Annotated in this window: 101 protein-coding genes, 3 tRNA genes and 4 pseudogenes (3 of these 108 only partly in view); 53 read left to right on the forward strand and 55 right to left on the reverse strand. The window is 70.0% G+C overall.

Features of this window, described 5'->3' with window-relative positions:
* Positions 1 to 103, forward strand: partial view of an acyl-CoA synthetase gene (locus tag ACFY16_RS00260; RefSeq protein WP_390644829.1) — the 3' end only. 1,340 nt of this gene lie to the left of the window's left edge; the window shows 103 of its 1,443 coding nt (coding positions 1,341-1,443); its start codon lies off the left edge, out of view; its stop codon occupies positions 101 to 103.
* A 106-nt stretch (positions 104 to 209) separates the two neighbouring features.
* Here the strand turns inward: ACFY16_RS00260 and ACFY16_RS00265 are convergent, their stop codons facing one another.
* Positions 210 to 3,836, reverse strand: coding sequence for a S8 family serine peptidase (locus tag ACFY16_RS00265; protein WP_390644830.1), 3,627 nt, complete (start codon positions 3,834 to 3,836; stop codon positions 210 to 212).
* 321 nt (positions 3,837 to 4,157) lie between these two features.
* Between ACFY16_RS00265 and ACFY16_RS00270 the strand changes: the two genes are divergently transcribed.
* Together ACFY16_RS00270 and ACFY16_RS00275 are read left to right on the forward strand one after the other, a co-directional pair.
* Positions 4,158 to 5,195, forward strand: a complete 1,038-nt coding sequence (locus ACFY16_RS00270) for a rod shape-determining protein (protein ID WP_390644831.1) — start codon at positions 4,158 to 4,160, stop codon at positions 5,193 to 5,195.
* A gap of 20 nt (positions 5,196 to 5,215) precedes the next feature.
* Positions 5,216 to 6,649: a GAF domain-containing protein gene (locus tag ACFY16_RS00275; RefSeq protein ID WP_390644832.1), complete on the forward strand. Its 1,434-nt coding sequence runs from the start codon at positions 5,216 to 5,218 to the stop codon at positions 6,647 to 6,649.
* 137 nt (positions 6,650 to 6,786) lie between these two features.
* Here ACFY16_RS00275 and ACFY16_RS00280 read toward each other — a convergent pair whose 3' ends face one another.
* Together ACFY16_RS00280 and ACFY16_RS00285 are read right to left on the reverse strand one after the other, a co-directional pair.
* The gene (locus tag ACFY16_RS00280) at positions 6,787 to 7,755 is read right to left on the reverse strand and encodes an anti-sigma factor RsbA family regulatory protein (RefSeq protein WP_390644833.1); all 969 of its coding nucleotides are present in this window, start codon (positions 7,753 to 7,755) and stop codon (positions 6,787 to 6,789) included.
* Positions 7,752 to 8,087: an STAS domain-containing protein gene (locus ACFY16_RS00285; protein ID WP_390644834.1), complete on the reverse strand. Its 336-nt coding sequence runs from the start codon at positions 8,085 to 8,087 to the stop codon at positions 7,752 to 7,754. Before ACFY16_RS00285 ends, ACFY16_RS00280 begins: the two co-directional genes overlap by 4 nt.
* A gap of 854 nt (positions 8,088 to 8,941) precedes the next feature.
* Between ACFY16_RS00285 and ACFY16_RS00290 the strand changes: the two genes are divergently transcribed.
* Both ACFY16_RS00290 and ACFY16_RS00295 read left to right on the forward strand, forming a co-directional pair.
* Entirely contained in the window at positions 8,942 to 11,413 is a 2,472-nt protein-coding gene (locus tag ACFY16_RS00290; protein ID WP_390644835.1) for a lamin tail domain-containing protein, read from the forward strand.
* Positions 11,414 to 11,685: 272 nt separating this feature from the next.
* Positions 11,686 to 16,923, forward strand: coding sequence for a family 43 glycosylhydrolase (locus ACFY16_RS00295; RefSeq protein WP_390644836.1), 5,238 nt, complete (start codon positions 11,686 to 11,688; stop codon positions 16,921 to 16,923).
* Between the two features lie 133 nt (positions 16,924 to 17,056).
* On the opposite strand, the gene ACFY16_RS00300 is transcribed toward ACFY16_RS00295, so the two are convergent.
* Complete coding sequence (locus tag ACFY16_RS00300) at positions 17,057 to 18,661, reverse strand: serine/threonine-protein kinase (protein ID WP_390644837.1); 1,605 nt, start codon at positions 18,659 to 18,661, stop codon at positions 17,057 to 17,059.
* Between the two features lie 235 nt (positions 18,662 to 18,896).
* Positions 18,897 to 19,667 (reverse strand): serine/threonine protein kinase, encoded by a 771-nt coding sequence (locus tag ACFY16_RS00305; RefSeq protein WP_390644838.1) that lies wholly within the window; start codon positions 19,665 to 19,667, stop codon positions 18,897 to 18,899.
* Positions 19,668 to 20,190: 523 nt separating this feature from the next.
* Between ACFY16_RS00305 and ACFY16_RS00310 the strand changes: the two genes are divergently transcribed.
* The 6 genes from ACFY16_RS00310 to ACFY16_RS00335 all read left to right on the forward strand — a co-directional run bounded on the left by ACFY16_RS00310 (position 20,191) and on the right by ACFY16_RS00335 (position 26,741).
* Positions 20,191 to 20,826, forward strand: a complete 636-nt coding sequence (locus ACFY16_RS00310; RefSeq protein WP_390644839.1) for a sensor domain-containing protein — start codon at positions 20,191 to 20,193, stop codon at positions 20,824 to 20,826.
* Positions 20,827 to 20,891: 65 nt separating this feature from the next.
* Positions 20,892 to 22,532: a DNA/RNA non-specific endonuclease gene (locus tag ACFY16_RS00315; protein WP_390644840.1), complete on the forward strand. Its 1,641-nt coding sequence runs from the start codon at positions 20,892 to 20,894 to the stop codon at positions 22,530 to 22,532.
* The gene (locus ACFY16_RS00320) at positions 22,532 to 23,065 is read left to right on the forward strand and encodes a hypothetical protein (protein WP_390644841.1); all 534 of its coding nucleotides are present in this window, start codon (positions 22,532 to 22,534) and stop codon (positions 23,063 to 23,065) included. The genes ACFY16_RS00315 and ACFY16_RS00320 overlap by 1 nt, the downstream gene beginning before the upstream one ends.
* A 78-nt stretch (positions 23,066 to 23,143) precedes the next feature.
* On the forward strand, positions 23,144 to 23,821 hold the full coding sequence (locus ACFY16_RS00325; RefSeq protein WP_390644842.1) for a hypothetical protein: 678 nt from the start codon (positions 23,144 to 23,146) through the stop codon (positions 23,819 to 23,821).
* Positions 23,822 to 23,829: 8 nt separating this feature from the next.
* Complete coding sequence (locus tag ACFY16_RS00330) at positions 23,830 to 24,783, forward strand: protein phosphatase 2C domain-containing protein (protein ID WP_390646054.1); 954 nt, start codon at positions 23,830 to 23,832, stop codon at positions 24,781 to 24,783.
* Complete coding sequence (locus ACFY16_RS00335) at positions 24,780 to 26,741, forward strand: hypothetical protein (RefSeq protein WP_390644843.1); 1,962 nt, start codon at positions 24,780 to 24,782, stop codon at positions 26,739 to 26,741. The genes ACFY16_RS00330 and ACFY16_RS00335 overlap by 4 nt, the downstream gene beginning before the upstream one ends.
* A gap of 254 nt (positions 26,742 to 26,995) precedes the next feature.
* Here the strand turns inward: ACFY16_RS00335 and ACFY16_RS00340 are convergent.
* From ACFY16_RS00340 to ACFY16_RS00350, 3 genes are all read right to left on the reverse strand, one after another.
* Positions 26,996 to 27,072: transfer RNA gene (locus ACFY16_RS00340), tRNA-Ile, on the reverse strand.
* Between the two features lie 167 nt (positions 27,073 to 27,239).
* Positions 27,240 to 27,312, reverse strand: a tRNA-Asn gene (locus tag ACFY16_RS00345).
* Positions 27,313 to 27,317: 5 nt separating this feature from the next.
* Positions 27,318 to 27,390, reverse strand: a tRNA-Asn gene (locus ACFY16_RS00350).
* Between the two features lie 158 nt (positions 27,391 to 27,548).
* Between ACFY16_RS00350 and ACFY16_RS00355 the strand changes: the two genes are divergently transcribed.
* From ACFY16_RS00355 to ACFY16_RS00370, 4 genes are all read left to right on the forward strand, one after another.
* Complete coding sequence (locus ACFY16_RS00355; RefSeq protein WP_390644844.1) at positions 27,549 to 27,854, forward strand: YtxH domain-containing protein; 306 nt, start codon at positions 27,549 to 27,551, stop codon at positions 27,852 to 27,854.
* A 100-nt stretch (positions 27,855 to 27,954) separates the two neighbouring features.
* The gene (locus ACFY16_RS00360; protein WP_390644845.1) at positions 27,955 to 29,409 is read left to right on the forward strand and encodes an FGGY family carbohydrate kinase; all 1,455 of its coding nucleotides are present in this window, start codon (positions 27,955 to 27,957) and stop codon (positions 29,407 to 29,409) included.
* A 103-nt stretch (positions 29,410 to 29,512) separates the two neighbouring features.
* On the forward strand, positions 29,513 to 31,246 hold the full coding sequence (locus ACFY16_RS00365) for an ABC transporter ATP-binding protein (RefSeq protein ID WP_390644846.1): 1,734 nt from the start codon (positions 29,513 to 29,515) through the stop codon (positions 31,244 to 31,246).
* The gene (locus tag ACFY16_RS00370; RefSeq protein WP_390644847.1) at positions 31,246 to 33,174 is read left to right on the forward strand and encodes an ABC transporter ATP-binding protein; all 1,929 of its coding nucleotides are present in this window, start codon (positions 31,246 to 31,248) and stop codon (positions 33,172 to 33,174) included. Before ACFY16_RS00365 ends, ACFY16_RS00370 begins: the two co-directional genes overlap by 1 nt.
* A 48-nt stretch (positions 33,175 to 33,222) precedes the next feature.
* Here ACFY16_RS00370 and ACFY16_RS00375 read toward each other — a convergent pair whose 3' ends face one another.
* The 5 genes from ACFY16_RS00375 to ACFY16_RS00395 all read right to left on the reverse strand — a co-directional run bounded on the left by ACFY16_RS00375 (position 33,223) and on the right by ACFY16_RS00395 (position 40,227).
* Entirely contained in the window at positions 33,223 to 34,572 is a 1,350-nt protein-coding gene (locus tag ACFY16_RS00375) for an RNA polymerase sigma factor (RefSeq protein ID WP_390644848.1), read from the reverse strand.
* Positions 34,573 to 34,667: 95 nt separating this feature from the next.
* Positions 34,668 to 36,572, reverse strand: coding sequence for a DNA primase (dnaG, locus tag ACFY16_RS00380; protein ID WP_390644849.1), 1,905 nt, complete (start codon positions 36,570 to 36,572; stop codon positions 34,668 to 34,670).
* Between the two features lie 47 nt (positions 36,573 to 36,619).
* Positions 36,620 to 37,885 carry an NAD(P)/FAD-dependent oxidoreductase gene (locus tag ACFY16_RS00385; protein WP_390644850.1) on the reverse strand — a complete coding sequence of 422 codons (1,266 nt, stop codon included), beginning with the start codon at positions 37,883 to 37,885 and terminating at the stop codon, positions 36,620 to 36,622.
* Between the two features lie 166 nt (positions 37,886 to 38,051).
* Positions 38,052 to 39,359, reverse strand: a complete 1,308-nt coding sequence (locus ACFY16_RS00390) for a deoxyguanosinetriphosphate triphosphohydrolase (RefSeq protein WP_390644851.1) — start codon at positions 39,357 to 39,359, stop codon at positions 38,052 to 38,054.
* A gap of 49 nt (positions 39,360 to 39,408) precedes the next feature.
* A complete protein-coding gene (locus ACFY16_RS00395) occupies positions 39,409 to 40,227 on the reverse strand; it encodes a sirohydrochlorin chelatase (RefSeq protein WP_390646055.1) in 819 nt (272 codons plus the stop codon).
* Positions 40,228 to 40,557: 330 nt separating this feature from the next.
* On the opposite strand from ACFY16_RS00395, the gene ACFY16_RS00400 reads away from it, so the two are divergent.
* Positions 40,558 to 41,259, forward strand: a complete 702-nt coding sequence (locus ACFY16_RS00400; RefSeq protein ID WP_390644852.1) for a vancomycin high temperature exclusion protein — start codon at positions 40,558 to 40,560, stop codon at positions 41,257 to 41,259.
* 130 nt (positions 41,260 to 41,389) lie between these two features.
* Complete coding sequence (locus ACFY16_RS00405) at positions 41,390 to 43,585, forward strand: molybdopterin oxidoreductase family protein (RefSeq protein ID WP_390644853.1); 2,196 nt, start codon at positions 41,390 to 41,392, stop codon at positions 43,583 to 43,585.
* Positions 43,586 to 43,678: 93 nt separating this feature from the next.
* Here ACFY16_RS00405 and ACFY16_RS00410 read toward each other — a convergent pair whose 3' ends face one another.
* Positions 43,679 to 44,143 carry a gamma-glutamylcyclotransferase family protein gene (locus ACFY16_RS00410; RefSeq protein ID WP_390646056.1) on the reverse strand — a complete coding sequence of 155 codons (465 nt, stop codon included), beginning with the start codon at positions 44,141 to 44,143 and terminating at the stop codon, positions 43,679 to 43,681.
* A 182-nt stretch (positions 44,144 to 44,325) separates the two neighbouring features.
* Here ACFY16_RS00410 and ACFY16_RS00415 point away from each other — a divergent pair, with 182 nt between their 5' ends.
* Positions 44,326 to 45,984 (forward strand): M4 family metallopeptidase, encoded by a 1,659-nt coding sequence (locus tag ACFY16_RS00415; protein WP_390644854.1) that lies wholly within the window; start codon positions 44,326 to 44,328, stop codon positions 45,982 to 45,984.
* Positions 45,985 to 46,068: 84 nt separating this feature from the next.
* On the opposite strand, the gene ACFY16_RS00420 is transcribed toward ACFY16_RS00415, so the two are convergent.
* Both ACFY16_RS00420 and ACFY16_RS00425 read right to left on the reverse strand, forming a co-directional pair.
* Positions 46,069 to 46,311 (reverse strand): hypothetical protein, encoded by a 243-nt coding sequence (locus ACFY16_RS00420; RefSeq protein ID WP_390644855.1) that lies wholly within the window; start codon positions 46,309 to 46,311, stop codon positions 46,069 to 46,071.
* On the reverse strand, positions 46,308 to 46,556 hold the full coding sequence (locus tag ACFY16_RS00425; RefSeq protein ID WP_390646057.1) for a hypothetical protein: 249 nt from the start codon (positions 46,554 to 46,556) through the stop codon (positions 46,308 to 46,310). Before ACFY16_RS00425 ends, ACFY16_RS00420 begins: the two co-directional genes overlap by 4 nt.
* Positions 46,557 to 46,698: 142 nt before the next feature.
* On the opposite strand from ACFY16_RS00425, the gene ACFY16_RS00430 reads away from it, so the two are divergent.
* The 4 genes and pseudogenes from ACFY16_RS00430 to ACFY16_RS00445 all read left to right on the forward strand — a co-directional run bounded on the left by ACFY16_RS00430 (position 46,699) and on the right by ACFY16_RS00445 (position 48,432).
* On the forward strand, positions 46,699 to 47,232 hold the full coding sequence (locus tag ACFY16_RS00430; protein ID WP_390644856.1) for a DUF5753 domain-containing protein: 534 nt from the start codon (positions 46,699 to 46,701) through the stop codon (positions 47,230 to 47,232).
* A gap of 3 nt (positions 47,233 to 47,235) precedes the next feature.
* Complete coding sequence (locus ACFY16_RS00435; protein WP_390644857.1) at positions 47,236 to 47,421, forward strand: DUF397 domain-containing protein; 186 nt, start codon at positions 47,236 to 47,238, stop codon at positions 47,419 to 47,421.
* Positions 47,379 to 47,810, forward strand: a pseudogene (locus tag ACFY16_RS00440) (hypothetical protein); the annotation flags it as partial. The gene ACFY16_RS00435 and the pseudogene ACFY16_RS00440, both read left to right, overlap by 43 nt.
* 163 nt (positions 47,811 to 47,973) lie before the next feature.
* Positions 47,974 to 48,432: a tyrosine-type recombinase/integrase gene (locus tag ACFY16_RS00445; RefSeq protein ID WP_390644858.1), complete on the forward strand. Its 459-nt coding sequence runs from the start codon at positions 47,974 to 47,976 to the stop codon at positions 48,430 to 48,432.
* A gap of 167 nt (positions 48,433 to 48,599) precedes the next feature.
* Here ACFY16_RS00445 and ACFY16_RS00450 read toward each other — a convergent pair whose 3' ends face one another.
* The 4 genes from ACFY16_RS00450 to ACFY16_RS00465 all read right to left on the reverse strand — a co-directional run bounded on the left by ACFY16_RS00450 (position 48,600) and on the right by ACFY16_RS00465 (position 50,365).
* Positions 48,600 to 48,902, reverse strand: a complete 303-nt coding sequence (locus ACFY16_RS00450) for a barstar family protein (RefSeq protein WP_390644859.1) — start codon at positions 48,900 to 48,902, stop codon at positions 48,600 to 48,602.
* Between the two features lie 454 nt (positions 48,903 to 49,356).
* Entirely contained in the window at positions 49,357 to 49,632 is a 276-nt protein-coding gene (locus ACFY16_RS00455) for a helix-turn-helix domain-containing protein (protein WP_390644860.1), read from the reverse strand.
* Between the two features lie 14 nt (positions 49,633 to 49,646).
* A complete protein-coding gene (locus tag ACFY16_RS00460) occupies positions 49,647 to 49,985 on the reverse strand; it encodes a helix-turn-helix domain-containing protein (protein ID WP_390644861.1) in 339 nt (112 codons plus the stop codon).
* Entirely contained in the window at positions 49,982 to 50,365 is a 384-nt protein-coding gene (locus ACFY16_RS00465; protein WP_390644862.1) for a type II toxin-antitoxin system RelE/ParE family toxin, read from the reverse strand. The genes ACFY16_RS00460 and ACFY16_RS00465 overlap by 4 nt, the downstream gene beginning before the upstream one ends.
* A gap of 457 nt (positions 50,366 to 50,822) precedes the next feature.
* Here ACFY16_RS00465 and ACFY16_RS00470 point away from each other — a divergent pair.
* Positions 50,823 to 52,105: pseudogene (locus tag ACFY16_RS00470) on the forward strand (tyrosine-type recombinase/integrase).
* A gap of 1,112 nt (positions 52,106 to 53,217) precedes the next feature.
* On the opposite strand, the gene ACFY16_RS00475 reads toward ACFY16_RS00470, so the two are convergent.
* Both ACFY16_RS00475 and ACFY16_RS00480 read right to left on the reverse strand, forming a co-directional pair.
* Positions 53,218 to 53,781, reverse strand: coding sequence for a Uma2 family endonuclease (locus ACFY16_RS00475; RefSeq protein ID WP_390644863.1), 564 nt, complete (start codon positions 53,779 to 53,781; stop codon positions 53,218 to 53,220).
* A gap of 467 nt (positions 53,782 to 54,248) precedes the next feature.
* Positions 54,249 to 55,115, reverse strand: a complete 867-nt coding sequence (locus ACFY16_RS00480; protein WP_390644864.1) for a GntR family transcriptional regulator — start codon at positions 55,113 to 55,115, stop codon at positions 54,249 to 54,251.
* A 216-nt stretch (positions 55,116 to 55,331) separates the two neighbouring features.
* On the opposite strand from ACFY16_RS00480, the gene ACFY16_RS00485 reads away from it, so the two are divergent.
* From ACFY16_RS00485 to ACFY16_RS00505, 5 genes are all read left to right on the forward strand, one after another.
* The gene (locus ACFY16_RS00485) at positions 55,332 to 55,664 is read left to right on the forward strand and encodes a hypothetical protein (RefSeq protein WP_390644865.1); all 333 of its coding nucleotides are present in this window, start codon (positions 55,332 to 55,334) and stop codon (positions 55,662 to 55,664) included.
* On the forward strand, positions 55,661 to 57,019 hold the full coding sequence (locus tag ACFY16_RS00490; protein ID WP_390644866.1) for an FtsK/SpoIIIE domain-containing protein: 1,359 nt from the start codon (positions 55,661 to 55,663) through the stop codon (positions 57,017 to 57,019). The genes ACFY16_RS00485 and ACFY16_RS00490 overlap by 4 nt, the downstream gene beginning before the upstream one ends.
* Before the next feature lie 184 nt (positions 57,020 to 57,203).
* Positions 57,204 to 58,586 (forward strand): replication initiator, encoded by a 1,383-nt coding sequence (locus ACFY16_RS00495; protein WP_390644867.1) that lies wholly within the window; start codon positions 57,204 to 57,206, stop codon positions 58,584 to 58,586.
* Positions 58,579 to 58,764: a helix-turn-helix domain-containing protein gene (locus ACFY16_RS00500; protein WP_390644868.1), complete on the forward strand. Its 186-nt coding sequence runs from the start codon at positions 58,579 to 58,581 to the stop codon at positions 58,762 to 58,764. Before ACFY16_RS00495 ends, ACFY16_RS00500 begins: the two co-directional genes overlap by 8 nt.
* Positions 58,764 to 60,020: a tyrosine-type recombinase/integrase gene (locus ACFY16_RS00505; protein ID WP_390644869.1), complete on the forward strand. Its 1,257-nt coding sequence runs from the start codon at positions 58,764 to 58,766 to the stop codon at positions 60,018 to 60,020. The genes ACFY16_RS00500 and ACFY16_RS00505 overlap by 1 nt, the downstream gene beginning before the upstream one ends.
* An 88-nt stretch (positions 60,021 to 60,108) precedes the next feature.
* Here the strand turns inward: ACFY16_RS00505 and ACFY16_RS00510 are convergent, their stop codons facing one another.
* The 3 genes and pseudogenes from ACFY16_RS00510 to ACFY16_RS00520 form a co-directional block, all read right to left on the reverse strand.
* Positions 60,109 to 60,735: a DUF6928 family protein gene (locus ACFY16_RS00510; protein ID WP_390644870.1), complete on the reverse strand. Its 627-nt coding sequence runs from the start codon at positions 60,733 to 60,735 to the stop codon at positions 60,109 to 60,111.
* A gap of 18 nt (positions 60,736 to 60,753) precedes the next feature.
* Positions 60,754 to 61,203 (reverse strand): annotated as a pseudogene (locus tag ACFY16_RS00515) (NERD domain-containing protein); the annotation flags it as partial.
* Positions 61,204 to 61,295: 92 nt separating this feature from the next.
* Positions 61,296 to 61,961: a DNA-binding response regulator gene (locus ACFY16_RS00520; protein ID WP_390644871.1), complete on the reverse strand. Its 666-nt coding sequence runs from the start codon at positions 61,959 to 61,961 to the stop codon at positions 61,296 to 61,298.
* A 72-nt stretch (positions 61,962 to 62,033) separates the two neighbouring features.
* On the opposite strand from ACFY16_RS00520, the gene ACFY16_RS00525 reads away from it, so the two are divergent.
* Positions 62,034 to 62,882 (forward strand): aldo/keto reductase, encoded by an 849-nt coding sequence (locus ACFY16_RS00525; RefSeq protein ID WP_390644872.1) that lies wholly within the window; start codon positions 62,034 to 62,036, stop codon positions 62,880 to 62,882.
* A 35-nt stretch (positions 62,883 to 62,917) separates the two neighbouring features.
* Here the strand turns inward: ACFY16_RS00525 and ACFY16_RS00530 are convergent, their stop codons facing one another.
* Entirely contained in the window at positions 62,918 to 63,955 is a 1,038-nt protein-coding gene (locus ACFY16_RS00530; RefSeq protein WP_390644873.1) for a hypothetical protein, read from the reverse strand.
* 421 nt (positions 63,956 to 64,376) lie between these two features.
* Between ACFY16_RS00530 and ACFY16_RS00535 the strand changes: the two genes are divergently transcribed.
* Positions 64,377 to 64,898 carry a hypothetical protein gene (locus ACFY16_RS00535; protein ID WP_390644874.1) on the forward strand — a complete coding sequence of 174 codons (522 nt, stop codon included), beginning with the start codon at positions 64,377 to 64,379 and terminating at the stop codon, positions 64,896 to 64,898.
* A 132-nt stretch (positions 64,899 to 65,030) separates the two neighbouring features.
* Positions 65,031 to 65,648: a class F sortase gene (locus ACFY16_RS00540; protein ID WP_390644875.1), complete on the forward strand. Its 618-nt coding sequence runs from the start codon at positions 65,031 to 65,033 to the stop codon at positions 65,646 to 65,648.
* A 6-nt stretch (positions 65,649 to 65,654) separates the two neighbouring features.
* Here the strand turns inward: ACFY16_RS00540 and cpt are convergent, their stop codons facing one another.
* Both cpt and ACFY16_RS00550 read right to left on the reverse strand, forming a co-directional pair.
* Positions 65,655 to 66,218: a chloramphenicol phosphotransferase CPT gene (gene cpt, locus ACFY16_RS00545; RefSeq protein WP_390644876.1), complete on the reverse strand. Its 564-nt coding sequence runs from the start codon at positions 66,216 to 66,218 to the stop codon at positions 65,655 to 65,657.
* Between the two features lie 74 nt (positions 66,219 to 66,292).
* On the reverse strand, positions 66,293 to 67,075 hold the full coding sequence (locus ACFY16_RS00550; protein WP_390644877.1) for a sulfite exporter TauE/SafE family protein: 783 nt from the start codon (positions 67,073 to 67,075) through the stop codon (positions 66,293 to 66,295).
* Positions 67,076 to 67,402: 327 nt separating this feature from the next.
* On the opposite strand from ACFY16_RS00550, the gene ACFY16_RS00555 reads away from it, so the two are divergent.
* From ACFY16_RS00555 to nirD, 3 genes are read left to right on the forward strand one after another with little or no spacing between them, the layout of a single operon-like run.
* A complete protein-coding gene (locus ACFY16_RS00555) occupies positions 67,403 to 68,620 on the forward strand; it encodes an NAD(P)/FAD-dependent oxidoreductase (protein ID WP_390644878.1) in 1,218 nt (405 codons plus the stop codon).
* The gene (gene nirB, locus ACFY16_RS00560) at positions 68,620 to 71,229 is read left to right on the forward strand and encodes a nitrite reductase large subunit NirB (RefSeq protein WP_390644879.1); all 2,610 of its coding nucleotides are present in this window, start codon (positions 68,620 to 68,622) and stop codon (positions 71,227 to 71,229) included. Before ACFY16_RS00555 ends, nirB begins: the two co-directional genes overlap by 1 nt.
* Positions 71,226 to 71,576, forward strand: coding sequence for a nitrite reductase small subunit NirD (gene nirD, locus ACFY16_RS00565; protein WP_351140479.1), 351 nt, complete (start codon positions 71,226 to 71,228; stop codon positions 71,574 to 71,576). The genes nirB and nirD overlap by 4 nt, the downstream gene beginning before the upstream one ends.
* A gap of 46 nt (positions 71,577 to 71,622) precedes the next feature.
* Here nirD and ACFY16_RS00570 read toward each other — a convergent pair whose 3' ends face one another.
* A complete protein-coding gene (locus ACFY16_RS00570) occupies positions 71,623 to 72,549 on the reverse strand; it encodes an oxidoreductase (protein WP_390644880.1) in 927 nt (308 codons plus the stop codon).
* A 140-nt stretch (positions 72,550 to 72,689) separates the two neighbouring features.
* Here ACFY16_RS00570 and ACFY16_RS00575 point away from each other — a divergent pair, with 140 nt between their 5' ends.
* Positions 72,690 to 74,009, forward strand: coding sequence for a glycosyltransferase (locus tag ACFY16_RS00575; protein ID WP_390644881.1), 1,320 nt, complete (start codon positions 72,690 to 72,692; stop codon positions 74,007 to 74,009).
* A 219-nt stretch (positions 74,010 to 74,228) separates the two neighbouring features.
* Complete coding sequence (locus ACFY16_RS00580) at positions 74,229 to 75,557, forward strand: condensation domain-containing protein (protein WP_390644882.1); 1,329 nt, start codon at positions 74,229 to 74,231, stop codon at positions 75,555 to 75,557.
* Positions 75,558 to 75,693: 136 nt separating this feature from the next.
* On the opposite strand, the gene ACFY16_RS00585 is transcribed toward ACFY16_RS00580, so the two are convergent.
* The gene (locus tag ACFY16_RS00585; protein WP_390644883.1) at positions 75,694 to 76,596 is read right to left on the reverse strand and encodes a serine hydrolase; all 903 of its coding nucleotides are present in this window, start codon (positions 76,594 to 76,596) and stop codon (positions 75,694 to 75,696) included.
* Between the two features lie 272 nt (positions 76,597 to 76,868).
* On the opposite strand from ACFY16_RS00585, the gene ACFY16_RS00590 reads away from it, so the two are divergent.
* Positions 76,869 to 77,300 (forward strand): excalibur calcium-binding domain-containing protein, encoded by a 432-nt coding sequence (locus ACFY16_RS00590; protein ID WP_390644884.1) that lies wholly within the window; start codon positions 76,869 to 76,871, stop codon positions 77,298 to 77,300.
* Positions 77,301 to 77,394: 94 nt separating this feature from the next.
* Positions 77,395 to 77,811, forward strand: a complete 417-nt coding sequence (locus ACFY16_RS00595; RefSeq protein ID WP_390644885.1) for a TIGR03668 family PPOX class F420-dependent oxidoreductase — start codon at positions 77,395 to 77,397, stop codon at positions 77,809 to 77,811.
* A gap of 114 nt (positions 77,812 to 77,925) precedes the next feature.
* Here the strand turns inward: ACFY16_RS00595 and ACFY16_RS00600 are convergent, their stop codons facing one another.
* Positions 77,926 to 78,669, reverse strand: a complete 744-nt coding sequence (locus ACFY16_RS00600) for a tyrosine-type recombinase/integrase (RefSeq protein ID WP_390644886.1) — start codon at positions 78,667 to 78,669, stop codon at positions 77,926 to 77,928.
* 279 nt (positions 78,670 to 78,948) lie between these two features.
* Between ACFY16_RS00600 and ACFY16_RS00605 the strand changes: the two genes are divergently transcribed.
* Positions 78,949 to 79,131: a hypothetical protein gene (locus tag ACFY16_RS00605; RefSeq protein WP_390644887.1), complete on the forward strand. Its 183-nt coding sequence runs from the start codon at positions 78,949 to 78,951 to the stop codon at positions 79,129 to 79,131.
* 12 nt (positions 79,132 to 79,143) lie between these two features.
* On the opposite strand, the gene ACFY16_RS00610 is transcribed toward ACFY16_RS00605, so the two are convergent.
* The 15 genes from ACFY16_RS00610 to ACFY16_RS00680 form a co-directional block, all read right to left on the reverse strand.
* Complete coding sequence (locus tag ACFY16_RS00610) at positions 79,144 to 79,512, reverse strand: DUF6251 family protein (RefSeq protein WP_390644888.1); 369 nt, start codon at positions 79,510 to 79,512, stop codon at positions 79,144 to 79,146.
* Positions 79,482 to 79,853 carry an RRQRL motif-containing zinc-binding protein gene (locus tag ACFY16_RS00615; RefSeq protein ID WP_390646058.1) on the reverse strand — a complete coding sequence of 124 codons (372 nt, stop codon included), beginning with the start codon at positions 79,851 to 79,853 and terminating at the stop codon, positions 79,482 to 79,484. Before ACFY16_RS00615 ends, ACFY16_RS00610 begins: the two co-directional genes overlap by 31 nt.
* Positions 79,853 to 80,713 carry a protein spdB gene (locus ACFY16_RS00620; protein WP_390644889.1) on the reverse strand — a complete coding sequence of 287 codons (861 nt, stop codon included), beginning with the start codon at positions 80,711 to 80,713 and terminating at the stop codon, positions 79,853 to 79,855. Before ACFY16_RS00620 ends, ACFY16_RS00615 begins: the two co-directional genes overlap by 1 nt.
* On the reverse strand, positions 80,710 to 80,988 hold the full coding sequence (locus ACFY16_RS00625; RefSeq protein WP_390644890.1) for a DUF6303 family protein: 279 nt from the start codon (positions 80,986 to 80,988) through the stop codon (positions 80,710 to 80,712). Before ACFY16_RS00625 ends, ACFY16_RS00620 begins: the two co-directional genes overlap by 4 nt.
* On the reverse strand, positions 80,985 to 81,251 hold the full coding sequence (locus ACFY16_RS00630; RefSeq protein ID WP_390644891.1) for a DUF6284 family protein: 267 nt from the start codon (positions 81,249 to 81,251) through the stop codon (positions 80,985 to 80,987). Before ACFY16_RS00630 ends, ACFY16_RS00625 begins: the two co-directional genes overlap by 4 nt.
* Positions 81,252 to 81,342: 91 nt before the next feature.
* Complete coding sequence (locus ACFY16_RS00635) at positions 81,343 to 81,504, reverse strand: hypothetical protein (RefSeq protein WP_390644892.1); 162 nt, start codon at positions 81,502 to 81,504, stop codon at positions 81,343 to 81,345.
* Between the two features lie 312 nt (positions 81,505 to 81,816).
* Positions 81,817 to 82,344, reverse strand: a complete 528-nt coding sequence (locus tag ACFY16_RS00640; protein WP_390646059.1) for a transposase — start codon at positions 82,342 to 82,344, stop codon at positions 81,817 to 81,819.
* Positions 82,341 to 82,559 (reverse strand): winged helix-turn-helix domain-containing protein, encoded by a 219-nt coding sequence (locus ACFY16_RS00645; RefSeq protein WP_390646060.1) that lies wholly within the window; start codon positions 82,557 to 82,559, stop codon positions 82,341 to 82,343. The genes ACFY16_RS00640 and ACFY16_RS00645 overlap by 4 nt, the downstream gene beginning before the upstream one ends.
* Before the next feature lie 142 nt (positions 82,560 to 82,701).
* Positions 82,702 to 82,872, reverse strand: a complete 171-nt coding sequence (locus tag ACFY16_RS00650; protein WP_390644893.1) for a helix-turn-helix domain-containing protein — start codon at positions 82,870 to 82,872, stop codon at positions 82,702 to 82,704.
* Between the two features lie 9 nt (positions 82,873 to 82,881).
* On the reverse strand, positions 82,882 to 83,820 hold the full coding sequence (locus tag ACFY16_RS00655) for an SDR family NAD(P)-dependent oxidoreductase (RefSeq protein WP_390644894.1): 939 nt from the start codon (positions 83,818 to 83,820) through the stop codon (positions 82,882 to 82,884).
* Between the two features lie 29 nt (positions 83,821 to 83,849).
* Positions 83,850 to 84,458, reverse strand: coding sequence for a TetR/AcrR family transcriptional regulator (locus tag ACFY16_RS00660; protein WP_390644895.1), 609 nt, complete (start codon positions 84,456 to 84,458; stop codon positions 83,850 to 83,852).
* 9 nt (positions 84,459 to 84,467) lie between these two features.
* On the reverse strand, positions 84,468 to 84,800 hold the full coding sequence (locus ACFY16_RS00665) for a helix-turn-helix domain-containing protein (protein WP_390644896.1): 333 nt from the start codon (positions 84,798 to 84,800) through the stop codon (positions 84,468 to 84,470).
* Between the two features lie 231 nt (positions 84,801 to 85,031).
* Positions 85,032 to 85,640, reverse strand: coding sequence for a hypothetical protein (locus tag ACFY16_RS00670; protein WP_390644897.1), 609 nt, complete (start codon positions 85,638 to 85,640; stop codon positions 85,032 to 85,034).
* A gap of 468 nt (positions 85,641 to 86,108) precedes the next feature.
* Positions 86,109 to 88,856, reverse strand: a complete 2,748-nt coding sequence (ppdK, locus tag ACFY16_RS00675; RefSeq protein WP_390644898.1) for a pyruvate, phosphate dikinase — start codon at positions 88,854 to 88,856, stop codon at positions 86,109 to 86,111.
* Positions 88,857 to 89,290: 434 nt separating this feature from the next.
* Entirely contained in the window at positions 89,291 to 90,520 is a 1,230-nt protein-coding gene (locus tag ACFY16_RS00680) for an ROK family protein (protein WP_390644899.1), read from the reverse strand.
* 119 nt (positions 90,521 to 90,639) lie between these two features.
* On the opposite strand from ACFY16_RS00680, the gene ACFY16_RS00685 reads away from it, so the two are divergent.
* From ACFY16_RS00685 to ACFY16_RS00695, 3 genes are all read left to right on the forward strand, one after another.
* Positions 90,640 to 92,070 carry a trehalase family glycosidase gene (locus tag ACFY16_RS00685; RefSeq protein ID WP_390644900.1) on the forward strand — a complete coding sequence of 477 codons (1,431 nt, stop codon included), beginning with the start codon at positions 90,640 to 90,642 and terminating at the stop codon, positions 92,068 to 92,070.
* A complete protein-coding gene (locus ACFY16_RS00690) occupies positions 92,067 to 94,001 on the forward strand; it encodes a glycogen debranching N-terminal domain-containing protein (RefSeq protein WP_390644901.1) in 1,935 nt (644 codons plus the stop codon). The genes ACFY16_RS00685 and ACFY16_RS00690 overlap by 4 nt, the downstream gene beginning before the upstream one ends.
* Positions 94,002 to 94,174: 173 nt before the next feature.
* Positions 94,175 to 96,172, forward strand: coding sequence for a CDP-alcohol phosphatidyltransferase (locus ACFY16_RS00695; protein ID WP_390644902.1), 1,998 nt, complete (start codon positions 94,175 to 94,177; stop codon positions 96,170 to 96,172).
* A gap of 20 nt (positions 96,173 to 96,192) precedes the next feature.
* On the opposite strand, the gene dusB is transcribed toward ACFY16_RS00695, so the two are convergent.
* Entirely contained in the window at positions 96,193 to 97,380 is a 1,188-nt protein-coding gene (dusB, locus tag ACFY16_RS00700; RefSeq protein WP_390644903.1) for a tRNA dihydrouridine synthase DusB, read from the reverse strand.
* A gap of 118 nt (positions 97,381 to 97,498) precedes the next feature.
* Here dusB and ACFY16_RS00705 point away from each other — a divergent pair, with 118 nt between their 5' ends.
* Positions 97,499 to 98,950 carry an MFS transporter gene (locus ACFY16_RS00705; RefSeq protein WP_390644904.1) on the forward strand — a complete coding sequence of 484 codons (1,452 nt, stop codon included), beginning with the start codon at positions 97,499 to 97,501 and terminating at the stop codon, positions 98,948 to 98,950.
* 159 nt (positions 98,951 to 99,109) lie between these two features.
* On the opposite strand, the gene ACFY16_RS00710 is transcribed toward ACFY16_RS00705, so the two are convergent.
* Complete coding sequence (locus tag ACFY16_RS00710; protein ID WP_390644905.1) at positions 99,110 to 99,994, reverse strand: helix-turn-helix transcriptional regulator; 885 nt, start codon at positions 99,992 to 99,994, stop codon at positions 99,110 to 99,112.
* 101 nt (positions 99,995 to 100,095) lie between these two features.
* On the opposite strand from ACFY16_RS00710, the gene ACFY16_RS00715 reads away from it, so the two are divergent.
* Positions 100,096 to 101,523: an MFS transporter gene (locus tag ACFY16_RS00715; protein WP_390644906.1), complete on the forward strand. Its 1,428-nt coding sequence runs from the start codon at positions 100,096 to 100,098 to the stop codon at positions 101,521 to 101,523.
* Between the two features lie 137 nt (positions 101,524 to 101,660).
* Positions 101,661 to 101,876 carry a hypothetical protein gene (locus tag ACFY16_RS00720; protein WP_390644907.1) on the forward strand — a complete coding sequence of 72 codons (216 nt, stop codon included), beginning with the start codon at positions 101,661 to 101,663 and terminating at the stop codon, positions 101,874 to 101,876.
* Positions 101,877 to 102,001: 125 nt separating this feature from the next.
* On the opposite strand, the gene ACFY16_RS00725 is transcribed toward ACFY16_RS00720, so the two are convergent.
* Positions 102,002 to 102,250 carry a hypothetical protein gene (locus ACFY16_RS00725; protein WP_390646115.1) on the reverse strand — a complete coding sequence of 83 codons (249 nt, stop codon included), beginning with the start codon at positions 102,248 to 102,250 and terminating at the stop codon, positions 102,002 to 102,004.
* Between the two features lie 338 nt (positions 102,251 to 102,588).
* Positions 102,589 to 103,239: an FMN-dependent NADH-azoreductase gene (locus ACFY16_RS00730; RefSeq protein WP_390644908.1), complete on the reverse strand. Its 651-nt coding sequence runs from the start codon at positions 103,237 to 103,239 to the stop codon at positions 102,589 to 102,591.
* Between the two features lie 157 nt (positions 103,240 to 103,396).
* On the opposite strand from ACFY16_RS00730, the gene ACFY16_RS00735 reads away from it, so the two are divergent.
* Positions 103,397 to 104,065, forward strand: coding sequence for a nitroreductase (locus ACFY16_RS00735; protein ID WP_390644909.1), 669 nt, complete (start codon positions 103,397 to 103,399; stop codon positions 104,063 to 104,065).
* 41 nt (positions 104,066 to 104,106) lie between these two features.
* Here ACFY16_RS00735 and ACFY16_RS00740 read toward each other — a convergent pair whose 3' ends face one another.
* Positions 104,107 to 104,583 (reverse strand): RrF2 family transcriptional regulator, encoded by a 477-nt coding sequence (locus ACFY16_RS00740; protein ID WP_390646061.1) that lies wholly within the window; start codon positions 104,581 to 104,583, stop codon positions 104,107 to 104,109.
* A 154-nt stretch (positions 104,584 to 104,737) separates the two neighbouring features.
* Between ACFY16_RS00740 and ACFY16_RS00745 the strand changes: the two genes are divergently transcribed.
* Positions 104,738 to 105,466 (forward strand): SDR family oxidoreductase, encoded by a 729-nt coding sequence (locus ACFY16_RS00745; RefSeq protein ID WP_390644910.1) that lies wholly within the window; start codon positions 104,738 to 104,740, stop codon positions 105,464 to 105,466.
* Positions 105,467 to 105,775: 309 nt separating this feature from the next.
* Positions 105,776 to 106,036: a hypothetical protein gene (locus ACFY16_RS00750; RefSeq protein ID WP_390644911.1), complete on the forward strand. Its 261-nt coding sequence runs from the start codon at positions 105,776 to 105,778 to the stop codon at positions 106,034 to 106,036.
* 59 nt (positions 106,037 to 106,095) lie between these two features.
* Here ACFY16_RS00750 and ACFY16_RS00755 read toward each other — a convergent pair whose 3' ends face one another.
* Positions 106,096 to 107,478, reverse strand: coding sequence for a glycine--tRNA ligase (locus tag ACFY16_RS00755; RefSeq protein WP_390644912.1), 1,383 nt, complete (start codon positions 107,476 to 107,478; stop codon positions 106,096 to 106,098).
* Positions 107,479 to 107,661: 183 nt separating this feature from the next.
* Here ACFY16_RS00755 and ACFY16_RS00760 point away from each other — a divergent pair, with 183 nt between their 5' ends.
* From ACFY16_RS00760 to ACFY16_RS00775, 4 genes are read left to right on the forward strand one after another with little or no spacing between them, the layout of a single operon-like run.
* On the forward strand, positions 107,662 to 108,621 hold the full coding sequence (locus tag ACFY16_RS00760) for a metal ABC transporter substrate-binding protein (protein ID WP_390644913.1): 960 nt from the start codon (positions 107,662 to 107,664) through the stop codon (positions 108,619 to 108,621).
* 20 nt (positions 108,622 to 108,641) lie between these two features.
* Positions 108,642 to 109,409: a metal ABC transporter ATP-binding protein gene (locus ACFY16_RS00765; protein ID WP_390644914.1), complete on the forward strand. Its 768-nt coding sequence runs from the start codon at positions 108,642 to 108,644 to the stop codon at positions 109,407 to 109,409.
* On the forward strand, positions 109,409 to 110,311 hold the full coding sequence (locus ACFY16_RS00770) for a metal ABC transporter permease (protein ID WP_390644915.1): 903 nt from the start codon (positions 109,409 to 109,411) through the stop codon (positions 110,309 to 110,311). The genes ACFY16_RS00765 and ACFY16_RS00770 overlap by 1 nt, the downstream gene beginning before the upstream one ends.
* A 59-nt stretch (positions 110,312 to 110,370) precedes the next feature.
* On the forward strand, positions 110,371 to 110,787 hold the full coding sequence (locus ACFY16_RS00775) for a Fur family transcriptional regulator (protein ID WP_390644916.1): 417 nt from the start codon (positions 110,371 to 110,373) through the stop codon (positions 110,785 to 110,787).
* 131 nt (positions 110,788 to 110,918) lie between these two features.
* Here ACFY16_RS00775 and ACFY16_RS00780 read toward each other — a convergent pair whose 3' ends face one another.
* The 3 genes in view from ACFY16_RS00780 to ACFY16_RS00790 are tightly spaced (at most 31 nt apart) and all read right to left on the reverse strand, a layout consistent with a single transcriptional unit that may run on beyond the window.
* Entirely contained in the window at positions 110,919 to 111,758 is an 840-nt protein-coding gene (locus ACFY16_RS00780) for an isoprenyl transferase (RefSeq protein ID WP_390644917.1), read from the reverse strand.
* Between the two features lie 31 nt (positions 111,759 to 111,789).
* Positions 111,790 to 112,536, reverse strand: coding sequence for a DNA repair protein RecO (recO, locus tag ACFY16_RS00785; protein ID WP_351140425.1), 747 nt, complete (start codon positions 112,534 to 112,536; stop codon positions 111,790 to 111,792).
* A protein-coding gene (locus ACFY16_RS00790) for a DUF1266 domain-containing protein (protein WP_390646062.1) crosses the window boundary here: on the reverse strand, positions 112,484 to 112,964 show its 3' portion. Its footprint extends 20 nt past the window's final position; only the last 481 of its 501 coding nucleotides appear in the window; its start codon lies beyond the right edge, outside the window; the stop codon is at positions 112,484 to 112,486. The genes recO and ACFY16_RS00790 overlap by 53 nt, the downstream gene beginning before the upstream one ends.
* Positions 112,910 to 112,964, forward strand: a pseudogene (locus ACFY16_RS00795) (DUF5753 domain-containing protein) (its annotated part continues 652 nt past the right edge of the window); the annotation flags it as partial. The gene ACFY16_RS00790 and the pseudogene ACFY16_RS00795 overlap by 75 nt on opposite strands.

Here is a 112,964-nt window from a genome sequence, read left to right on the forward strand (position 1 = left end):
GGCCCGCCTCGCCCCGCACAAGCGACCGCGTGTGGTCCGCTACCTCGACGTCCTGCCCCGCAACGACATGGGGAAGATCATGAAGCGGGCGCTGCCGTCGTGACCGACCCGGTCAAGGGCCTCACGGTCCGCGAGTAGACGGTCCGGCGCACACGGCGGCGCCGCCTCCCCCTGTCCGGGAGGCGGCGCCGCCTGCTGTGACGCGGGGGCTACTTCACCCCCAGCGCCCGGGTGATCTCCTGCCGCACGGAGCCACCCTGGTCGTCGGTCACGGACGCCCGCAGGGAGACGTGGGCGGCGTCGCGCGGCACCGTCAGCGTCCCCTGCCAGGCGGCGTGGCCGGCGCTGGTGAGCTTCACCGGCTGCCAGGTCGTCCCGTCGTCGTAGGAGGCTTCGAGCGTCCCGCCGCCGAGGGTCCCGGTGTCCGGTGCACCCACCACGTACTCGGCCCCGATCCCGATCGGCACCCGCGTGCCGCCCCTGATGTCGCCCGCGAGGTCGGTGTCGACGTCGAAGGAGAGGTTGATCAGGGGCAGGAAGGTGAACCGGTCCTCGGGAGTGGCCGCCGAACGGAAGGTCCACTCGGCGTGGCCCTTCGTGGCGAGCTTCCAGCGGTCGGCGTCGAGCGTGGTGTCGGTGACGACCTTGTAGGTGTGCTCGTCGGCGGGCGCGTCCCACACATAGGCGCCGGAGCTCTTGCGCCGGTCGACGCGCTCCCCGTCGAGGTAGACCTCGGTGTACTGGCTCATCCCGGTGTCGCTGCTCCACACGTCGCCGAAGCCGGTGTGGTCGGGCCCGGAGTCGCCCCAGCCGGGCGTGTTGAACTGCATCTGGTTCCCGGCGCGCTGCTGGCCCCAGCCGAGACCGGTACCCAGCCACGGGTGCCAGACCGGCTTGAACCAGTCGAGGTCCCGGTGGGAGCCGCCCTTGTAGGTGACGAGCCCGCCGCGTTCCTCCAGCGCGCCGTCGGCGGTCTGCACGGACTCGTGCCACTGCTGGCCGGGACCGGTGGAGACGTAGTCCGTGCGCTCGGCCGGGTAGTCGATCCGCTGCAGGAAACCGATACCGATGGGGAAGGTGTCGGTGATGGAGTAGCGGAACTCCCCGCCACTGACCGGCTGTGTGGCGTGGAACTTCGCGTCCACGGTGGCGAGTTCACCGTCGCTCGGCCGGTAGGTCAGGTCCGCGTTCGGGATCGCGCCCCGGTGACCGTCCGAAAGGTCGTACACGTAGGGCGTGTTGCGGGTGCCGGTCATGTCGACCTTGCCCGCGGCACGCAGTCGGGCCGCGTCGGCGGCGTTGACGGTGGCGATCTGGATCGTCCGGTCGCTGCCGTCGTCCGCTCCCCACCAGGCGTTCAGCCGCCCGGCCACGTCGTCTGTGACGAACAGCGCCTTGGCGCCGGCGTCCTGGGCGGCCTGGGCGAGTGCGACCGGATCGGCGTCGGCGGCGAGCCTGGCGAGAACCGCCTTGCCCTGGACGCCGGTGAAGGGTCCGTCCCCGACGTCGACCAGGGGGAGCTTGGTGCGGCCCTCGATGAGGGTGGCGCCCGGCTGGAAGACCGCCTCGTCGACGCCCCTGACGTCCAGCGTCGGCTTGCCGAGCCGCCACACGGTGCGGTACTCGAAGTCGCCCTGCGTGACCTTGTCGGTGGGCGTGGCGAAGACGCTGTCGTACTTCACGGGCACCTGGGCCGCGCCGAACAGGTCGGAGCCGTTCCCGCTGCGGTCGTACTCCATGAGCAGGTGCCGGGTCTCGGTCCGCCGGCCGACGTCGGCCTTGATCTCCCGCAACTTCCGGCCGTCGAGGGTTACTTCGCGGTCCTGGTCGAGGATGATCTCGGGTGCCGCGAGGAAGCCGAGGCCGAGGGAGTCGGTGCCGTGGCTGCCGCGCACGTCGAGGAAGGAGTTCAGGCTGTACGTGCCCGGCGTCAGGCGCAGCTTCAGGGTGCCGGAGTCGCCGACGTGGACCGAGGTCGCGTCGACGCCCGCGGCGAGCTGCTGGACGGTGAGGTAGGCGGCGGTGGCGGCCCCGTCACGGTCCTTGACGTGGACGGTGAGTGTGTACCGCTCCTCCTCCTTGACCAGCCCGAACGCGGTGTGCGCGACGGGCGTGCCGTCGGCGTCGGAGGCCACGATCTGCCCGCTGGTGTTGCCCACCGCCGCCTTGGCGCCGTCGCCGGTCACGGTGGTGGACGCGGTGCCGTGCGCGGGCACGGTGAGCGTGGTGTCGGCGAGGGTGGCGACACCGTCGGGGGCGCCCTGCACCGACAGGCTCAACTGCGCGTCGGTGGCGGAGGAGTTGGCGTAGGTGACGGTCCTCGTCACCGGTTTGTCGGCCTCGTACGGCCAGCTGTAGAAGCCGAGGTCGGCGCTGCCGGTGGCGGTGACGTCGGCGGTGATGGCGTCGGGCACGCTCACCCGGCCCGTGCCCAGCTGGTAGGCGGAGGCGTCGAGCCGCTTCGACGTGGACATCAGCGCGTCCTTGAGCTGGGCGCCGGTCCAGTCGGGGTGCTCCTGGGCGAGCAGGGCGGCCACTCCGGCGACGTGGGGCGTCGCCATGGACGTACCGCTCATGGAGGTGTAGTAGCCGCTGCCGCCGACGAGTTGGGAGCGGGCGGCGAGGATGTTGACGCCGGGCGCCGAGATGTCCGGCTTGAGGGCGTTGTCGCCGTAGCGGGGGCCGGCGCTGGTGAAGTAGGCGGCCTCGTCGGCGGAGTCGACCGCGCCGACGGTCAGGGCCGCGTCCGCGGCGCCGGGCGAGCCGATGGAGGAGGGGGTGCCGGTGTTGCCGGCGGCGACGACGAAGAGGGCGCCGGTCTCCTGGGAGAGGGTGTCGACGGCCTGCGCCATCGGATCGGTGCCGTCACTCGGCTCGTCGGAACCGAGGCTCATCGAGACGACCTTGGCGTGCTCGTCCCGCGCGGCCCACTCCATGCCGGCGATGATCTGCGACTCGCTGCCCGTGCCCGAGTCGCTGAGCACCTTGCCGACGACGAGGGTCGCGTCCGGGGCGACGCCCTTCTCCTTGCCGTCGGAGGCGGTCCCGCTGCCGCCGACGGTCGAGGTGACGTGGGTGCCGTGACCGTGGCGGTCGGCGACCTCCTGCCCCTCGATGAAGCTCTTGGTGGCGGTGACCCGGTCCGTGAGATCGGGATGGCCCAGGTCGACACCGGTGTCCAGGACTGCGACGGTGACGCCCTTGCCGGTGAGCCCGGCCGCCCAGGCCTCCTGCGTGCCGATCTGCGCGTTGCTCGCGGCCATGTCGGCGGTGACACGCCCGTCGAGCCAGAGGCCCTTCACGCCGTCCTGCGCGGTGAACGCCTGCCAGAAGCTCCGGCCCTTGTCCGCCTCGACGGCCGCCCCGCGCACGCTGGGCAGCGCCCGCGTCCGCTCGGCGCCCCGCGGGGTCACGGTTCGCGCGCCCTTGTCGTACGTCACGATCAGCGGCAGCTCGTCGGTCTTGTTGTCGGCGAGCCCCTGCTCCATCAGCTCGCTGACGTCGAACAGCCGCTCGTCGAGGGTGCCCGCCCGCAGATAGGGCAACGCCTCGTCCGGTATGACGCTGATCTTTCCGTTGTCCGTCTGGGTCCGGACGGTTCCGGTCGCCCCCTGGGGCCGCTCGACCGTGACCGTCTTCTTTCCGTCGCCCAGGTCGGTCACGGTCACCTTGTCGCCGGTGACGAGGGTGACGGTCCGGGTGGTGGTCGCGGTGCTCGCCGTACTCGCGGTGGCCGGGGCGGTGCTTGTCGCCCCCGCGTCCACCGTGGGAAGCAGAGCGATCACGAGCCCGGCCGACAGGAGGGTCGCCCCACGTCTGACTGGTCCTCTGGTCATCCACGCCTCTCTTCGTCGTGTACTGCGAAGAGTCTCAGGGGGCTTGTGTTGCAGTGGAGTTGACTGGAGCGGGCGGAAACGCGCCCTGGCATGTTCCCGCCAGAAGGATGGGGTCGGCGCGGTGCGGCCCGCTCTCGCTGATGACGTGTCCGGGAGAGTCACCCCTCGGCGCGGCCCGCTCCCGCCGCCCCCGAACCCCCCGTTCGGCGGCGCCCCGCCCGGCCCCCTCCGGAAGGCGCCCGCCGCCCCACCCCCGCACGATGCGAAGGAGGCCCGCCATCCGGCGGCCCCCACGGTCCTGCGCTCTCGGGAGGTCCTGCCATGACCGCCAGTCTGGAGCAGCTGCGCCGCTGCCACTTCGCCGTCGACCTGGGCGCGGCGAGGACGCGGGTGTACGTGAAGGGGGCGGGGCTCGTCGTCGACCAGCCGTCCGTCGCCGCCATGAACACCCGTACGGGCGCGCTGATCGCGGTCGGCGAGTTCGCCGAGAAGATGACCGGCCGCACCCCGCACTACATCCGCGTCGTGCGCCCGGTCTCCGGCGGGACGGTCGTCGACATCGAGATGGCGCAGCGCATGCTGCGGCACCTGCTCGGCGACAAGATCCGCCGCGCTCTGCGCCGCAAACCCCGGCTGCGCGCCGCCGCCTGCACCCCGCACGACGCAGGCCCGCTGGCCCAGCGCGCGACGATCGAGACGCTCGTCGGCCTCGGCGCGCGCCGCGTGGAGCTCGTCGACACGCTCATCGCCGCCGCCGTCGGCTGCGGACTGCCCGTCGCCCGGCCGGAAGCCACCATGATCATGGTGTGCGGCGCGGCCGCCACCCAGGTCGCCGTCCTCTCCCTCGGCTCGATCGTCACCGCCGAGCGGATCCCCGTCGGCGGCGAGGCCGTCGACCACGCGATCGTCCAGCACCTGCGCCACGAGCACGAGCTGATGCTGCCCAGCCAGTCCGTACGGCCCCTCCAGCTCGCCCTGTCCGGCAACGGCCTCACCGCGCACGGACCGGCGTCCACGGAGATCCACGGCCGGGACGTGGCCACGGGACTCGCCCGTTCCGTGCGGGTCGACACCGCTGCCGTCCGCGGCGCGATCCAGACCCCGCTGACCTCCGTACTCGACGGCATCGGCAGGGTGTTGCGGGACTGCCCGCCCGACCTGGTGGCCGACCTCGTCGACCGCGGGATCATGATGGTCGGCGGCTCCGCCCTGCTCCCCGGGCTCGACCAGATGCTGCGGCACGCCACGGGCATGCCGGTGAACATCGCCGAGCGGCCCGACGTGTGCGCCGTGCAGGGCCTGGGCGAGATGCTGGAGGGCAGGATCGAGCCGCTGACTCTGGACCCGCTGGCCGCCTGACCGAGGGTGCGGCAGCCGGCATGACCGACGCCCGGGTACCGGGACTCCCGCCCCTCCTGGACGCCGTCCTCAGCGTCGGCACCGACCTCGAACTGCCCACCACCCTCCAGCACATCGTGGACGCCGCCGCCGAGCTGACCGGCGCCCGCTACGCGGCCGTCAGTACGACCGACCCGGGTCTGGACGGGATCGCGGAGATCCGTACCGCGGCTCCGCCAGGGCAGCCGGGCACGACCGGCACCCTCGAGGTGCCCATCCAGGTCGGCGACGAGGTGTTCGGACGGCTGTACCTCGCCGAGAAGCGCGGCGGCGGCCCGTTCACCGCCGAGGACGAGCAGCTGCTGCACGCCCTCGCCGCCCAGGCCGGCATCGCGATCGGCAACGCCCGCCTGTACGAGACGGCCCGCCTGCGCGAGCGCTGGATCGAGGGCGCGGCGGCGGTGACGACCGCCCTGCTCACCGGCGGGACGGCCGCCGACGCGCTGATGACGGTCGCCGACCGGGCCCGCGTCGTCGCCGACGCCGCCGCCGGCGTCATCCTCCAGCCCACCGCGGAGGGCGGAATGGAGATCGTGACCGCCTCGACGCTCGACGACCCGGGCGGCATCGTCGGTGCCACCATCGAGGCGGGCAGCCCCGTCCTCGTACAACTCCTCGGTGGGGAGCCGGTGTTCATCGACGACTCGGCGACCGATCCGCGGATGACGACCCATGTCCGGCACCGCTTCGGCCCCAGCATGATGCTGCCGCTCCAGTCCGGCGGGCGGCTCATCGGCACCCTCGCCCTCCCCCGCCGGCGCGGCGACCGCCCGTACACCCCCGAGGAACGGCTCCTGGCCATCCAGTTCGCCTCCCAGGCCGCCCTCGCTCTGGTGCTCGCCGACGCCCGGCAGGGCCGGGAGCGCCTCGCGGTCTACGAAGACCGCGACCGAATCGCCCGCGACCTGCACGACCTCGTCGTCCAACGGCTGTTCGCCACCGGCATGATGCTGCAGGCCGCCCGGCGCCGGAGCGAGGTCACGTACGTCGACGAGACCCTGGGCCGGGCCGTGGACGAACTCGAATCGACGATCCAGGAGGTCCGTACGGCGATCTTCGCCCTGCAACAGCCGCCTGCCGACGCCCCGACCACGTTCCGCGGCAGGGTGCTGCGCGAAACGGCGGGCGTGGCCGCCGCGCTCGGCTTCCGGCCGTCCGCCCGCTTCACGGGCGCCGTCGAAAGCCGCATCCCGGACCAGGTCGCCGGTCATCTGCTGACCGCCCTGCGCCGCGCCCTGGCCGCCGCCGCCCGACGGCCGGCCGTCTCCCGCATCGAGGTCGCCGTCGACGCCACGGCGACCCTCCCCGACGGCCGCGACGGCGTACGCCTGACGGTCCACGACGACGGCACGACAGGGGACGACGGCGGTGACGGCGACGGCGGTACGACGGTGACGTGGCAGTCTCCGCTTTGAACGCCGTTCGCTGCCGCCCCCCTGTTCGCCCCCGTTCGCCGCAGTTCACCCCCCGTCCGTCACCGTCCGCCGCCGTCCGCCGCCATCCGCCACCTTCACCGCCTTTGGCAGCGTGCTCTGGCGTTCGCCGACGTCTGTCAGCGCGCGAGGTAGCTGCGGATCGTGGTGCCGTCCTCGTCCGCGTGCACCCGGACCAGGTCGGAGACCAGGTTGACCATCAGCAGTCCGCGGCCGCCTCGCTGGTCGCGAGAGGCGGTGCGGCGCCCGGCGAGCGGGTCCGCCAGCCGGCCCTTGTCGCGGACCTCGCACACCACGTACCCGTCCTCGGCCCACACGCGCACGGCACCCGAACCACCGCCGTGCACCACGCTGTTGGTGGTCAGCTCGGCCGTGACGAGCGCCAGGTCGCCCAACTTGGTGCCGGTGAGCCCGAACCGCGCGCCCTCGGCGGTGACGAGGTGCCGGACCTCGGAGAGCGACCCGGCGTCGAAGGCGACGGGCGGCACCTCCGGTACGGAGCCGAGCGGCTCGTTGTAGCGGGCGACGATGTCCGCCGGGGCGTACGCGTCACTGTCCCGCTTCCCGCCCGCGCCGGAGGGGATGACGACGGGGTGGGTGGCGTGGGCGTCGGCAAGGACCTGGTCGTCGAGGCGGTCGGCGTCGTAGGGACACAGGATCGTCACCTCACGGCCCTGGAAGGCCGCGTTGATGAGCGCCTCGTGCTGGACGCACGCGGGGTACTCCGTCGGGGTGCGGCCGGCCCAGATCGGCTCGCCGATGATCCGCACGCGCCGGCCGGGCGGCTGGGCGTCGGCGAAGGCGCGCAGAACGCCGGGGATGATCCGGCCGGGATTGCGCCCGGCCTCGCGCATGTCCAGGAGGCGCACGGTGTCGGCGTCGGCGCCCAGTTCGGCGCGGATCAGCCGGAGGTTCTCGGCGGGCACCGCCACCGCCACGGGCTCCCCGGCGGCCAGTCCCTCCCGCACGAAGGGGACCGTGCCGGCGAGGTACTCCTGCCGGCCGCGGTAGAAGAGGGCGGGATGGACGAAGGGGTCGACGGGATCGACGGGGGCGACCGAGTCGAAGGGGACGTCGGCTGCACTCATCGCGTCGCCACCTCGATCGCCGGCAGGTCGGGCCAGAACATCTCCAGTACCCGGCTCAGGGCGGGCGGCGGGCGGTGCAGCACGATCCGCCGGCCGTCGGGCAGCCGCTGAGCGGCGGCGGCGAGCGCGCCGACGCCCGCGACGTCGACGAACGTCACGGCGGACAACTCCAGGTAGAACACGTCCTCGCCCTCGCGCACCGCCTGTTCCAGCGCGCGCTCCCAGACCTCACGCGTGGTCAGTCCGACCTCTCCCGCGGCCCGCACGCCCCACCGCCCGGACAGCGGGGACAGCCTCAGCCCGTCGGGCGTCGGCCGGTGCTGAGTACTCACATCCGTCTCCCGGCGCTTCCTCGACACCCCGACCCTACCCGCGCAACCGCGCCTCCGCCGCTGAGTGCCGCCCGCCGGTCGGGGGCAGGCGCATCCACGGCACCAGGTACGCAGGAAGCCGCGACGCCCAGAACGAAGACTGGCGCGACGGAGCAGGACCCGTCGCTCGCGGCGGCCGTGCGGCCGATCGGGGACAAGGTCATGCGGGACAGGGCGACCCTGCCGGGGGTCGTGCGACGGCTCGGCGTTCCGGTCCACGGCCACGAGGTCCAAGGCACGACGAACTCCTCGACCGAGCGAGCCGACGTCAGACGCCGGAGAAACCGCGGCTGCGACAGGCGCGTCCGCTTTCGGGAGCCCGGCCGCCGCGCACCGGTGATCAGTACGGCAGGAGCCGCCCCGAGGGCGTCCTGCGGTCGATCTGTTCGTCGCGTGGGGCGGCAGGCCGGCGGTTGACACGGACACGAACCCGGGCCTGACGATTCATGACGCCTCCTCGTGTTGCGCATCCGGTACGGAACCCTTGCCCCGCACCCGGTTCCTCCACCCTCGTCGCCGCGACGATCAACCACATCGTGCCCACGGAGTCCCCTCCCATGCGCCCGGAGCAGGAATCCACAAGACCAGACCGTGGGTGTGGACGAACGACTGCGGACGGGCCGTACCGGTCGCCGACGATCCAACGGCGCCACGGCGCAAGACGGAACGTCAGCAACTGGACCCACAAATTTAACGACGTGCCCCTTGTTGCGCCCATTTCTACGCGCGTAACCTCAGCCGATCGCATGGACCCAGCCAGTTCATCCCGCACCTCATGCGCCGTTCGTCCGGCGGACGTTGAAGGAGTCACCCTCGTGCCGATTCACAGACCCAGCGCAACGCGCGTAGCCGGCGCCGCGTTCGTAGCCGCGACCGCCACGGCGGCCGTCATCGTGGCGCCGCTGCCCGCCGCCTTCGCCACGCCGTCGACGACTGTCGTGATATCGGAGGCGTACGGCGGCGGCGGCAACTCCGGGGCCACGCTCACGAACGACTTCGTGGAGCTGGCCAACCGCTCGACGGCCGCGTACCCGCTCGACGGGTACAGCATCCAGTACCTTCCCGCCTCCGCCTCCGCCGGTTCGCTGTGGCAGGTCACCGCCCTCACCGGCTCGCTCGCCCCCGGCGGCAGCTATCTGGTCTCCGAGGGCGCGGGCGCCGGCGGCACCACCGCGCTGCCGACCGCCGACGCGACCGGCGGCATCGCCATGGCCGCCGCCAGCGGCACCGTTGCCCTGGTCAAGGGCACCACGGCCCTGACCTGCAAGACGGTCGCCGACTGCACCGGCGACGCCAATGTCGTCGACCTCCTCGGCTACGGCACCGCCGTCGTCCGCGAGGGCACCGCCGCACCGACGGCGAGCAACACCACCTCCGTGTCCAGGGCCGCCTCGCTCGCCGACACCGACGACAACTCGGCCGACTTCACCGCCGGTACGCCCACCGCCACCAACAGCGCGGGCGAGACCGCGAGCGGCGGCAGCGGCAGTGGCGGTTCCGGTGGTCCCACCTCGCCCGGCGCGTTCCGGATCCACGACATCCAGGGCACCACCCGTGTCTCGCCCCTCAAGGGCCAGAGCGTCGTGGGCGTCCCCGGCATCGTCACCGCCGTCCGTACCACCGGCAGCAAGGGCTACTGGATCCAGGACCCGGCCCCGGACGCCGACGCCGCCACCAGCGAGGGCCTGTTCGTCTACACCGGCTCCGCCGCCCCCACCGTCTCCGTCGGCGACTCGGTCCTGGTCAGCGGCAAGATCTCGGAGTACTACCCGTCCTCCACCACCCAGTCGGTGACCGAACTCGGCAGCCCGGTCTCCACCACCCTCTCCACCGGCAACGCCCTCCCGGACGCGGTCACCCTCGACGACTCCACCGTCCCGGACGCGTACACGCCCACCAACGGCGGCGGCAGCATCGACGCCCTGCCCCTCGAACCGGCCGTCTACTCCCAGGACTTCTACGAGTCCATCGAGGGCATGCGCGCATCGGTCACCGACGCCCGCGTGGTCGGCGCGACCAACACCTACGGCGAGATGTTCGTCACCGCCAAGCCCGAGGAGAACCCCACCAAGCGCGGCGGCACCGTCTACGGCGCCTACGACCAGCAGAACACCGGCCGCATCGAGATCGTCGCGGCCGACGGCTCCACCCCGACCCTCAACGTCGGCGACGAGCTCGCCGGCACCACCACCGGCCCGGTCGACTACGCCTCCTACGGCGGCTACCTGCTCGCCCCCACCGCGGCCACCACCGGCACGGCCGTCGACAACGGTCTCGAGCAGGAGGTGACGCGCAAGCAGAAGGGCAACGAGCTCGCGCTCGCCACCTACAACGTCGAGAACCTCGACCCGACCGACAGCGACGACAAGTTCGCGCGCCTCGCCAAGGGCATCGTCACCAACCTCTCCTCGCCCGACATCGTCACCCTGGAGGAGATCCAGGACGACAACGGCGCCACCGACGACGGCACCGTCACGTCCGAGGCGACCCTGACCGAGTTCACCGACGCCATCGTCGCCGCCGGCGGCCCCCGGTACTCCTGGCGCTACATCGCCCCGGTCAACGACAAGGACGGTGGCGAGCCCGGCGGCAACATCCGTCAGGCCTTCCTCTTCAACGCCGAGCGGGTCTCCTTCGTCGACCGCGCCGGCGACGGCGACGCGTCCACCACCGCCGTCTCCGTCGTCAAGGACAAGAAGGGCCAGGCCCACCTCTCCGCCTCCCCCGGCCGCATCGACCCCACCAGCACCGCCTGGGACAACAGCCGCAAGCCCCTCGCCGGCGAGTTCAGGTTCCAGGGCAGGACCGTCTTCGTCATCGCCAACCACTTCAACTCCAAGGGTGGCGACGAGCCGATGCACGGCCGCTACCAGGAGCCCACCCGCTCCTCGGAGACGCAGCGGGGGCTCCAGGCCGAGGAGGAGAACGCCTTCGTCGACACCCTCCTCGCCGCCGACCCCACGGCGCAGATCGTGGCCCTCGGTGACCTCAACGACTACGAGTTCTCCGACGCGGTGAAGACCCTCACCGACGACGGCGACGTCCTCACCGATCTCATCAACACCCTGCCCGTGGACGAGCGTTACAGCTACGTATACGACGGCAACAGCCAGACCCTCGACCACATCCTGACCAGCCCCTCCATCACCCACTACGACTACGACGTCGTCCACATCAACTCCGAGTTCGCCGACCAGGCGAGCGACCACGACCCCCAGGTCGTGCGGATCGACGTGCACGACTGCGGCAAGAAGGCCTACCAGCCCAAGCCGAGCACCGAGAAGTAGCCGGAGCTGTCCGCCACCCAGGCCCTCCACCTGCGCCCTTCCGCCAGGTGGAGGGCCTTCCGCATGCCCCTCGCCCGCGCGCGACCTGAAGGAGCCTGCTCCCGCGGCAACCAACAGCGGCGACGAGCCTGTTCGGCCTGTCGGACATTGTTCGAAAACTCTTGACGCCCCGCTGTACGCCGATTGACACTCTCGCAACACGACGTCACCTCCGCGTAACGCATTCAGCCTTCCTTTCGTCATCAGCCATGTGTCAGCAGGGAATTCTCGACATGACGCACATCGCACGACTTCGCGACCGGGCGATACGTCGGGCGGGCCGGCTCGCCGGACTGACCACCGCCTCGATGCTCCTGGCCATCGCCGGACCCGCCCTTCCCGCACAGGCTGAGGAGGCGGCGCAGGCGGCGCAGACGACCGAAGCCGCGGAGATCACCGACGGCCTGGCCCTGCGGTACAAGCTCGACGCCGACTCCGGCAGCACCGTGACCGACAGCTCCGGAAACGGCCGGAACGGCACGGTCAACGGCACCGCCGACTGGTCGACATCCGGTCAGGGACTCGCCTTCAACGGCTCCGACACCTACATCAAGGTGCCGGACGACGTCATGAAGGGGATGGACTCGATCACCGTCTCCATGGACGTACTGATCGACTCGGCGCAGACCACGCCGTACTTCCTCTACGGCTTCGGCAACTCCAGCGGAAGCAGCGGGAACGGCTATCTGTTCACCACCGGCAACTCCTTCCGCACGTCCGTCGCGACCGGCAACTGGGCGACCGAGCAGACGACGAAGCCGTCCGACTCCCACAACCTGACGCGTGCGGTGTGGAAGCACATCGCCTACACCCAGACCGGCAGCACGGGCCTGCTCTACGAGGACGGCGTCGAGGTGGGCCGCAACACGTCGGTCACCATCACCCCCGGCACGATCGGCTCCGGCAGCACCACGGCCAACTACATCGGCAAGTCCGTCTACTCCGGCGACAAGCTCTTCAAAGGCCGGATCCGCGACTTCCGCGTCTACGACCGGGCGTTGGCCGGCTCGGAGGTCCAGCAACTGGCCCTGCCCGTCGGCACACAGGGCGTCGCCGACGACAAGGCGGCGCTGAGCCTCGGTGACACCGGAGCCGTCACCGCCGACCTGGACCTGCCGAAGACCGGCACGGCGGGCGGCTCCGCGATCAGCTGGGCCAGCGACGACACCTCCGTCGTCTCGGACGCCGGCAAGGTGACCCGCCCGGCCGCCGGTTCACCGGACGGCCACGCCACGCTCACGGCGACCCTGACGAAGGGCACCGTGACCGACACCAGGACTTTTGACGTCACGGTCCTCGCCGCGTTCGACGACACCACCGCCACCCGGCAGGCCGCCGACGCCCTGACCGTCCACAACCTCGACGACGTACGCGGAAACCTCACCCTCCCCACCGACGGCGCCTACGGCACCACCGTCACCTGGTCCTCCGCCGCCCCGGACGTCGTCGCCGCCGACGGCCTGGTGCACCGCCCCGCGCACGGCGACGGCGCCGCCACCGTCGACCTGACCGCCACCGTCACCAAGGGCGAGGCCCACGCGACCCGCGTCCTGACGGCCAAGGTGCCCGAACTTCCCGCCCAGGGAGCCCTCAAGGGCTACATGTTCAGCTACTTCACCGGCGAGGGCACCGCCGACGGCGAGCAGCTCCACTCCGCCCTCAGCAAGGGGAACGACCCGCTGAACTGGCGGGAGTTGAACGACGGCAAGCCGGTCCTCACCTCCACGCTCGGCGAGAAGGGCCTGCGCGACCCGTTCATCATCCGCTCGCCGGAGGGCGACAAGTTCTACCAGATCGCCACCGACCTCAGGATCTACGGCAACGGCGACTGGGACGCCGCCCAGCGCACCGGCAGCAAGTCCATCATGATCTGGGAGTCCACCGACCTGGTCCACTGGACGAACCAGCGACTCGTGAAGATCTCTCCGGACAGCGCGGGCAACACCTGGGCGCCGGAGGCGTTCTACGACGCGAAGCTCGGCGAGTACGTGGTCTTCTGGGCGTCGAAGCTGTACGACAACGAGGCGCACTCCGGCGACACGTACAACCGCATGATGTACGCGACCACCCGGGACTTCTACACCTTCAGCGAGCCCAAGGTGTGGATCGACCGCGGCTACTCGGTCATCGACTCCACGATGATCCAGAACGACGGGACGTACTACCGCCTGTCCAAGGACGAGCGGAACAACACCTCCTCCACCCCCAACAGCAAGTTCATCTTCGAGGAGAAGAGCGACTCGATCCTCGACCCCTCCTGGGACGCGGTCGCCGAGGGCATCGGCAAGGGCGCGATGAGCGCGGCCGAGGGCCCGCTGGTGTTCAAGTCCAACACCGAGGAGAAGTGGTACGCGTTCCTCGACGAGTTCGGGGGCCGGGGCTACCTCCCCTTCGAGACGACGGACCTCGACTCCGGCAACTGGACCCCGGTCACCGACTACGACCTGCCGTCGAAGCCGCGCCACGGCACGGTCCTGCCGGTCACGCGGGCCGAGTACGACCGACTCCTGCGCGCCTACCAGCCCGACCAGCTGGTGGAGAGCGTCGAGAGCGTGAAGGTGAAGACCAGGACCGGTCAGGCGCCGGTCCTGCCGGCCACCGTGATCGCGAAGTACGCCGACGGGGTCGACCGGCCCGTCGCCGTCACCTGGGACGACGTCCCGGCGTCGGCGTACGCCCAGGCCGGGACCTTCACCGTGACCGGCAGCCTGCCGGACGGCACCGCGATCCCGGTCCAGGCCGAGGTCACCGTGTCGGAGGAAGGCGCCGACGTCCCGGCCGACCTGCTCCTGCACTACGACTTCGACGAGACCGGCGGCAACATCGCCCGTGACTCCAGCGGACACGGCTACCACGGCACGTACGTCCACACGCCCGACTTCGGCAGCGGTGTCGAGGGCGGCTCGTTCAAGATGTCCGGCGGTGCCGGCACCTCCAGCACCTCGCCGTACGTGAAGATCCCGAACGGGGTGCTCAAGGACACCGACAGCGTGACCGTGTCGACGTACGCCAGATGGAAGGGCGGCGACGCCTTCCAGTGGCTGTTCGGGCTCGGCCCGGACAGCGACAAGTACCTGTTCGCCACCCCGTCCAACGGCGGCTCAAGCCTCTACTCGGCCATGACGAAGGCGAGTTGGTCGGCGGAGTCGAAGCTGACGGCCGGTTCGCAGCTCACCCCCGGCGAGTGGCGGCACGTCACCGTCACCCTCGACGGCTCGACCGGCACGATGGTCCTCTACGTCGACGGCATCGAGGCGGCGCGCACGACGACCACCATCAAGCCGTCCGAGCTGTACGACGCGAGCAAGGACTACAGCGGCTACATCGGTAAGTCCCTGTACTCGGCCGACCCGTACTTCGGCGGCGAGGTCGACGACTTCCGCATCTACGGCCGCGCCCTGTCGGCCGCGGAGGTCATGGAGCTCAGCGGCAACACGGCGGGCATCGCCAAGGCCACGCAGCCGGGGCTGAAGGTCGACGCGATCATCGACAACGCCGACAGCGAGATCACGCTCCCCATGAAGGAGGGCGCCGATCTCACCTCACTGGCACCTGAGTTCACCCTGGCCCACGGCGCGGCCGTCAGCCCCGCCTCCGGCAGTGTCCAGGACTTCACCAAGCCGGTGACGTACGAGGTGACGGGCTCCGACGGCACGAAGCGCACCTGGACGGTCTCGGCGCTGATCATGAAGAGCCCGGTGCTGCCGGGCCTGAACGCCGACCCGAACATCGTGCGCTTCGGCGACACCTTCTACATGTACCCGACGACCGACGGCTTCGACGGCTGGAGCGGCACGCAGTTCAAGGCGTACTCCTCCACCGACCTGGTCCACTGGACGGACCACGGCGTCATCCTCGACCTGGGACCGGACGTCAGCTGGGCCGACAGCCGGGCCTGGGCGCCGACGATCGCCGAGAAGGACGGGAAGTACTACTTCTACTTCTGCGCCGACGCGAACATCGGCGTCGCGGTCTCCGACTCGCCGACCGGACCGTTCAAGGACGCCCTGGGCGAACCGCTGCTGAAGGCAGGCGACTTCAGCGGCCAGATGATCGACCCGGCGGTCTTCACCGACGACGACGGCCAGTCGTACCTGTACTTCGGCAACGGCCACGCCTACGTCGTGCCGCTGAGCGCCGACATGACGTCCATCGACACCTCGAAGGTCCAGGACATCACGCCGAGCGGCTACAACGAGGGCTCCTTCGTCATCAAGCGCCAGGGCACGTACTACTTCATGTGGTCGGAGAACGACACCCGGGACGAGAACTACCGCGTCGCCTACGCCACCGGCCCCTCCCCGACCGGCCCCTGGACCAAGCAGGGCGTGATCCTCTCCAAGGACCTCTCCCAGGGCATCAAGGGCACCGGCCACCACAGCGTCGTACACGTCCCGAACACCGACGACTGGTACATCGCCTATCACCGCTTCGCCATCCCCGGAGGTGACGGCACCCACCGCGAAACGACCGTCGACAAGCTGGAGTTCGACTCGGACGGCCTGATCAAGCTGGTCGTCCCGACCCTCACCGGCATCGACCCGGTCACCATCGTCCACGCGGGCCCGGACGCCACCGGCACCGAGGGCGACGCGATCTCCCTCACCGGCACCGTCTCCGGAGCCGGCACGCCCAAGTGGACGGTCCAGGAGGGCGCCCCGTGCACCGTCGCGGACCCGGGGGCGGCCCGGACGACCGTCACCTGCGCCGACAACGGCACCTACAAGGTCACCCTGACCGGCGGCCGCAGCACCGACACCGCCACCGTCACGGTCTCCAACGCCGCCCCGTCGATCACCTCCGCGACAGACCCCGGCTCCCCCCTCCCGGTGGGCAGCCCCACGGTCGTCACCGCCTCCTTCGACGACCCGGGCACCGCCGACACCCACACCTGCACGGTCGACTGGAAGGACGGCACCCACCCGGCACCCGGCAAGGTCACCGACTCCGGCTGCCGCGCCGAGCACGTCTACACCGCGGCGGGCATTCACCGCCCGGTGATCACCGTCACCGACGACGACGAAGGCACGGACAGCACGACGCTCCCCGAGCTGATCGCGTACGACCGTGCCGCCGGACCGGCACTCGGTGCCGGCACGATCACCTCTCCGACCGGCGCCTACCCGGCCGAGCCGGGACTGACCGGCAAGGCGGCGTTCGCCTTCGACGTCCAGTACCGGAAGGGGGCCACCACCCCCACCGGAGAGGCCACGTTCGTCTTCGGCCCCGCCCACCTCACGTTCCGCTCCACCGGCTCCGACTGGCTCGTGATCACCGGTGCCCAGGCGGTCTACCAGGGCTCCGGCACGGTCGACGGCAGCGGCGGCTACCAGTTCCGGATCACCGTCACCGACAGCCCGGACACCTTCCACATCAAGATCTGGAAGAGGTCCACCGGCGACGTCCTCTACGGCAACCGCGTCGGCACGAGGACCAGCGGGCCCATCACCATCGGAAACCACCGGCACTAGAACCGCGACACCCCTCACACCGCCGAGCCGCGCCCGTGAACACTCCGGGCCCGGCTCGGCTTTCCGTGTCACCTGACGGTCGCACCCGAAAGCCCGGAAACCCCAGGCACACACAGAGTCCTGGAGACGCTGGTCACTGTGCCGTGGGGGTGCCGTCGTGGATGACGACGATGGCGGAGCACTGCTTGTCGGCGCTTGCGCCTTGCTGCCAGACGCAGATCCGCATGGTGTGGCCGATGTCCGAAATCACGCTGGTGCGTTCGGCGCCGCTCGATGCCGCGAGGCCGACGGTCAGCCCGTCGTCCCGGATCAACTCGGCGTGGCACGTCTCGAAGTAGCTGGTGTTCAGCATCCCGTACAGGTTGCCGGAGCCGGCGTTGTCGAGCCAGGCCGTGCAGCCGCCGGCGGGTCCGGCGGAGACCCCGGAGCCCTTGATCGCGGCAGAGTCATCGCTCATGCTCACGCCCGCGATCGGGTACGCGCTCGGCTCCATGGTCGCGGACGCGCTCGGACGCACGACGGAGGAACCTCCTGCCGCCGACGAGGTGGACGGGGACGAGGGCGGGAGGCCCACCGGTTCAGCGCTGCCGTTCTTCGTGGCGGAGGCTGACGGCGAGGCGCTGGGTGAGCGGGAGGCCGAGGGCGACGCGCCGGTGCCATGGGCACCGGACGCGGAAGTGGACGAGGAGATGGAAGCGGACGCGGAGGCCTCGTTGCCGCGTGCGCTCGTGTGGGATCGGAAGAGCGAGGGGGCGACGAGCACGACACCTCCGACGACCACCGTGACGGCGCAGGCGACGAGCAAAGGGATGAGCACGCGGCGGCGCCCACGCCCCGAGCGTCCCTGCTGAGGGGCGACCATGGCCTCGGCCGCGCCACCGGACTCCGGGGGAACGACCGCACCGTCGGCCACCGCGCCACTCGCCGCCGCAGGGGCCGCGGTACGGGCCGCGGCGGCCATCGTCGCGGCGTCGGGGAAGCGGTCCTCGGGCTTCTTGGCGAGGGCGGTGGCGACGAAGTCACGCACCGGTTGCGGGAAGTCGGCGGGCAGGGCAGGCACCGGCTGCTGGACGTGCTTGACCAGGATCTCGATGGCCCGCTCACCGTCGAAGGGCAGTTTCCCGGTGAGCATCCTGTAGCAGACGACGCCCATCGAGTAGAGATCGGAGGCCGGGGTGGTGCCATGGCCCTCGACCTGCTCGGGGGCGATGTAGAGCGCGGTGCCGACGACGGCGTGCTCGGGGGTGATCTTGGAGGTGGCGAGGTCGCGGGCGAGGCCGAAGTCGGTGACCTTCACTCGGCCGTCGGTGCAGATCAGCAGGTTGGACGGCTTGATGTCACGGTGCACGACCTGCCGCCGGTGCGTGGCGTGCAGCGCCTCGAGCGCTTCGGCGGTGGTGGCCAGCGCCTGCTCGGGTGGCAGCGGCCCGCTCTCCTTGAGGAACTCGTCGAGCGGTCGTCCCTCGACGAGTTCCATGACGATGTAGGCCACCCGGCTTCCGTCGCCGAGGGCGTTCTCGCCGTAGTCGTGGACGTCGACGATGCCGGGATGGTCCAGCGAGGCGAGGATCAGGGCCTCACGACGGAAACGCTTGGCGAACCTGGCGTCGTCGAGCAGCTCCGGGCGCAGGATCTTGACCGCGACCCGGCGTTCGAGGACGGTGTCGTCGGCCCGCCAGACGTCGCCCATGGCGCCGCCGCCGATCCGCTCGGCCAGCGTGTAACGCCCGCCGAGCACGGTGCCCCGATCCCACACACCCGTCCCCCAGATCGCACCCGGTCAACCGCTGTCAACCGGGGGTGCAGTCTGCCAGATTCGGCTGCGGCAAACCAAGAAAGCCCCATCCACGGAACGACGCTGACGAACCGTCACTCAGCTCCGGGGACAAGGCAGCCGGGGCCGTCGTCCGGTCGGCTCGGTGACACGCCGCCCGGCGACGGCACGCCCGGCGGTACCGGCACGGACCCCTCACTCATGCGGTCGAGTCCCAGAAGATCTGCAGGTGCTTCTCCTGGACCAGGTCGAAGCGCAGCGCGAGTGAGACGAGGGCTTCGCGCTTCCAGTCGAGGCGCGGGCTGTCCTGCGTGCCGGTGCGCTCTCGCACCTTGAGCTTGGAGCCCGCCAGGTAGTCGATGTGGAAGTTGACGGCGGACACGGTCAGGTCAGCGCAGCTGGGAAGCGCGCGCAGTCGGCTGACGACCTCGGGGACGCTGGGGATGGCGAGGCTGGACGGGTCGCGCAGCCGGGGCTCGCAGAGGGCGAGCAGCACCAGGAAGTACTTGGCCGTGGGGTCGAGCACGAAGGGCATGAGGGTCAACTCGGCGGAGCGGCTCACGGGAGCCTCCGGTCCCGGGTCGAGGAAGGTGTGACGCGGGGCGAAGACGGTGAACCGGACGAAACCGTCGGTCAACGGCAGCACCACGCGGGAGAGTTCGAACGGGATGGGCGCGCCCATGCGGCGCGGGGCGACCTTCACGTACTCGCCGCCGCCCTCCAGGTTCTCCACCACGTACGTGGTGCGCGGGCTGAAGTTGGTCAGCCGCCAGTGGTCGTCGCTCGCGGTGAGTTCCCCCGCGTAGCGGGACACACCCTCGCCGAAGAGGGGGATGTCGACCGGCCGTTCTCCGGCCCCGCGCCCGAACGTGGCCGTCTGCCCCGGTCCCAGGGCGAGCTGCCGGGGCCGGCCGTGCCGCACGGCAGCCGCCCCCGGAGGTTCCGGGAGTTGAACGATGACCGTCTCCATGCTGCTCGCCCCATGTCGTCCACGTCATCCGCCCGAGATCGCGGAGACCCTGAGAGCCCTCAGGTTACGTGGGGCGACGGGCGGCAGCAGAGTCGTCGACGTACTCGACGTCCTCGTCGCAGTCGTCGCAGTCGTCGCAGTCGTCGACGTAATGGAGGCATCCCGCATGACAGACGCCACGCAGGATCCTGGGCAGCCGACCGCCGCACCACAGCGGGCCATCCGGGAGACGAAGCCGGAGCTTCCCACCTGGCAACAAACCCCGCGGGCCACACCACCCCCCATGGGACGACCGGCATCTCTCAAGACACCGGCTCTCAGGGCGCCGACCTTCAAGTCTCCAGCAGGGACTGCCCAGTTGACCGCACCCGCCCCGGCCAAGCCGAACGGTCCCGGCACCAGCGGCGGTCCGAGCATCTCGACCGGATCGCCTTCGCCTCTTCAGGCGCCCGCGCCGCGGCCTCCCCGCACTCGGGGTCGCATCGGACCGACGCTACGTCGATGGCGCCTGCCGCTCGTCGCCGTGCTGCCCTGCCTCACGCTGGCCGGCGTCGGCTGGTGGTGCTGGCCCAGCCAATCCGCCCCGGTCCCACTGCACTTGGTCGCCGGGACGGTGCACGCCGCGCTGCTCACTCCGGACGAGGCGAGCCGGCTGACAGGGATGTCCCTCACCTCCGGCTCCGGGGCGAGCAAGCCCGCTCCAGCCCTGGCCGCCGATCCATCGAGCTGCGCCATCGCAGTCGGGCCGACCACCCGAGCAGTCTTCGGCAAGGACTGGACAGCCTTCCTGTCCGCCACCTACCAGGACGCCGGAGGACTCGGCAACTACACGATGACCCAGGTCGTCGGCGTCTATCCCGATCGTGAGAAGGCCGGTGCTCTCCTGCGTACGCTGACCGCAGGGCTTCGTTCCTGCTCGTCGGCCGTCCGCACCGACCAGGACGGCCGCGGCTCCAAGTGGACCTATCGCATCGACGGCACCACCTCGAACAGCGTCTCCTGGACAGCCACCCAGGACGGCGGCAACGGCTGGGCCTGCTATCGCCAGGCACAGCTCAAGGGCAAGTCGCTCCTACAAGTGGGGATCTGTGAGGCAGGCGACGGGCGGTCGACCGTCCAGGCGCTCACCCGGCGGATCGCTGCCGAGGTGCGCGGATGAACACCGGAGGTGAGAGGACCCACCGCACATCCCGGTCCCGTCGGAACAGCGGACGCCACGCTGTCGTGCCGGCTCTCACGGCGCTGCTCGTGCCGGTCCTCAGCGCGGGCCCGGCAGCGGCCGCGACCTCGACGATGCCCCGCACGGCAACCGCGCCGGCGAGTACCGAGGTTCCCGCACCAGTCTCCGTGAGCGGCGGCCTTCCCTCCGACATCGTCTTGAAGGACGTCATCCCCTACAACGACAAGGTCAAAGATCTCGAGCGACGCAAGACGGAACTGACCACCGAGAAGCAGTCACTCACCAAAAAGGCGGCCAAGGTCAACTCGCGGACCGACACGTACAACGCCAAGGACGCCGCCTGCGCTGCCCGGGTGAAAGCCCACAACAGCAAGATGGACGCCTACGAGGCGAAGGTGGATGCCTGGAACTCCACCTCGCACGACTACGTGGTGCCCGATCAGCAGGCCGCGTACGAAGCGGCCGTGGCCGAGAAGGAAAAGCTCGACGCCGAGGGCGTCGCGCTGCACCAGGAGACGGCATCGATCAATGCGGAGCAGCAGCAGCTCGACGCCGAGGAAGCCCAACTCGGCGTCGAGCAGGCCAGGTTGACCACGGACATGGCCGACCACAACGCACAGGTCGCGACCTGGAGGTCCGACCAGCAGCAGGTGGAGAGGCAGCATCAGCAACTGCTCGTGGAGATCGCGACCGCGCTCCAGGACCAGCTCGACACCCCACCGACGCAAGCCACGTCCATGGCCCGGGGCGGAGACGCGACCGGGCCCCTGGAGCCCACCGCCCAGGCAGCCCAGGCCCCCGGCGGCGATGCCACCTCACGGGCCGGCCAGGTCGCCTCCATCAGCTACTACGCGGTGAAGAACAAAGTCCCCGTGAAATTCCAGCCCGTCGTGGCACAGCTCTCGCCGAGCACGATTTCGAAGCAGTCGGCATCGGCCGCCGCACAGTTGGCACCCACCGCCACCTACGACGGCCTGCTGCCCGAGGAAAACGGCCACTACAAGGCCATCGAAATCCAGACCAGCACCGCCAACACCTCCCAAGAAAGGATCGCCTTCAACAAGGCCCTCGCCCACGGCGGCCAGGCCACCGCGAGGCTCGACGGCCGCCCGGTCGTCATAGACGGGACCGTGACTGTCCCAGCCGACGGCGCAACACCTCGCGCTTTCACTCCCAGCGTGTTGAGGGCGTTGCGGGCAAGCCTGAGCAGTCCCGCCCGGGGCAACAATGAGATCGATGACTTCGAATGCGATACCCCTCAGGCCGAGAGAACCATATACCAGCCCCTCAACAAGGGAAGGTCGACAGGCGTAGTCGCCCTGATCTGCCCGCAAGACGTGAAGACTCCGGGATCAAAGCGTGATGACAGCGCCTCGGTTTACGTCCAGGGATACCGGAGCAATCTCGGACTGCACCGGACGCACATATTCGCGGACACCTTCCATGGGGAGTGGCGGCGGGAGAACCTCTTCCCTGGGTACAGCCGCATGAATCTGAGCGGAATGAAGCGATGCGAGAACGCCATGAAGAAGTCTGCACTGAAAGGACCGGTCCTGTACTCCGGACAGGTGGACAACTCCAGCGGAGACATACCCAACGGAATCAATATGACCGCCTTCACTCCCACCGGAATGCTCTTCAATGCCTACGTCGCGAACACCAAGGGCTGGCAGGTGACCTGCTGATGACCGTAAGAAACCTGGAGGCCGCCCTCCCGGGCCTGTCCCGACAACGCCGGCCTGCGGCTCTGTCCCTCGACTGGGCAACGCTGGAGTCCGAGCTGGAATTCCGTTTCCCTACGGACTTCAAGGAACTTGCAGAGTTCTATCCAGAGTTCTCACTCTGCGATTTCCTGTCAGTGCTCGCGCCGAGGCCGACGATGGAGCAGGAATTCATCGAGGAAGCTCGAGACCTCCTTACAGTACTCCAAGACAATCACGATTGCGGAGTAGCGGAGTTCCTTCCCCACCCCAACGAAGGCGGTCTCTTTCCATGGGGGATGTCGACCTCTGGAGATGTTTACTACTGGAAGGTTCACCGGGGACAGGATTCGGGGATCGTAACAGGTAGCCGCGCGGACATATTCTGGGAATTCGAGGGCAGTCTCACCGATTTCCTCGCGGGGTGGCTTGACGGATCATTGCTGCCGGACGATCAGCCGACAGCCGAACAGCTGGGCGGCCCTCACTTCCGTCTGACCTCGACCCGCGAGCAGTGAGGCGTCGTTTTCTTTTCCGCGGACCCAACTGAAATTGCCGCGATCAATCACGAGCGAGAACTGAGGAGGCGTATCCGGATGTCCGAGACAAAAGGCGTACTGCTGCCGGCCTACGTACTGGCCGACGAGTCGGGCTCGATGAGTCCGTACCTGGAGGAACTGTCCGACGGACTGGTGTCGTTGTGCGAGGGACTTCGCGCGGAGCCGATGGTCGCGGCGAAGCTGCGGCTGGCGGTGCTGGGGTTCTCCGACGACGTGCAGGTGCGGCTCGCCGTGGCCGACATGCGTACCGAGGGCACCCTGCCCCGGATGGAGATCCGTGGACTCACGAACTACAAGGCCGTGTTCGAGGATCTGCTGCATCGGATTCCCGCCGATGTGCAGTGGCTGCGCGGCGAGGGATACAAGGTGCACCGCCCCGTGGTGTTCCTCCTGAGCGACGGGCAGCCCACCGACGGCGGGTCCTGGCGCGGCCCCCACGCCGCGCTGACCGACAAGTCCCAGACGCCGACGGCACCGAACATCATCGCCTGCGGCATGGGCGACGCCCGGGCCGACACCATGCTCGAAGTGGCGACCCGCCCCGAATTCGCCTTCGTCGCGAAGGCCGGGACCGACATCGGCCAGGCCATCTCCGAGTTCTTCCATTCGCTGACCGCCAGCCTGGTCGCCTCCGGGCAGGCGCTGAACTCGGCGAGCCCGCAGCTCGTGGTCAACCGGCCGGACCAGTTCACCATGGCGATCGACGAGGTGTGACCGTGAACATGCCCCCGGAGAACGCCCTCGCGCCCGCTGGAACACAGAAGGCATCAGCCCCGGCGCACCCCACGCACCCCGCGCCCTGGCACCGGATCGTGATCGGAACCCCGGGGCCGGAGTTCGAGGCGCTGCCCCCTGGCCAGTACGACTTCGACTTCCCGGACACCGAATGCGACGGCTGGTCGACCACGGAGCTGGCCATGCGGTTCGCCTCGGTGCGCGGTGCCAAGCACCGCTACTACCGGCAACCGCGACAGGACGCCGCACGAGCGGCGGTACACACCGCCACCGGCAGCATCGTCTTCGCGGTCGCCGACGGCGTTTCCAGTGCGTCCAGTTCCGAGCAGGGCGCCGTAGCGGCCTGTCAGGCAGCCCTGGATCGGCTGCTCCACCTGCTCGACCGGCCTGGAGAACTCATCGACCTGCGTGACGTGGCCTGCCACGCGGCCGATCGACTGCGTGAGCTGACGCGGTGGCGCCTCGGCGGACGGGACCCGGAGTTCAGCGAGGTGGCCGGCCTGTACGCGACGACGCTGGTGGCGGGCGTGGTCCGCCCTCAACCCGGTGGGCCTCTGGTCGAGCTGTGCCGCATCGGGGATTCGGGAGCATGGACCCTGGACCGCTCGCGCGGACAGTTCCTGCCCCTGTTCCCCACCAAGACGGGGTCGGACGTCCTCCTGGTGTCCAGCACGGTGACGCCCCTGCCCCACGTGCCCGATCCGCTCGAGCAGACCAGCAGGCGCCTTTCCTCCCACGAGGCGCTGCTGATCGGAACCGACGGCTTCGCCGACCCGCTCGGCGACGGCGACGGCCAGGTCGGCTCCCTCTTCGCCCGTCACCTCGCGCACCCGCCGCCACCCCTGTGGTTCGCGCAGTTGCTGGACTTCTCCCGGGAGACCTTCGACGACGACAGGACCCTGTTGACGATCTGGCCCACGACATCTGAGGGACAGTGGTGAACTCCCCGCGAACCCCCATGGTCGAACATCACGAGCTCGCCCTGGGAAAGCAGTTGGGCCAGGGCGGCCAGGGCACGGTCTACGAGGTCACGAACCGGAAGATCAACGAGGCGGCGGGCGACGGCTGGGACGTGGTCTACAAGGAGTACGGTCCTGCCGTACTGCCCGCCCTGCGCGCGGACGCGCTCGCGTCGAGAGCCGAGCTGATCGGCGGGTTGAACGCGGCGGACGCCAAGTGGCTGTGCGAGAGGACCGCTTGGCCCGCGGCCGTGGTCCAACGTCAGGGGCACACCTGCGGGTTCCTCATGCGGGCCGTTCCCGAGCGCTTCCGGTTCGCGTTCCAGAACCTCGGCGGAGCGAGCGGAACCCAGCGACTCGCCACCGTGGAGTATCTCCTCAACGACGACGCCTACGTGGCCGGCATCGGCCTGACCATCAGCAGCCGGGACCGTCTGGCCATCCTGGGCGACCTGGCCACGACGCTCAGCCGGCTCCACCGCCTCGGCATCACCGTCGGAGACCTCTCCCCGAAGAACCTGCTGTTCGCCACCGCCCCGCACGCCGAGTGCTTCCTCATCGACGCCGATGCCATGCGTCTTCGGGGCGTCACCGTCCTCCCCCAGGCCGAGACTCCCGACTGGCAGATCCCCGACGGAGAGGAGAAGGCGACCCGCGCCAGCGACGTCTACAAGCTCGCCCTGCTCGCCGTACGCCTCATCGCCCGTGACCAGACCGCCACCGACCCCGCCGCGCTGGCACCCGTCGGCCCGGCACTCATCGACCTGGCCCACAGCAGCCTCGATCCCGACCCGACCGGGCGTCCGACTCCGGCTCTGTGGGCGGAAACCCTCGCAGCCGCCGCCACGACAGCATCGACCGCTCCTGCATCGGCGCCGGCCGGACCCGGCCCCGGGGCAGCGTCGGCGCCGGTTCGACAAACCCGGCGAACGCGGCAAAATCGGCGCACTCCGGGCAGTCCCCTGCCGGGAGGGGCCGCCGCCCCGGGCAGGAAACCAGCCAAAACCGGAGCCGGATTCGCCGCGAGCGTCGCGGTCGTACTCGTCGCGCTTCTCGCTCTCGCCGCCACGCACTCCAACCAGTCCGATTCCGGGACGGCTTCCGGGTCCGTCACCCCGGCTGTGTCGGATTTCCCGGCCGTGCCCGACTCCCTGCCCACCGACCCCGCGACCACGGACCCCGACCCCGTAGACCCCGACCCCGCGACCTCTGAACCCGCGATCTCTGAACCCGATACACCGTCGGAATCCCCGACCCCCGACGCCATCGCCGACGCCGAGGTCGGGTCCTGTTTCCACGACGACGGGACCAGCGACGACCCCGACCTCGTCGCGACCGACTGCACGGACGGGGCGTTCAAGGTCGTGCGGATCTACTCCGACACGACCGACCTGTCCAGCTGCGACAACGTCACCGACAACGACGAGAGCGTGTCCTCCGCACGCAACGACCTCGTGCTGTGTCTGAGCTATCAGAGTCCCGGCGGCACCGCCTACCACGCCCACCAGGGTGACTGCGTCTACGGCTCCAGCGGCACCGGCCCATGGAGCACCCAAACCTGCCAGACCGGGAACTTCAAGGTCCTGGCCACCTACAGAGGCACCAGCGACGACTCGAAGTGCAACTCCTGGCCGCACTACAACCAGTGGAAGCACTTCGGGGTCGCAAGCGACTCAGGACTCGACGTGCTGCTCTGCCTGTCCATGAACTACCCCGACGACGCCGGATACGCGACGAAGAACGAATGCCTCCTCAAGTCCGGCAGCGGCCAGAACGTGACCTTCACCAACGTCGGCTCCTGCGCCGCCTCGAACGTGGTGGTCAACGGGCGCACCAGCCGATACGACGCCGGCGCCTTCTGCGGAAACTACGGCTGGACCACGTGGAAGCCCTCGGACTATCCGTCTCTCGCCTACACGGTGTGCTGGCGATGGAAGTAAGTCCCCGACGCATCGCGCACACCGGCCGCGGCAGCACGCGCGCCGAGTCTCTGGTAGGCCCATACGGTCCGGTTACTCAGCGTGAGCAACTCATTGCCATGCGCACGGCGGGCCGCACGCGATGATCGTTCGCCCTTCGGGTCGGCAGCGGGCCCGCGACGGGCCGGCCGGCGGTCTCCAAGGACGACGAAAGCCCCGCGCGACGCGAGGCTGACGGGCTCTCGCAGGTAGAAACGGTTCTCCTGGGAGAGGTGTGGTGGGGCGGGTGGGACTCGAACCCACGGCCGACGGATTATGAGTCCGCTGCTCTAACCGGCTGAGCTACCGCCCCGTACGGCGTGTCGCGTACATGTGTGCGCGCCGTCTGCCGCAGCATAGCCGCTCATACGATCTCCTGCTTCGTATGGTCGACTTCGCATGACCATGAGGACCGCGCTGCCGCCTGCGCGGTTCCCCCGAACATGAAAAAGGACCCCTGAGGGGTCCTCGTTCAGCATGCTCCCCCGACTGGACTCGAACCAGTAACCTGCCGGTTAACAGCCGGCTGCTCTGCCAATTGAGCTACGGAGGACCGAGCTCCCCCGACTGGACTCGAACCAGTAACCTGCCGGTTAACAGCCGGCTGCTCTGCCAATTGAGCTACGGAGGAATGCCTCGTTGCATCGAACGTACCTACCTGGGTATTCGCCAGGGGGCGTGCGCTCGCTGCGACACATACATTAGCGCAAGCAGGGGGGTGCTTCGCCAATCGGTTCCCCGTGGCCCCGATGCCGCGCCAAAGACCTACGCAAGGGAAGGGCGGTCGCCATGCGCTACCGGCTCACGTTCGTCGCCGGACTCGTCCTGGGTTACGTGCTGGGCACGCGCGCCGGGCGCGAGCGCTACGAGCAGCTGAAGAAGTCCGCACGTCAGGTCGCGCAGAACCCCGCCGTGCGCAACACCGCGGAGTCGGCCGCCCAGCAGGGCCGCCAGTTCGCGGGCAAGGCGTACCACGCGGTGAGCGCGAAGGTGGGCGAGCGGATGCCCGACTCGGTCACGGACCGGGTCCGCACGCTGCGGGCGCGGAACACCGACGGAGCGGGCGCGGACGACTGGGGCACCAGCAACACGTAACGCAGGTCACAGGGATGGGTGCCGGGCATCACACGAACCTGCGGCATCCCTGAGGCTCCACCCGGCACGGCCACCTCTCCCGGTGCGGCAGAATTTGGCCATGGGGATAGTCGCCGGGTTGGACAGTGCGCCCGATTTCACTCGTATCGTCGTCTGCGACGCGGACACGGGAGCCGTGCTCAGGCAGGGCTATGCGCCGCATCCGGTGGAGGGCGGCGAGAGCGGCGGGCGGCCGGCCGACGTCGATCCGCAGGCCTGGCTGCTGTCCCTGGGCGAAGCCGCGGGCGGTGGGCTCCTCGAAGGCGTGCAGGCCATCGGCGTGTCCGCGCAGCAGAACGCGATCGTGCCGCTGGACGCACAGGGCAACACCGTGCGTCCGGCGCTGGTCGGCGGCGACAAGCGGGCGCAGGTCGCCGCGGCCGACCTGGTGGACGCCCTCGGCGGGCGTGAGGCGTGGGCGCAGGCGGTGGGCTGTGTGCCGCAGGCCGCGCAGCCGGTGACCAAGCTGCGCTGGCTGGCCCGCAACGAGCCCGACAACGCGCTGCGCACCGCCGTCCTGCTCCAGGCCCACGACTGGCTGGTGTGGCAGCTGCTCGGGCGGCCGGTGCGCCGGACCACCGACCGGGGCGGGGCCTCCGGCACCGGGTACTGGTCGGCCGCCACCGGCGGCTACCGGCCCGACCTGATCGAGCTGGCGCTCGGTCACCAGGCCATGCTGCCCGAGGTGATCGGGCCGTCCGACGCGGCCGGTACGACTCCGGAGGGGCTGCTGATCTCCGCCGGGACCGGCGAGACCATGGCCGCCGCCTTCGGGCTCGGCCTCGGGCTCGGCGACGCCGTCGTGTCGCTGGGGGCCTCCGGCTCGGTGATGGCCGTCCACCCCGAGGCGCTGGTCGACCAGAGCGGGATGATCACCTCTTTGGCCGACGCGACCGGCATGCATCTGCCGGTCGTCACCACCCTGAACGCCGTACGCGCCCTGCGCGGCACCGCCGAACTGCTCGGCCTCGCCGATCTGGAGGGCCTGTCCGACCTGGCGATGAAGTCGACTCCGGGGTCCCACGGCCTGGTGCTGCTGCCCTACCTGGAGGGTGAGCGGACGCCGAACCTGCCGCACACCGCCGGGACCCTGGCGGGTCTCAGGCGCGAGTCGATGCGGCCCGAGCACCTGGCGCGGGCCGCGTTCGAGGGCATGCTGTGCGGGCTCGCGGACGCGCTCGACGTGCTGCGCGGCCGGGGTGTGGAGGTGCGGCGGGTCTTCCTGCTGGGCGCGGCGGCCGAGCTGCCCGCCGTGCAGGCCGCGGCGCCCGGGCTGTTCGGCGCGCAGGTCGTGGTGCCGCAGCCCGCGGACTACGCGGCGATCGGCGCCGCCCGGCAGGCCGCCTGGGCACTCGGCGTGTCCCAGGGCACCCTCGACCCGCGTACCCCGCCCGCCTGGCAGGGCGCGGCCGCGCAGGTCCTGGAGCCCGGCGAGGAGCTGGCGGTGGGACAGGCGGTGCGCCAGCAGTACGTGTCGGTGCGGGAGCAGACCCATCCGGGGGCATTCCGCCCATAAGTGCACCGTTGGCTTAATCGGTTGAGGTAACACCGGTGGCGTGCCCGACGATAGGGGCCAGGGGCAACCGTCCGCCCCTACTGCCGACTCCGAGAGACGTAGCGTGCTCATACGACTTCTGCGGACCTATCTCAGGCCCTACAGGAAACCCATCGCTCTACTGGTGCTGCTGCAGTTCCTGCAGACCTGCGCGACCCTCTACCTGCCCACGCTGAACGCGCACATCATCGACAGGGGCGTCGTCGAGGGGGACACCGGATACATCCTGTCCTCCGGCGGCCTGATGATCGGCATCTCGCTGGCGCAGGTCGTGTGCAACATCGGCGCCGTGTACTACGGCGCCCGGACCGCCTCGGCGCTCGGCCGGGACATGCGCGCCGGCGTCTTCGACCGGGTGCAGTCCTTCTCCGCCCGGGAGGTCGGCCAGTTCGGCGCGCCCTCGCTGATCACCCGTACGACCAACGACGTCCAGCAGATCCAGATGCTGGCCCTGATGACGTTCACGCTGATGGTGTCGGCGCCCATCATGTGTGTGGGCGGCATCGTCCTGGCGCTCGGCCTGGACGTGCCGCTGTCCGGGGTGCTGGTCGCCGTCGTGCCGACCCTGGGCGTCTGCGTGACGCTGATCGTACGGCGGCTGCGGCCGCTGTTCCGCTCCATGCAGGTGCGCCTCGACACGGTGAACCGGGTGCTGCGCGAGCAGATCACCGGCAACCGGGTCATCCGCGCCTTCGTCCGGGACGAGTACGAGCAGCAGCGGTTCCGGAAGGCCAACACCGATCTCACCGACATCTCGCTGAAGACCGGTAACCTGCTCGCGCTGATGTTCCCGGTGGTCATGACGACGGTGAACCTGTCGTCGATCGCCGTGGTGTGGTTCGGCGCGCACCGCATCGACAGCAACGGGATGCAGATCGGTGACCTGACCGCCTTCCTCGCCTACCTCATGCAGATCGTCATGTCCGTGATGATGGCCACCTTCATGTTCATGATGGTGCCGCGCGCGGAGGTGTGCGCCGAGCGCGTCCAGGAGGTCCTGGACACCTCGTCGTCCGTGGTTCCGCCGGTGGCGCCGGTCACCGAGCTGCGCCGGCACGGGCATCTGGAGATCCGCGGGGCCGGCTTCCGCTATCCCGGTGCCGAGGAGCCCGTGCTCAAGGCCATCGACCTCGTGGCGCGGCCCGGTGAGGTGACCGCCGTCATCGGCTCGACCGGCAGCGGCAAGTCCACGCTGCTCGGGCTGGTCCCTCGGCTGTTCGACGCGACCGACGGCGAGGTGCTCGTCGACGGGGTGGAGGTGTCGGACATCGATCCGGTGGTCCTCGCCAGGACCGTCGGGCTCGTGCCGCAGAAGCCGTATCTCTTCGCGGGCACGGTGGCGACCAACCTGCGGTACGGCAACCCGGACGCCACGGACGAGGAGTTGTGGCACGCCCTGGAGGTGGCGCAGGCCAAGGACTTCGTCGGCAGGCTCGAGAACGGGCTCGACTCCCCCATCGCCCAGGGCGGCACCAACGTCTCCGGCGGTCAGCGGCAGCGGCTCGCCATCGCCCGTACGCTCGTGCAGCGGCCGGAGATCTACCTCTTCGACGACTCCTTCTCCGCACTCGACTACGCCACCGACGCGGCCCTGCGGGCAGCGCTCGGGCAGGAGACGGCCGAGGCGACCGTGGTGATCGTCGCCCAGCGGGTGGCCACCATCCGCGACGCCGACCGGATCATCGTCCTCGACGAGGGACGGGTCGTCGGCACGGGCACGCACCGCGAGCTGATGGCGGACAACGAGACCTACCGGGAGATCGTGCTCTCCCAGCTCACGGAAGCGGAGGCTGCCTGATGGCCGGGCCTATGGGGCGGATGGCGGCCGGCAGCGGCCCGGACAGCCGCTCGCTGGACTTCAAGGTGTCGGGCAGGCGGCTCATCGCCAACTTCAAGCCCGAGCGGCTCACGATCTACGCGCTGCTGACGTGCGTGGTGGTGAGCGTGGCCCTCAGCGTGATCGGCCCGAAGATCCTCGGCAAGGCCACCGACCTGGTCTTCGCGGGGATCATCGGCCGGCAGATGCCGGCCGGGGCCACCAAGGAGCAGGTGCTGCAGTCGATGCGCGAGCGGGGTGACGGCTCCGTCGCCGACATGCTGCGCAGCACGGACTTCACCCCGGGCCAGGGCATCGACTTCGGCGCCGTCGGGAACGTACTGCTGCTCGCGCTGGCGACGTTCCTCGTCGCCGGCGTGCTGATGGCGTTCGCGACGCGGCTGGTGAACCGGGCGGTCAACCGGACCATGTTCCGGCTGCGCGAGGACGTGCAGACGAAGCTGTCGCGGCTGCCGCTGTCGTACTTCGACAAGCGGCAGCGCGGTGAGGTGCTCAGCCGGGCCACGAACGACATCGACAACATCGGGCAGACGCTCCAGCAGTCGATGGGCCAGCTCATCAACTCGCTGCTGACGATCATCGGTGTGCTGGCGATGATGTTCTGGGTGTCGTGGCTGCTGGCGCTGGTCGCGCTGGTGACCGTGCCGCTGTCGTTCGTCGTGGCCACGCGCGTGGGCAAGCGGTCGCAGCCGCACTTCGTGCAGCAGTGGCGCTCCACCGGCAAGCTGAACGCGCACATCGAGGAGATGTACACCGGGCACACGCTGGTGAAGGTGTTCGGCCGGCAGGAGGAGTCGGCGAAGCAGTTCGCCGAGCAGAACGACGCGCTGTACGAGGCGGGGTTCAAGGCGCAGTTCAACAGCGGGATCATGCAGCCGCTGATGATGTTCGTCTCGAACCTCAACTACGTGCTGGTGGCCGTCGTGGGCGGTCTGCGGGTCGCCTCCGGCTCGCTGTCGATCGGTGACGTGCAGGCCTTCATCCAGTACTCGCGCCAGTTCTCGATGCCGCTGACGCAGGTCGCGTCGATGGCGAACCTGGTGCAGTCGGGTGTCGCGTCCGCCGAGCGGATCTTCGAACTCCTCGACGCGGAGGAGCAGGAGGCCGACCCGATGCCGGGCGCCAGGCCCGAGGAGCTGCGCGGGCGGGTCGCGCTGGAGCACGTGTCGTTCCGCTACGACCCCGAGAAGCCGCTCATCGAGGATCTGTCGCTCAAGGTCGAACCTGGGCACACGGTCGCCATCGTCGGCCCGACCGGCGCCGGCAAGACCACGCTGGTCAACCTGCTCATGCGGTTCTACGACGTCACCGGCGGGCGCATCACCCTCGACGGCGTCGACATCGCGCGGATGTCCCGGGACGAGCTGCGTGCCGGGATCGGCATGGTGCTCCAGGACACCTGGCTGTTCGGCGGCACGATCGCCGAGAACATCGCGTACGGCGCCGCTCGGGACGTCACCCGCGGGGAGATCGAGGAGGCGGCGCGCGCCGCGCACGCGGACCGGTTCGTGCGGACGCTGCCCGACGGCTACGACACCGTGATCGACGACGAGGGCAGCGGCGTCAGCGCCGGCGAGAAGCAGCTCATCACCATCGCGCGGGCGTTCCTGTCCGACCCGGTGATCCTGGTGCTGGACGAGGCGACGAGTTCCGTCGACACCCGCACGGAGGTGCTGATCCAGAAGGCGATGGCGAAGCTGGCGCACGGGCGTACGTCGTTCGTCATCGCGCACCGGCTGTCGACGATCCGGGACGCCGACACGATCCTGGTGATGGAGAACGGGTCGATCGTGGAGCAGGGCGCGCACGCCGAACTGCTCGCGGCGGACGGGGCGTACGCGCGGCTGTACAAGGCGCAGTTCGCGCAGGCCGTGGCCGAGGTCGACTGAGGTACTCGGCTCGAGGCCCGGGGGCCGCTCACCCGAGGTGAGCGGCCCTCAGTCCAGGTAGCCCCTCAGCTGGTCCGCGAAGGCGTGGTCGCGGAGCTTGTTCAGCGTCTTGGACTCGATCTGGCGGATGCGTTCCCGGGTCACCCCGAAGATGCGCCCTATCTCCTCCAGCGTGCGCGGGCGGCCGTCGGCGAGGCCGTAGCGCAGCTGCACGACCTTCCGCTCGCGTTCGCCGAGCGTGGAGAGCACCGCTTCCAGATGCTCCCTGAGCAGGAGGAACGCCGCCGACTCCACCGGTGAGGCCGCGTCGCCGTCCTCGATGAGGTCACCGAGGGCCACGTCGTCCTCCTCGCCGACGGGGGCGTGCAGGGAGACCGGTTCCTGGGCCAGTCGCTGCACCTCGCGGACCCGCTCGGGCGGCAGCTCGAGGTGGTCGGCGACCTCTTCCGGGGTCGGCTCGTAGCCGCGTTCCTGGAGCATGCGGCGCTGGACGCGGACGACGCGGTTGATCAGCTCGACGACGTGGACCGGGACGCGGATGGTGCGGGCCTGGTCGGCGAGGGCGCGGGACATGGCCTGGCGGATCCACCAGGTGGCGTAGGTGGAGAACTTGTAGCCGCGGGCGTAGTCGAACTTCTCGACGGCCCTGATCAGGCCCAGGTTTCCTTCCTGGACCAGGTCGAGCATGGTCAGGCCGCGGCCGACGTACCGTTTGGCGACGGAGACGACGAGCCGCAGGTTGGCCTCGATGAGGCGGCGCTTGGCCATCCGGCCCCGCACGACCAGCCGGTCCAGGTCCAGGGCCAACTGGCTGTCCAGGTCGGGGGTGTTGAGCAGCTTCTCCTCGGCGAACAGTCCGGCCTCGACCCGGCGGGCGAGTTCGACCTCCTCGGCCGCGGTGAGCAGCGGGATCCGGCCGATCTCGCGCAGGTACTGGCGGAACAGGTCCGAGGACGGGCCGGAGGTGTCGGCGCGGGTGGGGGGCGGGTCGACGGGCTCGGGGGCCTCGTCGTGCGCGAGCTCCTCGGCGGGAGGCTCCGTGGCGGGTTCGGGCGGGCCCTCGGGCTCCGCCTCGGGGTGGTGCACGACACGGTTCTGCGGGGGCACGGCGACGAGTACGTCGGTCTCCGCGTCCGGCTCGATGCCGTCCGGGCTGCCGTCCGTACCGTCGTCCCTGCTGTCGTTCTTACTGCGGTGCGTACGTGCGTCGGTCTGGGTCAGGGTCTGGGTCTGCACGGGGGCGACCTCCAGGATGATCGCTGCTGAGGTGTGCGGCAGCGGTACTTCGGGGGCGGAGTCGGCGGCCTCGCCGCTGTCCGTCCCGTACGCGATGAGCGGAACCGCGGGGGTGTGGGACCCGCTGGGGACGGATCGGCCGCGCTCCGAGGACTCAGGCACCGGAACCCAGTGTGGAGTACGACACATCGCCGCCACGAGGGGCGTGCGGTGACTTTTTGCGTCCGGTCCGTGACCGGTGGGTGATGCCGGCCGCCTCAGAGGGCGGCGGCACCCTGCTCACGCAGTGCCTGGTCGTACTGCTGGAGGATCCAGAGTTCGTTCTGCACGGCGGTCAGTTGGGCGGGGTCGCTGTGGGAGCCGAGGCGGGTGAGGGTGGACTGGATGTCGCGGATACGGCGCTCGACGGCCCGGCGGCGCACGGTCACGAGCTGTTCGCCCGCGTAGTTCTCGTCCACCGTCCTGCGCATGATCGCCTCGACCGCCAGCTCCGTGACCATCGCGCGGACGGTGTCGTCGGGGGCGGCCTCACGGACCCGGACCAGGTACTCCTGCCCGTCCTGCATCCCGTACTCCGCGCCGCCCGCCTCCATGACGGCCTGGCGTACGGCGGCGTAGGGCGCGGCGGTGAACTCGTCGATGCCGTACGCGTCGAAGGCCGGGGAGACCAGCTCCGGGCGCTGGAGGGCGAGCTTGAGGAGCTCGCGTTCGGTGGCGTAGACGGGGTTGCGGAGGTTGAGGGCCGGGCCGCCGGCGGTGGGGCGCGGGGCGGCGTCGTACGGCTGTGCGCCGCCGCGGGCGGGGACCGGGGCGCCCTTGCCGCCGCGGTCGCGGGCCCAACGGGCCAGCTGTGCCACCCGCTTGACCACGAACTGGGTGTCCAGGATGCCGAGCATGCCGGCCAGCTGGACGGCGACCTCGTGCTGGGCGCCGGAGTTCTTGATGCGGGCGACGATCGGGGCGGCCTCGTCGAGGGCGGCGGCGCGGCCCGCGGGGGTGTCGAGGTCGTAGCGCACGACGATCTGGCGCAGCGCGAACTCGAAGAGCGGGGTGCGCGGTTCGACCAGGTCGGCGACGGCCTCGTCGCCCTTGGCGAGCCGCAGCTCGCACGGGTCCATGTTGTCCGGCGCGATCGCGATGTACGTCTCGGCGGCGAACTTCTGGTCGTCCTCGAAGGCGCGCAGGGCCGCCTTCTGGCCGGCCGCGTCGCCGTCGAAGGTGAAGATCACGCGCGCCGAGCCGTTGTCCATCAGGAGGCGCCTGAGGATCTTGATGTGGTCGCCGCCGAAGGCCGTACCGCACGTCGCGATCGCGGTGGTGACCCCGGCGAGGTGGCAGGCCATGACGTCCGTGTAGCCCTCGACGACGACGGCGCGGCTGGACTTGGCGATGTCCTTCTTCGCGAGGTCGATGCCGTAGAGGACCTGGGACTTCCGGTAGATCGGCGTGTCGGGGGTGTTGAGGTACTTGGGGCCGTTGTCCGCCTCGTACAGCTTGCGGGCGCCGAAGCCGACGACCTCGCCGCCGATGTCGCGGATCGGCCACATCAGTCGGCCGCGGAAGCGGTCGATGGGGCCGCGGCGGCCCTCCTGGGAGAGGCCGGAGAGGGTCAGCTCCTTGTCGGTGAAGCCCTTGCCGCGCAGATAGCGGGTGAGGTGGTCCCAGCCCTGGGGGCTGTAGCCGACGCCGAAGTGGACGGCGGCGGCCTGGTCGAAGCCGCGCTCGGCGAGGAAGATCCGGCCCGTCTCGGCCTCGGGGCTGGTGGCGAGCTGTTCCGCGTACCACTGGGCGGCGACCTTGTGGGCCTCGACCAGGCGGATGCGTTCGCCGCGCTGGTGGGCGGGGTTGTAGCCGCCCTCCTCGTAGCGCAGGGTGATGCCGGCCTGGGCGGCGAGGCGCTCGACGGCCTCGGAGAAGGAGAGGTGGTCGACCTTCATCACGAACGTGATGGTGTCGCCACCCTCCTGGCAGCCGAAGCAGTGGAAGAGTCCCTTGCTGGGGCTGACCTGGAAGGACGGCGACTTCTCGTCGTGGAACGGGCACAGGCCCTTGAGGTTGCCGCCGCCCGCGTTGCGCAGCTGGAGGTACTCGGACACGACGGCGTCGATCGGGACCGCGTCCCGTACCGCCTTCACGTCCTCGTCGTTGATCCGTCCTGCCACGCATGAATTCTACGGGGGTGCGCCGACAGTCCTGGCCCGCGGAAGGCTCAGGAGACCAGGCTGTCGAGCGGAACGTGCGGGTCCGCCAGTGCCTCCGTGTCCACCCGGGCCCGGGAGCGGATGAGCTGCTGGATGGGCTCTGTGACGTCCCACACATTCACGTTCATCCCGGCCAGCACCTTGCCCTCCTTGATCCAGAAGGCGATGAACTCCCGCTTCCCGGCGTCCCCCCGGATCACCACCTCGTCGTACGACCCCGGAGGCGCCCAGCCGCTGTACTCCATCCCCAGGTCGTACTGGTCGGAGAAGAAGTAGGGCACGCGGTCGTAGGTGACGTCCTGGCCGAGCATCGCGCGGGCCGCCGCCGGGCCGCCGTTGAGCGCGTTGGCCCAGTGGTCGACGCGCAGCCGGGTGCCGAAGAGGGGGTGGGGGAAGGAGGCGACGTCGCCGGCCGCGTAGATGTCGGGGTCGGAGGTGCGCAGCCGGTCGTCGACCGCGATGCCGCCGCCCTGCGCGCGGTCGGCGAGCTCCAGGCCCGCCCCCTCCGCGAGGGAGATCCGTGGGGCCGCGCCGATCGCCGCGAGGACGCCGTGCGCGGGGTACTCCTCGCCGTCGTCGGTGCGGGCGGCGAGGACCATGCCGTCCTGGCCGACGATCTCCGTGAGGCGGACGCCGAAGTGGAAGCGGACGCCGTGCTCGCGGTGCAGCTCGGCGAAGAGGTTGCCGAGCTCGGGGCCGAGGACGCCATGCAGCGGGGTCGGCGCGGGCTGGATGACGGTGACCTCGGCGCCGTACTCGCGGGCCGCCGCGGCGACCTCCAGGCCGATCCAGCCGGCGCCCGCGATCACGAGGTGGCCGTTGTCGCGGCCGAGGGAGGTGAGGACGCCCTTGAGGCGTTCGGCGTGGGCGAGCCGGCGCAGATGGTGGACGCCGGCCAGGTCGGTGCCCGGGATGTCCAGGCGGCGGGGCTCGGCACCGGTGACGAGGAGCAGCTTGTCGTAGTGGACGAGTGTGCCGTCCTCACCGAAGCGGACCGTCTTCGCGGCCCGGTCGACGGCGTCGACGGTCTGGCCGAGGTGCAGCTCGATGTCGTTCTGCGCGTACCAGGCGGGCTCGTGCACGAAGACGCTGTCGCGTTCCTCCTTGCCGAGCAGATAGCCCTTGGACAGGGGCGGGCGCTCGTAGGGGTGGTCGCGTTCGTCGCAGATCAGTATCACGCGGCCGGTGAAGCCCTCCGTCCGGAGCGTCTCGGCTGCCTTGGCTCCGGCCAGGCCGCCTCCGACGATGACGAATGTCTGATCCGCGTCGACCACTTGATGCCTCCTACAGGGGGTCTGGGGGGTGTCCCACCGGAAAACACTGCGGGTGCCGCCACATGCGAGCGTCCCGCACGCAGCGTGATGCGGGAAGAGGGGGTGACCCGATCAGGCCACGCAGGGTCACCTTCGAGTGCCCTTCCGCCTCAGGGATGAACCCCGTTCACCTGCCGCGCGGTGCTGTCAGCCGGGCGTGCAGGGAGCGGGCCGAGGCGTCGGTCAGGGAGGCGATCTGGTCGACGATCACCCGTTTGCGGGCGCGGTCGTCGCCCGCCTGGTCGAACAGCGCGCGGAACTGGGGGTCCAGGCCGTCCGGGGCGCGGACGGTGAGCGCCTCGGCCAGTTCGGCGACGACGATCCGCTGGTCGGCGCGGAGCAGCTCCTGCTCGGCGCGCTGCATGACGTAACGGTCGGCGACCGCCTTGAGGACGGCGCACTCCAGGCGGACCTCGCGGGGGACGACGAGTTCGGCGGCGTACCGCGTGAGCCGTCCGCTGCCGTAGGCCGTACGGGTGGCGGCCTCGGCGGCCAGGCAGAAGCGGCCGATGAGCTGGCTGGTGGCGTCCTTCAGGCGGGCCTGGGCGACCGCCGAGCCGTCGTAGCCGTGCGGCCACCACTCCTCGTCCTGGAGCCGGTCCAGGGCGTCGGCGAGCTCGGCGGGGTCGGTGTCCGCGGGTACGTACCGGCCGACGGCGACCGCGAAGACCTCCCGGCGCTCGGGCTCGGCGTGCAGGCAGCCGGGGTCGATGTGACCGGCGTGCAGGCCGTCCTCCACGTCGTGCACCGAGTACGCCACGTCGTCCGCCCAGTCCATGACCTGGGCCTCGAAGCAGGTGCGCGTGCCGGGGGCGTCCTTGCGGACCCAGTCGAAGACCGGCCGGTCGTCCTCGTAGACACCGAACTTCGGGGAGGCGGGGTGGGTGGGGTGGGCGCCGCGCGGCCAGGGGTACTTGGTGGCGGCGTCCAGGGCGGCGCGGGTGAGGTTGAGGCCGACGGAGCCTTCGGCGGTGAAGCGCTTGGGCTCGATGCGGGTGAGGAGCCTGAGCGACTGGGCGTTGCCCTCGAAGCCGCCGCAGTCGGCCGCGAACTCGTTCAGCGCCTGTTCGCCGTTGTGCCCGAAGGGCGGGTGGCCCAGGTCGTGGGAGAGGCAGGCCGCCTCGACGAGGTCGGGGTCGCAGCCGAGGGCGGCGCCGAGTTCACGGCCTACCTGGGCGCATTCGAGGGAGTGGGTGAGCCGGGTGCGGGGGCTGGCGTCCCAGACCTGACTGCGCGTGCCGGGCGTGACCACCTGGGTCTTGCCGGCGAGCCTTCTGAGCGCGGCGGAGTGCAGGATCCGGGCGCGGTCGCGTTGGAAGGCGGTGCGGCCGGGGCGTTTGTCGGGTTCGGGAGCCCAGCGTTCGACGGCCGGTTCGTGGTAACCGGCGGGCAGTGCACGGTTCTCGTACGCCTGGAGTGGTGCGGTGCCTTCCATGCCTCGACATTAAGCGCCCGCGGTGACAATCGGGACGTCAGCGTCCGTTTCAGGCCGGGATGCGTGTGGGCTTCTCGACCGCTGCCGGGGTCGCGCGGGTCTGGTCGTAACGGTGCAGGATCAGGCGGGCCATCGCCGGGTGGGCGCCGAGGGGGGCGGAGGCGAACCACGGGGCGGCTTCGGCGCTCTGGGTGGCGAAGCGGCCGGGGGCGGTGAAGTACCCGGCCACGGCGACACGGCTGCGGCCGCGCGCGGCCATCGCGCGCAGGGCGGTGGGGACGTCGGGCGTGGCGGCGGAGGCGTACGCGGGCAGCACCGGGACGCCGAGGCGTTCGGCCAGGAGCTGGGCCGTACGGCGGGTGTCGACCGCCGACTGGGGGTCACGGGAGCCGGCCGCGGCGAGCACCACGCCGCTCGCCCGGCGCTCGGCCTCGCTCATCCGGGTCCGCCATCCCGCCTCGACCAGGCGTTCGTACAGGGTCTCGACGAGCAGCGGGTGCGGGCCGAGCGGGGCGGCCACGCGCGTGTGCACCCGTGCGGCGGCGGCCATCTCCGGGATGTCCTGCTTGACGTGGTAGCCGCGGCCGAGCAGCAGCGGCACGAGCACGGCGTCGGGGACTTCCCGCGCGTCCAGGGCGGCGAGCGTGTCGGTCAGCAGGGGCTCGTTCAGCTCGATGTGGCCGAGGTGCACGGGCAGTCCGGGGCGCAGCTCGCGGACCCGGTCGAGGAGCGTACGGATCGTGGCCAGGGCGCGCGGGTCGCGGCTGCCGTGCGCCACCAGGACGAGCGCGGGCGGGCCGGGGCGCCGCCTGCCGTCGAGGGAGACGAGGCTGAGCTGGCTGGCGAGCTGGGTGCCGATCCGGTTCATGAGGTGCGCCGTACTGTCGAGGTGGGCGCCACCGGGCAGCTGGCTGCCGGGGCGGCGGTGGTCGGACTCGTCGGGGAGGGAGAGCGACGCCGTCATGACCCGATCGTGACGGTACGAGGTTGCCTTCCCGTTGCGCGCGAATGACGGGTCTTTTCCGCGGGTTCACGGTGGGGTGCACGGGGTGTGTGAGGCACCGTGACCTGCGGTGACGGCGGGGAAAGTGAGTCCCGTCACCTTTTCGGCGGCGAAACCGGATCACCGTACGCCGCGTCCTCCATGGTCGAGACCGGCCGCGGCACCCCGCCGTGGCCACCTGGGGAGGACCGTCCGATGCGCCGACCGACACCGCGCAGGCCGAAGCTGCGCAGACCGCGCCTGCCGCGCACCCGTGCGGGCCGGCGGCGGCTGGTGCAGGTGGTGATGGCCGGGTGCGTGCTCGCGCTGCTCCCGGCGACCTGGATGTACGTCGTGACCGGCGACCGCCTGCGCACCACGGCCGACGCGCCCCGCACCGACGTCGCGGTCGTCTTCGGCGCGGGCCTGTGGGACGGCGAGCCGTCGCCGTACCTCGCGCACCGTCTCGACGCGGCGGCCACGCTGTACCGCGAGGGCCGCATCAAGGTCGTCCTCGTCACCGGTGACAACAGCCGCGAGGACTACGACGAGCCCGACGCGATGCGCGCCTACCTGACGAAGCACGGGGTGCCCGACGGGCGGATCGTCAGCGACTACGCGGGCTTCGACACCTGGGACTCCTGCGTCCGCGCGAAGAAGATATTCGGCGTGGACCGGGCCGTACTGATCAGCCAGGGCTTCCACATCCGGCGGGCGGTCGCGCTGTGCCGGGCGGCGGGCGTCGAGTCCTACGGCGTCGGCGTCGACGCCAAGCACGACGTGACCTGGTACTACGGGGGCACCCGGGAGGTCTTCGCGGCGGGCAAGGCGGCGCTGGACGCCCTGTTCGAGCCGGACCCCCGGTTCCTCGGGCCGAAGGAAACGGGGGTGACCCGGGCGCTGGCCGCTTCCCGGTGAAACGGGGAGCGGGCGTCTCGGCGGGTGCCGCGCGCCTCACGCCGGAGCGGGGGCCGTGGGGAGGTCACCGCCGCTCCCCCGTAACAGGACACCGCACGACACGTAACACGGCCGAAGCACGCTGAACGGTATGCAGACCGCCTCGACGCCCACCCACTGCCCGTACTGCGCCCTGCAGTGCGGGATGAACCTCTCGCCCCTGCCGGAGGGTGGCGTCGAGGTGTCCGAGCGCGCGGACTTCCCGGTGAACCGGGGCGCGCTCTGCGGCAAGGGCCGTACGGCTCCGGCGGTGCTCTCGTCCCGGGTGCGCCTGACCTCCCCGTTGGTGCGCTCCAAGGGCACGCTCGTGCCCGCCACCTGGGACGAGGCACTGGACCGGATCGCCGGCGCCCTCACCGACGCGCGGACCGCGCACGGCCCCGACGCGCTCGGTGTCTTCGGCGGGGGCGGGCTGACGAACGAGAAGGCGTACACGCTCGGCAAGTTCGCCCGGGTGGTCCTCGGGACCTCCCAGATCGACTACAACGGCCGCTTCTGCATGTCGTCGGCGGCGGCCGCCGGCACGAAGGCGTTCGGCCTCGACCGGGGGCTGCCCTTCCCGCTGGAGGACATCCCGAAGACGGGGTGCGTGATCCTCGTCGGCTCCAACCTCGCGGAGACGATGCCGCCCGCGCTGCGCTACCTCAGCGAGCTCCGCGACAACGGCGGCACGCTGATCGTCGTCGACCCGCGCCGGACGAAGACCGCCGAGCAGGCCGACCTGCACCTGGCGCCACGGCCGGGGACGGATCTCGCGCTGGCCCTGGGACTGCTGCACCTGGTGGTGGCCGAGGGGCGCGTGGACGAGGCCTACGTCCAGCAGCGCACGACCGGCTGGGAGGACGCCCGGGCGGCGGCGATGGCCCACTGGCCGGAGTACGTGGAACGGATCACAGGGGTGTCCGTTCCCCAACTCCGCGAAGCCGTACGGCTGTTCTGCGAGCCCGAGGCCGCGATGGTGCTCACCGCCCGCGGACCCGAGCAGCAGTCCAAGGGCACCGACACCGTGGGCGCTTGGATCAACCTGTGCCTGGCGACCGGCCGCGCGGGGCGGCCGCTGTCCGGGTACGGCTGCCTGACCGGACAGGGCAACGGGCAGGGCGGGCGCGAACACGGCCAGAAGGCCGACCAGTTGCCCGGCTACCGCAAGCTGACGGACCCGGCGGCGCGGCGGCACGTGGCCGACGTGTGGGGCGTGCACCCGGACAGCCTTCCGGGGCCGGGTCGCAGTGCGTACGAGCTGCTGGACGCGTTGGGCACGGACATCAGGACGCTGCTGCTGATGGGCTCCAACCCGGTGGTGTCCGCCCCGCGCGCGGGGCACGTCGAGGAGCGGCTGCGGTCGCTGGACTTCCTCGCGGTGGCCGACGTGGTGCTGTCGGAGACGGCGGAGCTGGCCGACGTGGTCCTGCCGGTCACGCAGTGGGCGGAGGAGACGGGCACGACCACGAACCTGGAGGGCCGGGTACTGCTGCGCCGGCAGGCGATCACCCCGCCCGACGGCGTCCGCAGCGACCTCGAGGTCCTGCACGAACTGGCCGCCCGTCTGGGCGTGGAGAAGGGCTTCCCGACCGACCCCGAGGAGGTCTTCGAGGAGCTGCGGCGGGCGAGCGCGGGCGGGCCCGCGGACTACTCCGGGATCACGTATCGGAGGCTGGTGGAGGAGGACGGGGTGTTCTGGCCTTGTCCGGCGGGGGTGGGGACGGACGAGGGTGAGGAGGACGCCGTACTCGACGTGCTGCCGGAGGATCCGGCAGGGGACGACGGGTCGACGGGGGTCGACGGGTCGGCAGGGGACGACGGGCCGGCGGGGGCCTCCGTACACCCGGGCACGCCCCGTCTCTTCCTCGACCGGTTCGCCACCGAGGACGGCCGCGCCCGGTTCGTCGCCGTCTCGCACCGGGCTGCCGCCGAGGAGCCCGACGCCGAGTACCCGGTGCTGCTGACCACCGGGCGGGTCGTCGCCCAGTACCAGTCGGGCGCCCAGACCCGGCGCGTGGACGAGCTGAACACCGCCGCCCCCGGCCCGTTCGTGGAACTGCACCCCCGGCTGGCGGAGCGGCTCGGCGCGGCCGAGGGCGATCCGGTGGCCGTCGTGTCCCGGCGGGGGCGAGCAGTGGCACCGGCGCGGATCACGAGCGCCATCCGCCCGGACACCGTCTTCATGCCCTTCCACTGGCCGGGCGAGGGCCGCGCCAACACCCTGACCAACCCGGCGCTGGACCCGACCTCGCGGATGCCGGAGTTCAAGACGTGCGCGGTGCGGCTGGAAGCCGTGACGTCGTAGATACGGGAAGGCTGGCATCGGGGGAGACTGGGCAACGGTCGCCGGACTACGCCGCGTTGCCCCTGGAATCACGCTGAATCGCGGGCGGCAGGTTCACCGCCGCGTGAGCCAGTCCCCGCCCTCGATGGGCCTCCCCCGGGCCCGCAGCCGCATCGCGACGGTGGGGGCGGCGACGTACACCCAGGCGCGTACGGCCACCCCGTCGGCGACGCGGACGACCTCGCGCTCGACGCGTTCGTAGAGATTGCGCGGATCGCCGGGGGCGTACTCCTCCAGCCGGTCGAGGTCGACGAGCAGCTCGGCGTACGCGTCCGGCAGCGCGGTGACGAGCTCCCCGCGCACGCCCCCGCTCCCGTTCCCGTCGCCGCTCCCGTCCTCGTCTCCACCCCCGCTCCCGACGCCGGGCTCCTCCACGGCGTACGGATAGCCGGGACCGTCGTAGAGCACCGCGCCCGCGAGCCGGGCCGGAGCCTCGGACCGCGTCCGGCCGCGCAGGAAGAGGTCGTGATTGACCTCGCCGGGCCGGAGCGTCCCGTAGACGAAGAACGGAAGTTGCACTCGCGCTCGCACCCGCACTCTCACCTGCACATCTGCGCTACCGAAGCATTGCAGAAACGATTCTCACCCCTCACACCTCTCCGCGTAGGGCCTATGGACATGACATGTCATGGCCCCTTAAATCTTGGTCAACGTCCCGCGCCGCCCCCCACGCGCCCGATGGCGCCTTCCCTAGGAGACCGATGAGTCGGATACGGCAGCACGTCAGCACGGTTCACAGGTCCCGCCGTCTCGCCACCGCCGGCGTGGCCGCCACCACCGCCACCTTGCTGGCAGCCGCACTCTCCCCCGCCGCCGAAGCGGCGGACAGGCCGACCCGGGCCACCGCGATCGACAACGCCGCGTCGGCCGTCGCGGACCACGCGAGCACCCTCGGCCTCACCTCCCTCCAGGGCACGACCGTCCGGGACGTCGTCGTCGACAAGGACGGCACCCAGCACGTCCGCTACGACCGCACCTACCGCGAACTCCCCGTCCTGGGTGGTGACTTCGTCGTCCACCTCGCCTCCGACGGCACCTACCGCAGCGCGAACAGGGCGACGAGGACCACGATCTCCCTCGCCTCGATCGTCCCGTCCCTCTCCGCCCCGAAGGCGGCCGACGTCGCGGTGAACGCGCTGCGCGCCGCGAACCTCGGCGAGACCCTGAAGAAGATCACCGCCAAGCCGCAGCTGGTCGTCGACGCGCTCCACGGCACCCCGAAACTCGCCTGGCGTACCAACGCCGTCGCCCAGGACTCGCTCGGCAACCCGGTCGCCCGCACGGTGCTGACCGACGCCCGCACCGGCGCCCAGATCGACGCCTGGGACGACATCGAGACGGCGACGGGCGACGGGCGGTCGCTGTACAGCGGCACGGTGCCGCTGGAGACGACGCTGTCGGGATCGACGTACCAGATGACGGACGCGACGCGCGGGAGCACGTACACGGGTGACGCCGCGAACAAGACGGACCTGTGCATTCTCGGCATCTGCGTCAGCCGGGCGCCGTCGACGGTGTTCACGGACACGGACAACCACTGGGGTACGGGGGCCGCTTCCGACCGCTCCTCGGCTGCGGTCGACGCCCAGTACGGCACGAACGAGACGTGGGACTACTACAAGAACGTCCACGGCCGGAACGGCATCGCGGGCGACGGCAAGGGCTCGTACAACCGCGTCCACTACGGCAACAACTACAACAACGCCTTCTGGGACGACACCTGCTTCTGCATGACGTACGGCGACGGTGACGGGACCACCTTCGGTCCGCTGGTCGCGCTGGACGTGGCGGGCCACGAGATGTCGCACGGCGTGACGTCGAAGACGGCCGCGCTGACCTACTCCGGCGAGTCGGGCGGCCTGAACGAGGCGACCTCCGACATCTTCGGCACGCTGGTGGAGTGGTACGCCAACAACTCGTCGGACGCCGGTGACTACCTGATCGGCGAGAAGGTCGTCCGCTCCGGCTTCGGCAAGGCGGCCCTGCGTTTCATGGACCAGCCCTCGAAGGACGGCAACTCGGCGAACTGCTGGAGCTCGTCGGTCGGCAACCTCGACGTCCACTACTCGTCGGGCGTCGCGAACCACTTCGCGTACCTCCTGGCGGAGGGCAGCGGCGCGAAGACGATCAACGGGGTGAGCTACAACTCGCCTACGTGCAACGGCTCTACGGTGACGGGGATCGGCCGGGACAAGCTGGGCAAGATCTGGTACCGGGCGCTGACGGTCTACATGACGTCCTCGACGAACTACGCCGGGGCGCGGACGGCGACGCTGAACGCGGCGAAGGATCTGTACGGCGCGGGGAGCACGGAGTACGCGGCGGTGGCCGCGGCTTGGAGTGCGGTGAGCGTGGGCTGATCGCGTCCGCGACGCGTGACGCGTGACGGCGGGGTCGCCTTGGCTGGATGGGCCGAGGCGGCCCCGTCGTTCAGGGTTCAGAGTTCAGAGCGATGGAACGAGCCTGACCACGGTCACGGTCAGCACGGTCCCGGAGACGTAATAGAGCACGATGGCGCCGAGGACGGTCGCCTCACGCCGATCGCGGTCACCCCGCACACCGGTCGATCCATGCCCGTACGGATCACGGCCGACCGTGTCCGCCATCGCCCGGCGGAAGGCGTCGGGGTTCCGCATCTTGGCCAGGGCGTCATCGGCGGGCGGCGCATAGGCGATGCGGTAGCTCAAGCCGCGCCCCGCCTCTCGGCCTCGTCCGCGGCGAGCCGCTCCAGCAGCGCGTCGGCCTCCGGGTCGGGCACGGCCTCCAGCATCCAGTGCCGCATGACGGCGTGGATGTCATGCACGCCGGCTTCGTTGATGGCTTGGTCGAAGTCGCTCCGCCGCCCCTCCGGGAGGGCCGCACGGATGGCGGGGATGCTGTTGGGGACTTCGACCTCGACGCCGTTGACGAAGGTCTTCAGCGGTTCGGCCATGGTCGTCCTCCTTCGGGGCGGGGGCTTGCCGTGGTCACGGTAGCGGGCATGGGCTGCCTGGCGTACGACGTCCAGCTCACACCAGACCGCCTTGCCGACGGCCAGCTCGCACACGCCCCACCGGTCGGCGACCTCCCGCACGATGAGCACCCGCGTCCGAACACCCGCCTTCGTTCCCGGACTCCTTCAAACCCCTGAGTACGTACGCGCTTTGCGGGAAAGCCCTGCGGCTCAGGTGACCAAGGGACCAGAACCGGACGAGGAGTTCATCGCAGCACGGCTCGCTCGCCGACAGCGCCTCAAAGGCGAACCACCCCTTTCACTGCGGGTGGTGATTTATGAGGCAGTCCTCTGCAACTTCCCCGGCGGCGCATCGACCGCCGCAGGACAGGTGGACGAACTCGCGCGAATGGCTGAGCTGCCAAGCGTCAGCATCCGAATCTTCCCTTTCAGTGCTGGCACGCACCCGGGCCTGATCGGCTCGTTCAACATCATCTCGTTCGCCGCCCCAGGAGCCATGGACGTCGTATACGTGGAGGCCCCCTTCGCCGAGCGATGGGTGGAGGGCGGAGGGGCCGCGGCTGCCTACGATGAGTTGTTCGAGAGAATCACCGAACGCTCCCTCGATGAGCGGGAGTCGGTGGCGTTCCTACATCACCTGCGCAGGAGACTGTGAGCCGTGCCTGACTTCGAGTACCGCAAGTCCAGTTACAGCAACGAAAAGGCCGAGTGCGTCGAAATAGCCACCAACATCCCCACCACCGTCGCCATACGCGACTCCAAGAACCCCGGCAGTTCCTGCCTCCGCTTCCGCCCGACCACGTGGGCGACCTTCCGGACGGCCCTTCACGAGGGAGAGATGTAGCTGAGGCGGTATGTATCCGCGTAGGTGGCTGCGGCTCTTCCTTTGCTACCGACCAGCCGCCCAAGGCACCTACCGAGCGAGATCTACCGCTTTCCAGCGACTGTCCTTACGCTGATAGACGGTTCCGTCACCGTTCCGCCAACGCAGCGGGATGCAGTCCACGAGAGGGCAGGTCCGGCAACTTCACGACCTCGACCGGCTGCCCCCTCGACCCCACCAACCTCACCCGCCGCTTCGGTCGGCTCGTCGGCGGAGCAAGTTTCCGCCGCATCCGCTTCCACGATCTGCGGCGCTCGACCGCGACTTTGCTCCTTACCACCGCCCAACATCACCGGCTGCACGCGCTGTTCGAACTCGCCCTCCACGCCGGACTCCGCAAGGGCGAACTCCTCGGCCTGCACTGGGAAGACCTCAACCTCGACTCGGGCACCGCCGCCATCCGCCGAGGCCGTTCGGGAGGGGGTCCCTCGTCACCCGGTCACCGGGGGCGTACCAGGCCCCCCACACCACGACGAAGCCGCACCCGTCCACTCGCCCTGCGCCCCCTCGGCCATGCTGCACACCAAGACCCGCGCCTCCGAACGCCGCATCGCCCTCCCCACCGAATGCCTCCACTCCTTCAAAGAGCACAAGGAGCGGCAGGACAGGGAACGGGGACAGGCCGGGTCGGCCTGGAGCGACAGCGGCCTCGTCTTCACCACGCCGACTGGACGGCCTCTCGACCCGGCCAACCTCACCCGCCGCTTCCACAGCTTCCTCGACCGGGCCGGGCTCCGCCGCACCCGCTTCCACGACCTCCGCCACTCGACTGCAACAACGCTGCTCCTGGAGCAAGGCGTCGGCCTCGTCGTGATCAAGGAACTTCTGGGCCACGCCCACATCGGCGTTACCGCCGGAGTCTACGCCCAGGTACGACTCCGCCCCCAACGTCAAGCCAACGACACCCTGGGCAACACCCTCAGCCCGGCCGACGGCCCCGACGACCCACCCGCCACAGCAGCCGTCCGCTGACGTTGCCGTCACCATTGCCGTCAAACACACCAGAAGCCTGCGCCAGAGTATCTCTCCGGCGGAGGCTTCTGGGCAGATGACGAGCCATTCGACGATCGACGGAAGTTACCTTGCGCCCACCAGCGGAGCACCCTTGACGGGCTCTGAAAATCCTTCCGGAAGGATCATTAATCGATCACCAGGAGCGTTCGGAACACTATACCGGGGTCGGAATCTGACCACTCCTCGGAGATATCCGAAAGAAGTTTGTCAAACATCTGCCGAACCTCTTTCCCTTCGTCGCACAGTACCGAATTTCCGGATTCGATGACCAATAAGTAGCCGAGTCGATCCAACCAATCCAGATCAGCCAGGCATTCATCCAAGGCGTTCCAGTTTTCACCAAAATATTCTGGAAACTGGAGCTTCGCTTTGAATTCCTGGAACAATTCTGCCTGGCTGGTCATCTGCGCCCCATCCAGGTGAAACACCCCCAGACCTCGCAGAATCGCAGCCTCGGCCAGTTCAATGGACTCTCGTTGCCCTAGCTGCAGGGGGGGCGCGAAATTCCCCTGCCTCTACCGAGAAGAAGCGCTCCACGTCAACGGATCTGAACATACGAAGTGTAGTGGTCAGTAGCGTAGCGAGCAGAACCGTCACTGCCGGTAATAAGTCGCTCGGAGCCGCGATTTACGCCCTTGATGTAGGGGTTCACATCCCACTCTGTCAATGTGATTGAGGGTGCTATAAGCCTTCTCCGGAGCTGGCCCACAAGCAGAATTGTGAACCAGGACCGGCGTCTCACCCGCCAGCACATAGTACGTGTGCAGGCCAGGCCGCTCCTACCTGCAAGTTTGCTGGTCAGCGGGCGTTTGACAGTCGCCGGATGTTCGTGCTCGTGCGCTGGAGTCTGCTGGTGTTGCCGTCGCTACTGCCGTCAGCGGTCTACACCGCCTGGGGAATTCCAGGAATTCCGAATGCATGTCTAGCGGCTTTGTCGTGCGGGGTGAGGCTGATGGTCAGGTCGGCGCCGAGAGCCTGAGCCAGGCGGCGCAGGAGGGGAAGCGTGGGCACGGTCCCGCCGCCTTCGAAGCGGGAGATCTGCGGCTGCTTCATCCCGCACCGCTCGGCCAGCTCGGCCTGGGACAGCCCGAGCTCGATGCGCCGGTCGTGGACGAGTTGCCCGAGCTCACGGGCGAGCGCGGAAGGCGGGTCCTGCATGGTTCCTCCCCGCCTCAGGCCGCTGGGGCGATGATGGTGACGGTGGGCTCGTCTCCGCCGGCGAGGTGCACGTCCACCGTGAGGTCCAGTGCGCGGGCCAGGCGCATGATGACCGCGATGGGCGGCAGCTCGGTGGCCGTCTCGATGCCTTCGATGTCATCGACGTCGACGTGCATGCGCTCGGCGAGATCGGCCTCGCTCAGACCCAGCTGCTTACGCCGGTCGTAGACGGCCTTGCCCAACGTCATGGCGAGGCCGGCCTCTTCGTAGACCCGGTCGTACTCGGGATCAGCGTCCAGGTGTTCGCCCAGCAGCTGGCGGTGGCGACGGGTCCTCCACTCGCTGTGGTTCATCGCATCTCCTTGAGGTCGCGGCTGTAGAGATCGTGCTCGGCGGCGGCTTCATGCTCTGCCTCGCACAATCGCTGTGCGGCGTGGGCGCGGTCCACTTCGGCCTGCTCGCGCATCTTGGTCTTGCGGAACACGGTGAGCAGCACGACACGTCGGCCGGGCGCCAGCCAGTAGGTGATCCGCTGATGGGCATCGCCCAGGCGGAAGCGCAGCTCGCGGAGCTTGCCGCCCAGGTGGCGGGAGTGCGGTTCGTCGAGCGTGGTGGGCTGCTCTGCGAGCAGGTCGGCGACGCGTTCGGCCTGCTTGTAGTGATGGGCGGGAAGGTTCTCCAGCCACAGCCGCACCTCCGGCTCGATCTCGATCGAGTACCGCCCGCTGCCCATAGCGCCGATGATATATGGCACGGAGTGCGAGAGCGCGAATACGTAGTTCAGGTCGTGTGCCGTCGCCGCGACCGCAGCCACTCCGGCGTCGCACACCCCCCTGCTTCCCCCTTCGTCCTGATGCCAGGCGCCGCCCGCAAACCAGCGGCAACCTGCCGAGGCGGTGCAGGGTCGGCTTCTTTCGGCAGGATCAGGCCCGAGCGGGAGAGGCAGCGTACGGCCGGGCTGGTGCGTCGCCCAGTCTGGCGGCGCGGGGCCGGGGCGGGAGGAGTCGGCCCCCGACGGGCGGCCGGGAGCTTCGCCCCCGCCGGAGGCAACGCCGACCACCGCCCTCGGCGAGTCCGGCAGCGAGCGTGAGGGTCGGTGCCTCCAGTAGCGCCTGATCGCGGGAGCAGACGGTGGGCCTTGTCGGCGACGGCGGCCAGCCCATGCGGGCGGTGCCCGCCTTGAACCTCGGATGACCACGCCCCGCGATACCCCCGCCTCCCGCCGCGTGCGCGCCAACGGCGACGGAACCGTCTACCAGCGCAAGGACAGCCGCTGGGAAGCCGCCGGATACGTCCTCGCCCCCGGCAACACCCGCAAGCGCGTGCACGTCTACGGCACCACCCGCAAAGCGGCCCTGGCCAAGCTCACCGAGAAGATTGCCACCAGCAACCGCGGCCTTCCCGTGCCCTCCGCGCAGGGCAACGTGGCCGCGTACCTGACGTACTGGCTGGAGGCCGTAGCCGTCCACCACCTCCGCGAGAACACCCACACGCGATACGCCGCCTGCGTCGACCGGTACCTCGTCCCCGGCCTGGGCAAGAAGAAGCTCACCAAACTCACGGCCAAGGACGTTCGCACCTGGCTCAACCAGCTCCGCACCACCTGCCAATGCTGTGCCCAAGGCATCGACGCCGCCCGCGATCAGCCCCGTTGCTGCGCCGCCGGAACCTGCTGCTCCAAGCTGCTCTCCCCACTGACGCTGACCTACATCCACTCCGTCCTCAAGTCCGCCCTGGAGCACGCCGTCCGCGAAGAAGAGATCCCCCGCAACGTCGCCCGCAACGTCCGCACCGGCACCCCACGGCCCCGACGCTTCGAACCCCTCACCACCGAGGAAGCACGCGAGTTCCTGGCAGCGGCCAACGGTCACCGGTTGCAGGCACTGTTCGAACTCGCCCTGCGCACCGCCTGCGCTGGGAAGACCTAGACCTCGCCGGCGGAACCGCCAGCATCCGCCGCACCCTCCAACGCACCAACTCCGGCGGCCTGACCACCCTCCCGACCAAGACCCGGAGCTCCGAACGGCGCATCGCCCTGCCGACGCCATGCCTCCGCTCCCTCGGACAGCACCACGACCAGCAGCACCACGAACACGAAGCGGCGGGCAAAGACTGGCAAGACAGCGGCTACGTCTTCACCCGGCCCAATGGTGCCCCCATCGAAGGGGCCACCCTCACCCGGCACTTCAACGCCCTACTCCAGCGGGCCGGGCTCCGCCGCATCCGGCTCCACGACCTCCGACACTCGGCGGCGACCCTCCTCCTGGAGCAGGGCGTGGAACTCGTCGTGATCAAAGAACTTCTCGGACACGCCCACATCGGCGTCACCGCCACCGTTTACGCCCACGTCCGGCTCCGCCTCCAGCGCGATGCCATCGACCTCCTCGGCCACGCCCTCCGCAACCCCAACGAGACCGCCACCCAGCCCGATGACGGCGACGAACTACCGCCTTGCGCCGCGCCCGTCCGCTGACGTTGCCGTCAACTACTGCCGTCAAGACCCCGAGAAGGCCCCGCTGGATGCTTCAGCGGGGCCTTCTCGTCTTGCGAGAGTGCCAGTTTTGGGGCTGTCAGCGCACCCTCTTCGTGCAAACACAAGTCCTGCACGCGGACAAGGTTGCGGCGGTTATGACGTCCTCCGCAAGAAACGTAGCCGCTCTGCGGCGAGATGCCTGACCCGTCTCGTCCGTCCTGATTGACTCAACTGCTCCAAAACCCCCGGTGATGTTGATTCCTTAGAGGCTCGACGCTGCAGCCAGTCAGACCATTCTGAAACCTGATCAGGCACGAGAGAGTATTCCATCCCTAGCTCACCACTCACGGCCTCCAGAATTCGAATTTCACGCATGCGCAGAACGACCAACGAATGCCTTTCCCTCACCGATATCCTATCGACCCAGAGAATCCTCTCGGGCGCTGGAACTCGCTCCAGCATCTCCAGGACTACCGACGCGGCGATCGACGGATCAGGCTCTACTCCAACGATCTCCATGAGCCGACCCCACTCGACCGGTGAATCCATCATCCGTCGGTAAACTTCCCAGCGCGCATGCCCACTAGACAGGTCAACGTTTTCGATACCTGCGCGACGAGCAATGTCCAGAATGACGGATCTCCAGTCGGAGAAGTTAGGGACATCCACTGCCGCCAGCCAATCTGTATGCAGCCATGCTTTTTCTAATACCCTTGCGGATACTTCCCAGGTTGTTATCGATGACGCGCTGCTGATCTTTGGTCAGCTGGATATTGGCATCCAGCGGTTTGCCATTCTGCCCGATCTGTATGCCATCCCCCTTGATCCCCGGTCCGATCAAGTGCCCGTGCGCGGGACCATGATCATTGGAGTAAATCTGAAACCGGTACTTCCCATCCCGAAAGACCGTGCCAGAGAAGGAGGCAGGATCGTCCCCACCCGCATCATGCACGAGAACCGGAGTTTCGCCCGCGAGGACATAGTACGTGTGCTGGACGGGCCCTTGTCACCTGCGTTTTCGCAGGTCAGCGCCGGTCTGCTAGTCCGTGGAAGTCCGATGGTGTACGCCGTTGACGGGTCCGGTTGCCGTCAGCGTTGCCGTCAGACGGCGTCTACTGCCGGGAGAGTCCGGCCGGATCGATTGCAACAGGGAACGGGGCATCCAAGTGGGTGGCTGCGCCCGCGAGTGCGGTCGTCCGCTCCACGTACCGGCCGCCTTCCAGTTCGTAGACGACGAGCATGGGCGCGGGGTCGAACTCGAGTCGCCAGAAGTGCGGGATGGCGGCCTCGGCGTAGAGCATCGGCTTGAACTTGCGGTCCACGGTGCTGTTGCCGGGAGAGACGAGCTCGACCACGAGCTGTACGCCGTCGGCGTCGACGCTGACGCCGTCCTCGGCGGTCGCGCCGGCGTCGGTCACTACGAGGTCGGGGACTACGAGGCCGGAGGGCAGGATGACGTTGATGGCTTCCAGGACCTCGACCGGTGCCTTGGCGGCTGTGGCCGCCGCGTGGAGGATCATGGCGAGCCGGAGCGAGGCCCGCTGGTGGCGGATGCCGGGTGCGGGGGACATTACGAGGGACTCCCCCAGCAGTTCGTAGCGCATGGCGCGGTCTTCGGGCAGGGCGAGGACGTCGGCGACGGTCCAGGGCCCTGTGTGGTCGATGGCAACGCTCATATCCCTTTCACCTCCTCGTCCGCCCGGCAGCCGCGGGGTGCCCCGGCAGGCGGTACACGGCCAGCATAAGGGCGCTCTCATCTGCTGACACGGGCTTTCGCTGTCACGAGCGAGACCCCGAACGCGCATGCTGCCAGACTCTTTGCCGGTGACGGCATCGGCATGGCTCGCACACGGCTGACCTGGTCTGCCGAGCGCTGGTGAGTCGGGAGGACCCTGCGGTCTGCAGGCTGTTCCGGGGTGCTGGTTTTGCGCGGCCAGGGGCCGGGTTCGGGTGAGCGGGGCGGCGCCGTAGCGGCCGGGCCCGCGCACCGGCCGCGCGCGGGTCCGCGTCAGCGGGCCCGCCTTGAAACCGTATAGAAATTATCGACGCAACCCCACCCCAGCAGACCCCTGACCAGCCAGAACGCGACCCTCAGCCGGTGACCGTGCCCGTGGTGGAGCTGTCCGGCCCGGTCCTGTCGGGGTCAGTCGCGGGTGTGCTTATCTTCGAGGCGGTCGAGTCGTTCGCGGAGTTCCTGGATCTGGCCGAGGGCATCCTCGAGTGCGTCGGCGAGCACGTCCATGCGGACGCGGGCCTGCATCTCCTCGGGGCTGGGGCCGGTGAAGACCTCCAGGGTCCCCGCTGCCCCCTGTCCTGGTCCGGGGCCGATGACGGTGACTTCCTCGACTCTCATCCCACCGTGAGCGGTGGGGATGCCTCGGCGGACGCGGGCGGCCTTGTGCTCCATGATCAGCAGGTTCAGCGCCTGCTGCGCGGTCCGTACATCCGTGCCGAGGAGGCCGGCCGTGGTCTCGGCGGTGAGTTCCGTGCCCTCGGCGAGAGTGCCGTCGTCGATCTTCCGGGTCAGGGCGGCGTGGGCGAGCCGGTTGGCCATGGCCGGGTCATCGGCGTGCTGGACGTGGACGTCGGCGGTGTTCTCGTCGCGGCGGAGCCAGTGGTCGTCGACGAGCCGGTCCAGGGCGGCGTCGACGACAGTGACGGGTGCCTCGTACTGGTCGGCCAGCTGCTGCCGGGACGGGATCTTCGCGCCGGGGGTGAGGTGGCCTTGGCGGACGAGGCGTTCGAGGTCGGTGGTGATGGTCTCGTAGGCGTGGCCGAAGTCGCTGCGTGAGCTGACAAAGGTGCCCTTGCCAGGACGCGAGACAGCCCAGCCCTCGTCCCGGAGAAGGCCCATGGCCTTCTGCACGGTCAGGCTGGAGGCCCCGTACTGCTTCATCAGCTGGGACTGCGACGGCAAGGCCGCGCCCGGGGCCAGGGCGTGATCACGGATCTGCTGTCTCAGGTCCTCCGCGATCCGCTCGAACGCCAGCAGGGTCCCGTCACCAGACACCAACCGAACCGCCTTCCGTACCTGCTCGATCCGCCGGCCTTTCCGGCGCCCGGAGACCTCCCAGGCTACCGGGCTCAGGGATGGGGTCGAACCTGGAAGGTAGGGATGGAGTTGGATGGGCTCGGATCGGATGCTATAGATGTACCTGCCGATCACCCCACCACTGGTGACCAGGCCGTTCATGCCCGCACCCCCGTCCCGAAGGATCTCCCTTTCATGCGTGTCATCCCTGTCGACACCAGCAACGCCGCGCTGATGCTCGGCGCCGTCCGCCCCAAGGTGAAGGACCGGCAGACCGGCGAGATAGCCGTCGACCGCGACAGCGGGACCCCCCTCGTCCTCGCCGACGTCATGTTCGTCCTCGACGGACGCGCCGAAATGATCACCGTCACCCTCCCGGAGACCGGCATCGCCAAGAACGCCCTCCCCGGCACCGCCGTCACCATGACCGGACTGTGCGCCGCACCGTGGGAATCGGTCTTCAACGGCCAGGCCCGCCACGGCATCGCCTACCGCGCCACCGCCGTCAGCGCCAAGGCGGCCCGATGACCGAAACGATCACCCTGCTCCACCAGATAGCCGACCTCGATCCCGCCACCGTCAGCCGCCAGCTCCTCACCACCGTCGCAGCCCTCGGCGGCACGGTGTTCGCCTGCCGGTCCGCGTGCACGACCGCCCGCTGGCTCCGCGCGGATACGGAGACCCGGGCCAGCCTGAAGCAGGCCCGCCGCATCCGCCGCTCCTGGCGCCGCCTCGCCCCGATGACCGGCCTCACCGTCACCGAACCCGCCCCCAAGGTCCAGGCCGACGGCCGACCCCTGGAGCCGAAGGTGCGCCTGCCCCGCATCAAGCTGACAGCCGACCAGTTCGGCGTCACCGTCACCGCCACCACCCTCCCGAGGGTCGGCCTGGAGGCATGGCAAGACGCCGCCGACGACCTGTGCAACGCCTGGAGCATGCGGCGCGTCAAGATCAGCCAGCCGAGGCCCGGCACCGTGATCGCACGCGGCTTCCGCCGCGAACCCCTCGACACCCCACTCCCCTCTCCCCTCCTCAGGGAGGACGGGGCGCCGGCCGTAGCGCCAGGGTCGCTGTCGTGCCGGGACGATGTGCTGCTCGGCTGGGACGAGGACGGCAATGCTGTCCGCCTCAACCTCGCCACCGGCGCCCACGGCCTGATCGCCGGAGTCACCCGCTCCGGCAAGTCCGTGACCGTCAACACGCTCCTCGCACACGCCTCCCTCATGCGCGACGTACAACTCGTCGTCATCGACCCGAACCTGGCCGCCGCCGCACCCTGGTGGACCCCCGCCCACCGCGTCAGCGACGCCACCCACCCCGATCAGGCATCCGAACTCCTCGCCGAGATCCGGGAGGAGATGCACCGCCGCGAGAACCTGTTCTGGTCAGCGCGCACGGACCGCATCACCGGCTTCAGCCCGGAACTCCCGCTGCTGATGGTGGTGATCGACGAGGTCGCCCACTACACCCGCCACACCGACCGCAAGGCCCGCGAGCACTTCGAAGCTCACCTCCTCGCCATCGCCTCCCAAGGCGCCAAATACGGGGTCCGGCTGTGGCTGATCACCCAGAAACCCTCCGCGGACGTACTGTCCACCGCGCTACGGACCAACCTGTCCGCGCGGATCTGCCACCGTGTCGACACCACCGAGGACTACCTCCACCTCTTCCCCGACGGCCGCGACCTCGACATCACCGCCGCCGACCGCACCCTCCCGGCCGGTGTCGCCATCACCTCGGTCACGGGCATGCCCACGCCAGTACGGATGCGGGCGGTGCACCTGCCCACCGAAGCGTGCTGGCGCATCAACGACACCCTCACCGCCGCAGACCATCAAGTCCGGCCGCTTCCCGGCACCACGGACTTCACCAAGGCCGCGTAGCCCTTCCAGGGCCTCCGCCCTGACGATCCTGGCGCTCTCCGCCACGTCACGCCCCCACTCCAACCGTCCGGCAGGGACTCCGCAGGCGTCCCGTCGCCTGGTCCCTGCCGGGCCAGTGGCCCGCTGCTTCCTCTCTTCTGCTGTCTTCTCGCCGCAGTGCCATGTGCCGTGCGGCAGAAAGGCCATGCCCACATTGACCACGCGCACCACCGTCCCGTCCCTTGAGGCCAACCCGACATCTGCTTTCGCCCCGTTCGCCTCCACGGCCGCCGCTGGGAGGCTTCCCGGTCTCGTCCGCCAGCTTGCCGGGCTCGGCGGATGTGCCCAGCCCGTCCGTCTCGACGGCTACCGCACCGAAGTTCACCCCACCACCGGCGAAATCCTCCGCCACCTCGACTCCGCCGACCTCCCCGCCGGACAGCTGCTGATGCGCTGCGGCAACCGCCGCACCACCCGCTGCCCCGCCTGCGCGGAGATCTACCGCCGCGACACCTACCAGCTCATCTCCGCCGGCCTCCGCGGCGGCAAGACCGTCCCCGACACCATCGCCACCCACCCCCGCGTCTTCGCCACCTTCACCGCCCCCTCCTTCGGCCCCGTCCACAACCGCCCAACCCGTCCTGGTAGCAAGGCCATTCAGCGGTGCCGCTGCGGCCACGGTGAGGACGACTCCCGGCTCGGCTCGCCGCTGGATCCGGAACGGTACGACTACCAGGGCGCGGTGCTGTGGAACGCGCACGCACCAGCTCTCTGGTCCCGCTTCATCCTGAACCTTCGTCGTGAAGTGGCCCGCATCGGCGGTCTCACACAGCGGGCCCTCGCCTCGGTGGTGAAGGTGTCGTACGCGAAGGTCGCCGAGTACCAGAAACGCGGCTTGGTCCACTTCCACGCCGTCATCCGCCTCGACGGACCCGACACCACAACCCCACCACCGGCCTGGGCCACCACCGCGATGCTCACCGACGCAATACGCACGGCTGCCGCCCGGACCACCGTCAGTAGCCCCGAACTGGACGGCAGCAACTACGAGTTCGCGTTCGGCGATCAGCTGGACGTACGGCCGATCCGCAGCGGCGACTTCAACGACGGCGGGAAGATCACGGACAAGGCCGTCGCCGCATACATCGCGAAGTACGCCGCCAAGGGCGCCGAAGGCGCCACCGGCACCCTCGACCGCCGCCTCCGCCTCATCGCCGAACTCCCCGCCTACCGCATCCCCGTACATGCGGAGCGAATGATCCGCACCGCCTGGCAACTCGGCGCCCGCCGCGACCTCGAACACCTCAAACTCCGCGCCTGGGCCCACATGCTCGGCTTCCGCGGCCACTTCTCCACCAAGACCCGCCAGTACTCCACCACCCTCACCCAACTCCGCGAGGCACGCACCGACTACCAGCGCACCCTCAACGCCACGCCCGGGTCCGGTCCGAAGGAGGAGTCGACGCTGGTGCTCTCGCACTGGGTGTACGCCGGAACCGGCCTCACCCCCGAACTCGACCACCTCGCCGCGCTGGTTACGCCACCAACAGCAGCGGCATCTGGAATGGGGGTGCGGGGTGGTGCGTGACAGCGAACTCCTCACCGTTCCCGACGTCATGGCCCACCTGAAGGTCGGCCGCTCCGCCGTCTACGACCTGATCCGTAGCCGTCAACTGGCCTCGATCACGATCGGCCGGGCACGACGCATCCCCGCCCACGCTCTCGCCGACTTCATCCACACCCGCCTCGACCAGGAAGCCGCCTGATGCCGTCTCCGCGCCCCGTCCGCAAGTCTCGCGCCAACGGCGAAGGCACCGTCTACCAGCGCAAGGACGGCCGCTGGGAAGCGGCAGGCTACGTCCTAACCACCAACGGCACGAGGAAACGTACCCGCGTCTACGGGGCCACGCGCAAGGAGACCATGGGCAAGCTGACCGAGCGCATGGCCGCCAGTAACCGCGGCCTCCCAGCACCGGCTGCCGACTGCACCATCGAGGTGTACCTCCAGCGCTGGCTCGACAACATCGCCGTCCACCAGCTCCGCGAGACCACCCACACCCGCTACCGCACCACCGACCGCCTCTACATCACCCCGATCCTGGGCAAGAAGAAGCTCGGCAGGCTCACCACCAAGGACGTCCGCACCCTCCTCGACCAGCTCCGCACCCAGTGCCAGTGCTGCACCCGCGGACTCGACACTCAGGGCCTCTGCTGCTCGACCGGAGCATGCTGCGGCAAACGGCTCTCACCCCTGACCGTCAGCTACGTGCACTCCGTCCTGAAGTCCGCACTCCAGCACGCCGTCCGTGAAGACGAGCTCCCACGCAACGTCGCCCGGAACGTACCCGCCGGCACACCACGCCCCAAGCGCACCGAACCCCTCACCGCCACCGAGGCCCGCCAACTCCTCCAGGCCGCCGAAGGCCACCGCCTCCACGCACTCTTCGAACTCGCCCTCCACACCGGACTACGCAAGGGCGAACTCCTCGGCCTCCACTGGACCGACCTCGATCTGGAGACTGGGACCGCCAGCATCCGCCGCACCCTCCAGCGCACCAGCAGCCGGGGCCTGAGCACCCTGCCGACCAAGACGACCAGCTCCGAACGCCGCATCACCCTGCCCGCCGCCTGCATACGCTCGCTGCAGGCCCATCGGCGGCGGCAGGACCAGGAACGGGCGGCTGCCGGGGACAGGTGGCAGGAGAGCGGCTATGTGTTCACCACGCCCACTGGCCGTCCCATCGACCCCACCAACCTCACCCGCGCCTTCACCACTCTCCTCAACCGCTCGGGCCTCCGCCGCATCCGGTTCCACGATCTTCGCCATACCGCTGCGACGCTCCTCTTGGAGCAGGGTGTGGAACTCGTCGTGATCAAGGAGCTCCTCGGGCACGCCCACATCGGCGTCACCGCCGCCGTCTACGCCCACGTCCGCCCCCGCCTCCAACAAGCTGCCATCACCACCCTGAGCAACGCCCTCAGCGCTGACACCGCCCCCAGCGGCACGACTGCCACCCCCTGACGCTGCACCGCCTCCAGAAACGCCGACGGCCCCACGAGCTACCTCGTGGGGCCGTCGGCGTCCGGCTGCGTTGCCGTCAGCGTTGCCGTCAAGAAGGTTCGAAGACCGGAATCTCGACCTCTTCGGGATCTACGCAGAGATCATCTTCTGCCCCTTCAAGGATGAAGCCGAAAAAGTATCGGAGAGCCTCATTCCCCAGGTCGATTGGATGGAACGGAAGTCGATAGCTCCTCGTCTGAACCGGGCGCTGACCATCCCAGAAGGGCTGCTCGAATGGAAACTTCTGCCCCACATCCTCGATCACTCCTGATCCCGGACTCAGACTTACTGCCCGAAGGAGCCCAGTCGGGGACCAAGCAAGAATCGAAGCCCAATCCTCGGAACTCTCCATGCATACCGCATAAGCGCTCCTCTTTCCAGCCAAGCGGGCAGCCTGACTCACGAGGTCGCTTGGATGATCCCGAGCTATCTTGCGCGAGCAGACAACGTCAAAGCGTGGAAAACTCGCCACACACGCCGCCCCGTCCTCCGGCCAGACAGCCAGGTCTAGTGGAAGTACGCCCGCCTCACGAGGAGTGCCCCCCAGGAACCTCGCTGCCAGGTCCAGTGACCTGGTCCGATCCCACCCGACAGCACCACGGAAGAGACCTTCCGGGCGCTCATCCGTGAGCACCAGAATGGCAGCCTTAGATCCCATCGGAACCTCCGAACACATTACTGTCTGCTTGGAATTTCACGGTCCGCAATCGGGGCAATGCCACAGATCCACCTCCACCTTCATGGTGACATTACTCCCCTTCTTCAGTCCTGGGAGCCTGCTCGTGTTCAGAGTTGCCCCACCGTGACCGAGTTCGGCGTATCCAAGCCTCTGGTTGTCAGTCAGGGACGCTCCGCGCCCGGTCTTGACTTCCACTGCCACCCAGTTTCCCGATGGATCTTGGGCAACGAAATCCGCGCGGAAAACGTCACCTTGGCTATTCTTGAATCGCACCTCTCTGGTGATATTCGTGTAGCCCGAGGTCTGAAGCCGGTCCAGTGTGGCACTTTCTCCCATCGCGCCATGCGGAATCCCGGTGATGGGACATTCTCCGGCGTTGTGAACCAGAACTGGCGTGGTGCCGGCGAGCACATAGTACGTGTGGACATCGCTGACGGTCAGGTCATATGTCACCTGCTGCTGGGTGATCAGCTCATGGCGAGGCCTTGTTCGTGCCACCGTGCAGCGCTGACAGCAGGCAGAGGTCCGTGTGCCGCGACGTCACTGGCAGGGGTTGATCACCCGCGGGTCAGGCCCAGCTCGCCCGCGCGTATGCCGGCCTGGAAACGCGAGTCCGCGCCGAGAGCGACGAGAAGTTCGGCGACCCGGCGGCGGTAGGTGCGCAGCGACATTCCGAGTTCTCGTGCGGCTGCCTCGTCGGTGACACCGGAGCCCAGTGCCCGCAGGACCGTGCGGGCGTGAGCATCCAGTCGGGGGCGATCGGAGCCGAGGAAGACCTCGAGATCGGCGGCGGCCTCCCAAGCGGCTTCGAACAGCGCATAAGCCCCGCCGACCAGCACGGGCGCGGCACTCATGGAGTACTGGCGGTGCCTGCCGACGCCCGGCTCGGCGGTCGCGGGCTCGGTGAGGATCATGGTCCGCCGGTCGATGAACATCATTCCCTGGGGCAACGGTGCGGCGGCGATACGAACCTGGAAGCCCTGGGCGGCCATCTCACGCAAGGTCTCCCGGTCGCGCTCGTCGACGAGCACGGCAGGGCTGAACAGCTTGCGGGCCAGACCCGCTCCGCCGTGCCGTGCCCGGAGGTGGGCACTCTCACGAGCGCCGGGCCAGGTGTCGAGATCGCGAGCAATGTTGACGAACTCCGTGGTAACGGCTCTTACGATCGGTTTCAGCCGGGCCTGGAGTTCAAGATCGCCGCGGAGCGTCGTGATCTCTGCCATATGTCCATTATGGCGTTGGCAGCAAACTGCCAACAGCTCGCCTGTACGCATCGGGCCCAGCACGCTGGACCCATGAACGCCTCCTTCCGCCTCGGCGGCGACCTGACCGTCGACCGTCTCGGTTTCGGTGCCATGCGCCTGCCGTCCCAGCAGGGCATGTTCGGCCCCGCCCGCGACCCCGAGACCAGCCGTGCCGTGCTGCGCCGCGCCGTCGAGCTCGGCGTCAACCACATCGACACCGCCGACTTCTACTTCAGCGACGACGGAAAGGTCCGCGCCAACACCCTGATCCGCGAGGCCCTCCACCCGTACCCGTCCGACCTGGTCATCGCCACCAAGGTGGGCCCCCACGTCCGCCTTGACGGCATCTCCGCGGCTCCCCCGGACGACATACGTGGCCTGGTCGAGGCCAACCTCGAAAGCCTGGCAGTGGACCGCCTCGACCTGGTCTACCTGCGCATCGGCCTCATGGAACCGCCGCACGGAGAGTCCCTCGCCGCACGCTTCGAGGCGCTCGCCGCACTGCGCGAGGAGGGCCTGATCCGCCACCTCGGCCTGAGCAACATCGACGCCGACCACCTCGCGGAGGCCCGCGCCATCGCACCCGTCGTGGCCGTGCAGAACCAGTACCACGTCGACCGGCGCGACGACGCGGACCTTCTGGCCGCCTGCGAGGATCTGGGCATCGCCTTCGTCCCCTTCTTCCCGGTCGGTGGCGGTCGGGACCTCAGCGACGAGCGGCTGGCCAAGGTCGCGGCACGGCACGGCGCCACCGTCCCCCAGATCGGCCTGGCCTGGTTGCTCGCCACCTCCCCGGTCACCTTGGCCATCCCGGGTACGGGGTCCATCGCGCACCTGGAGGACAACACCGCCGCCGGCTCGATCACCCTCACCGAGGAAGACCTGACGGACCTCGCCTGAACATCACCAACAAGGTAGGCGGGGCCGTGCTCCGCCTACCCGCTGATGTCGGGGTTGCTCGCCATGATGTCCTCGGCGGTTTGCCAGAGGCGGGGCAGGAACCGGGTGACCGCTTCGGCGCGGTGGAGGAGGTCTTCGGTCGAGCTGATGCCGAGGTCGGTGACGGCTGCCTGGAATGCCGGGGCGAGGGCATGGTGCAGTTCGGGGGCGTCCGCGGCCAGGACGGTGTGGCAGCGGGCGAAGGTCGCGATGATCCAGAAGACGGCTTCGTGGTGGTCGCCGCGGTCGATGAGGTCCTGGCTGCCGTCGATCGCGATCGGCCGTGCGGGCGGGGTGATGTCGCTGCTGAAGAAGAACGGGGTCTTCGCGACCTCGGCGGCGGCATCAAATGCCTTGGTGAGTTCGCGCAGATGGTGCTGGATGCGTCGGGCGGGCAGGTTCCGGCAGCCGAGGAGGTCCAGCAGTTCCGGGTAGAGGCCGAGGCGTCCGTAGTCGGTGAGGACCTCGCGGGCGGCCAGGTAGCGCAGGCGCACGGTGGGGTTGCGCAGGGCGGCGACCAGAAGCACATGGGTGGTCACGCCGGTGGGGAACAGCCAGGACAGCACCTGTTCGTGGAACGGCGCCGCGGCGTCGATCGCCGCAAGTCGGGTTTCGATCCGGTGGCGGGCGTCCTGGCATCTGCGGCGGACCCAGGGTCGAGCCGCGAAGTGGCCCGAGACGTGTGCCCGCAGTGTGCGCAGGTGACCGGTGGGATCATCGATGATCGTGTCGGTGCGGAAGCTGCCGGCCAAGTGATACGAGGCGAGGACGTCGTCGGCGGAGACGAGCTGTGCCCAGGGCAGGTAGCTGACTTCCAGCAGTGTGTCGCGGTAGCGGAGCTTGCCCGGTTTGGCGGGCGGCTCGTCCTCGGCGGTGATGACGACGATGTCGATGTCGGAGGAGGGCGGCAGCTCGGCGTCGTCCGGGAGCCCGACTGTCGAGCCGCTGAAATACGCCCCGCGAAAGACCGCATCGGAGCGGGCATGCCGGGCGACCCATTCGGCCGCGATGGAACGTGCCGGCCCCAGCTTCACCACACATCTCCCCCTGGCGACGAGTGCATGATCTTCATTGTTCCAGTGTGCTGCGTCCGGCAGTTGCAAGGCGCAGCGACCGCTGAAACTCTCGTTCGACGCTATGGCGACGCCGAGCACCACCGAGGCAGCATGGCTCACCACGGTCGCCCCCGTCGCCTCACCCGTTCACCCCCGCGCCGTGCGCCCTTCGGGTTTCTTCCGCGGGCCGCCCGCCCTACGCCCCTGACCTGCTGAAACAGCCCGGGACGGCGGTCTGCGGCGGGTCTCCTGACACCCATTCATACTATTTTTGACGCTTTCTCAGGGAGCGCGTTCGTCCCGCTGCCACTTACCTCGGAAGTGCAGGGGCACGACCGACGCAGCGGCACTTGGGGGTGTCGCGGGCCGTCGCCCCGTCGATGAGCTCGAGGGAGCAGCGATGCGACGAACCGCCCGTCTGCTGACCGGCACCGCGCTGGCCGCCGTCGCCGCGGGCGGGGTCGCCGCACCCGCGTACGGCGGCGACACCGCCGGCCTGGAGGTGTACCCGTCCACCGCGGTGCCGGGCGACCTGGTGACGGTGAACACGGCGGCATGCGGCAACGGCGGTTCGGCGACCGCCGACGCGAGCGCGGTGGGCGCCGGGCAGTTCACGCTGGCCCCCAGTGCGCACGAGGACGACGCGATCGGGCAGTTCCGGGTGCCGCCGAGCGCGCAGCCGGGGACGTACGAGATCGTCGCGACGTGCGCCGACGGCGGCCGGCAGGTCAAGGGTGACCTGACGGTCACCCTGGCCGCCCTGCACGGGCAGTCGCAACCGAGAGGAAGCGTGAAGACGGGGGTCGGCGGCGCACTTGGCCCCGACCCCGTACAGACCGCGGCAGGCGTGGCGGCTCTTGCCGTCGCCGCCGCGGGCGGTACCTGGCTCCTGCATCGCCGGGCGAGAGGCGACGGGATCTGACGGACACCCTCCGCTGTCCGTCCGCCGGTACCGCATCCCCTCCCCCTCCGGGTCCGACGCCCCTCGCGACCCGGAGGGGGCACGGGGCCCACTTCCGAAGAGGAGGAAGAGGGAGAGGAAGAGGAGGCTGGCATGCGCAGGGTCGGCAACAGTGCCATAGCGACCGTCACCGTGGTCGCGCTCTGCTCGGGCGTGTGGCTGCTGCACGACGCGGCCGGGAGCGCCCCGCCGCAGCCGTCCGCCGCGCAGGCGCACGCCGACCTGAGCGCGGAAGGCGCCGCCGCCCCCGCGCTGCCGCCGTCGCCGCCCGACCGCATCCGTATACCGTCGATCCGCGTGAACGCCCCGCTGATGGGTCTCGCGCTCACGAGCAGCGGCAGCCTCGACGTCCCGCCCGCGGGGGAAAAGAACCTCGCCGGCTGGTACGAGGCCGGCACCACACCCGGCGAGACCGGCACCGCGATCGTGGCCGGCCACGTCGACAACGCCGACGGCCCCGCCGTCTTCTACGACCTCGGCGCCGTGAAGAAGGGCAGCACCATCGAGGTGGACCGGCGGGACGGCAGCGTGGCGCTCTTCACCGTCGACGCGGTGGAGGTGTACGAGGCGAAGGACTTCCCGGACAAGAAGGTGTACGGGGCGGCGAAGCGGCCCGAGTTGCGCGTGATCACCTGCGGTGGGGGCTACTCACGGAGCACCGGATATCAGGGGAACGTGGTCGTCTTCGCGCATCTCACGGACAGCCGCTGAGCGCGGTCACCCCACCCGAGCGGCAGCGTCATCGGCGGCAGCAATGGCAGCGGCAATGATCCGCGCACACACCAGGGACTCGGTGTGTGTGGTGTCCACCTCCAGGTCGTAGACCACACCCTTGTGGACGAGTTCCGCCTGCGACGCGGCCATCCCCGGGACCCGGTCTCCCCGGACGATCTCGCGGCCCTCGGCGACCTCGCCCTCGCAGCGGACGCCGACCCACAGCACGTCCAGTCCGGTGAGGGGCTCCCGCCACCGGTCCTGGGACGCGGCTCCGCCGAGGAAGACGTCGTCGATGATGACCTTGGCGCCCGCCCGGACCGTCGCGGCGACCCCCGCCCGCCACGCCGCCTCCAGCGCCTGGAACTGCGGCCCGATGTTCACCCCGCCGTCCGGGGCGAACTCGATCCCGGCCGCCGACGTCTTCAGGGACGCGGGCATCGCGTCGACCAGCGAGTCGATCCCGGCGGTCAGCCACGGCTCCGGCAGGACGGCCTGCAGACACCGGGCGATCCCGGACTTGCCCGAGCTGGAACCACCGTTCAGCACGATCACTTGAGTTGTCACCGCGCCACTGTAGAAGCACCCTCCGGCAAGACCCCACCGGATTTCCGCCGGGCAGGCCGGGTACGCCGAGTGCGTCAGGCCACCCACTGCTCGTACGCCAGCTTCGCCACCAGTGCGAACACCACCGTCAGCAGCACGACCCGGACGAAGCCGCTGCCCTGCTTCAGGGCTGTGCGGGCCCCGAGTGTGCCGCCGGCCAGGTTGAACACGGCCATGAGGCCGGCCAGTTGCCACAGCACCGTGCCCTGCCAGGCGAACATCGCGAGGGCGCCCGCGTTGGTGCAGCAGTTGACGATCTTGGCGGTGGCCGAGGCGGTCACCAGGTCGAGATGCAGGACCGCGGTGAGGGCGAGGACCAGGAACGTACCGGTGCCGGGGCCGATGAGACCGTCGTAGAAGCCGATGCCCAGACCCGCGAGGCCGATCGCGGCGAGGACGCGGCGGCGGGTGGCCGGGCCGACGGCCGGGGCCGTGCCGAAGGCGGGGCGCAGGATCACGAAGGCGGCGACGCCGAGCAGCACCACCATGATCACCGGCTTGAGGACCTCGGTGCTCATCCCGGCCGCGAAGAAGGCCCCGGCGGAGGACCCGGCGAGGGCGGCGAGGCCGATACGGACAGCCGTGCGCACGTCCACGGGGGCCTTGCGGGCGTACGTCACCGCCGCCCCCGACGTGCCGACGATGGCGACTGCCTTGTTGGTGCCGAGCGCGTACGCGGCCGGGGTGCTCGTCGGGAGCCCGAGCAGCAGCGCCGGGAGGAGCAGGAGACCGCCCCCGCCGACCACCGCGTCGATCCAGCCGGCCGCGAGGGCGGCGAGGCAGAGGACGGCGAGCGTGGTCAGCGATATGTCGGGCATGATCGCGACCCTAGGTACGGGATACGTGCGCCGTCCATGTACCTGAGCGTTTTCTGAGGTACGGCCACTCCGACCCACCCCCGGGACGCCCGCCGAACCCCCTCACAGCCCACTCCGGCCCATCCGCCTACCCCTCACAGCCCACTCCGGCCCATCCGCCGAACCCCTCACAGCCCACCCCGGCGCATCCGCCGAACCCCTCACACCCCGCCCTCGGCGCGCGCCCCGAACCCTCACACCACCGCCCCGCCCCCGCTGAGGGCAGCGTTCCTCGCGGGAAACAGATGTGATGCGGCCGGGTAACACCCGCATCGCACGCTCCTAGACATGACCTCGAATACGCGTGTGGTGGTGATCGGCGCCGGCCTCGCGGGCGTACATCTCGCCCGGCGGCTCGGTGAGCTCGGCACGCCCGCGCTGGTCGTCGGTGAGGAAGAGCACCGCCCGTACAACCGGGTCCTGCTCGCCGAGGTGCTGGCCGGACGTTACGAGCCGGAGGTGATCTCCCTCCCGGCCCCGCCGGAGCTGGTCCGCGCCCAGGTCACCGGAATCGACCGCGCCGCCCGGATCGTGCACTGCGCGGACGGCCCGGAGATCGCATACGACACGCTGGTCCTGGCCACCGGTTCCAACCCGGTTCTGCCGCCCCTGCGTGGCCTGTTCACCCCCGACCACGAACTGCCCGAGGGGGTCCACGCGTTCCGCACCATGGACGACTGCCTGGGCCTGTCGAAGGCCGTACGGCCGGGCGTGCGGGCGGTCGTCATCGGCGGCGGTCTGCTGGGGGTGTCCGCGGCCCGCGCGCTCGCCGTGCGCGGCGCGCAGGTCGTCCTCGCCCAGCAGGCCGAGCGGCTCATGGAGCGCCAGCTCGACCCGGGTGCGTCGAAGCTCGTCCTGCGGCATCTGAAGGACCTCGGCGTCGAGGTGCACACCGAGTGCCGCGTACGGGACGTGCGCTGCGTCGGCGGCGCGGTCCGCTCGGTGGAGATGGCCGACGGATACGCGCTCGACGCCGACCTCGTGGTGCTGGCCTGCGGGGTCCACCCGCGCGCCGGCCTCGCCAAGGAGGCCGGGCTCGCCGTCCACAAGGGCATCCTGGTCGACGACGAACTGCGTACGTCCGACCCGCACATCCGCGCCATCGGCGACTGCGCGCAGCACGACGGCACGACCTACGGCCTCGCCGCCCCCGCCCTCGAACAGGCCGATGTGCTGGCCGAGCTGCTCGCCGGCGACGCGAACGCCCGCTACACCGGCACCCGTTCCCTGACCCGGCTCACCATGACCGGGCATGACTCCCCCTTCGACCTGGCCGCGTTCGGCGAGACCGAACCGCGCCCCGGCGACGACTTCATCCAGCTCGCGGACGCCACCCGCGGCACCTACCGCAAGGTCGTCGTCCGCGACGACCGCCTGGTCGGCGGGGTCCTCGTCGGCGAACTCGGCACCGTCGGCGCGCTGGCGCGCGCCTGGGAGGGAGCAGAGCCGCTCCCCACGGACGGCGCACCACTGCTCCACCTGCTCACCAACGATGGAGGCTCCTGATGACCACGACCGCAATTGCTGGGGACCAGCCCCGCCCCACGATCGTGCTCGTCGGCCATGGCATGGTCGGCCAGCGCTTCCTCGAAGCGCTCGCCGAGCGCGGCATGACCGCCACGCACCGCGTGGTCGTGCTGTGCGAGGAGCCGCGTCCCGCGTACGACCGCGTCCAGCTCACCTCGTACTTCTCGGGCAGGACGCCCGAGGACCTGTCCATGACCGACATGCAGTTCATCGCGGACCACGGCATCGAGCTGCGCATCGGTGACCCCGCGGAGACGATCGACCGTGACGGGAAGCGGGTGACGGCCCGCTCCGGGCTGACCGTCGACTACGACGTCCTCGTCCTGGCCACCGGCTCCTACCCGTTCGTGCCGCCCGTCCCCAACAAGGACGCCGAGGGCTGCTTCGTCTACCGCACCATCGAGGACCTCCTCGCGATCGAGGAGTACTCCAAGTCGCGGGCGACGACGGGTGCCGTGGTGGGTGGCGGTCTGCTCGGCCTGGAGGCCGCGGGCGCGCTCAAGGGCCTCGGCCTCGACGCGCACATCGTGGAGTTCGCGCCGCGTCTGATGCCGGTGCAGGTCGACGACGGCGGCGGCGCGGCGCTGCTGCGCACCATCGAGGAGATGGGGCTGTCCGTCCACACCGGTGTGGGCACCCAGGAGATCGTGGTCGGCGAGGACGGCGCGGTCACCGGCATGAAACTGTCCGACGGCTCCGAACTCGCCACCGACATGGTGGTGTTCAGCGCCGGTGTCCGCCCCCGCGACCAGCTCGCCCGCGACTGCGGTCTGACGGTCGGCGAGCGCGGCGGCATCTCGGTCGACGAGCAGTGCCGCACGGTCACCGACCCGCACGTGTTCGCGATCGGCGAGTGCGCGCTGGCGGCGGACGGCCGGGTGTACGGCCTGGTCGCCCCGGGTTACGAGCAGGCGGAGACGGCGGCCGCGACGATCGCCGCCGACGAGGCGTCCTTCACCGGCGCCGACCTGTCCACCAAGCTGAAGCTGCTCGGCGTGGACGTGGCGTCGTTCGGCGACGCGCACGGCACGGCCGAGGACTGCCTGGACGTCGTCTACTCGGACTCCCGCGCGGGCCTGTACAAGAAGCTGGTCATCGGCCGGGACGGCACCCTGCTGGGCGGCATCCTGGTCGGCGACGCGGACGCGTACGGCACGCTGCGCGCGTTCACCGGATCCGTCCCGCCCGTCTCGCCCGAGCAGCTGGTGCTGCCGGCCGGTGCGGGAGCCCCCACCCAGCTCGGGCCGTCCGCACTGCCGGACGAGGCGGTCATCTGCTCCTGCCACAACGTCACCAAGGGCACGATCCGCGGCGCGGTCACGGACCACCAGTGCACGACCGTGCCCGAGGTGAAGAAGTGCACCAAGGCCGGTACGGGCTGCGGCAGCTGCGTCAAGGTGCTCGGCCAGCTCGTCACGGCGGAGCTGGAGGCGAGCGGCGTCGAGGTCGACAAGGGCCTGTGCGGCTGCTTCGCCCAGACCCGCGAGGAGCTCTACGAGATCGTCCTCGCCCTGCGCATCAACTCCTACCAGGACCTGCTGGACCGCTACGGCCGCGAGGGCGCCCGGGGCGGCGACGGCTGCGAGACCTGCAAGCCCGCGGTCGCCTCGATCATCGCCTCCCTCGCCCCGACGATCGGCGCGAACGGCTACGTCCTGGAGGGCGAGCAGGCGGCCCTGCAGGACACCAACGACCACTTCCTCGCCAACCTCCAGAAGAACGGCTCGTACTCGATCGTGCCACGCATCCCGGGCGGCGAGATCACCCCCGAGAAGCTCATCGTGATCGGCGAGGTGGCCCGCGACTTCGGCCTCTACACGAAGATCACCGGCGGCCAGCGCATCGACATGTTCGGCGCGCGGGTCGAGCAGCTCCCGCTGATCTGGGCGCGGCTGGTGGACGCGGGCTTCGAGTCCGGGCACGCGTACGGAAAGTCGCTCCGCACGGTCAAGTCCTGCGTGGGCCAGACCTGGTGCCGCTACGGCGTCCAGGACTCCGTGCGCATGGCGATCGACCTGGAGCTGCGCTACCGGGGACTCAGGTCCCCGCACAAGCTCAAGTCGGCCGTGTCGGGCTGCGCCCGCGAGTGCGCGGAGGCCCAGTCGAAGGACTTCGGCATCATCGCCACCTCCAACGGCTGGAACCTCTACGTCGGCGGCAACGGCGGCGCGACCCCGCGCCACGCGGACCTGCTCGCCCAGGACCTGTCCGACGCCGAACTGATCCGCCTGATCGACCGCTTCCTGATGTTCTACATCCGCACCGCCGACCGCCTGGAGCGCACGTCGACCTGGCTGGAGCGGATCCCCGGCGGCCTCGACCACATCCGGGACGTGGTGGTGGAGGACTCCCTCGGCATCTGCGAGGAACTGGAGTCGCTGATGGCCGCGCACGTCGCCGCCTACCGCGACGAGTGGGCGGAGACCATCAACGACCCCGAGAAGCTGGCCCGGTTCGTGTCCTTCGTCAACGCGCCCGACACCCCCGACCCGGTGGTCGGCTTCGTCCCCGAGCGCGACCAGATCAAGCCCGACCTGCCGCTGCTGACCATCGGCACGCGACCCCTGGAAGGAAGCGCCCAGCGATGACCCTGGCACCCGAGACGACCGACCTGAAGATCCAGCTCCGCCTGGAGGACTCCTGGTTCACGGTCTGCGATCTGACCGCGCTGACCCCCGGCCGGGGCGTGGCGGCCCTCCTGCCCGACGGCCGGCAGATCGCTCTGTTCCGCGACCGGGCCGGGCAGCTGTACGGCATCGACAACCGCGACCCGTTCAGCGGCGCGGCAGTCCTCTCCCGCGGCCTGACCGGCACCCACCAGGGCCGCCCGTTCGTCGCCTCGCCCCTGCTCAAGCAGCGCTTCGACCTGCTGTCCGGGCAGTGCCTGGACGACGAGACGGTGCGGGTTGCGACGTACGAGGTGCGGGCGGCCTGAGGCCGTCGGCGCCGGACCGGAACGGAACGGAACGGAACGAGGCTCGTCAGGCCTTCAGTCCGTCGTAGGTGACCCCCGTGAGCGCCTCGGACGCGGTCCACAGGCGCTCACTCGCCCGGTCGTCGCGCGTCAGGGGCGCCCGCCACGACGGCGCGGGCGCCCCGCGCCACATGGCGAGGGACGGGCCGGTGAAGGCGTCGGGGCGTACGCCGGGGGCGGTGGCGGCGTAGAGGGTGGGGAGGGCGCCCGCCTCGGCCGGCTGGGCGATGACGCGGTTGCCGAGCCGCATGAGCCGCTCGGCGGTCCGGCGGCCCTCCGCCCGTGGACCGGCGGTCTGGAGGTTGGTGGCCGCGTATCCGGGGTGGGCGGCCGCCGCGACCGCGTCCGATCCGATGGCCGCCAGTCTGCGCGCCAGCTCGTGCGTGAACAGCAGGTTGGCGGTCTTGGAGCGGGCGTAGGCGATCCAACGCCGATAGCGGTGCTCGCTGTTGAGGTCACCGATGTCGATGTTCGCGAGCGTGTGCATCATGCTGGAGACGGTCACGACCCGCGCGCCGGGGGTGGCGAGCAGCGCGGGCAGCAGCAGTCCCGTGAGGGCGAAGTGCCCCAGGTGGTTCACGCCGAACTGCGTCTCGAAGCCGTCCACCGTCGTCCCGTACGGCAACGCCATCACCCCCGCGTTATTGACGAGCAGATCGAGCCGGTCGTACGGAAACGCCGCCGCGAACTCCCTGACGGACCCCAGGTCACCAAGGTCCAGCCGCGCGAACTCGGTCTCCACGCCTGGCACTTCGGCGCCGATCCGGTCGACCGCCGCACGCCCCCGGGCCTCACTCCGGCAGGCCACGACCACCCGTGCGCCCTTGCGCGCCAGCTCCCGCGCGGTGACGTACCCGAGCCCGCTGTTGGCTCCGGTGACGACGGCGATACGGCCGCTCTGGTCAGGGATGTCGTGCGCGCTCCAGCCGGACATGACGGTTTCCCTCCACAGGTGTGCCCCCATCCCACCCTAGGACGGTCGGCGCCACACCGAATATCAGACCCAGCACCCAGAACTCTTCGAACCCGTTCCCGCGCCAGATTTGTTCCTTCTGCTACGTTCAGCATGTGGTCATGCCCAAAGAATTCGGGCCGGAGAGCCTCGAAGTCGGCACTCGCCCGCGCAAGGTTCTCCTGGCAGCATGCGGCACTCGCGGGGACGTCCAACCCTTTCTCGCATTGGCCGTGGCGCTGCGCCGACACGGCCACCGGCCGTTATTGGCCGCCCCGCCGTCGTATGCGCCCGATGCGGCCGCGTACGACGTGGAGTTCGCCGCGATCGACGACGGTCCAGCCCGGATTCTCCATGAGACGGCGACCCGCCGGATCATCGACAACGGCCTCATGGGCGTACGCGGAAAGCTGTCGGCCGCAAAGGCTGTCGCACGCATGAAGCGATTGATGCTGACGCCGTTGCGAGATGTCGCGGCCATCGCCCACGACCACTCGGACGTGGCGGCGGTGGTGCATTCGGCAGCGTTTCCCGCCCAGCACGTGGCGGACATGCTGGGCGTACCCGCCGTGGTCGTGGCATTGCAGCCCGGCTGGATTCCCACCGCCGAATTCCCCTGCCAACTGATGCCGCTGCCCAAAGTGCCCCGCTTCCTCAACCGGAGCACCTACGCCTTGGTGACCGCGGCCCAGCGTTCCGGCGAGGTCGAGCGCTGGCGGACGACGGAGCTGGGCCTGGCGGCGCGCCGCCCTGGCGCACGGCCGTGGCTGCGGGATGCCCAGGGCAAGCGGCGCCCGGTCCTGCAGTCGTTCAGCCGGCACGTCACACCGGTCGACCCGGCCTGGGGCGACGCCGTACGCACCACGGGTTTCTGGTTCCTGCCCGCCCGCCCCGACTGGACTCCGCCCAGGGAGCTGACCCGGTTCCTGGACGAGGGGCCACCACCCGTCTACGTCGGCTTCGGCAGCATGGTCGGCACCCGAGCACGCCGGAACAACGCGCTGGTCGCCGAAGCGATTCGGCTCGCCGGTGTACGGGCCGTCGTCGCGACAGGATGGGGCGGCATCGCATCGGGTTCCCCGTCGCCGAACATCCTGGCCATCGAAGAGGCCCCGCACGACTGGCTTTTCCCCCGGATGACCGCGGTCGTCCACCACGGCGGCCCCGGCACCGTCGGAGCCGCACTCGCCGCGGGCCGCCCTCAGGTCCTCTGCCCCCACATGGGCGATCAGACGCACTGGTCCGCACGCATGCGGGCGCTGGGCGTGGCCCCCACTCCCCTCACCGCCGGACACCTCACGGCACAACACCTCGCGGACGCGATCAAGCAGGCGGTGCAGGACCGACACCTACGGCATCGGGCACTCGAACTCGCACCCCTCATCCAGGTCGAGGACGGCGTCAACGCCGCGATGAATTCCCTGCTCACCCACCTCGCCTGAGCCCACTTCCCCTGCTTCTCCTCCCCCGCACACCAGCCACGAACAGAAAGCCTCGGAGTGCTGCAAATTCCCTTCTCTGACGTCAGCATCGCGCCCGGTACCGTGATTTCCTGGGCGCTGCGCACGAAGCACTCCCCCCACGTCGGGCAGGAGTCCGCTCCTCCCAAGTCGGCCTCGTTCAATCAGGACAAGCACCACTCCTCCTCCCAGGCGACTCGAATGTCGGGCAGCCGCGTCGAAAGCTCGATCACGGTCACCTTCGAGATCGCGGGCCGACTCGACACCGCGGCTCTCGAATCCGCGCTGCGTCTCCTCGTACAAAGACACGAGGTACTCCGTTGCGAATTCCAACGCCTGGCCGGCGACCTGAACTGCACGGCTCTGTCTCCCGAGGCCATCACCCTGGAAGCGGAAGAGGTCGGCCACTTCCACACCGCGGACGAGCTGCACACCTACCTCGACAAGACGTTCAAGAGCCTCGACACGCTCTCCTGGCCGCTGTTCCTCATGGGCGCGGTGGTCCGAGAGACGAATTCCACGGTCTATCTGTGCTTCGACCACATCGTGTGCGACGGCCTCTCCATGCCCGTGGTGGTGAACGAGCTCCAGACCGCGTACGCGGCGCTCACCATCGGCCGGCCGGTGGAACTCCCCGCGTCCGGAAGCTACTTGGACTTCGGCGACGACCAACGCCGCCGCTACACGTCCCTCCGTCCCGACGACGACCGCCTGTCGTACTGGCGACACTTCATCGACCGGAACGGCGGTTTCTTCCCCCGGTTCCCCTTCGACATCGGCGTATCGGAAGACTGCCTGTATCCGCTGGTGAACCGAAGCCACCGTCTCCTGGACGCACAGCAGACGGAGGCTCTCGCGGCAGGCGCCCGGGCATCGGGCGGCAGCGTCTTCACCGGTGTCCTGGCAGCGGCCGCGACGGCACAGCACCGGTTCGGCGGCCCTGCGGTCTACCGGGGCATGCTGCCCATCAGCGAAAGGAGCAGCACGGAGACCTCGCAGACCTCAGCCACTTCGAACGCCCCGGACGAGTGGCAGCACTCCATCGGCTGGTTCGTCAACACGATGCCCATCGAGTTCCGGGTGGGCGAAGGCGGTACGGACCACGCCACCACCATGCGCCGGGCACGCGCGGCCCACACCGAGTTGCAGCGGCACGTCGGCGTCCCCTTCGTACGGGCCTGGGAGTTGCTCGCCCCGGAAACCTTCTCCCTTCACTCCTGGCCGTACCCCGTGAACTTCTTCTCCTACATCGATTTCAGAAGGACCCCCGGAGGTGACCAACACCCTCTCTGGAACCCGACATTGCACGTCTGGGCGACCCGTGGCAACGGCATCAGCCACTGGTTCCACCGCACCGCCACCGGCCTGCACGTCAACATGCTGCATGTGGACACACCCCAAGCACATGAGATCAGCGACGCGCTGCACCACGAACTCCTACGGGTGCTGCTGGAGATCGCGGGCCTGCGAAATGACGCGCTCGTGTCCATTCCCCGCCCGCCCCGGCCGATGGTCGGCGTGAAGACCTGAGCTGTTCGACAACCGCACCTGCTCCTTCCCCCGGCGAGCTCCTGAACTGCGGCGACGGTCGTGCCCGTCATCCGCCTACGGCGCTCCGAGCCTCGCTACCGTGTGCGGCATGAGGCTCTCGCCGCGGTCGGCCGGTTCAGGCCGCGGTCGATCGGTTCAGGTCGCGGTTGATGGCTCGGGCGGCGGCTTGGACGGTGGCGACGCCGTCGGCCATCGTGCGGCTGCCGCGTGACAGCACGGCCATCTCGTAGTCGCGCCCCTCGCCGGTGAACACGCCGACGCTGTTCACCCGCCAGCCGTCGGTCTCATCCGGCAGCCAGCCGTTCTTGACGTGCACCGTCGTCGTCGCGGGCACCCCCGCCGGTGTTCCCCAGCGCTGCTCGGGGACGACTCGGTTCATCAGGCCGAGCGCATAGGCACGGGCGCTCCGGTCGAGGACCTCGTTGTCCGAGGTGAGCAGTCGGAGCAGCTTCAGCTGGTCGCCGGCCGTGACCTGGGTGCGCCCCCAGTGGTTGTCCGCTCCGGGAACGGTGTCGCGCATGCCGGCCAGAGTCAGGAAGTGCTGGACGCCGGCGGTTCCGATCTGGTGCCACAGGGCGTTGGTCGAGGCATTGTCCGACTTGGTGATCATGGCGGTGGTCAGCTTCACCTCGCGGGCGGTCAGAGCACGGTGCTCCTCCGCCGCCTGCCGCAGCAGCGCCCCCAGAACCGTCACCTTGACTACGCTCGCCGAGTCGAAGGCCGCGTCGGCCCGGAACGTGCACGAGGTCGCGGTGGAGCGGTCGTACAGGGCGAGCGCCGAGGCTCCCTGGCGCCCGCGGAGAGCGTCGGCGATGTCCTGCGACAGCCGGGCCGCCAGCCCAGGCTGCTGCGAGGTGCACGTCACGTGTGAGCCGCCGACGGTCGCACCGCCGACAGTCGCGCCACCGGTGCTCGCCCCGGCCGGGGTGGCGGTCGCGAGTGCGGCAAGCACCGTCCCAGCGGCCATGGCCGCGGCCAGTCCCCGTCGCGCGCGGCGGCTTATGTGCGTTGCGGGCATGGAGGTTCCGTCCTGCTCTGTGTCTGCGGTCGCATGGGCAGCCCGCTCGCCATCGACTGCGAGGGGGTGGACGACGGCGACGCTACAGGGGCAAAGAAGACCGCGGCGCACCAAAGATTGCACTATGCCCGAATTGAGAGTTTTCCAAGCGTGTGACATTTATCAAGGCATTCGTCACTAACCTCGTTGATCACGAAACCATCACTCCTCCTCCACGAGTGGTGGCCCGGCAATACGGTCATCCCCGCATCTGACACACCTTGGGGGATGAAATGACCAACCCGTACGCCACTCCACCCGCCCCGCGGTGGGCGCGGAAGCGCTACCTGCTCCCCGCGCTCGGCCTGGCCCTGTTCATCGGCGTCGGCATAGGCAACAGCGGTCAGGACACGACGAGCACCGACGCGAAGCCCGCCGCCGCCGCGCCCCGCCCGACGGTCACCGTCACAGCCACGGCGACCGCGACCGCGACCGCGGAACCGGAGCCGGCCGCCACCGTTACTGCCACGAAGACCGTCAAGGTCACGAAGACGATCACGGCCGAGCCTGCGGCGGACAGCGGTTCCGACGACAGCGGAAGCGACAGCGCGTACTACGCCAACTGCACCGAGGCCCGAGCCGCCGGCGCCGCCCCCGTCTACGCCGGCGACCCCGGCTACGGCCGCCACCTCGACCGCGACGGGGACGGCGTCGCCTGCGAGTGACGTAGCCGAGCGGCGGCGGGGGGCGGGGGCGGGGAGCACAGCAGCACGAAAGTCCAGGCATCTCGGATCCCAGCGCCTCAGTACGGTGGGACGCATGAAGCTCTCGCCGCTCGTCGCCCGGGAACGTTTTGTCGCGTCACCCGTCGCACGGCTGGCGACGGCCGACGCCGAGGGGGTGCCCCATGTGGTGCCCGTGACCTTCGCCGTCCTGGACGAAGTCCTGTACTTCGCGGTCGACCACAAGCCCAAGAACACATGGGACCTGAGGCGGTTGCGCAACATCCGGGAGAACCCGTCGGTGGCGGTGCTGGTCGACCACTACGGCGAGGACTGGTCGACTCTGTGGTGGGCCCGCGCCGACGGCCGTGGAGACGTGCTGGAGGACGGTGCGGAGCGGCTCCGCGCAGTGGAGTTGCTGTGCGGTAAGTACGACCAGTACGAGGACGCACCTCCCCAGGGCCCGGTAACCGCCGTTCGGGTCGAGAAGTGGAGCGGCTGGGCCTTCGCATAGCTCTGCCGGAGGCGTCGAACGACCGCGCGCCGAAGGGGCGGCACCCCCGCACAGGGTGTATGACCAGCTCCCTGAACTGGGAACTCGGCATCTGCCGCCCCTCACAGGGCACTCTCAGGGCACGTCGCTCAGCGCGGCCTCCATCATGTCGGCGGTCCGGTCTTCCTCCGCCTCCCACAGGTGCGTGTACACATTCAGCGTGATCGATGGCTTAGCGTGACCAAGCCTCATCTGCACCTGCTTCGGCGTCGCCCCGTTCTTGATCAGTACTGAGGCGTAGAAGTGCCGCAGATCGTGAAGCGTCGTGTCCTCGGGGACACGGACCTTGCTGCCCGACTTCTTCAGGTGGGCGTTGGCCCGCTTCACGTTCCGGGCCCATACTTTCGCCCAGCTCCCACGCCGGATCGCTCCGCCAGTCTCGCTGGTGTACAGCAACCGGGCATGGCGCCATACGGGCTTTCGGGGGTTCGTCCGATCCTCGATGTGCACGACCCGCGGCGGGAACTTCTCGCGGTGCCGTGCGATCTCGTCCACGACCGAACGTCCTTGAGGAACGGACCGATAGCTCTGCCTGGTCTTCGGTTCCCCGAGGTACGGCACCCCGTTGTCGGGACCGATCAACTGTTGTTTGACCGTCACGGTCTCGGCAGGGTCTCCGTCCTCCAGCCCGAACAGCTCGCCTTGCCGTAAGCCCGTTGAAGCGGCCTGTCTCACCAGGGCGCGGTACCGGGGAGACGCGGTCACGATGAGTGCCCTCACCGCGTCCGGATGAAGCGGGTGGATCTCCGGATAGAAGACCTCTGGCGGTCTTAGCCCCTCCCATGGGTACTTCGGGATGATCCCCTCTTGGTGTGCCATCTTCAGGATGCTGGTGCAGACATTCCACGGCGTCGCGAAGGTCGACGGAGCAATGGCCGCAGACCGCTATTTGCCCTTCGGGGGTGCCAACCCACGCCGAAGGGGCGTCAGGCGTTCTACGGGCCATCTACGGCTTCCATCCGTCCGCGGGGCGGCTCAGGGCTGGCAGCAGTAGCGGCGTTGGGGCGGTCGGCCGCTGCGAGGACGGCTTGACCGGGGCGTTGGGGACAGCGATCCTGTGCTCGCTGTGGGGAGCGGGCTCGATTCGCAGGGGGTTACATGGCTCAGCGGCGTCTGACTGTGTCCGGCTGCTGGGTGCCCATCGCGTTTCTGGTGGGTTGGACGGTGCTCCTCGTGGGCGAGTTCACCGGTCGGTCGCTCTGGTTGGCGCTCGTGGCACTGGCCTTCCTGCTGCCGAGTTGTGTCGCGCTGTGGATCGAGAAGCCGAAGCGACGACCCTGAGCATGCGGCCTGTCAACGTCCGCGGCGCAGACGTTTGGTCGCGGCCTTGCCGTCGTCGCCGCCTATGGAGCGGACGACGGTGACCACGCCCCACGCCATCACCACGGCGAGCAGCGTGAGGATTGCGAGGTTGGCCGCGATGGCGGTGAGGACGCCGACGAGCAGCGGGCCGAAGTAGACGCCGGCCGCGACCGCCCCGGCACCGACCCCGGAGCCGAGCGCCACGCGCTGGACCATGCGGTCCGGGGGCGCCTGGTGGATGTGGACCACCTGCGGGCCGGTGGGTTGTTGGACGGACAGCGCGGCGGGGTCGGCGTAGACGTGACTGCCGTCCGGGAGCTGGACGACCGTCAACGGGCGGTGTGCGGGGAACTGTTCCATGACGCACCCTCCGGGGCGTTGTCGGGGAAAGCGCAGGTCGAACACAGGCCGAGCGATGGCGGGATGACGTATCCCGCGTCACGGCGGCACTCGGGGCAGGTGCGGCGCGCGGCGTTGGCCTTGGCAAGGGCAGCCCGCCGGGCCGCGGTCATCGGCCGGACGGGCTTCGCGTGGTCGATGCGGTAGAGGTAGGCGACCAGCGGGCCGCGTCGGTGTCGGGGCCGCTCAAGCTGCGCGGCCACGTCCTGACCGCCAGGGCGCAGCCCGATGGCGCGCAGTTGGCGGCGGGTGGCGTAGCCGTCCGGGGCCAGGCGCCACCGGAACACCGGCAGCGCCCCCATCAGGCCGCCACGCGCTTCCACGCGGCCCTCAGGCGGACCTCGGATGCGGAGTGGCCACCGGCGCGGAATCGGGTGGCCATCTCGCGGTAGGACAGGGCCGGGGTCTCGCTGTGGCGGATCTCGTCGACCAACGCATCAAGCGCCGCATCGGTGAGCGCGGGCCCCGCGTCCAGCGCGAGCGCGACCGGTTCGGTGGGCCCCCAGACCGGCAGGTCCCAGGCGGGTGTGACGCCGGGCGTGACGCGGGCCGTCACGCTGGTCAGCGCCCGTCCGGTGTCCTCACCGGAGCGGGCCGTCTCCAGCGTCGACCACGCCCGCGACAAGCTCTGTGCGGTCCTGGCCTGGACGCGTGCGACGCGGGCCCCGGCCTCCGTCACGGCCGTCAGCCGCGTCTCCTCCGTGGTCGCCTCCGCCCGCAGTCGGGCACGGGCGACGGCCGCTTCGTCGCGTGCCTCCTGCTGGATACCGCGGATGGCTCCCAGGGCGTTCGGGGTGAGCGCGGTGCGCTCCCACAGCCCGTGCACCAGCCAGAGCGCTTTGGCCGCGATGGGCAGCCAGGCCACGGCCAGCCACGCGCCGGCGGACTCTTCCGCGGTGAGGGCGTGGGCGATGAGGACGCCGGCGGCGATGAGGCCGAAGGACCAGCCGACGCCGGTGACGGCGCGGCTGTGGTCGCCCTGCGCGGCGAGGCGCCGTTCGTAGGCGAGGGTGGCCAGCCATCCGCCGTCGATCCCCAGACCGACGACCAGGGCGACCGGCCACGGCATCGCCGTGCCGAGCCACATCACGACCACGGCGAGGGTAAGCACCATGGACACGGCCGTCATCGCGACGGCCGGCAGCACGGTCTTGGCCTTCATGCCGTCACCGCCCCACGCGGGCGCACGGTCACGGCCGCGATCAGGGTCACCGGCGTGCGGTCGTCGTCCGGGTCGCGGCTGTCCTCGGTCCACGACCACTCCGCGCCGGGCGCCACCTCGTAGCCGAGTTCGGCCAGCACCGCGCGGCGTTCGGCCACCGTGGGCAGCGGGCCGGAATGCCATCGAAACTCCGGCCAGTCCGGGACCCCCATGACCGCGACGTACAGCCGCCAGGGGCCGCCGTCGCTCGACATCTGCGCCGTGAGCGTCTTCACGCCGCACCCCCGAGCGTGCCGTCGCCGGTGCGGTTGGCGAGGGTGCGCCACTCCGCGAGGACCCGGGCCAGGGCGCGGCGCGTGCGGCGGGTGTCGACCTCGTTCGGGGTGTGGTCCATCGCGATGATCTGCGCGTCGATCAGGTCGACGTCCGCCAGGATCAGCGGCATCTCCTGCTCGATCGCGTCCAGCTCCGCGTCCGTCGGCTCGTTCCAGTCGGCGAAGGCGGTAACAGCTTCCTGAACAGTGACGATGTGGTTCATTGGGTCGTGTCCTCCCTGCTAGGTGGTACGGCCCGAAAGCGGCCCCGGTGTTCCAGCACCGGGGCCGCGCCGTGTCGTGGGTGGGGTGGGGTCAGGCGCTCTTGCGCTTGCCGTTGCGGCCGTAAGCGGCGTTCAGTTCCGCCGTGGCGTTCTTGCACTTGCCGGACGTGATGCGGTCGTAGACCTGCTGGCCCTTCGCGACGTTCGCGGGCGCGGTCAGGTCGGACAACTGCTGCGTCTTCTTGCCGAACATGCGGACTCCTGACGTGTCGTAGGTGGTGGACCCGGCCGGACGTACCGGCCTCGGCTCCCTGCCACCCCGTCCGTACGAAGCGAGGTCCGGCCAGTTTCGCCCACGTGCACCATGCGGAGCCTGCGAACGCCCTGCTCAACGTGCTTTGCGGTGCGGGTCTTTGGGCGGTCTTGAAAGCCGCCTGGGCCCGCCTTCGCCTCTGCTCAATGCAGCAGTCGCCCCCTGGTCGCTGAACCAGGGAGGTGACTGCTGTGCGGCCAGCCGCTACGGCGACCAAGCAGGAAGTAACTGAACTTGAATTCGTGATGTCGGTCAGCCGTCCATGATCAGCCCGGTCTCGGCGAGGCAGCCGTCGACCAGGTCCGGGCGGTACTGGATCTGCTTCAGCCGGCGCTTCACGGCCCGGGTGATCTGGCCGAGGTCGGCGGCGGCGAGGTTGCCGAGGTCTCGCTTGACCAGTGACCAGATGCCTTCCTGCGGATTCAAGTCCGGTGCATAGGATGGCAGTTGGAAAACGGTGAGCCAGTGGGAGTTCGCCTCGATGAACGACAGCAGCGGCTTGGTCAGGTGCAGGCGGAGGTTGTCCCACACGAGCACGATCGGGCCGCCGAGCTGGGTGTGGGCGCGGACGAGCAGGTCGCGGAAGTCGCGCCAGCCGAAGTCCTTCGGCTCGTCCTTGCGCCCGCGGTACTCGCGGATCGCGTAGATCAGCCGGGACCGCTCACCGGGCTTGTAGCAGGTCATGCCCGCCATCGACACGCGTCCGGAGCCGCGCCCGCGCACCCGCACAACCGGGGTGCGGCCCCGGCGGCCCCAGGTCCTGGCACGCGGCGGGGTCAGCGACTGCCCGGCTTCGTCCTCGAAGACCAGCCAGGCGCCGAGCTCCGCCGCGGTGCTCTTACCCGCGGCCAGGTCTCCTTCTTCCACACCTCGACGGCCTCGTCGTCGCGCTCGATCGCCCGCCGTACGGGCTGCTGCCACGACCAACCGTGCCGCCGCATCAGCCGCCAGGTGCCCTCCACCGTGTAGGAGGCATGGAACAGCCGGCCAATCACCGTCTTGACCCGGGCCAGCGTCCACCTCTGGTCCGCCCAGCCGTGCGCGAGCGGCCCGCGCTCCAACTCCCGCTCCAGCCGGGAGATCTGGACCCCACTCAGCCTCGGCCGCCCCGGCGACCCCTTCGACGCGACCCCGGCCTCACCCCGCTCCCGCCACGCTCTGCGCCACCGACCGCACGGACACCCGCAACTCCGCCGCGATCTCCTGGTTCTTCCCTCCGCGCTCGAAGCGGTCCACGGCCTGCAGCCTGATCCGCTCCCGCGCGGCCCTCCCGGCGTCGGTCAACCCGCCGCCCTGCGGGTACCTCACACCCCAGGGCTACCGCAACGCGGAGGTCGCCGTCAGGCAAATGAGGTCTTTGAGCAGGGCGCGGGTCTCGGCGACGAGGCGGTCCTGGAAGGCGGTGTCGCGGACCTGGGTGGAGCCGAGCATGGGGTGGCCCTTCTCGTCGTGGTAGACGCCGGTGCTATCCGAGGCGTCGGTCAGCACGCCGGTGATCACGCGGGCGGCGCGCTTCGGGGTGCTCCCGCCGGGCATGAGGGGCGCGAGCGGGCCGAAGACGTAGGTCGCGAGCAGCCTCAGCGCGGGATTGGCGTCGCGGCTCAGTCCAGTGCCGGGGTTGAAGCCGGGTTCCACGGCGTTGAACCGCAGCCGGGGGGTCTCGCGGGCGAAGGCGAGGACGGTGGCGAGGTTGGCCTGCTTGGAGGTGGCGTAGGCGTCGTAGCCGGGCTTGGTCGAGCCGCCGGGCTGCCAACGGCCGTGCAGGCTGTCCTTCGCGGAGAGGTAGCGTGCGCCGCGGAAGCCGGCCAGGACGGCGGGCTTGCGCTCGGGGTCCTCGACAGCGGAGCAGGTGAAGACGACGTTCGCGCCGTCCGGCAGGCGCGGGATCAATGCCTGGGTGAAAGCGAACGGGCCGAGGTGGTTGCTGGTGAAGGCCAGGTCCCAGCCCTGGGCGGTGGTGCTGGTCGCGGTGGGCATGATGCCGGCGTTGTTGAGCAGGCCGGCGATCGGCAGGTCGAGCGCGGCGATTTCCTCGGCGGCGCGTCGCACCCTGGCGAGGTCGGCGAAGTCGCACACGACCGACACGGCGTGGCCGCCGGGACGGGCGTTGATCTCGTTCTCGACCTCCTTGAGCTTGGCGGGGTTGCGGCCCACTAGGACGAGAGTGCCGTGGGCGGCGAGTTCCAGGGCGGTGCGATAGCCGATGCCGGAGGTGGGTCCAGTGATGATCCAGGCGTTGCGAGGCTGAGTGCTCATGGATTGCGCCGGTTCCTTTGTCGAGGGGTTCATGCGGTGGCGGCTCGGGACCGGTCTGGGGTGTCTGTGCCGGCCAGGACGCGCCACAGGGCTTCGAAGGCGGTCTCGGCGTTGGCCGGGGCCCGGTCGGGGTCGCGGATCATCTCGTCGATCGCCGCCTCGGCCAGCGCGTTGGCCAGGGTGAGGACGAAGCCGAGCGGCACGTGCTGCATCGGGCCACCGGCGCGGGCGCGTTCGAGCAGTTCCGCGATCCCGGCCGCGGCCCGGCCCACCTGCCGGTGGCTCTCGTCGGTGATGTCGTCCGCGACCTGGAGCTGGGCCAGGACCCGCGGCTTGGCGGGATTGCCGGTCGCCCAGCGCGCCCAGTGCTCCCACATGTGGCGTACCTGCTCGCGCGCCCCGCTCTGGTCCGGGAGGCCGGCCAGTGCCGCTTCGGCCATCTCGGTCTTGAGCGCGATGTACAGCTCGTTGAGCAGTTGCGTCTTGGTATCGAAGTAGGTGAACAGGGAACCGTTGGAGATGCCGGCTGCCTTCGCAATCACTGCCGTCGACGCGGCGCCGATCCCCTGGGATGCGATGACCTGCTCGGCTGCCGACAGGATCGCGAGCCGGCGCTCTTCATTGCGTGGTCTGGCCATGACCTCACCCTATAAGAGAGTGACCAGTCGCTCAACTATTGGGCCGGTCAGGTCACGCCCCAACTCCCGCTCCAGCCTGGCGATCTGGGCTTCACCGAGCAGGGGTCTTCCCGGCGACCCTTTCGACAGCAGCCCAGCCTCGCCCAGCTCGCACCAGGCCCGGCGCCAGCGCTCGACCGACCGCACACTGATCCGCAGGGCAGCGGCAATCTCCGCGTTCTCCTGTCCGCCCTCGAATCGCTCCACCGCCCGGAGCCGCAACCGCTCCCGCGTAGTTCTCTCGGCGTCGGTCAGCCGCCGCCCTGCGCGTACCTCACACCCCAGAGCTACTGGTGCCGACATCGACCTGTCAGGCCAATGGCACCGACATCACTCAATCAAGTTCAGAAGCCAGCGGCAGCAGTGTGGCCAGAACGACCAGGCCAACTCGAAGAATTTAGATTTGCGGTAACGTCTGACCAAATGGAGTTAAGAAAGTAACTGGGGGAAGTTCGATTCCTGGCACGGCCTCTACTGCGAGAGGCTGGGCATGTGTCCGGCGAGTCGTGTGTGCGCTTAACGTCATGACTTCAGCTAAGCAAGGCATTTCTCTACGCCCAGCTTCTGCAGATATTCTCTCAGCTTGACGATCTGTTTGTTTCGCAGCTCGACATATTGATTGTAGGTCCGGCCGTTCCCTGACCCACTGGTTGCTTCGTGTGTGTCCGCCGCGAAGTCGGCGTCCGTCTGACTCACCTGCTGCATAGTCTGAATGAGACTCTCCACCTCCTTCTTGTGCCCCTTGGGGCGCTCGATCTTCTCAAAGTCCCGTTCGATCGCACGTTCGCGCCCGGATAGAACGTCCAGGTCATTCGCAGCCGCGCTCAAGAGAGGCTTCACTTCCTCGAAGGTCGGTCCAGATGGCTTTCCGAGCTTGTCGACGGCGGAATTCAAGGCGTACATGGAGTCTCTTGATCGATTGATCGCGGTGATCATGTCGGTATAGCGCTGGTCGCAGACCGCGTTGGCCTCCTTTGTCCAATTGGCGAGGGTGAAGGAGGGTTGAAAATAGCGATCCTTGATCAGGAGTACCGAGGCCAGAATTCCGGCCAGGCTTGCGGCGACGGCGATCCATCCAGTGACGCGCCGTGATAGCGTCCGGCGCAGCTGCTCGTTGCTGTCGCCCCTCTGTTCGTCTCGCACAAGCAATGAATGCCAGTACTGCCCGTCGATGGCTACAAAGACGCACCCATTTCGCCCGGATGCCCGAGCTGGGCCCACCGAGGGGCACGGCTGTCCGCGCGGGGATGAACGCCGGTGAACGGGCTTGGACCAGCTTCTGGTCAACCCGGACAAACCTGCAAAGCGGGTTACGCGGGCTCGGTTCCGCCAGGTACGCGTCTTCGGCGGCCGCCACGGCGCGTGACGGCGCCTAGCCGCGCCCGCAGGGCACAACGAGGGCACAACGGCTTCCTGCGAGTTCAACGGCAGCCAACGCCAACAAACACCATTTTGCCTGGTCAGCGACGTAGCTTGACAGTCTCCGCAGAGCATGGCCGAAGGGGCGGCACCCCCGCACAGGGTGCCGCCCCTTCTTCTTTCGAGCGCCGGAGCCGCTGCCGATCGGTGAGGGTCGGGGACCAGACGGCGGCTCCGGGGTCGGGATCAGGCTCAGCGGTGGTCGCTGCCCGCCGACTGCGTGGCCGCGCGACCCGCCTCCAGGCGGGCCACCGGGATGCGGAACGGGGAGCAGGAGACGTAGTCGAGTCCCACCTCGTGGAAGAAGTGCACCGACTCCGGGTCGCCGCCGTGCTCACCACAGACGCCGAGCTTGAGGTCGGGGCGGGTTTCCCGGCCGGCCTGCGCGGCGGACTTCACCAGGGAGCCGACGCCGTCCTTGTCGATCGTCTCGAAGGGGGAGACCCCGAAGATGCCCTTCTCCAGGTACGCCGTGAAGAACGAGGCCTCCACGTCGTCGCGGCTGAAGCCCCACACCGTCTGGGTGAGGTCGTTCGTGCCGAAGGAGAAGAACTCCGCCGCCTCGGCGATCTGACCGGCGGTCAGCGCGGCGCGCGGCAGCTCGATCATCGTGCCGATGGCCAGCTTCAGCTCGGTGCCGGTGGCCGCCTGCACCTCGGCGATGACCTGGTCGGCCTCCTCGCGGACGATCTCCAGCTCCTGGACCGTGCCGACGAGCGGGATCATGATCTCGGCGCGCGGGTCGCCCTTGGCGTTCTTGCGCTCGGCGGCCGCCTCGGCGATCGCCCGTACCTGCATGGTGAACAGGCCGGGGATCACCAGGCCGAGGCGTACGCCGCGCAGGCCCAGCATCGGGTTCTGCTCGTGCAGGCGGTGGACGGCCTGGAGCAGGCGCAGGTCGTTCTCGTGGGGCTCCTGGCGGGACTCGGCGAGCGCCACACGCACCGACAGCTCGGTGACGTCCGGCAGGAACTCGTGCAGCGGCGGGTCCAGGAGACGGACCGTCACCGGCAGACCGTCCATCGCCGAGAACAGCTCCACGAAGTCCTGCTTCTGCAGCGGGAGCAGCGCCTTCAGGCTCTCCTCGCGCTCGTCCTCCGTGTCGGCCAGGATGAGGCGCTCGACCAGCTCACGGCGGTCACCGAGGAACATGTGCTCCGTACGGCACAGGCCGATGCCCTGCGCGCCGAAGCGACGGGCGCGCAGCGCGTCCTCGGCGTTGTCCGCGTTGGCGCGCACCCGCAGCCGGCGCTTGCGGTCGGCGAACGCCATGATCCGGTGCACGGCCTCGACCAGCTCGTCCGCGTCGTGGGCGCCGGCATGCATCCGGCCCTCGAAGTACTCCACGACCGGGGAGGGGACGACCGGGACCTCGCCCAGGTAGACCTTGCCGCTCGACCCGTCGATGGAGATGAGGTCGCCCTCCTCCACCACGTGCCCGCCGGGCACGGTCATCCGCCGGCGCTTGGTGTCGACCTCGAGCTCCTCCGCGCCGCACACGCAGGTCTTGCCCATGCCGCGCGCGACGACGGCCGCGTGGGAGGTCTTGCCGCCGCGCGAGGTCAGGATGCCCTCGGCCGCGATCATGCCGTCGAGGTCGTCGGGGTTGGTCTCGCGGCGGACCAGGATGACCTTCTCACCCGAGCGGGACCACTTCACGGCCGTGTACGAGTCGAAGACCGCCTTGCCGACCGCCGCACCCGGCGAAGCCGCGATGCCCCGGCCGACCTGCGCGGTCTTCGCGTGCTCGTCGAAGCGCGGGAACATCAACTGGGCCAGCTGGGCACCGGTGACACGCTGGAGCGCCTCGGTCTCGTCGATGAGGCCCTGGTCCACCAGCTGGGTGGCGATACGGAAGGCCGCGCCCGCCGTGCGCTTGCCGACGCGGGTCTGGAGCATCCACAGCTGGCCGCGCTCGATGGTGAACTCGATGTCGCAGAGGTCCTTGTAGTGGTTCTCCAGCGTCTCCATGATCTGCATCAGCTGGTCGTACGACTTCTTGTCGATCTGCTCCAGCTCCGCGAGCGGGACGGTGTTGCGGATGCCCGCGACCACGTCCTCGCCCTGGGCGTTCTGGAGGTAGTCGCCGTACACGCCCTGGTGGCCGGAGGCGGGGTCGCGGGTGAAGGCGACACCGGTTCCGGAGTCCGGGCCGAGGTTGCCGAAGACCATCGAACAGACGTTGACGGCCGTGCCCAGGTCGTGCGGGATGCGCTCCTGGCGGCGGTAGAGCTTGGCGCGGTCGCCGTTCCAGGAGTCGAAGACGGCCTTGATGGCGAGGTCCATCTGCTCGCGCGGGTCCTGCGGGAAGTCCCGGCCGGCCTCGGTCTTGACGATCCGCTTGAACTTGGTGACCAGCTTCTTCAGGTCCGCGGCCTCCAGCTCGGTGTCGACCGTGACCTTCTTGGCCTCCTTGGCGCTCTCCAGCGCGTCCTCGAACAGCTCGCCGTCGACGCCGAGGACGGTCTTGCCGAACATCTGGATGAGGCGGCGGTAGGAGTCCCAGGCGAAGCGGTCGTCGCCGGCCTGCTTGGCGAGGCCCTGCACGGACTTGTCGGAGAGGCCGATGTTCAGGACGGTGTCCATCATGCCCGGCATGGAGAACTTCGCCCCGGAGCGGACCGAGACGAGGAGGGGGTTGTCGGCCTGGCCGAGCTTCTTGCCCATCTTCGCTTCGAGGGCCTCGAGGTGCGCACTCACCTCGTCACGCAGTGCCGCGGGCTCCTCGCCGCTGTCGAGGTAGGTCTTGCAGGCCTCGGTGGTGATCGTGAAGCCCGGAGGGACCGGAAGACCCAGGTTGGTCATCTCGGCGAGGTTGGCGCCCTTGCCGCCGAGGAGGTCCTTGAGGTCCTTGTTGCCCTCGGTGAAGTCGTAAACGAACTTCACGCCCTCAACGCTGGTGCCGCTCTCAGCTACCTGGGGTTCTTTGTTTTCCGACACGGGTCTCGACTCCTCGAGGACGCGGTGGCTGCCCTGACGGCCAGGAACATACCCAGATCGAAGGCGCCTGGGTACGTCCACTTGTGCGTCGTGTGCCTGTAACTCACCGTCCGCCACCGGATTGAAAGTCAAGGCTTGGCAAGCGTCGAGCAGCCGATGTTTTCACTTCTTGAACGCATAAGGGCCCACAGACGCCACATCGCGCTCATCTGAGCGTCTCTCGGCACGCCTGATTTCGATCGATGAACGATCAAGGGGTGGCACTCAGTGCCACCCCTTGGAGAAGTGCAGTCGCGCACAATCCGCTCATCTGAGCGCAACCCTTATCAAGGGTGGCGAGAATCACGCTGCCACAGCCGCCCGGATTTCACCATGCGGACAGGGATCCGGACGGGAAACATGCTCGTCACCCACGCTTCGAACGCCTCGTCCGCTCACACGCCGAGCGCCAGCAGCCGTTCCTCCACCCGCTCCGGCGCGTACAGGTACTCCACGACCATCGCACCGGCCCCCACCAGCCCGGCTCGCTCACCGAGCCGCGAGGTGACCACGTCCAGCCGGGCCGTGGAGCGCGGCAGCGCCCGCTGGTACAGCAGCTCGCGTACGCCGGTGAGGAAGGGGGTTCCGGCCAGATCTCCCGCGATCATCAGCACGCCGGGGTTGAGCAGCGTCACGACGGTCGCGAGGACGTCCCCGACCCTGCGGCCGGCCTCGCGCGCCAGTGCCGTCGCCTCCGGATGCCCGGCCGCGAGCAGGTCGCGCACATCCGAGCCGGAGGCCGCCGGCAGTCCCGCCTCGGCCAGCCGCCGGGCCACGGCGCCGCCACTGGCGACGGCGGCGAGACAGCCGTAGGAGCCGCACCGGCACAGCGCCTCCGCGCCCACCCGTATGTGCCCGATGTCGCCGGCGCCCCCGTCGATCCCGCGGTACACGGAGCCGTCCACCACGACCCCCGCGCCGATTCCGGTCGACACCTTGACCAGCATGAACGCCGAACAGTCGGGGTGCCCGGTGCGCTGTTCGCCGTACGCCATGAGGTTGGCGTCGTTGTCGACGAGGACCGGTACCCGCTGGGCGCCCGTGTGCTCGGTGAAGGCGCGGGCCAGGCGGCCCGTTATGTCGTAGCCGTCCCAGCCGGGCATGATCGGCGGCTGGACGACCCTGCCGGTCTCGCTGTCGACCGGGCCCGGCACCGCGAGCCCGATGCCGCAGACCTCGCCGGCCCGGTGCCCCGCCTTCTCCAGCAGCTCGGCGAACCACCGGCCCAGCTCGCCCAGTACGGCGTCCGGGCCGTCCTCGATGACCAGCGTGCCGGAGTGCTCGGCGAGTATCTCGCCGGTGAGCGTGAGGACGGCGGCGCGCGCGTGCCGGGTGTCGAGGTCGGCGGCGAGGACGACCGCGTGGGCGTCGTCGAACTCCAGGGTGATGGAGGGGCGGCCGCCCAGCGGGGAGTCCACGGGACCGCCGGCGCCCTCGCGCAGCCAGCCCGCGCGGAAGAGGCGCTCGAGGCGCTGGCCGACGGTGGCCCGGGAGAGTCCGGTCACTTGCTGGAGGGCTCCGCGCGTGGTGGCGCGGCCCGTGCGCACCAGTTCGAGCAGATCTCCGGCGCTCGCCTGACTGCCCGCCTTCGTGGCCCTACCGGTCCTGCCCGGCCGTCCGGTCATGCGCACCCCCTTGTGTTTCTCAACCCTGCATTACATATTGAGTTTTGCGTGTTAAATAGACGTAACCCTACGGTAGCCACTGCCGAACCGGTCCGCCCTACGTCTTCGGGGAGTCCCGAGTGGATCGCACTGCCCAGCTGACAGCCCGCCGCACAGAGCGCTCTATTGCATACGATCCGCCTCCTTCGGCGGGGTCGCTGCACCTCAGAGCCGCACATGTGCTGGAGGGCAACTGGACGGGAACGTCCACGGTGCCCTCGCCCAGCCTGTACCCGCACCAGTGGTCCTGGGACTCGGCGTTCATCGCGATCGGCCTGCGGCACGTCTCACCGCTGCGGGCCCAGACGGAGCTGGAGACGCTGCTGGCGGCCCAGTGGGGCGACGGGCGGATCCCGCACATCGTCTTCAACCCCTCCGTACCGCTCGACGCGTACTTCCCGAGCCCCGACTTCTGGCGCTCCTCGACCGCGGGGCGCGCGGCGGGCGCCCCGCGCACCGTACAGACGTCGGGCATCGTGCAGCCACCGGTGCACGCGCTGGCCGCGTGGCTGGTGCACTGCGCCGACCCGGGACTGTCCCGGGCCCGCGGCTTCCTGACCCGGGTCTATCCGCGCCTCGCGGCCTGGCACCGCTATCTCCTGCACCGCCGGGACCTCGGCGGGGGCGGACTCGCGTCCGTCGTGCACCCCTGGGAACAGGGCATGGACAACAGCCCCTGCTGGGACGCCCCCCTCTCCCGCGTGACCCCGGCCCCGGCCCGCTCCTTCCGCCGCGCCGACCTCGACCACGGCGCGGCCGAGGACCGGCCGACGGACCTGGACTACGGGCGGTACGTGCGGCTGGCGACGGACTACCGGGACGGGGAGTACGCCGACGGCGGGGCAGAGTTCGCCGTGGAGGACCCTTCCTTCAACGCCCTGCTGATCGCCTCCGAGCACGCGCTCGCGCGGATCGCGCACGAGCTGGGCGCGACCGGAACCGCCCGGCACGCGCGCGCGGAACGGCTGACGGCGGCGCTGGTGGAGCGGCTGTGGGATCCGGCGGAGGGGATGTTCTTCTGCCGGGACGTGCGGGGCGGGGAGATGATCCCCGAGCGCAGCGTCTCCGGACTGGTCCCCCTCCTGCTGCCGGGCCTCCCCCACGGCATCGCCGCCGCCCTCGTCCGCACCGCCCGCGGACCCCACTTCGGGCTGGGCGACAGCACCCGCCTCGTCCCGAGCTACGACCTCCTCGGCGAGGCCTTCGACCCGCACCGCTACTGGCGGGGTCCGGCCTGGTTCAACACCAGCTGGCTGCTGGAGCGCGGGCTGCGGCTGCACGGCGAACAGGCGCGGGCCGAGGCGCTGCGACAGGCGGTCCTGGACACCGCCGACGCGACCGGCTTCGCGGAGTACGTGGACCCGTACACCGGCGAGGCCTGCGGCGCGACCGGCTTCAGCTGGACCGCGGCGCTCACGCTCGACCTGCTCCACGGGCCCTCGGGACACAGCGTGTCCGTCACGGGCATCGGCACGTTCGACATGAGTGACAAGGGAGGGGACCGGGGATGACGGACCGGCTTCATCTGCTCGTGTACGGCGGCACGTTCGCCGCGGTGGGCGACGGCGGGGACATCAGCGGTGTACGCGGCGGCTCGCCCGACGGATTGTTCGTCCGCGACGCCCGGCACCTCAGCCGCTGGCAGCTGACGATCGACGGCGCGGTGCCGGAGGCGCTGTCGCCGGTCGCGGACGGGGACACCGCGCGCTGCGTCCTCGTACCGCGCGGCGGGCGCGCCGAGCCGCCCGCGTACACACTCTTCCGCGAACAGGCCGTCGGTGACGGCTCGTTCGTCGAGACGGTACGGGTCACCAGCAACCGCCCGGTACCCACCACCGTGCGCCTGGCGGTCACCGCGGACGCCGACTTCACCGACCAGTTCGAGCTGCGCTCCGACCACCGCACGTACGCCAAGGCCGGCGCCACCCGCGCCCGCCAGATCCTCGACGACGGGGTGGAGTTCGTCTACCGGCGCGGGGAGTGGCGTTCCTGTACGACGGTGACGACCGAGCCCGCCCCGGACGGCGTCGAGGAGACCGGCACCGGTGCCCGCCGCCTGGTGTGGACCCTCGACCTCGAACCGCACGGCACGGCGGAGCTGACGCTGCGGGTGATGGCCCGGCCGCACGGCGAGAAGCGGGCCCTGCGGGTACCGCGCTCCCCGGCCGCGCTCAACGAGCAACTCCTCGCTCTGGAGGGCCGATTCGTGGAGGGGGTGGCCTTCCCGACCGGCTGGCCGGAGCTGGCGGCGGCCTGCGCCCGGGGCCTCGCCGACCTCGCCTCGCTCCAGGTCCCGGCGACCGGACCGGACGGCGAGGAGCTGCGCGTTCCGGCGGCGGGTGCCCCGTGGTTCCTGACCCTGCTCGGCAGGGACGCCCTGCTCACGTCCCTGTTCGCCCTCCCCTACCGCCCCCAGCTGGCCGCCGCCACGCTCCCGGCGCTCGCCGCGGCCCAGGCGACCGACACCGGCGTGGCGTCGGTGGCGCAGCCCGGCAAGATCGTGCACGAGGTGCGGCACGGCGAACTGGCCCACTTCGGGCAGGTGCCGTACGGGCGGTACTACGGCTCGGTCGACGCGACGCCGCTGTTCCTCGTCCTGCTCGGGGCGTACGTCGAGCACACCGGGGACACCGCCCTGGCCCGCCGCCTGGAACCGAACGCCCGCGCGGCGATCGGCTGGATGCTCGACCACGGCGGGCTGACGTCCCGCGGCTACCTGGTCTACCGCGCCGACCAGGGCGGCCTCGCCAACCAGAACTGGAAGGACTCCCCCGGCGCCATCTGCTCCGCCGACGGCACCCGCGCCCGCGGCACGGTGATGGCGGCGGGAGCCCAGGGGTACGCGTACGACGCCCTGCGCCGTACGGCGTGGGTCGCGCGCACGGCCTGGGACGACGAGGTCTACGCGGCCCTGCTGGAACAGGCGGCAGCCGACCTGCGCGACCGTTTCCAGCGGGACTTCTGGATGGGGGAGCACGCCTTCCCGGCCCTGGCCCTGGACGGCGAGGGCCGTCAGGTCGACGCGCTGGCCTCGGACGCCGGGCACCTGCTGTGGTCGGGCCTGCTGGACAAGGAGTATGGAGAACTGGTCGGCCGGCGCCTGCTGGAACCGGACTTCTTCTCCGGCTGGGGCGTACGCACGCTCGCCTCCGGGCAACCGGCGTACCACCCCCTCTCGTACCACCGGGGCTCGGTCTGGCCGCACGACAACGCGCTCATCACCCTGGGCCTGGCCCGCTACGGCCTCCACGACGAGGCCCGCACGGTCGCCCACGCCCTGGTCGACGCGGCCACCGCGACCGGCCACCGCCTCCCCGAGGTCCTCGCGGGCTACGGCCGCGACACCCACGGGGAGCCGGTTCCCTACCCGCACGCCTGCGTACGGGAGTCCCGGTCGGCTGCGGCCCCGCTCGCCCTGCTCACGGCGGTCGGCGGTGCGTAGGGTCCGTCCGGCGGAAATGTTGGCGAGGCGTTTGCCGGGTGTTTGCCCCGCCTCGTGAACGAACACCCAGGGCAGCCCGTACGGGATGACGGCGGGCCCGGCCTCCCCAGCGAGGCCCGCCACTCCGTCACGCGCCCCGCACGGAAGGACCTCCGTTGCCCCAGCACACGAGCATGCGCCAGGAACCGGACACGGCAGGGGTTGCCGAGGGCGAGCTCCTGACCCCGGACGCCGACGAGGGGTCGCCCGGGGCGACGGAGAGGGCGGTCGTGGCGGAGGGCGAGCCCCGGGTCGCTGCCGAGGTCGCGGGAGAGCGAGAGGGTGAGGTTCGGGTCGGGGGTGAGGGCGAGGCTCGGGTCGCGGCCCAGGTCGAGGGCGAGGGCGAGGGCGAGGGCGAGGGTAAGGCTCAGGACCCAACCTCAGCGGACAGCCCCGACGACACCCCGGCCGACCAGCCCGACCCAACCTCAGCGGACGGCGATCGCCGCACCCGCCCCGGAATCCGGCGTGGCTGGCGTGGCTGGCGGGACAAGCACCCCTTCGTCTCCCGGGCGCTGTCCCTCACCACCACCCTCCTCGCAGTGCTCCTCGTCCACGTCTGCCTCCAGATGCCGAGCACGCTCGTGAATCTGAAGCCGGAAGAGTTCATGCGGCTCCCCGCGGAGGCGGTGATGCTCGCTGTCGTACTGCTCAGCCTGCCGCGTCGGCCGCGGCTGGTGGTGTCGGCGGTCGCCGGTGTGCTGCTCGGTGCCGTGGCCGTGCTGAACATGCTGGACATGGGGTACAACGACTACCTCGGCCGGCCCTTCAACATCATTCTCGACTGGGGCCTGCTCGACGACGCCCAGTCGTACCTGAAGGACTCGCTCGGCGGGCCGGTCACCCTCGCCCTCACGGTAGGTGTCATCGCCGCCGTCGTCCTCCTGCTCGCGCTGGTCGCGCTGGCCCTGGTCCGGCTGGGCAACCTGCTGGACCGGCACCGCGCCAGCGCGACCCGGGCAACGCTCCTCGTCGGCACCGTGTGGATCACCTGCACCGCGCTCGGCCTCCAGGTGGCGGGCGTCCCCGTCGCCTCGCAGCACGCGGCCGCCGTCGTCAAGTACCAGGCCCGGTCCGTGCGGGACACCCTCAGGGACGAGGCCGCGTTCGGCAAGGAAGCCAGGTACGACACCTTCGGCAACACCCCGGCCGACCAGCTCGTGCCCGACCTGCGCGGCAAGGACATGATCTTCACGTTCATCGAGAGCTACGGCCGCAGCGCGATCGAGGACCCGATCATGGCACCCGGCGTCGACAAGACGCTCGAAGCGAGCACCGAGGCACTGGAGACCGCGGGCTTCCACGCCAAGAGCGGCTGGCTGACCTCGGCGACCTACGGCGGCAGCAGCTGGCTCGGCCACTCCACCACCATGTCGGGCCTGTGGATCGACAACCAGCAGCGCTACCGGACCGTCATGTCCAGCGACCACCTCAGCCTCACCAAGGCCTTCCGGAAGACCGGCGACTGGGACACGGTCGGTGTCATGCCCGGTATCCAGAAGGGCTGGCCGGAGCAGAAGTACTACGGCCTCGACAAGGTCTACAACGCCTTCCAGATGGGCTACCAGGGCCCGAAGTTCAGCTGGTCCACCATGCCCGACCAGTACGCGCTGGAGGCGTTCCAGCAGCTGGAGCACGGCAAGAAGCGCGACAAGCCGCTGATGTCGGAGATCATCCTGACCTCCAGCCACCAGCCGTGGGGGCCCATCCCGAAGATGGTCGACTGGAACACCCTCGGCGACGGCTCGGTCTTCCAGGACATCGAGAAGGCGGGCAACAAGGCGGCCGACGTCATCGCCGACACCACCAAGTCCCGGCAGGAGTACGGCAAGTCGATCCAGTACTCGGTGACCGCCCTCACCCAGTGGCTGGAGCGCTACGGCACCGACGACACCGTCCTCGTCTTCCTCGGTGACCACCAGCCGATCTCCCGGGTCAGCGGCACCCACGCCAGCCGTGACGTCCCGATCTCGATCGTCGCCAAGGATCCGAAGGTCCTCGACAAGATCGCCGACTGGAACTGGACGGACGGACTCCGCCCGGCCCACAACGCGCCCGTCTGGAAGATGAGCTCGTTCCGCGACCGCTTCCTGACGGCGTACGGCTCGACCCCGCACCCCAGCGAGAACTGATCAGCCGCGGCGGTGCACGGTCAGCCCCCGGACGTGTCCAGCTCCGCGTCCTCGCCGATGCCCGCGCAGTCGTACGGGTCCTTCAGCCAGCCGTCCGGCAGCACCACACGGTTGTTGCCGGACGTACGACCGCGGGGCCCGTCGGCGCCGACGGGCCAGGGCTGGTCGAGGTCCAACTCGTCCAGCCCTGCCCGGAGCTCCTCCAGGGAGGAGGTGACGGCGAGGCGCTTGCGCATTTCGGAGCCGACCGCGAAACCCTTCAGGTACCAGGCCACGTGCTTGCGGAAGTCGATGACGCCGCGCGACTCGTCGCCGATCCACTCGCCGAGGAGGGTGGCGTGCCGGACCATGACGTCGGCGACCTCCCGGAGGACGGGCCGCATGATGTCCTGCTCACGCCCCTCGAACGCTGCCACCAGGTCCGCGAACAGCCACGGCCGGCCCAGGCACCCGCGCCCCACCACGACCCCGTCGCAGCCCGTCTCCCGCACCATCCGCAGCGCGTCCTGCGCCGACCAGATGTCGCCGTTGCCGAGCACCGGGATCTCCGGCACATGCTCCTTGAGTCGCGCGATCGCCTCCCAGTCGGCCGTACCGCCGTAGTGCTGCGCGGCCGTACGCCCGTGCAGCGCGATGGCCGTCACGCCCTCCTCGACGGCGATCCGGCCGGCGTCGAGGTAGGTGATGTGGTCGTCGTCGATGCCCTTGCGCATCTTCATGGTGACGGGGAGGTCCCCGGCGCCGCTGACGGCCTCGCGCAGGATCGACCGCAGCAGGTTGCGCTTGTAGGGGAGGGCGGACCCGCCGCCCTTCCTCGTCACCTTCGGGACCGGGCAGCCGAAGTTCAGGTCGATGTGGTCGGCGAGGTCCTCCTCCGCGATCATGCGGACGGCCTTGCCGACGGTGGCCGGGTCGACGCCGTACAGCTGGATCGAGCGCGGCTTCTCGGTCGCGTCGAATCGGATCAGCTGCATGGTCTTCTCGTTGCGTTCGACCAGCGCCCGGGTGGTGATCATCTCGCTCACGAACAGCCCCTTGCCGCCGCTGGCTCCATCCTTTGCTTCGCCTCCGGCGAAGGCTTCACCTTCGGCGAACTCCCTGCACAGGGTGCGGAAGGGCGCGTTGGTGATCCCAGCCATGGGGGCCAGCACGACGGGCGGCCGGACGGTGTGCGGGCCGATCTGCAAGGGGGATGCGGGCGTGGACATTCCCCCATTGTCCCGTACGCCGGCGGATACTCGGGCACCTGTTTGCGGCACCCCGGGCACTGATCATGCATTGACCATTAGTTAGCCGCACTATCGAAACGCGCGTACGATGGAAAGCATGTCCGAGCTCAGCCATCGCCGACGCCTGCTCGTGCTCGCGATCTGCTGTATGAGCCTGCTGATCGTGAGCCTCGACAACACCATCCTGAACGTCGCCCTGCCCGCCATGCAGCGCGACCTCCACGCGTCCACGTCGGGCCTGCAGTGGACCATCGACGCGTACACGCTGGTGCTGGCCGCGCTGCTGATGCTCGCGGGCTCCACGGCCGACCGGATCGGCCGCAAGAAGATCTTCATGGCGGGCCTGATCGCCTTCTCGGTCGGCTCGCTGCTGTGCTCCCTCGCCCCGAATCTGGAGTCGCTCGTCGCGTTCCGCATGGTGCAGGCGGTCGGCGGCTCGATGCTCAACCCGGTCGCCATGTCGATCATCACCAACACCTTCACGGACCCGCGCGAGCGCGCCCGCGCGATCGGCGCCTGGGGCGCGGTCGTCGGCATCTCCATGGCGGCCGGCCCACTGGTGGGCGGACTGCTGGTGGAGTCGGTCGGCTGGCGCTCGATCTTCTGGGTCAACCTGCCGGTCGGGCTCGCGGCCCTCGTCCTGACCCTCCGCTACGTCCCCGAGTCCCGCGCGCCGAAGGCCCGCCGCCCCGACCCCGTCGGCCAGCTGCTGGTGATCGTGCTGTTCGGCGCCCTGACGTACGCGATCATCGAGGCGCCGAATGCGGGCCTCGCCTCGATCCTCCCCCTCGCGGCGCTGGCCGTCGCGGCCCTGGCCGGGCTGCTGTGGTACGAGCCTCGGCGCACCGAACCCCTCATCGACCTGCGCTTCTTCCGTTCGGCGCCGTTCAGCGGGGCGACGGTCGTCGCGATCAGCGCGTTCGCCGCGCTCGGCGGGTTCCTGTTCCTGTCGACCCTGTACCTCCAGAACGTACGCGGCCTCGACGCCCTGCACGCGGGCCTGTGGATGTTGCCGATGGCGGTCCCGACGTTCCTGTGCGCGCCGCTGTCCGGACGGCTGGTGGGCAGCCGGGGTCCGCGGCTTCCGCTGCTGGTCGCCGGTCTCGCGATGACGGCGAGCGGGGTGTTGTTCGCGGCCTTCGAGGCGGAGACCTCGAACGTCACGCTGTTCGTCGGGTACGTCCTGTTCGGCATCGGCTTCGGCTTCGTGAACGCGCCCATCACCAACACGGCGGTGTCCGGCATGCCGCGCAGCCAGGCCGGTGTCGCGGCGGCCGTCGCCTCCACCAGCCGGCAGCTCGGGCAGACGCTCGGCGTCGCGGTGGTCGGGGCGGTGCTGGCGTCCGGCGTGGGGGCGTCGTCGTACGCGGACACGTTCGTGTCGGCGGCGCGGCCCGGGTGGTGGATTCTCGCGGGGTGCGGCTTCGCCGTGCTGGTGCTGGGCGCGGTGAGCAGCGGGCGTTGGGCGCGCAGGACTGCCGAGCGGACGGCTGAGCAGTTGGAGTCGGCCGAGGTGAGGGAGGCCGTGGGGGCTGCCGCTCGTCCGTGAGTGCCCCTGGCACGCCTGTCGCTCCTGAGTACCCCTGGCACGCCTGCCGTCCGTGATTGCCCCCGGCGCTCCTGCCGCCCATAAGTACCCCTGGCGCGCCTGTGCCGCCCGTGAGTACCCCCGGCGCGCCTGCCGCCCGCGATTTGCCCCTGACGCCCCTCAGGTGCCGGCCTTCTCCAGCGCGATCGCGTGCAGCTTCTCCAGCCTCGTCCTCGACTCCTCGTCCGCCGGCGTGTACGTCACCAGGCGCGGGCCCGCCTCGGGGCCCAGCCACAGGTCGGTGTGGTCGACGGCGATACGGCCGACGTGGCGGTTGCGGAACTCCTTGCGGCGGGTCCGCGCGGCGAGCACCTCGTGCCGGTCCCAGACGTCGCAGAACTCGGGGGACTCCGCGCGCAGCCGCTTGAGCAGCATCTTCCAACCGGGCTCGGCGAGATGGCCGGCCATCGCGGCCCGGAAGCGGGCGGCCATGAGCCGGTGGGTCTCCTCCAGGTGCACGATCGACGCACGCCACTCCTCGTGCGTGTAGCAGAGGATCATGCAGTTGCGGTCCTCGGGCGGCACCGCGTCCAGGTCGCAGAGCAGCAGCCCGTACGTGCGGTTGTAGGCGAGGATGTCGTAGCGGCTGTTCTGGAGGCAGGCGGGGAAGGGCTCGACCTGTTCCAGGATCGCCCGCAGGGCCGGGGTGACCGACGGGCAGACATGGGCCGGAGTCGGATCGACGGCCCCCGCGAGCTGGAAGAGGTGGGCACGCTCGCTCGGGTCGAACATCAGGGTGCGGGCCAGGGCGTCGAGCACCTGCACGGAGACCTGGATGTCACGGGCCTGCTCCAGCCACGTGTACCAGGTGACGCCGACCGCGGAGAGCTGGGCGACCTCCTCCCGCCGCAGGCCGGGGGTGCGGCGGCGACCGCCGCGCGGCAGCCCCACCTGCTCCGGCGCGATGCGCTCGCGTCGGCTGCGCAGGAACGCGGCCAACTCGTGCCGCCGGATCTCCGCGCCGCGCGCCCGCGGGGCGGTCGTCTCCTGGGCCATGGTCGTCATGCGTCCAGCATGACGCCACCCGGACCCTGTTTCCAGGTAGTCCTGCTACCAGGACAAGGAGACTCTGGTACCAGCCTGACGGTCGGCGCAGGCTCGGGACCGTGACCGAAACCATCGCTTCGCCCGCCGTCCGGTCCCCCTCGGCGCCACCCGCGCTCGGCGGCCCCGGACTCTTCACCGTGCTGCTCGCGGCCGCGCTGCCGCTCATCGACTTCTTCATCGTCAACGTCGCCCTGCCCAGCATGGGCGCCGACCTCTCCGCGAGCGAGTCCGTCCTCGAACTCGTCGTCTCCGGGTACGGACTCGCGTACGCCGTCCTGCTCGTCCTCGGCGGCCGGCTCGGCGACCTGTTCGGCCGCCGTCGGCTCTTCCTGGGCGGCATGGCGGCCTTCGGCCTGACCTCCCTGGCGTGCGGGCTGGCCCCGAACGCCTGGACCCTGGTCGCGGCCCGGGTCGCGCAGGGCGCGGCGTCCGCCGCGATGCTCCCGCAGGTGCTCGCCACCATCCAGGCGACGACCTCGGGACGGCGCCGCGCGAAGGCGATGGGCCTGTACGGCGCGACGGCCGGCCTGTCCATGGTGGCCGGGCAGATCCTCGGCGGGATCCTGGTCGCCGCGGACGTCGCGGGTACCGGCTGGCGCTCGGTGTTCCTGGTGAACGTGCCCGTGGTGGTCGTCGGCCTGGTGCTGGCCGCCCGGACCGTGCCGGAGACCCGTTCCCAGCGCCCGGAGCCGGTGGACGGCCCCGGCACCGTACTGCTCGCCTTGTCGCTGCTGACGCTGCTCGTCCCGCTGACCGAGGGCCGGGCGGCGGGCTGGCCGCTGTGGACGTGGCTGTCGCTGGCGGCGTTCCCGTTCGTGGCGGCGGCGTTCTACGCGGTGGAGCGTCGGGCGGACCGGCAGGGCCGTACGCCGCTGGTGCCGCCGAGCCTGTTCGCGTTGGTGTCGCTGCGCCGCGGGCTGGTGCTCATCCTGCCGTTCTCCATCGGTTTCAGCGGCTTCATGTTCGTGATCGCGGTGGCGCTCCAGCGGGGTGCGGGCCTGGGCCCGGTCCCTGCGGGCCTGGCGCTGGCCCCCATGGCCGCCGTGTTCTTCTGCGTATCCCTCGCCGGACCGCGCCTGGTCACCCGGTACGGCACGCGTGTCGTGCCCGCCGGCGCCGTGATCCAGGGGCTGGGCGTGGGCCTGATGGCTCTGGCCGCCTGGCGCTCCTGGCCGGACCTGGGCTTCGTCGAACTGCTCCCCGGGGCGGCGATCGCGGGCGCCGGTCAGGCACTCCAACTCCCCGTGATCTTCCGGACGGTCCTTTCCGAGGTACCGACCGCCCGGGCCGGGGTCGGCAGCGGCGTCATGATCACCACCCAGCAGTCGGCGCTCGCGCTGGGCGTGGCCACGCTCGGCACTCTCTTCCTGTCCCTGGTCCCGGGCCTGGGCATGCGCGACGCCCTGGTCACGACGCTGCTGGTCCAGCTCGCCGGGGTGGTGCTGACGGGGCTGCTCGGCCTGCGGCTGCCACGGACGATCGGCTGAACCGGGGTCGGGTGCGGCGGCTCGGGGGCCAGGGCACGGCTTGGCCAACTCGCCGCGAAGAACCCACTGTTGATGTTGGTCTTGCTGCACACTCCTTGCTGGCCGAGGTTTGCCCGGACGTGACCGCTGGAGGCGTCATGCCGATCAACACGAGCAAGGTGACCCGCTGGGACCAGCACGGACGCGAGCACGTGGTCAGGGTGCAGCGCTCGGGCGTACAGCGCACGATCAGATGCGAGACGTGCGGCTGGCGGCAGGCGGCGCAGTTCCTGCCCTGGCTGAAGGCACAGGAGCACCTCGCCGAGGCCCACCAGGCCACGGTGGATCCGTCGGAGGCGCAGGCGTCGCGATGACTTCCCGGAGCCCGGGGGGGGCATCTCCGTACGACGCTCCCGCACCTACCGGAAGGACGTCTCCCCCCTCGCCCCGTGGAACGTCCCCGGCCACTACGGCTGGGTCGGCGGCACCGGAACGACGGTCACGGTCGCGCCCCTGCGGTGCACGGCGGGGCTAGGCCCGCGACCCCTGAAGCCCCTAGCCCCTGAAGCAGCAGATCCACCAGCGCCGTGAAGTCGTCCTCGGCGTCCGCGGCCAGCGAGCCGAGGAACACCCCCGCCTCGGCCAGCACCGCCGCATCCGACCCCGACACCCGCAGCCGGGCCCGGATGGCCACCCCCGCGGGGCCGGGCACCAGGAAGGGCGCGGCCACCTCCCGCAGCCCGCCCATCCCGTCACCCCCGCCCAGCGCCGCACCATCCCGTCACCCCGCCCAACGAGCCCCGCCCGCAAAGGTCACGCATTCGACGGACGCACTCCCGTTCCCATCGACCGGAAACCGTCCGCACGCCCGGCTGCCGAAGCCGACGCTCGCCCCTGCTCGCGAAGGCACACTCGTGCACGCTCAGGTGACAACGGTTCCGAACCCCCCGGACCGGCCGCCCCCCAGCGCCGGGCCACCGGCCCCAGGGACAGAGCACCACCGTCACCGCCGGAAGGGGCGCAGACGGCGAGGACGCCGTGTGACGTCCTGGGGCGAGGCATCACACGGCGTCCATGGCCCAGGAGTTACGCGGCGAGGCGCTCCGCGAGTTCCTTGGCCTTGGTGGTCGCGTCCTCGAAGGCGCGCTCGCGGGAGGCCTCGTAGAGGGGGACCAGTTCGGACATGGCCGGGTTGCGGGGGGCCATGGTGAGTTCCGGGACGATGAAGTCGAGGTCCAGGCCGAGGGTGCCCTTGAGGACGGCCTCCAGGTAGTTCTGTACGAACTCATAACCCTCGCGCGGGGTGCCCGGCGCGTAGGAGCCGCCGCGGCTGGCGACGACGACGACCGGGGTGCCCTGGGCGGAGGGGGTCTCGCCCGCGGTGCGGCCGAGCAGGAGCACGTTGTCCAGCCACGCCTTGAGGGTCGACGGGATCGAGAAGTTGTGCATGGGGGCGCCGATCAGGACGGCATCCGCCTGCTCCAGCTCCTCGATGAGCTTCACGCGCTCGGCGAACGCGGCCGACTGCTCCGGGGTGCGCTCGGACGGGGCGGTGAAACCGCCGGTCCAGGCGGTGGCGGTGATGTGCGGGACGGGGTCGGCGGCGAGGTCGCGGTAGATCACCGTGCCCTCCGGGTGCTGCTCCTCCCAGGCCTCGCGGAAGGCATCCGCGACCGAACGGGACGAGGACGCCTCGCCGGGGAGTACGGACGAGTCGATGTGCAGCAGCGTGACCATGGGTTTTTCTCCAAAGAGCGGTGCCGAAGAGTGCCCGAGGCGGGGAGCCGGGGGCCGGGATTCATACTCAAGGAATAGTTTCACTCAAGACAGTATTGAATGATACCGTCGGGAGTGTAACGGAGGGGGGTGTTGAGCAGATGGGAGTCAGGCGATCATGGACGTCTACGAGGCGGTCACGAGCCGACGGGCGGTGCGAGGATTCACCGACCGGCGGGTCCCGAGGGAGACGCTGGAGCGCGTCCTGTCCACCGCGGCCTGGGCGCCCTCCGCGTCGAACCTCCAGCCGTGGCACGTCTACGTTCTGACCGGCACGCCGCTGGCCGAGCTCAAGAAGCGCGCCGGCGAGCGCCTGGCCGCGGGCGACTCCTGGGACGAGCCGGAGTACGAGCAGTACCCGTCCGCACTGAAGTCCCCGTACCTCGAGCGCCGGTCCGCCTTCGGCCGGCAGCGCTACGGCGCACTCGGTATCGCGCGCGAGGACATAGAGGCGCGCCAGAGGGCCGCTTCCGCGAACTGGGACTGCTTCGGCGCACCCGCCGCCCTGTTCTGCTACATCGACCGCGACCTGGGCTCACCCCAATGGTCCGACGTCGGCATGTACCTGCAGACCGTCATGCTGCTGCTCCGCGCCGAAGGGCTGCACAGCTGCACGCAGATGGCGTGGGCGAAGTTTCACAAGACCGTCGCGGAGGTCCTGTCACCCCCGGACGAGCTGATCCTCTTCTGCGGCATGTCGATCGGGTTCGAGGACGTCACGGTGGGTGACGCCCGTACGGGCCGCGCGCCGCTCGACGAGACGGTCACGTTCGTCGACGGTCGGTGACACCGCCCGCGACAAGCAGGTGTTGCCGTACGTCCGGGGCCTCAGGCTTCCGGCGCGGTCAGCCACGCGCCGATGCGCGCCATCGCGGGAGGGCCGGAGGCAGAGGCGACGTCCTGAACCAGATCGGCGATCGAGACGGCGCGCAGCGCCTCTCGCCAGGCCGCGTCCGCCCCGGTCATCGCACGGGCGATCGGGCACGGCGCGGTGCATGATTCGGCCGGGGTGGCCAGCGGGCCCCGCTGGCGGATCTCCGTGCAGGTGAACGCCTGGCCGGGGCCGTCGACCGCCTCGACCACGTCGAGCACCGTGATCGAGGCGGGTTCCCGGGTGAGTACATAGCCGCCCGCCTTGCCCTGGACCGAGCGCACGAGCCCGGCCCGGGAGAGCGCCTGCAGCTGTTTGGCCAGGTAGCTCGCCGAGACGTCGTGCAGTTCCGCCAGCTTGGTCGCGGGGACAGGCTCCTCGACCGACGTGAGCACGACGCAGCAATGCAGGGCCCACTCGACTCCGCCGGACATCTTCACTCGGCCACTCTAATCGGGCGCTTGACTCGGACAACTTATGTCCGTGTATATTCTCGGACAGAATGTGTCCGAGTTTGGTCATGCCGCGCCCACATTGGGGCATATGTGCCATATTGCGGACACGCCCTCGAAGAAAGGCAGGCATGTCATGAAGATCGCAGTCATCGGCGGTACCGGGCTGATCGGATCGCAGGTCGTCAACAATCTGAACGCCGCCGGGTACGAGGCGGTACCGCACTCGCTGTCCACCGGAGTCGACATCATCAGCGGGCAGGGTCTGGACGAGGCGGTGGCGGGAGCCGACGTCGTCGTCAACCTGACGAACTCCCCGACCTTCGACGAAGCCTCCCCGGCCTTCTTCCAGACCTCGATGGACAACCTCCTGGCCGCGGCCCAGAAGGGCGGCGTCGGCCACTTCGTCATCCTCTCGATCGTCGGCACGGACCGGGTGCCGGAGCTGGACTACTACAAGGCCAAGACGCTCCAGGAGAACATCCTCAAGGCCGGACCGATCCCCTACTCGATCGTCCGCGCGACACAGTTCATGGAGTTCATGGACGCCGTCCTGTCCTGGACCACCGAGGGTGGCACCGTCCGGTTGCCCGCCATGCCGATCCAGCCGATCGCCGCCAAGGACGTGGCCGCCGCGGTGGCGGAGGTCGCCGCGGGCGCCCCGCTCAACGGCACGCGCAACATCGGCGGCCCCGATATCTTCTCCCTGGACGAGCTGGGCCGGATCACCGTGTCCCACAAGGGCGACAACCGCACCGTCGTCACCGACCCCACCGCCGGCATGTTCGGCGTCGTCAAGGGTGACGTCCTCACCGACAAGGACGCCCACCTCGCCCCCACCCACTACACCGACTGGCTCTCCTGACCCCCTCGCGCCCGCCCTCTCAGGCGCGCGCGGACCGCAGAGAGCCGAACCCCGGCCCGTCGTGCGTGATGACAAGAACCCGGCACGACGGGCCGGAGGCGCCGGCCCTGGAATGTCGCTTCTGGCCCCCGTCCGCCGCCGACCTCGCCCCCAGCGCCACGAACGACCCCGCGAAGCTCCGCCGCAGCCACGTCATCGAGGACCCGACGAAGGCACGCATCGCCGAGCTCATCAAGAAGCACCGGGCCTACGCGGTGGACCCCGAGGCCCCCGCCGATCTTCATCAACCAGACCCGCGGTGGCAGCGGCATGCTCTTCAAGACGGTCGGGCGGCCGGGCGACGCGGACTTCCGCGTCAATGTCTTCGCCAAGGGCCGTGCGAAGTGGGCCGGTTGGGCGGAGCTCGTACGGGACGACCTCGACTGGGACGCGGTGAAGAACACCGGCCGGGTGGTCGCCGAGGTCGACGCCGACATCCTGCTCACCGTCGAGGCCGAGGACCGGCTCACCCTGGACCGCTTCAACCGGCATGTCCTGGGCGGGTTGTTGGGGAAGCGGCCGTACCCGTAGACACGGCGGTGCCGGACCCCTGTGGAGGGGCCCGGCACCGAGTGACCGTGGGAGAGGCGTCAGCAGCCGATCAGGCGGCTCGCCAGGTACCCCTCGATCTGGTCCAGCGACACGCGCTCCTGCTTCATCGAGTCGCGCTCACGCACCGTCACCGCGTTGTCGTCCAGCGTGTCGAAGTCGACCGTCACACAGTACGGGGTGCCGATCTCGTCCTGACGGCGGTAGCGGCGGCCGATGGCGCCGGCGTCGTCGAAGTCGATGTTCCAGTGCTGGCGCAGGGCCTGGGCGAGGCCCTTGGCCTTCGGGGACAGCTCCGGGTTGCGGGAGAGGGGCAGGACCGCGACCTTGACCGGGGCCAGGCGGTGGTCCAGGCGCAGCACCGTACGCTTCTCCAGCTTGCCCTTGGCGTTCGGGGCCTCGTCCTCGATGTAGGCGTCGAGGAGGAAGGCGAGCATCGCGCGACCCACACCGGCGGCCGGCTCGATGACGTACGGGGTCCAGCGCTCGCCCGCCTCCTGGTCGAAGTAGGAGAGGTCCTGACCGGAGGCCTTGGAGTGGGCGCCCAGGTCGTAGTCCGTGCGGTTGGCGACGCCCTCGAGCTCACCCCACTCGTTGCCGCCGAACTGGAAGCGGTACTCGATGTCGGCGGTGCGCTTGGAGTAGTGGGAGAGCTTCTCCGCCGGGTGCTCGTACCAGCGCATGTTCTCCTCGCGCAGGCCCAGGCCGGTGTACCAGTTCCAGCGCTGCTCCATCCAGTACTCCTGCCACTTCTCGTCCTCGCCCGGCTTGACGAAGAACTCCATCTCCATCTGCTCGAACTCGCGGGTACGGAAGATGAAGTTGCCGGGCGTGATCTCGTTGCGGAAGGACTTGCCCATCTGCGCGATGCCGAACGGCGGCTTGCGGCGCGAGGTGGTCTGCACCTGGGCGAAGTTGGTGAAGATGCCCTGGGCGGTCTCGGGGCGCAGGTAGGCGACGGAGCCGCTGTCCTGGGTCGGGCCGAGGTGGGTGGAGAGGAGGCCCGAGAACTGCTTGGGCTCGGTGAACTGACCCTTGTTGCCACAGTTGGGGCAGTTCACGTCCGCCAGGCCGTTCTCCGGCAGGCGCTTGTGCTTGGCCTCGTAGGCCTCTTCCAGGTGGTCCGCGCGGAACCGCTTGTGGCACGAGGTGCACTCGGTCAGCGGGTCCGTGAAGGTGGCGACGTGGCCGGAGGCGACCCAGACCTCGGGGGCCAGGATCACGGACGAGTCGATACCGACCACGTCCTCGCGCGACGTCACCATATAGCGCCACCACTGGCGCTTCAGGTTCTCCTTGAGCTCGACACCCAGCGGTCCGTAGTCCCAGGCGGCGCGCTGGCCGCCGTAGATCTCACTACAAGGGAATACGAAGCCACGGCGCTTGCTCAGGCTGACGATGGTGTCGATCTTGTCGGCGGCCACGGTGCTCTCTTCATAACGACGACGGGCGACGAAGCGAGATGCTTCCAGCGAATGCTTCAGGGTACCGGCGGGGGCTCCCCCTCAATCAAATCGGGCCGGGCTCCGGGGGTCGTCAGAGGCTCACCGGGCCCTTACCCGAGCCCTTGTTGACAACGGTTTCCATATTTGTTGAAAATGACTGTCATGAACGTACGACGACAGTACATATCCGGGGTCGCGGTCGCGGCGGCCACCGCCCTCGGGCTCGGAGCCCTCTCCGCCTGCTCGACCGACAGCGCGGCCGCGGGCAACACGGACAAATTCGACGTCGTCGCGTCGTTCTACCCGATGGCCTTCCTCGCCGAACGGATCGGCGGGAGCAATGTGCACGTCACCAGCCTCACCAAGCCTGGCCAGGAGCCGCACGACCTCGAGATCAGCGCCCGGCAGCGGGTGCAGCTCGAGGAGTCCGACGCGGTGCTCTACCTCAAGAACCTCCAGCCCACCATCGACGACGCCGTCAGCCAGTCCGAGGTGAAGACGAAGATCGACGCCGCCTCCCTGACCACGCTGGAGCAGCACGGCAACGAGGTCGGCGGCCACGCGGCCGAGCACGACACCCACGAGGGCGAGGAGTCCGGCGGCAAAGACCCCCACATCTGGCTCGACCCGGTGAAGTACGCCGAGGTCGCCAAGGGCGTCGGGGCGGCCTTCGAGAAGGCGGACCCGGACCACGCGGCCGACTACAGGAAGAACACCGCGGCCCTGGTCGCCGAGCTCGGCGAGCTCGACACCCGGTTCAAGGAGGGCCTGGCGAACACCGACTCCAAGGTCTTCGTCACCACGCACGCCGCCTTCGGCTACCTCGCCGAGCGCTACGGCCTCACCGAGGAGGCCATCAACGGCCTCGACCCCGAGTCGGAGCCGAGCGCGAACCGCGTGAAGGAGCTTGAGAAGATGACGAAGGCCGACGGCGTCACGACCGTGTTCTACGAGACGCTCGTCAGCGGCAAGACCGCCGAGACGGTCGCCGAGGACGCGGGCCTGAAGACGGACGTCCTCGACCCGATCGAGGGCATCACGGACAAGTCCCGGGGCACCGACTACTTCTCGGTCCAGGAAGCGAACCTCAAGGCGCTGCAGACCGCCCTGGGCGCCAAGTGATCTCCAAGGAGGACGCAGGCATGAGCGAGCCCGTCATTTCGCTGCGCGGCGTGCGCGCCGAGCTGGGTTCGCGCCCCGTCCTGCGCGGGATCGACCTCACCGTGCACCGGGGGGAGGTCGTCGCGCTGCTCGGCGCGAACGGCTCGGGCAAGTCGACGGCCGTGCGCAGCGTCATCGGCCAGGTGCCGGTCAGCGCCGGCGCGATCGAGCTGTTCGGCACCCCGCGCGGCCGCTTCCGCGACTGGCGGCGGGTCGGCTACGTACCGCAGCGCACCACGGCAGCGGGCGGGGTGCCCGCGACGGTGACCGAGATCGTCGCCTCGGGGCGGCTGTCCCGGGCCCGCTTCGGCATGCTCCGCAAGGCCGACCACGAGGCCGTACGGCGGGCCCTCGAACTGGTCGGCATGGCGGACCGGGCGAAGGACTCGGTCGACGCGCTCTCCGGCGGCCAGCACCAGCGCGTGCTCATCGCCCGCGCGCTCGCCGCCGAACCCGAGCTGCTGATCATGGACGAGCCGATGGCGGGCGTCGACCTGGCCAGCCAGGAGATCCTCGCGGCAACCCTGCGCGAGCAGGTCTCCCAGGGCGCGACCGTGCTGCTGGTCCTGCACGAGCTGGGCCCGCTGGAGCCGCTGATCGACCGCGCTGTCGTCCTGCGTGACGGCTGCGTCCTGCACGACGGCCCGCCCCCGGCCGCGGTGGGCCAACACGCCCTGCCCGGCCACGACCACGTACACCCGCACGCGGCTCACGACGCCGAACCGATCCGGACGGGACTGCTGAGCTGATGGACCTCCTGAACTACGCCTTCATGCAGCGGGCCCTGCTCGCCGCCGTCCTGGTCGGCATCACCGCGCCCGCCGTCGGCATCTACCTCGTGCAGCGCCGCCAGGCCCTGATGGGCGACGGCATCGGCCACGTGGCGATGACGGGCGTCGGCCTCGGCTTCCTGCTGAACACCTCCCCCGTGTGGATGGCGACGACCGTCTCCGTCCTCGGCGCGATCCTGATGGAGCTGATCCGCTGGTACGGCAGGACGCGCGGCGACATCGCCCTCGCGATGCTCTTCTACGGCGGTATGGCCGGGGGCGTCATGTTCATCAACCTCGCGCCGACGGGCTCGAACGCGAACCTCACGTCGTACCTGTTCGGCTCGCTCTCCACCGTGTCCGAGTCCGACGTGACGGCGATCTGCCTGCTCGCCGCCTTCGTCGTCCTGGTCACCCTGGGCCTGCGCCGCCAGCTCTTCGCGGTCAGCCAGGACGAGGAGTTCGCACGGGTGACGGGCCTGCCGGTGCGCGCGCTGAACCTGCTGACGGCGATCACGGCGGCGGTCACGGTGACGGTCGCGATGCGCGTGGTCGGCCTGCTGCTGGTCTCGGCCCTGATGGTGGTGCCGGTGGCCGCCGCCCAGCAGCTCACCCGCAGCTTCGCGGCGACCTTCGCGATCGCCGTCGCCATCGGCGTGACCGTGACGATCGGCGGTACGGTCACCTCGTACTACCAGAACGTGCCGCCCGGCGCGACGATCGTGCTGCTGACCATCGCGGCCTTCGTGGCGCTGACGGCACTGGCCGCTCCGCTGGCCCGGCGCCGCGCCCGGGCGCTCGCCGCAGCGCAGCCCGCCGGGGACCCGGCAGAGTGTGCGATTCCGGCCAACCGGGCCGCCGACGGCAAGGTCGGCGTCTGACCGCTGACAGGCTCGGCTGGCACAATGGCCCGGCAGGCGCAGACGTGAGGAGGCAACCCGTGACGACCGCTGGACCGCCCGTGAAGGGCCGCTCCACCAGGCAGCGTGCCGCCGTGGCGGCGGCGCTCGACGAGGTCGACGAGTTCCGCAGCGCGCAGGACCTGCACGACATGCTCAAGCACAAGGGCGACTCCGTCGGCCTGACCACGGTCTACCGCACGCTCCAGTCCCTCGCCGACGCCGGCGAGGTCGACGTCCTGCGCACCTCCGACGGCGAGTCCGTCTACCGCCGCTGCTCCACGGGGGAGCATCACCACCACCTGGTCTGCCGCGTGTGCGGCAAGGCGGTGGAGGTGGAGGGGCCGGCCGTGGAGAAGTGGGCCGAGGCCATCGCGGCGGAGCACGGCTACGTCAACGTGGCCCACACGGTGGAGATCTTCGGCACGTGCGCGGACTGTGCCGGCGGGGCCTGCTGATCCCTACGCCCGCCCGAAGCACCTCTCCAACTCGTCCAGGTCGTAGAACGTGCTGCCCTTCGACACCGGGCGGCAGCATCGTCGGCGATCTTCGTGAACCTCCGGTGGCCACGAGGTGACCGCCCCGGACCCTACTCGGCGGCCGGGTCGCCCTCCATCGCCAGCAGTTCCTCGTTCGGGATCGCCCCGCCGAAGCGGCGGTCGCGCGACGCGAACTCGATGCAGGCCCGCCACAGGTCACGGCGGTCGAAGTCGGGCCACAGCACGTCCTGGAAGACCATCTCGGCGTACGCGCTCTGCCAGAGCAGGTAGTTGGAGGTGCGCTGCTCGCCGCTGGGGCGAAGGAACAGGTCCACGTCCGGCATGTCCGGGTAGTACAGGTACTTCGCGAGGGTCTTCTCGTTGACCTTCGACGGGTCGAGCCGGCCCGCCTTCACGTCCTCGGCGAGGGCCTGCGCGGCGTCGGCGATCTCCGCACGCCCGCCGTAGTTCATGCAGAAGTACAGCGTGAGCCGGTCGTTGTCCTTGGTCTGCTCCTGGGCGACCTGGAGTTCCTTGGCCACCGACTTCCACAGCTTGGGCATCCGGCCCACCCAGCGCACCCGGATGCCGAGCTCGTCGAGGGTGTCGCGGGTCTTGCGGATGAAGTCGCGGTTGAAGTTCATCAGGAAGCGCACCTCGTCGGGCGAGCGCTTCCAGTTCTCGGTGGAGAAGGCGTACAGGGAGATGCTGCCGACGCCGATCTCGACCGCGCCCTGCAGCACGTCCAGCACGCGCTCGGCGCCGACCTTGTGGCCCTCGGTGCGCGGCAGCCCGCGCTCCTTGGCCCAGCGGCCGTTCCCGTCCATGACGATCGCCACATGCTTCGGGACCAGCTCACCGGGGAGCTTCGGCGGGCGGGCACCGGACGGGTGGGGTTCCGGCGTCCTGTACTCGCGGCGCTGGCGTCCCAGGATCCCGCGTACGACCATGTGCTTCTCGTCTCCTCTTACGGCTTACGGCTTACTTCTCCACGTACCGGAGCGAGCGCAGCCCGCGCTCCAGATGCCAGTGCAGATAGGCGGACACCAGCCCGCTGCCCTCCCGGACGTGCCGCGGCTCGCAGGCGTCCGCGGTCTCCCAGTCTCCCGTAAGCAGCGCGCCGAGCAGTTCGAGGGTCGCCGGCGAGGGTACGACGCTCCCCGGCACCCGGCAGTCCACGCACAGGGACCCTCCGGACGCCACCGAGAAGAACCGGTTCGGCCCGGGCATTCCGCACTTCGCGCAGTCGCCGAAGCTCGGCGCGTAGCCGTTGACGGCGAGGGAACGCAGCAGGAAGGCGTCGAGGACGAGGTGCGGTGCGTGCTCGCCGCGGGCGAGGGTGCGCAGGGCGCCGACGAGCAGCATGTACTGCTGGACAGCGGGTTCGCCCTCGTGGTCGGTGAACCGCTCGGCGGTCTCCAGCATCGCGGTCCCGGCGGTGTACCGGGCGTAGTCGGTGACGATCCCGCCACCGTACGGGGCGATGGTCTCGCTCTGTGTGCACAGCGGCAGTCCCCGCCCGACCAGTTCGCTCCCCCGCGCGAAGAACTGCACGTCCACGTGGGAGAAGGGTTCGAGTCGGGCCCCGAACTTCGACTTCGTCCGCCGCACTCCACGGGCCACCGCCCGTACCCGGCCGTGACCGCGGGTGAGCAGCGTGATGATCCGGTCCGCCTCACCCAGCTTCTGGGTGCGCAGCACGATGCCGTCGTCGCGGAACAGACTCATGGGGCCCATTGTCGCGTATGGCCGGAGTCAGCGTGCGCGGTCGGGGTGACTGATGGTGTCCCAGGGGGCCAGGTTCCAGGGGCTGGCTCGGTTCGCCGGGTCCAGCAGGGCGCAGAGATGCGCGTCGGCGGCGGACTGCGGGGCGGGGAAGGCCGTGTCCCGGGTGCCGCGCAGCCGGCCCTGCCGCCTTCCGCCCCAGCAGGTAGTGATCGGCGTACTCCCCCCAGGAGACGTACGTCCGCACCACCGACGGAACAATGCTCTTCAGCGCGGTCCAGGCCTCGACCTCGGTGACCATCCTGCAGCCGAAGCCGCACCGGGCGACGTCGACGTACAGCGCGGCGTCCCAGGCGAGCGGCGAGACACCGAGGAGCTGCTGGGCCAGTTCGAACAAGCTATTCGGAAACCTCAGCTTGATGTGGCACAGA

It is taken from the genome of Streptomyces sp. NPDC001315 (assembly GCF_042896175.1).
In the GTDB taxonomy this organism is placed as follows: domain Bacteria; phylum Actinomycetota; class Actinomycetes; order Streptomycetales; family Streptomycetaceae; genus Streptomyces.

Excerpts from the sequence above, each read along its gene's own strand:
- dusB (WP_390644903.1), bottom strand. The coding sequence starts at position 97,380 with ATGTCCACGCCCGCATCCCCCTTGCAGATCGGCCCGCACACCGTCCGG.
- ACFY16_RS00330 (WP_390646054.1), top strand. The coding sequence starts at position 23,830 with ATGCCCCCGGAGAACGCCCTCGCGCCCGCTGGAACACAGAAGGCATCA.
- ACFY16_RS00745 (WP_390644910.1), top strand. The coding sequence starts at position 104,738 with ATGAAGATCGCAGTCATCGGCGGTACCGGGCTGATCGGATCGCAGGTC.
- ACFY16_RS00765 (WP_390644914.1), top strand. The coding sequence starts at position 108,642 with ATGAGCGAGCCCGTCATTTCGCTGCGCGGCGTGCGCGCCGAGCTGGGT.
- ACFY16_RS00430 (WP_390644856.1), top strand. The coding sequence starts at position 46,699 with ATGAGCACCCGCGTCCGAACACCCGCCTTCGTTCCCGGACTCCTTCAA.
- ACFY16_RS00760 (WP_390644913.1), top strand. The coding sequence starts at position 107,662 with ATGAACGTACGACGACAGTACATATCCGGGGTCGCGGTCGCGGCGGCC.
- ACFY16_RS00605 (WP_390644887.1), top strand. The coding sequence starts at position 78,949 with ATGGCTCAGCGGCGTCTGACTGTGTCCGGCTGCTGGGTGCCCATCGCG.
- ACFY16_RS00575 (WP_390644881.1), top strand. The coding sequence starts at position 72,690 with ATGCCCAAAGAATTCGGGCCGGAGAGCCTCGAAGTCGGCACTCGCCCG.
- ACFY16_RS00405 (WP_390644853.1), top strand. The coding sequence starts at position 41,390 with ATGCAGACCGCCTCGACGCCCACCCACTGCCCGTACTGCGCCCTGCAG.
- ACFY16_RS00615 (WP_390646058.1), bottom strand. The coding sequence starts at position 79,853 with ATGGGGGCGCTGCCGGTGTTCCGGTGGCGCCTGGCCCCGGACGGCTAC.
- ACFY16_RS00710 (WP_390644905.1), bottom strand. The coding sequence starts at position 99,994 with ATGACGACCATGGCCCAGGAGACGACCGCCCCGCGGGCGCGCGGCGCG.
- ACFY16_RS00455 (WP_390644860.1), bottom strand. The coding sequence starts at position 49,632 with ATGCAGGACCCGCCTTCCGCGCTCGCCCGTGAGCTCGGGCAACTCGTC.
- ACFY16_RS00460 (WP_390644861.1), bottom strand. The coding sequence starts at position 49,985 with ATGAACCACAGCGAGTGGAGGACCCGTCGCCACCGCCAGCTGCTGGGC.
- ACFY16_RS00295 (WP_390644836.1), top strand. The coding sequence starts at position 11,686 with ATGACGCACATCGCACGACTTCGCGACCGGGCGATACGTCGGGCGGGC.
- nirB (WP_390644879.1), top strand. The coding sequence starts at position 68,620 with ATGACCACGACCGCAATTGCTGGGGACCAGCCCCGCCCCACGATCGTG.
- ACFY16_RS00425 (WP_390646057.1), bottom strand. The coding sequence starts at position 46,556 with ATGGCCGAACCGCTGAAGACCTTCGTCAACGGCGTCGAGGTCGAAGTC.
- ACFY16_RS00540 (WP_390644875.1), top strand. The coding sequence starts at position 65,031 with ATGCGCAGGGTCGGCAACAGTGCCATAGCGACCGTCACCGTGGTCGCG.
- ACFY16_RS00655 (WP_390644894.1), bottom strand. The coding sequence starts at position 83,820 with ATGAGCACTCAGCCTCGCAACGCCTGGATCATCACTGGACCCACCTCC.
- ACFY16_RS00660 (WP_390644895.1), bottom strand. The coding sequence starts at position 84,458 with ATGGCCAGACCACGCAATGAAGAGCGCCGGCTCGCGATCCTGTCGGCA.
- ACFY16_RS00400 (WP_390644852.1), top strand. The coding sequence starts at position 40,558 with ATGCGCCGACCGACACCGCGCAGGCCGAAGCTGCGCAGACCGCGCCTG.
- ACFY16_RS00590 (WP_390644884.1), top strand. The coding sequence starts at position 76,869 with ATGACCAACCCGTACGCCACTCCACCCGCCCCGCGGTGGGCGCGGAAG.
- ACFY16_RS00465 (WP_390644862.1), bottom strand. The coding sequence starts at position 50,365 with ATGGGCAGCGGGCGGTACTCGATCGAGATCGAGCCGGAGGTGCGGCTG.
- ACFY16_RS00550 (WP_390644877.1), bottom strand. The coding sequence starts at position 67,075 with ATGCCCGACATATCGCTGACCACGCTCGCCGTCCTCTGCCTCGCCGCC.
- ACFY16_RS00505 (WP_390644869.1), top strand. The coding sequence starts at position 58,764 with ATGCCGTCTCCGCGCCCCGTCCGCAAGTCTCGCGCCAACGGCGAAGGC.
- ACFY16_RS00770 (WP_390644915.1), top strand. The coding sequence starts at position 109,409 with ATGGACCTCCTGAACTACGCCTTCATGCAGCGGGCCCTGCTCGCCGCC.
- ACFY16_RS00720 (WP_390644907.1), top strand. The coding sequence starts at position 101,661 with ATGCCGATCAACACGAGCAAGGTGACCCGCTGGGACCAGCACGGACGC.
- ACFY16_RS00600 (WP_390644886.1), bottom strand. The coding sequence starts at position 78,669 with ATGGCACACCAAGAGGGGATCATCCCGAAGTACCCATGGGAGGGGCTA.
- ACFY16_RS00610 (WP_390644888.1), bottom strand. The coding sequence starts at position 79,512 with ATGGAACAGTTCCCCGCACACCGCCCGTTGACGGTCGTCCAGCTCCCG.
- ACFY16_RS00495 (WP_390644867.1), top strand. The coding sequence starts at position 57,204 with ATGCCCACATTGACCACGCGCACCACCGTCCCGTCCCTTGAGGCCAAC.
- ACFY16_RS00780 (WP_390644917.1), bottom strand. The coding sequence starts at position 111,758 with ATGGTCGTACGCGGGATCCTGGGACGCCAGCGCCGCGAGTACAGGACG.
- ACFY16_RS00490 (WP_390644866.1), top strand. The coding sequence starts at position 55,661 with ATGACCGAAACGATCACCCTGCTCCACCAGATAGCCGACCTCGATCCC.
- ACFY16_RS00665 (WP_390644896.1), bottom strand. The coding sequence starts at position 84,800 with ATGTCGGCACCAGTAGCTCTGGGGTGTGAGGTACGCGCAGGGCGGCGG.
- ACFY16_RS00370 (WP_390644847.1), top strand. The coding sequence starts at position 31,246 with ATGGCCGGGCCTATGGGGCGGATGGCGGCCGGCAGCGGCCCGGACAGC.
- ACFY16_RS00695 (WP_390644902.1), top strand. The coding sequence starts at position 94,175 with ATGCGCCAGGAACCGGACACGGCAGGGGTTGCCGAGGGCGAGCTCCTG.
- ACFY16_RS00535 (WP_390644874.1), top strand. The coding sequence starts at position 64,377 with ATGCGACGAACCGCCCGTCTGCTGACCGGCACCGCGCTGGCCGCCGTC.
- ACFY16_RS00570 (WP_390644880.1), bottom strand. The coding sequence starts at position 72,549 with ATGTCCGGCTGGAGCGCGCACGACATCCCTGACCAGAGCGGCCGTATC.
- ACFY16_RS00510 (WP_390644870.1), bottom strand. The coding sequence starts at position 60,735 with ATGTGTTCGGAGGTTCCGATGGGATCTAAGGCTGCCATTCTGGTGCTC.
- ACFY16_RS00585 (WP_390644883.1), bottom strand. The coding sequence starts at position 76,596 with ATGCCCGCAACGCACATAAGCCGCCGCGCGCGACGGGGACTGGCCGCG.
- ACFY16_RS00690 (WP_390644901.1), top strand. The coding sequence starts at position 92,067 with ATGACGGACCGGCTTCATCTGCTCGTGTACGGCGGCACGTTCGCCGCG.
- ACFY16_RS00265 (WP_390644830.1), bottom strand. The coding sequence starts at position 3,836 with ATGACCAGAGGACCAGTCAGACGTGGGGCGACCCTCCTGTCGGCCGGG.
- ACFY16_RS00520 (WP_390644871.1), bottom strand. The coding sequence starts at position 61,961 with ATGGCAGAGATCACGACGCTCCGCGGCGATCTTGAACTCCAGGCCCGG.
- ACFY16_RS00445 (WP_390644858.1), top strand. The coding sequence starts at position 47,974 with ATGCTGCACACCAAGACCCGCGCCTCCGAACGCCGCATCGCCCTCCCC.
- ACFY16_RS00305 (WP_390644838.1), bottom strand. The coding sequence starts at position 19,667 with ATGGAGACGGTCATCGTTCAACTCCCGGAACCTCCGGGGGCGGCTGCC.
- nirD (WP_351140479.1), top strand. The coding sequence starts at position 71,226 with ATGACCCTGGCACCCGAGACGACCGACCTGAAGATCCAGCTCCGCCTG.
- ACFY16_RS00630 (WP_390644891.1), bottom strand. The coding sequence starts at position 81,251 with ATGAACCACATCGTCACTGTTCAGGAAGCTGTTACCGCCTTCGCCGAC.
- ACFY16_RS00475 (WP_390644863.1), bottom strand. The coding sequence starts at position 53,781 with ATGAGCGTTGCCATCGACCACACAGGGCCCTGGACCGTCGCCGACGTC.
- ACFY16_RS00485 (WP_390644865.1), top strand. The coding sequence starts at position 55,332 with ATGCGTGTCATCCCTGTCGACACCAGCAACGCCGCGCTGATGCTCGGC.
- ACFY16_RS00635 (WP_390644892.1), bottom strand. The coding sequence starts at position 81,504 with ATGTTCGGCAAGAAGACGCAGCAGTTGTCCGACCTGACCGCGCCCGCG.
- ACFY16_RS00355 (WP_390644844.1), top strand. The coding sequence starts at position 27,549 with ATGCGCTACCGGCTCACGTTCGTCGCCGGACTCGTCCTGGGTTACGTG.
- ACFY16_RS00725 (WP_390646115.1), bottom strand. The coding sequence starts at position 102,250 with ATGGGCGGGCTGCGGGAGGTGGCCGCGCCCTTCCTGGTGCCCGGCCCC.
- ACFY16_RS00320 (WP_390644841.1), top strand. The coding sequence starts at position 22,532 with ATGACCGTAAGAAACCTGGAGGCCGCCCTCCCGGGCCTGTCCCGACAA.
- ACFY16_RS00325 (WP_390644842.1), top strand. The coding sequence starts at position 23,144 with ATGTCCGAGACAAAAGGCGTACTGCTGCCGGCCTACGTACTGGCCGAC.
- ACFY16_RS00730 (WP_390644908.1), bottom strand. The coding sequence starts at position 103,239 with ATGGTCACGCTGCTGCACATCGACTCGTCCGTACTCCCCGGCGAGGCG.
- recO (WP_351140425.1), bottom strand. The coding sequence starts at position 112,536 with ATGAGTCTGTTCCGCGACGACGGCATCGTGCTGCGCACCCAGAAGCTG.
- ACFY16_RS00525 (WP_390644872.1), top strand. The coding sequence starts at position 62,034 with ATGAACGCCTCCTTCCGCCTCGGCGGCGACCTGACCGTCGACCGTCTC.
- ACFY16_RS00705 (WP_390644904.1), top strand. The coding sequence starts at position 97,499 with ATGTCCGAGCTCAGCCATCGCCGACGCCTGCTCGTGCTCGCGATCTGC.
- ACFY16_RS00740 (WP_390646061.1), bottom strand. The coding sequence starts at position 104,583 with ATGTCCGGCGGAGTCGAGTGGGCCCTGCATTGCTGCGTCGTGCTCACG.
- ACFY16_RS00270 (WP_390644831.1), top strand. The coding sequence starts at position 4,158 with ATGACCGCCAGTCTGGAGCAGCTGCGCCGCTGCCACTTCGCCGTCGAC.
- ACFY16_RS00680 (WP_390644899.1), bottom strand. The coding sequence starts at position 90,520 with ATGACCGGACGGCCGGGCAGGACCGGTAGGGCCACGAAGGCGGGCAGT.
- ACFY16_RS00620 (WP_390644889.1), bottom strand. The coding sequence starts at position 80,713 with ATGAAGGCCAAGACCGTGCTGCCGGCCGTCGCGATGACGGCCGTGTCC.
- ACFY16_RS00415 (WP_390644854.1), top strand. The coding sequence starts at position 44,326 with ATGAGTCGGATACGGCAGCACGTCAGCACGGTTCACAGGTCCCGCCGT.
- ACFY16_RS00390 (WP_390644851.1), bottom strand. The coding sequence starts at position 39,359 with ATGGAAGGCACCGCACCACTCCAGGCGTACGAGAACCGTGCACTGCCC.
- ACFY16_RS00750 (WP_390644911.1), top strand. The coding sequence starts at position 105,776 with ATGCTCTTCAAGACGGTCGGGCGGCCGGGCGACGCGGACTTCCGCGTC.
- ACFY16_RS00735 (WP_390644909.1), top strand. The coding sequence starts at position 103,397 with ATGGACGTCTACGAGGCGGTCACGAGCCGACGGGCGGTGCGAGGATTC.
- ACFY16_RS00395 (WP_390646055.1), bottom strand. The coding sequence starts at position 40,227 with ATGAACCGGATCGGCACCCAGCTCGCCAGCCAGCTCAGCCTCGTCTCC.
- ACFY16_RS00275 (WP_390644832.1), top strand. The coding sequence starts at position 5,216 with ATGACCGACGCCCGGGTACCGGGACTCCCGCCCCTCCTGGACGCCGTC.
- ACFY16_RS00555 (WP_390644878.1), top strand. The coding sequence starts at position 67,403 with ATGACCTCGAATACGCGTGTGGTGGTGATCGGCGCCGGCCTCGCGGGC.
- ACFY16_RS00280 (WP_390644833.1), bottom strand. The coding sequence starts at position 7,755 with ATGAGTGCAGCCGACGTCCCCTTCGACTCGGTCGCCCCCGTCGATCCC.
- ACFY16_RS00580 (WP_390644882.1), top strand. The coding sequence starts at position 74,229 with ATGTCGGGCAGCCGCGTCGAAAGCTCGATCACGGTCACCTTCGAGATC.
- ACFY16_RS00360 (WP_390644845.1), top strand. The coding sequence starts at position 27,955 with ATGGGGATAGTCGCCGGGTTGGACAGTGCGCCCGATTTCACTCGTATC.
- ACFY16_RS00595 (WP_390644885.1), top strand. The coding sequence starts at position 77,395 with ATGAAGCTCTCGCCGCTCGTCGCCCGGGAACGTTTTGTCGCGTCACCC.